This window comes from Pseudomonas sp. EZ-C24, assembly GCF_014525325.1.
In the GTDB taxonomy this organism is placed as follows: Bacteria; Pseudomonadota; Gammaproteobacteria; order Pseudomonadales; family Pseudomonadaceae; genus Aquipseudomonas; species Aquipseudomonas shirazensis.
The window spans coordinates 396,698-509,143 of the sequence record NZ_JACDIU010000014.1; the positions used below are offsets into that span (position 1 = coordinate 396,698).

At 62.0% G+C, this 112,446-nt stretch carries 106 protein-coding genes and 3 pseudogenes (2 of these 109 only partly in view); 32 read left to right on the forward strand and 77 right to left on the reverse strand.

Annotated elements, in window-relative coordinates; translation table 11 throughout:
* Positions 1–1,006: the 3' portion of a hypothetical protein gene (locus tag IDM28_RS10910; protein WP_410524662.1), read on the forward strand. The gene continues 2,801 nt to the left of window position 1, outside the view; 1,006 of the gene's 3,807 nt are visible here — the last part of the coding sequence; the start codon falls outside the window, past its left edge; the stop codon is at positions 1,004–1,006.
* A 530-nt stretch (positions 1,007–1,536) separates the two neighbouring features.
* Here the strand turns inward: IDM28_RS10910 and IDM28_RS23855 are convergent.
* The 3 genes from IDM28_RS23855 to IDM28_RS10925 form a co-directional block, all read right to left on the reverse strand.
* Entirely contained in the window at positions 1,537–1,776 is a 240-nt protein-coding gene (locus tag IDM28_RS23855; protein WP_262500060.1) for a hypothetical protein, read from the reverse strand.
* A 171-nt stretch (positions 1,777–1,947) separates the two neighbouring features.
* A complete protein-coding gene (locus tag IDM28_RS10920) occupies positions 1,948–2,412 on the reverse strand; it encodes a hypothetical protein (protein ID WP_223175910.1) in 465 nt (154 codons plus the stop codon).
* A gap of 317 nt (positions 2,413–2,729) precedes the next feature.
* On the reverse strand, positions 2,730–3,290 hold the full coding sequence (locus tag IDM28_RS10925; protein ID WP_150571610.1) for a hypothetical protein: 561 nt from the start codon (positions 3,288–3,290) through the stop codon (positions 2,730–2,732).
* A gap of 213 nt (positions 3,291–3,503) precedes the next feature.
* On the opposite strand from IDM28_RS10925, the gene chrA reads away from it, so the two are divergent.
* Complete coding sequence (gene chrA, locus IDM28_RS10930) at positions 3,504–4,721, forward strand: chromate efflux transporter (RefSeq protein ID WP_188035909.1); 1,218 nt, start codon at positions 3,504–3,506, stop codon at positions 4,719–4,721.
* A gap of 26 nt (positions 4,722–4,747) precedes the next feature.
* On the opposite strand, the gene IDM28_RS10935 is transcribed toward chrA, so the two are convergent.
* The 7 genes from IDM28_RS10935 to IDM28_RS10965 are packed head-to-tail and all read right to left on the reverse strand — an operon-like array spanning position 4,748 to position 11,024.
* Positions 4,748–6,112 (reverse strand): sensor histidine kinase, encoded by a 1,365-nt coding sequence (locus IDM28_RS10935; protein ID WP_188035910.1) that lies wholly within the window; start codon positions 6,110–6,112, stop codon positions 4,748–4,750.
* The gene (locus IDM28_RS10940; protein ID WP_101319364.1) at positions 6,109–6,771 is read right to left on the reverse strand and encodes a response regulator; all 663 of its coding nucleotides are present in this window, start codon (positions 6,769–6,771) and stop codon (positions 6,109–6,111) included. The genes IDM28_RS10935 and IDM28_RS10940 overlap by 4 nt, the downstream gene beginning before the upstream one ends.
* A gap of 2 nt (positions 6,772–6,773) precedes the next feature.
* Complete coding sequence (locus tag IDM28_RS10945; RefSeq protein ID WP_101319366.1) at positions 6,774–7,415, reverse strand: hypothetical protein; 642 nt, start codon at positions 7,413–7,415, stop codon at positions 6,774–6,776.
* Positions 7,412–8,218, reverse strand: coding sequence for an SDR family oxidoreductase (locus tag IDM28_RS10950; protein ID WP_101319368.1), 807 nt, complete (start codon positions 8,216–8,218; stop codon positions 7,412–7,414). The genes IDM28_RS10945 and IDM28_RS10950 overlap by 4 nt, the downstream gene beginning before the upstream one ends.
* Positions 8,205–8,885: a TenA family transcriptional regulator gene (locus IDM28_RS10955; RefSeq protein ID WP_188035911.1), complete on the reverse strand. Its 681-nt coding sequence runs from the start codon at positions 8,883–8,885 to the stop codon at positions 8,205–8,207. The genes IDM28_RS10950 and IDM28_RS10955 overlap by 14 nt, the downstream gene beginning before the upstream one ends.
* Before the next feature lie 8 nt (positions 8,886–8,893).
* Positions 8,894–10,357, reverse strand: coding sequence for an AMP-binding protein (locus IDM28_RS10960; protein ID WP_188035912.1), 1,464 nt, complete (start codon positions 10,355–10,357; stop codon positions 8,894–8,896).
* A complete protein-coding gene (locus IDM28_RS10965) occupies positions 10,347–11,024 on the reverse strand; it encodes a thermostable hemolysin (protein ID WP_188035913.1) in 678 nt (225 codons plus the stop codon). Before IDM28_RS10965 ends, IDM28_RS10960 begins: the two co-directional genes overlap by 11 nt.
* 237 nt (positions 11,025–11,261) lie before the next feature.
* Here IDM28_RS10965 and IDM28_RS10970 point away from each other — a divergent pair, with 237 nt between their 5' ends.
* Together IDM28_RS10970 and IDM28_RS10975 are read left to right on the forward strand one after the other, a co-directional pair.
* Positions 11,262–11,687: a potassium channel family protein gene (locus IDM28_RS10970; RefSeq protein ID WP_188035914.1), complete on the forward strand. Its 426-nt coding sequence runs from the start codon at positions 11,262–11,264 to the stop codon at positions 11,685–11,687.
* A 108-nt stretch (positions 11,688–11,795) separates the two neighbouring features.
* A complete protein-coding gene (locus IDM28_RS10975; RefSeq protein ID WP_188035915.1) occupies positions 11,796–12,365 on the forward strand; it encodes a GNAT family N-acetyltransferase in 570 nt (189 codons plus the stop codon).
* Between the two features lie 150 nt (positions 12,366–12,515).
* Here the strand turns inward: IDM28_RS10975 and IDM28_RS10980 are convergent, their stop codons facing one another.
* The 3 genes and pseudogenes from IDM28_RS10980 to IDM28_RS10990 form a co-directional block, all read right to left on the reverse strand.
* The gene (locus IDM28_RS10980; RefSeq protein WP_188035916.1) at positions 12,516–13,883 is read right to left on the reverse strand and encodes an MBL fold metallo-hydrolase RNA specificity domain-containing protein; all 1,368 of its coding nucleotides are present in this window, start codon (positions 13,881–13,883) and stop codon (positions 12,516–12,518) included.
* Positions 13,874–14,062 (reverse strand): annotated as a pseudogene (locus IDM28_RS10985) (universal stress protein); the annotation flags it as partial. The gene IDM28_RS10980 and the pseudogene IDM28_RS10985, both read right to left, overlap by 10 nt.
* A 283-nt stretch (positions 14,063–14,345) precedes the next feature.
* Complete coding sequence (locus tag IDM28_RS10990; protein ID WP_188035917.1) at positions 14,346–15,272, reverse strand: universal stress protein; 927 nt, start codon at positions 15,270–15,272, stop codon at positions 14,346–14,348.
* A 200-nt stretch (positions 15,273–15,472) separates the two neighbouring features.
* Here IDM28_RS10990 and IDM28_RS10995 point away from each other — a divergent pair, with 200 nt between their 5' ends.
* The 4 genes from IDM28_RS10995 to IDM28_RS11010 all read left to right on the forward strand — a co-directional run bounded on the left by IDM28_RS10995 (position 15,473) and on the right by IDM28_RS11010 (position 18,862).
* Entirely contained in the window at positions 15,473–16,546 is a 1,074-nt protein-coding gene (locus IDM28_RS10995) for an NAD(P)-dependent alcohol dehydrogenase (protein ID WP_150569271.1), read from the forward strand.
* 81 nt (positions 16,547–16,627) lie between these two features.
* A complete protein-coding gene (locus IDM28_RS11000; RefSeq protein ID WP_188035918.1) occupies positions 16,628–16,816 on the forward strand; it encodes a hypothetical protein in 189 nt (62 codons plus the stop codon).
* A gap of 1 nt (position 16,817) precedes the next feature.
* The gene (locus tag IDM28_RS11005; protein WP_188035919.1) at positions 16,818–17,624 is read left to right on the forward strand and encodes a helix-turn-helix domain-containing protein; all 807 of its coding nucleotides are present in this window, start codon (positions 16,818–16,820) and stop codon (positions 17,622–17,624) included.
* The gene (locus IDM28_RS11010; RefSeq protein WP_188035920.1) at positions 17,624–18,862 is read left to right on the forward strand and encodes an MgtC/SapB family protein; all 1,239 of its coding nucleotides are present in this window, start codon (positions 17,624–17,626) and stop codon (positions 18,860–18,862) included. The genes IDM28_RS11005 and IDM28_RS11010 overlap by 1 nt, the downstream gene beginning before the upstream one ends.
* A gap of 186 nt (positions 18,863–19,048) precedes the next feature.
* Here IDM28_RS11010 and IDM28_RS11015 read toward each other — a convergent pair whose 3' ends face one another.
* From IDM28_RS11015 to IDM28_RS11045, 7 genes are all read right to left on the reverse strand, one after another.
* Positions 19,049–20,359, reverse strand: coding sequence for an MFS transporter (locus IDM28_RS11015; protein WP_101319391.1), 1,311 nt, complete (start codon positions 20,357–20,359; stop codon positions 19,049–19,051).
* 92 nt (positions 20,360–20,451) lie between these two features.
* Positions 20,452–21,669 (reverse strand): fumarylacetoacetate hydrolase family protein, encoded by a 1,218-nt coding sequence (locus IDM28_RS11020; RefSeq protein WP_188035921.1) that lies wholly within the window; start codon positions 21,667–21,669, stop codon positions 20,452–20,454.
* Between the two features lie 26 nt (positions 21,670–21,695).
* Positions 21,696–22,754, reverse strand: coding sequence for an Ldh family oxidoreductase (locus IDM28_RS11025; protein WP_188035922.1), 1,059 nt, complete (start codon positions 22,752–22,754; stop codon positions 21,696–21,698).
* A 4-nt stretch (positions 22,755–22,758) separates the two neighbouring features.
* Positions 22,759–24,351: an aldehyde dehydrogenase (NADP(+)) gene (locus tag IDM28_RS11030; protein WP_188035923.1), complete on the reverse strand. Its 1,593-nt coding sequence runs from the start codon at positions 24,349–24,351 to the stop codon at positions 22,759–22,761.
* 35 nt (positions 24,352–24,386) lie between these two features.
* Positions 24,387–25,928 carry a UxaA family hydrolase gene (locus tag IDM28_RS11035; RefSeq protein ID WP_188035924.1) on the reverse strand — a complete coding sequence of 514 codons (1,542 nt, stop codon included), beginning with the start codon at positions 25,926–25,928 and terminating at the stop codon, positions 24,387–24,389.
* Between the two features lie 158 nt (positions 25,929–26,086).
* Positions 26,087–27,055: a LysR family transcriptional regulator gene (locus tag IDM28_RS11040; protein ID WP_101319402.1), complete on the reverse strand. Its 969-nt coding sequence runs from the start codon at positions 27,053–27,055 to the stop codon at positions 26,087–26,089.
* Positions 27,056–27,089: 34 nt separating this feature from the next.
* Complete coding sequence (locus IDM28_RS11045; RefSeq protein WP_188035925.1) at positions 27,090–28,040, reverse strand: LysR family transcriptional regulator; 951 nt, start codon at positions 28,038–28,040, stop codon at positions 27,090–27,092.
* A gap of 100 nt (positions 28,041–28,140) precedes the next feature.
* Here IDM28_RS11045 and IDM28_RS11050 point away from each other — a divergent pair, with 100 nt between their 5' ends.
* Together IDM28_RS11050 and IDM28_RS11055 are read left to right on the forward strand one after the other, a co-directional pair.
* Entirely contained in the window at positions 28,141–29,454 is a 1,314-nt protein-coding gene (locus IDM28_RS11050) for an L-fuconate dehydratase (RefSeq protein WP_150569265.1), read from the forward strand.
* A gap of 66 nt (positions 29,455–29,520) precedes the next feature.
* Positions 29,521–30,822 (forward strand): MFS transporter, encoded by a 1,302-nt coding sequence (locus IDM28_RS11055; RefSeq protein ID WP_188035926.1) that lies wholly within the window; start codon positions 29,521–29,523, stop codon positions 30,820–30,822.
* A 415-nt stretch (positions 30,823–31,237) separates the two neighbouring features.
* Here the strand turns inward: IDM28_RS11055 and IDM28_RS11060 are convergent, their stop codons facing one another.
* The 4 genes from IDM28_RS11060 to IDM28_RS11075 form a co-directional block, all read right to left on the reverse strand.
* The gene (locus IDM28_RS11060) at positions 31,238–31,516 is read right to left on the reverse strand and encodes a DUF6555 family protein (RefSeq protein ID WP_101319410.1); all 279 of its coding nucleotides are present in this window, start codon (positions 31,514–31,516) and stop codon (positions 31,238–31,240) included.
* Positions 31,517–31,631: 115 nt separating this feature from the next.
* Positions 31,632–32,171 carry a hypothetical protein gene (locus tag IDM28_RS11065; RefSeq protein ID WP_188035927.1) on the reverse strand — a complete coding sequence of 180 codons (540 nt, stop codon included), beginning with the start codon at positions 32,169–32,171 and terminating at the stop codon, positions 31,632–31,634.
* Positions 32,172–32,182: 11 nt separating this feature from the next.
* Complete coding sequence (locus IDM28_RS11070; RefSeq protein WP_101319414.1) at positions 32,183–33,403, reverse strand: zinc-dependent alcohol dehydrogenase; 1,221 nt, start codon at positions 33,401–33,403, stop codon at positions 32,183–32,185.
* Positions 33,404–33,517: 114 nt separating this feature from the next.
* Positions 33,518–34,069 (reverse strand): ATP-dependent Clp protease proteolytic subunit, encoded by a 552-nt coding sequence (locus tag IDM28_RS11075; RefSeq protein ID WP_101319416.1) that lies wholly within the window; start codon positions 34,067–34,069, stop codon positions 33,518–33,520.
* A 186-nt stretch (positions 34,070–34,255) separates the two neighbouring features.
* On the opposite strand from IDM28_RS11075, the gene IDM28_RS11080 reads away from it, so the two are divergent.
* Genes IDM28_RS11080 through IDM28_RS11100 form a run of 5 tightly spaced genes read left to right on the forward strand, consistent with a single transcriptional unit; the run spans position 34,256 to position 38,592 of the window.
* On the forward strand, positions 34,256–35,173 hold the full coding sequence (locus IDM28_RS11080) for a DUF72 domain-containing protein (protein WP_188035928.1): 918 nt from the start codon (positions 34,256–34,258) through the stop codon (positions 35,171–35,173).
* A complete protein-coding gene (locus tag IDM28_RS11085; protein WP_150569259.1) occupies positions 35,170–35,955 on the forward strand; it encodes an endonuclease/exonuclease/phosphatase family protein in 786 nt (261 codons plus the stop codon). Before IDM28_RS11080 ends, IDM28_RS11085 begins: the two co-directional genes overlap by 4 nt.
* Positions 35,952–37,154: a cardiolipin synthase ClsB gene (gene clsB, locus IDM28_RS11090; protein WP_188035929.1), complete on the forward strand. Its 1,203-nt coding sequence runs from the start codon at positions 35,952–35,954 to the stop codon at positions 37,152–37,154. The genes IDM28_RS11085 and clsB overlap by 4 nt, the downstream gene beginning before the upstream one ends.
* Positions 37,154–38,113 (forward strand): lysylphosphatidylglycerol synthase domain-containing protein, encoded by a 960-nt coding sequence (locus IDM28_RS11095; protein WP_101319425.1) that lies wholly within the window; start codon positions 37,154–37,156, stop codon positions 38,111–38,113. Before clsB ends, IDM28_RS11095 begins: the two co-directional genes overlap by 1 nt.
* Positions 38,114–38,163: 50 nt before the next feature.
* Complete coding sequence (locus tag IDM28_RS11100) at positions 38,164–38,592, forward strand: hypothetical protein (protein ID WP_150569257.1); 429 nt, start codon at positions 38,164–38,166, stop codon at positions 38,590–38,592.
* Positions 38,593–38,683: 91 nt separating this feature from the next.
* Here IDM28_RS11100 and IDM28_RS11105 read toward each other — a convergent pair whose 3' ends face one another.
* Complete coding sequence (locus tag IDM28_RS11105) at positions 38,684–38,914, reverse strand: metallothionein (protein WP_103437316.1); 231 nt, start codon at positions 38,912–38,914, stop codon at positions 38,684–38,686.
* Positions 38,911–39,393 (reverse strand): phosphotransferase system, HPr-related protein, encoded by a 483-nt coding sequence (locus tag IDM28_RS11110; RefSeq protein ID WP_101319431.1) that lies wholly within the window; start codon positions 39,391–39,393, stop codon positions 38,911–38,913. The genes IDM28_RS11105 and IDM28_RS11110 overlap by 4 nt, the downstream gene beginning before the upstream one ends.
* A gap of 187 nt (positions 39,394–39,580) precedes the next feature.
* On the opposite strand from IDM28_RS11110, the gene ligD reads away from it, so the two are divergent.
* Both ligD and IDM28_RS11120 read left to right on the forward strand, forming a co-directional pair.
* On the forward strand, positions 39,581–42,094 hold the full coding sequence (gene ligD, locus IDM28_RS11115) for a DNA ligase D (RefSeq protein WP_188035930.1): 2,514 nt from the start codon (positions 39,581–39,583) through the stop codon (positions 42,092–42,094).
* Positions 42,094–42,342, forward strand: coding sequence for a hypothetical protein (locus tag IDM28_RS11120; protein ID WP_101319435.1), 249 nt, complete (start codon positions 42,094–42,096; stop codon positions 42,340–42,342). The genes ligD and IDM28_RS11120 overlap by 1 nt, the downstream gene beginning before the upstream one ends.
* A 22-nt stretch (positions 42,343–42,364) precedes the next feature.
* Here IDM28_RS11120 and IDM28_RS11125 read toward each other — a convergent pair whose 3' ends face one another.
* Positions 42,365–43,237, reverse strand: a complete 873-nt coding sequence (locus IDM28_RS11125) for a Ku protein (protein ID WP_150571636.1) — start codon at positions 43,235–43,237, stop codon at positions 42,365–42,367.
* An 18-nt stretch (positions 43,238–43,255) separates the two neighbouring features.
* Entirely contained in the window at positions 43,256–43,384 is a 129-nt protein-coding gene (locus tag IDM28_RS24025; RefSeq protein ID WP_308812229.1) for a PSPA7_2676 family Cys-rich small protein, read from the reverse strand.
* Between the two features lie 159 nt (positions 43,385–43,543).
* On the opposite strand from IDM28_RS24025, the gene IDM28_RS11130 reads away from it, so the two are divergent.
* On the forward strand, positions 43,544–44,047 hold the full coding sequence (locus IDM28_RS11130; protein ID WP_101319439.1) for a CinA family protein: 504 nt from the start codon (positions 43,544–43,546) through the stop codon (positions 44,045–44,047).
* 11 nt (positions 44,048–44,058) lie between these two features.
* On the opposite strand, the gene IDM28_RS11135 is transcribed toward IDM28_RS11130, so the two are convergent.
* The 8 genes and pseudogenes from IDM28_RS11135 to IDM28_RS11170 form a co-directional block, all read right to left on the reverse strand.
* The gene (locus IDM28_RS11135; protein ID WP_188035931.1) at positions 44,059–45,210 is read right to left on the reverse strand and encodes a carboxylate-amine ligase; all 1,152 of its coding nucleotides are present in this window, start codon (positions 45,208–45,210) and stop codon (positions 44,059–44,061) included.
* 4 nt (positions 45,211–45,214) lie between these two features.
* Positions 45,215–46,168, reverse strand: a complete 954-nt coding sequence (locus tag IDM28_RS11140; protein WP_188036366.1) for a methyltransferase — start codon at positions 46,166–46,168, stop codon at positions 45,215–45,217.
* Positions 46,168–47,508, reverse strand: a complete 1,341-nt coding sequence (locus IDM28_RS11145) for an iron-containing redox enzyme family protein (protein WP_188035932.1) — start codon at positions 47,506–47,508, stop codon at positions 46,168–46,170. The genes IDM28_RS11140 and IDM28_RS11145 overlap by 1 nt, the downstream gene beginning before the upstream one ends.
* An 18-nt stretch (positions 47,509–47,526) precedes the next feature.
* Complete coding sequence (locus IDM28_RS11150) at positions 47,527–47,730, reverse strand: hypothetical protein (protein ID WP_101319445.1); 204 nt, start codon at positions 47,728–47,730, stop codon at positions 47,527–47,529.
* 55 nt (positions 47,731–47,785) lie between these two features.
* Positions 47,786–47,905 (reverse strand): annotated as a pseudogene (locus tag IDM28_RS11155) (KGG domain-containing protein); the annotation flags it as partial.
* 194 nt (positions 47,906–48,099) lie between these two features.
* Positions 48,100–49,377 carry an NTP/NDP exchange transporter gene (locus IDM28_RS11160; RefSeq protein WP_150569251.1) on the reverse strand — a complete coding sequence of 426 codons (1,278 nt, stop codon included), beginning with the start codon at positions 49,375–49,377 and terminating at the stop codon, positions 48,100–48,102.
* Between the two features lie 4 nt (positions 49,378–49,381).
* On the reverse strand, positions 49,382–50,290 hold the full coding sequence (locus tag IDM28_RS11165) for an aldo/keto reductase (protein WP_150571640.1): 909 nt from the start codon (positions 50,288–50,290) through the stop codon (positions 49,382–49,384).
* Between the two features lie 100 nt (positions 50,291–50,390).
* The gene (locus IDM28_RS11170) at positions 50,391–51,269 is read right to left on the reverse strand and encodes a Dyp-type peroxidase (protein WP_181087928.1); all 879 of its coding nucleotides are present in this window, start codon (positions 51,267–51,269) and stop codon (positions 50,391–50,393) included.
* Between the two features lie 193 nt (positions 51,270–51,462).
* Between IDM28_RS11170 and IDM28_RS11175 the strand changes: the two genes are divergently transcribed.
* Positions 51,463–52,368, forward strand: a complete 906-nt coding sequence (locus IDM28_RS11175) for a bile acid:sodium symporter family protein (RefSeq protein WP_101319455.1) — start codon at positions 51,463–51,465, stop codon at positions 52,366–52,368.
* Positions 52,369–52,373: 5 nt separating this feature from the next.
* On the opposite strand, the gene IDM28_RS11180 is transcribed toward IDM28_RS11175, so the two are convergent.
* On the reverse strand, positions 52,374–52,847 hold the full coding sequence (locus IDM28_RS11180) for a sterol desaturase family protein (protein ID WP_188035933.1): 474 nt from the start codon (positions 52,845–52,847) through the stop codon (positions 52,374–52,376).
* Between the two features lie 427 nt (positions 52,848–53,274).
* On the opposite strand from IDM28_RS11180, the gene IDM28_RS11185 reads away from it, so the two are divergent.
* A complete protein-coding gene (locus IDM28_RS11185) occupies positions 53,275–53,982 on the forward strand; it encodes an MgtC/SapB family protein (RefSeq protein ID WP_188035934.1) in 708 nt (235 codons plus the stop codon).
* A gap of 7 nt (positions 53,983–53,989) precedes the next feature.
* Here IDM28_RS11185 and IDM28_RS11190 read toward each other — a convergent pair whose 3' ends face one another.
* Genes IDM28_RS11190 through IDM28_RS11200 form a run of 3 tightly spaced genes read right to left on the reverse strand, consistent with a single transcriptional unit; the run spans position 53,990 to position 56,614 of the window.
* Positions 53,990–55,543: a sensor domain-containing diguanylate cyclase gene (locus IDM28_RS11190; protein WP_188035935.1), complete on the reverse strand. Its 1,554-nt coding sequence runs from the start codon at positions 55,541–55,543 to the stop codon at positions 53,990–53,992.
* 37 nt (positions 55,544–55,580) lie between these two features.
* Positions 55,581–56,375, reverse strand: coding sequence for an exodeoxyribonuclease III (gene xth, locus IDM28_RS11195; protein WP_188035936.1), 795 nt, complete (start codon positions 56,373–56,375; stop codon positions 55,581–55,583).
* On the reverse strand, positions 56,372–56,614 hold the full coding sequence (locus IDM28_RS11200; RefSeq protein WP_101319466.1) for a hypothetical protein: 243 nt from the start codon (positions 56,612–56,614) through the stop codon (positions 56,372–56,374). Before IDM28_RS11200 ends, xth begins: the two co-directional genes overlap by 4 nt.
* 166 nt (positions 56,615–56,780) lie before the next feature.
* Here IDM28_RS11200 and IDM28_RS11205 point away from each other — a divergent pair, with 166 nt between their 5' ends.
* Positions 56,781–57,281 carry a DUF4142 domain-containing protein gene (locus IDM28_RS11205; protein WP_101319468.1) on the forward strand — a complete coding sequence of 167 codons (501 nt, stop codon included), beginning with the start codon at positions 56,781–56,783 and terminating at the stop codon, positions 57,279–57,281.
* Positions 57,282–57,306: 25 nt separating this feature from the next.
* On the forward strand, positions 57,307–57,558 hold the full coding sequence (locus IDM28_RS11210) for a hypothetical protein (RefSeq protein ID WP_101319470.1): 252 nt from the start codon (positions 57,307–57,309) through the stop codon (positions 57,556–57,558).
* 79 nt (positions 57,559–57,637) lie between these two features.
* On the opposite strand, the gene IDM28_RS11215 is transcribed toward IDM28_RS11210, so the two are convergent.
* Entirely contained in the window at positions 57,638–57,814 is a 177-nt protein-coding gene (locus IDM28_RS11215; protein ID WP_178080766.1) for a DUF6021 family protein, read from the reverse strand.
* 64 nt (positions 57,815–57,878) lie between these two features.
* Positions 57,879–58,865 carry a DNA-binding protein gene (locus tag IDM28_RS11220; RefSeq protein WP_188035937.1) on the reverse strand — a complete coding sequence of 329 codons (987 nt, stop codon included), beginning with the start codon at positions 58,863–58,865 and terminating at the stop codon, positions 57,879–57,881.
* 293 nt (positions 58,866–59,158) lie between these two features.
* Here IDM28_RS11220 and IDM28_RS11225 point away from each other — a divergent pair, with 293 nt between their 5' ends.
* Positions 59,159–61,483, forward strand: coding sequence for a putative bifunctional diguanylate cyclase/phosphodiesterase (locus IDM28_RS11225; RefSeq protein ID WP_188035938.1), 2,325 nt, complete (start codon positions 59,159–59,161; stop codon positions 61,481–61,483).
* Between the two features lie 91 nt (positions 61,484–61,574).
* Positions 61,575–62,525, forward strand: coding sequence for a site-specific integrase (locus IDM28_RS11230; protein WP_157831744.1), 951 nt, complete (start codon positions 61,575–61,577; stop codon positions 62,523–62,525).
* Here IDM28_RS11230 and IDM28_RS23860 read toward each other — a convergent pair.
* Together IDM28_RS23860 and IDM28_RS23865 are read right to left on the reverse strand one after the other, a co-directional pair.
* Positions 62,515–63,567: an SMP-30/gluconolactonase/LRE family protein gene (locus IDM28_RS23860; protein ID WP_256585772.1), complete on the reverse strand. Its 1,053-nt coding sequence runs from the start codon at positions 63,565–63,567 to the stop codon at positions 62,515–62,517. The two genes, IDM28_RS11230 and IDM28_RS23860, sit on opposite strands and share 11 nt — an antisense overlap.
* A 57-nt stretch (positions 63,568–63,624) precedes the next feature.
* Positions 63,625–64,227 (reverse strand): annotated as a pseudogene (locus IDM28_RS23865) (SDR family NAD(P)-dependent oxidoreductase); the annotation flags it as partial.
* Between the two features lie 267 nt (positions 64,228–64,494).
* On the opposite strand from IDM28_RS23865, the gene IDM28_RS11240 reads away from it, so the two are divergent.
* A complete protein-coding gene (locus tag IDM28_RS11240) occupies positions 64,495–65,466 on the forward strand; it encodes a LysR substrate-binding domain-containing protein (RefSeq protein WP_101319480.1) in 972 nt (323 codons plus the stop codon).
* Here IDM28_RS11240 and asnB read toward each other — a convergent pair.
* The 7 genes from asnB to IDM28_RS11275 are packed head-to-tail and all read right to left on the reverse strand — an operon-like array spanning position 65,455 to position 73,335.
* Positions 65,455–67,290: an asparagine synthase (glutamine-hydrolyzing) gene (gene asnB, locus IDM28_RS11245; protein ID WP_188035940.1), complete on the reverse strand. Its 1,836-nt coding sequence runs from the start codon at positions 67,288–67,290 to the stop codon at positions 65,455–65,457. The two genes, IDM28_RS11240 and asnB, sit on opposite strands and share 12 nt — an antisense overlap.
* 12 nt (positions 67,291–67,302) lie before the next feature.
* Positions 67,303–68,685 carry an amidase family protein gene (locus IDM28_RS11250; RefSeq protein WP_188035941.1) on the reverse strand — a complete coding sequence of 461 codons (1,383 nt, stop codon included), beginning with the start codon at positions 68,683–68,685 and terminating at the stop codon, positions 67,303–67,305.
* Positions 68,672–69,667: an AMP-binding protein gene (locus IDM28_RS11255; protein ID WP_188035942.1), complete on the reverse strand. Its 996-nt coding sequence runs from the start codon at positions 69,665–69,667 to the stop codon at positions 68,672–68,674. Before IDM28_RS11255 ends, IDM28_RS11250 begins: the two co-directional genes overlap by 14 nt.
* Positions 69,664–69,948 carry an acyl carrier protein gene (locus IDM28_RS11260; protein WP_103437340.1) on the reverse strand — a complete coding sequence of 95 codons (285 nt, stop codon included), beginning with the start codon at positions 69,946–69,948 and terminating at the stop codon, positions 69,664–69,666. Before IDM28_RS11260 ends, IDM28_RS11255 begins: the two co-directional genes overlap by 4 nt.
* Entirely contained in the window at positions 69,945–70,352 is a 408-nt protein-coding gene (locus tag IDM28_RS11265) for a hypothetical protein (RefSeq protein WP_150569239.1), read from the reverse strand. The genes IDM28_RS11260 and IDM28_RS11265 overlap by 4 nt, the downstream gene beginning before the upstream one ends.
* 11 nt (positions 70,353–70,363) lie before the next feature.
* Positions 70,364–72,097, reverse strand: a complete 1,734-nt coding sequence (locus IDM28_RS11270) for a prenyltransferase/squalene oxidase repeat-containing protein (RefSeq protein ID WP_188035943.1) — start codon at positions 72,095–72,097, stop codon at positions 70,364–70,366.
* On the reverse strand, positions 72,094–73,335 hold the full coding sequence (locus IDM28_RS11275; RefSeq protein WP_259073609.1) for a phenylacetate--CoA ligase family protein: 1,242 nt from the start codon (positions 73,333–73,335) through the stop codon (positions 72,094–72,096). Before IDM28_RS11275 ends, IDM28_RS11270 begins: the two co-directional genes overlap by 4 nt.
* A 371-nt stretch (positions 73,336–73,706) precedes the next feature.
* Here IDM28_RS11275 and IDM28_RS11280 point away from each other — a divergent pair, with 371 nt between their 5' ends.
* Both IDM28_RS11280 and IDM28_RS11285 read left to right on the forward strand, forming a co-directional pair.
* Complete coding sequence (locus tag IDM28_RS11280) at positions 73,707–74,942, forward strand: 3-deoxy-7-phosphoheptulonate synthase class II (protein WP_188035945.1); 1,236 nt, start codon at positions 73,707–73,709, stop codon at positions 74,940–74,942.
* Positions 74,933–76,117, forward strand: coding sequence for an MFS transporter (locus IDM28_RS11285; protein ID WP_188035946.1), 1,185 nt, complete (start codon positions 74,933–74,935; stop codon positions 76,115–76,117). Before IDM28_RS11280 ends, IDM28_RS11285 begins: the two co-directional genes overlap by 10 nt.
* Here the strand turns inward: IDM28_RS11285 and IDM28_RS11290 are convergent.
* Both IDM28_RS11290 and IDM28_RS11295 read right to left on the reverse strand, forming a co-directional pair.
* On the reverse strand, positions 76,108–77,250 hold the full coding sequence (locus IDM28_RS11290; protein WP_188035947.1) for a glycerate kinase: 1,143 nt from the start codon (positions 77,248–77,250) through the stop codon (positions 76,108–76,110). The genes IDM28_RS11285 and IDM28_RS11290 overlap by 10 nt on opposite strands.
* A 114-nt stretch (positions 77,251–77,364) precedes the next feature.
* Positions 77,365–78,462: a sugar diacid recognition domain-containing protein gene (locus tag IDM28_RS11295; RefSeq protein WP_188035948.1), complete on the reverse strand. Its 1,098-nt coding sequence runs from the start codon at positions 78,460–78,462 to the stop codon at positions 77,365–77,367.
* 161 nt (positions 78,463–78,623) lie between these two features.
* Between IDM28_RS11295 and IDM28_RS11300 the strand changes: the two genes are divergently transcribed.
* Complete coding sequence (locus tag IDM28_RS11300; RefSeq protein ID WP_101319503.1) at positions 78,624–79,952, forward strand: MFS transporter; 1,329 nt, start codon at positions 78,624–78,626, stop codon at positions 79,950–79,952.
* A gap of 39 nt (positions 79,953–79,991) precedes the next feature.
* Here the strand turns inward: IDM28_RS11300 and IDM28_RS11305 are convergent, their stop codons facing one another.
* Positions 79,992–80,525 (reverse strand): cupin domain-containing protein, encoded by a 534-nt coding sequence (locus IDM28_RS11305; protein ID WP_181106235.1) that lies wholly within the window; start codon positions 80,523–80,525, stop codon positions 79,992–79,994.
* 158 nt (positions 80,526–80,683) lie between these two features.
* Here IDM28_RS11305 and IDM28_RS11310 point away from each other — a divergent pair, with 158 nt between their 5' ends.
* Positions 80,684–82,612 (forward strand): sigma-54-dependent Fis family transcriptional regulator, encoded by a 1,929-nt coding sequence (locus IDM28_RS11310; RefSeq protein WP_188035949.1) that lies wholly within the window; start codon positions 80,684–80,686, stop codon positions 82,610–82,612.
* Positions 82,613–82,666: 54 nt separating this feature from the next.
* Here IDM28_RS11310 and aldA read toward each other — a convergent pair whose 3' ends face one another.
* The 5 genes from aldA to IDM28_RS11335 form a co-directional block, all read right to left on the reverse strand.
* Entirely contained in the window at positions 82,667–84,100 is a 1,434-nt protein-coding gene (aldA, locus tag IDM28_RS11315; RefSeq protein WP_188035950.1) for an aldehyde dehydrogenase, read from the reverse strand.
* 7 nt (positions 84,101–84,107) lie between these two features.
* The gene (locus tag IDM28_RS11320; RefSeq protein WP_188035951.1) at positions 84,108–86,300 is read right to left on the reverse strand and encodes a PQQ-dependent dehydrogenase, methanol/ethanol family; all 2,193 of its coding nucleotides are present in this window, start codon (positions 86,298–86,300) and stop codon (positions 84,108–84,110) included.
* 195 nt (positions 86,301–86,495) lie between these two features.
* Positions 86,496–87,623, reverse strand: coding sequence for an MFS transporter (locus IDM28_RS11325; RefSeq protein WP_188035952.1), 1,128 nt, complete (start codon positions 87,621–87,623; stop codon positions 86,496–86,498).
* A 53-nt stretch (positions 87,624–87,676) separates the two neighbouring features.
* On the reverse strand, positions 87,677–88,603 hold the full coding sequence (locus IDM28_RS11330) for a diiron oxygenase (protein WP_188035953.1): 927 nt from the start codon (positions 88,601–88,603) through the stop codon (positions 87,677–87,679).
* A 19-nt stretch (positions 88,604–88,622) separates the two neighbouring features.
* Positions 88,623–89,681, reverse strand: a complete 1,059-nt coding sequence (locus IDM28_RS11335) for a SagB family peptide dehydrogenase (RefSeq protein WP_188035954.1) — start codon at positions 89,679–89,681, stop codon at positions 88,623–88,625.
* A gap of 485 nt (positions 89,682–90,166) precedes the next feature.
* Here IDM28_RS11335 and IDM28_RS11340 point away from each other — a divergent pair, with 485 nt between their 5' ends.
* On the forward strand, positions 90,167–91,174 hold the full coding sequence (locus IDM28_RS11340; protein ID WP_188035955.1) for an aldo/keto reductase: 1,008 nt from the start codon (positions 90,167–90,169) through the stop codon (positions 91,172–91,174).
* Here IDM28_RS11340 and IDM28_RS11345 read toward each other — a convergent pair.
* From IDM28_RS11345 to IDM28_RS11415, 15 genes are all read right to left on the reverse strand, one after another.
* On the reverse strand, positions 91,171–93,414 hold the full coding sequence (locus tag IDM28_RS11345; RefSeq protein WP_150569228.1) for a NahK/ErcS family hybrid sensor histidine kinase/response regulator: 2,244 nt from the start codon (positions 93,412–93,414) through the stop codon (positions 91,171–91,173). The genes IDM28_RS11340 and IDM28_RS11345 overlap by 4 nt on opposite strands.
* Entirely contained in the window at positions 93,344–94,498 is a 1,155-nt protein-coding gene (gene nosP, locus IDM28_RS11350; RefSeq protein ID WP_101319515.1) for a nitric oxide-sensing protein NosP, read from the reverse strand. The genes IDM28_RS11345 and nosP overlap by 71 nt, the downstream gene beginning before the upstream one ends.
* A gap of 115 nt (positions 94,499–94,613) precedes the next feature.
* The gene (locus tag IDM28_RS11355) at positions 94,614–95,384 is read right to left on the reverse strand and encodes a TraX family protein (protein WP_223175913.1); all 771 of its coding nucleotides are present in this window, start codon (positions 95,382–95,384) and stop codon (positions 94,614–94,616) included.
* A complete protein-coding gene (locus IDM28_RS11360; protein ID WP_188035956.1) occupies positions 95,333–96,424 on the reverse strand; it encodes a metal-dependent hydrolase in 1,092 nt (363 codons plus the stop codon). The genes IDM28_RS11355 and IDM28_RS11360 overlap by 52 nt, the downstream gene beginning before the upstream one ends.
* 127 nt (positions 96,425–96,551) lie before the next feature.
* Positions 96,552–97,802: an OprD family porin gene (locus tag IDM28_RS11365; protein ID WP_188035957.1), complete on the reverse strand. Its 1,251-nt coding sequence runs from the start codon at positions 97,800–97,802 to the stop codon at positions 96,552–96,554.
* A gap of 64 nt (positions 97,803–97,866) precedes the next feature.
* Positions 97,867–99,066: a benzoate/H(+) symporter BenE family transporter gene (locus tag IDM28_RS11370; protein ID WP_150569225.1), complete on the reverse strand. Its 1,200-nt coding sequence runs from the start codon at positions 99,064–99,066 to the stop codon at positions 97,867–97,869.
* 73 nt (positions 99,067–99,139) lie between these two features.
* The gene (catA, locus tag IDM28_RS11375) at positions 99,140–100,066 is read right to left on the reverse strand and encodes a catechol 1,2-dioxygenase (RefSeq protein WP_101319525.1); all 927 of its coding nucleotides are present in this window, start codon (positions 100,064–100,066) and stop codon (positions 99,140–99,142) included.
* Between the two features lie 44 nt (positions 100,067–100,110).
* Entirely contained in the window at positions 100,111–100,401 is a 291-nt protein-coding gene (catC, locus tag IDM28_RS11380; protein WP_101319527.1) for a muconolactone Delta-isomerase, read from the reverse strand.
* A gap of 26 nt (positions 100,402–100,427) precedes the next feature.
* Positions 100,428–101,549, reverse strand: coding sequence for a muconate cycloisomerase family protein (locus IDM28_RS11385; protein ID WP_150569223.1), 1,122 nt, complete (start codon positions 101,547–101,549; stop codon positions 100,428–100,430).
* Between the two features lie 30 nt (positions 101,550–101,579).
* The gene (locus IDM28_RS11390; RefSeq protein WP_188035958.1) at positions 101,580–102,908 is read right to left on the reverse strand and encodes an MFS transporter; all 1,329 of its coding nucleotides are present in this window, start codon (positions 102,906–102,908) and stop codon (positions 101,580–101,582) included.
* 54 nt (positions 102,909–102,962) lie between these two features.
* The gene (locus IDM28_RS11395; protein ID WP_101319534.1) at positions 102,963–103,724 is read right to left on the reverse strand and encodes a 1,6-dihydroxycyclohexa-2,4-diene-1-carboxylate dehydrogenase; all 762 of its coding nucleotides are present in this window, start codon (positions 103,722–103,724) and stop codon (positions 102,963–102,965) included.
* A 109-nt stretch (positions 103,725–103,833) separates the two neighbouring features.
* Positions 103,834–104,844, reverse strand: a complete 1,011-nt coding sequence (benC, locus tag IDM28_RS11400; RefSeq protein ID WP_188035959.1) for a benzoate 1,2-dioxygenase electron transfer component BenC — start codon at positions 104,842–104,844, stop codon at positions 103,834–103,836.
* Positions 104,845–104,917: 73 nt separating this feature from the next.
* A complete protein-coding gene (gene benB, locus IDM28_RS11405) occupies positions 104,918–105,406 on the reverse strand; it encodes a benzoate 1,2-dioxygenase small subunit (RefSeq protein WP_103437364.1) in 489 nt (162 codons plus the stop codon).
* Positions 105,403–106,761, reverse strand: coding sequence for a benzoate 1,2-dioxygenase large subunit (benA, locus tag IDM28_RS11410; protein ID WP_188035960.1), 1,359 nt, complete (start codon positions 106,759–106,761; stop codon positions 105,403–105,405). The genes benB and benA overlap by 4 nt, the downstream gene beginning before the upstream one ends.
* A gap of 140 nt (positions 106,762–106,901) precedes the next feature.
* Positions 106,902–107,858 (reverse strand): AraC family transcriptional regulator, encoded by a 957-nt coding sequence (locus tag IDM28_RS11415; protein ID WP_101319540.1) that lies wholly within the window; start codon positions 107,856–107,858, stop codon positions 106,902–106,904.
* A gap of 376 nt (positions 107,859–108,234) precedes the next feature.
* On the opposite strand from IDM28_RS11415, the gene IDM28_RS11420 reads away from it, so the two are divergent.
* Positions 108,235–109,119, forward strand: a complete 885-nt coding sequence (locus IDM28_RS11420; RefSeq protein WP_188035961.1) for an alpha/beta hydrolase — start codon at positions 108,235–108,237, stop codon at positions 109,117–109,119.
* A 6-nt stretch (positions 109,120–109,125) separates the two neighbouring features.
* Here the strand turns inward: IDM28_RS11420 and IDM28_RS11425 are convergent, their stop codons facing one another.
* Both IDM28_RS11425 and hisN read right to left on the reverse strand, forming a co-directional pair.
* Entirely contained in the window at positions 109,126–109,857 is a 732-nt protein-coding gene (locus IDM28_RS11425; RefSeq protein WP_101323027.1) for a hypothetical protein, read from the reverse strand.
* Positions 109,858–109,992: 135 nt separating this feature from the next.
* The gene (gene hisN / locus IDM28_RS11430; protein WP_101319544.1) at positions 109,993–110,784 is read right to left on the reverse strand and encodes a histidinol-phosphatase; all 792 of its coding nucleotides are present in this window, start codon (positions 110,782–110,784) and stop codon (positions 109,993–109,995) included.
* Between the two features lie 148 nt (positions 110,785–110,932).
* On the opposite strand from hisN, the gene IDM28_RS11435 reads away from it, so the two are divergent.
* Positions 110,933–111,514: an NTP transferase domain-containing protein gene (locus IDM28_RS11435; protein WP_188035962.1), complete on the forward strand. Its 582-nt coding sequence runs from the start codon at positions 110,933–110,935 to the stop codon at positions 111,512–111,514.
* 182 nt (positions 111,515–111,696) lie between these two features.
* Here the strand turns inward: IDM28_RS11435 and ptrR are convergent, their stop codons facing one another.
* On the reverse strand, positions 111,697–112,446 hold the 3' portion of the coding sequence (gene ptrR / locus IDM28_RS11440; RefSeq protein ID WP_101323028.1) for a putrescine utilization regulator PtrR. 117 nt of this gene lie beyond the right edge of the window; only the last 750 of its 867 coding nucleotides appear in the window; the start codon falls outside the window, past its right edge — the gene reads right to left on this strand; it ends in the stop codon at positions 111,697–111,699.

Sequence of the window (112,446 nt, forward strand, 5' to 3'; positions counted from 1 at the left end):
CATAGGTCGCAGCACTTGCTTGTTGACCGACCTTGGCAAACTCCCTCGTGAGCTCTGGGTCGGTGCGATGGAGTCTGGACGTTTGTGCAACGTTGGCGACACCGTATGGACGTTGTTCGACACCGTGATGCTCGCAACCGACAGCGCGTCCCGTGAGGCTGTTGAGCCTGAACTTGGGGATCTGGGTGGAGCTGCACTCCCGGCATTTTTCGCCTTCGTTAAACGCACATCTGCGACGCTTGCTAAGGAACTCTGGGGGGGCGAAGGCGAGGAGGAGCTACAGGTCTACTTCATTCAACATGAGCAGATCGCCAATGAGACGCTGAACTCGCTGTTTTCCTCGATTGTCCTGAACCCCTCGGTTTTGACGAATAGCTCCGTCCCTGCGAGACGGTGGGTTTCCTTTGCTAACGCCTCTTTCGTCCCGTTCAGCTCAGAAATCAGAGAGCTGATTGCCCAAAATGATCCATCTGTAGAGGCGCGCTACATCGCTCACCATTGGAACCAAGCTCGGGCGACCCTCAGTTTGTCTACGCTCCCGATCGGTCTTGTGACGTCTCTCAGTCGCGCGGGTGTCGCGTCGCTGGCGGATACCATGACGATGTGGCAGGGCGTCACCGTCGACATGTTCAGCACGTGGGAGGGCTCGATAGAGGAATTGAGCAATGCTTGTGTACGTGCAAACAGAGAGGAAGGCACGTTCCCAACCAGCTATCTACCTGTGATGCTGCATTGCCTGACTGACACCACCATGAGCGCCTCAAAACGGACAGACATGATCATTCAGGTGCTTCAGATGGGTTGCAGTTGGGCTGACGTGGCCGTGGCACTCCCTTTATTAGGGGAAGAGTACGGTGCACTCGTTGGGAAGAAGCGTGCTCACCTGTCAACGTCTACGGATGACCGAAGGCTAGTAGAAGCCCTAAGACGGCGAGGGTTTGTCGGGGTGGTGAGGTTCGAGGCCAAGCGTACAGTGGTCTTCAGCAAGCGGAACCAGATGGCCTAACCTCAATTGACCGGCGACGGCGGGCGTCGGAGTTATCCGGCGCTCAGCTCAAAAATGTGTAGTTGTCTGTAGAAGTGGGTGCGCCAGGTTACAAGCATCCCTGATGCTTTGCGGGTCAAAATTCGTGAAGAAGGCCTTATTTAACATAATATACATTATGCGAACCTTCGTATGCAGGCACGGGGCAGTGAGTGGACAGATTTGAAGCCAGCCCCGGGGTTCGATCACTGAGCTGAAGCTTGGACCTCGACCTCAGCAATGTAACGCAGTACAAACGGATCCTGCGAAACTCGCTCCTTGTAATAGCCAACCACGTTGGCCAGCGTCCACCGAAGGAGCCTCATCAGCACCGGATCGGAAAATTTCCAGCTGCGCGACTCGTACTGATACCGGCTGTGGGTGAACACATTCCGGTACCGCTCGAACGAATCCTCCTGACTTTCTAGGGCCAAGCTCTGGCGAGTCGCAGCAGGTATGGCGTGAGACAACGTCAACAGATCGTGACAGTCACACTTTTGCTTGGGTGGAATCTAGCCGATTGACTGCAGGTGCTCGTGAGCCGCTTTGATCGCATCCAAGTCAAGCGTGTAGGTTTCACCGGACGTACCTTCGTGCTGATCTGGCACGGAAATGAAGCTTTTCAGCAGGATTTCCATGCCGATCGCTGCATTAACCATGGCAAGATGTGGGAGGTTTTGGGTGTCTAGGAGCTCTGCAGCCTTCAAATAAGTGCGCGCGCTTTGAAGCATCCAGCTCGGAAAATGACTCATTGCTTACTCCATACGGGCCGCTGCAGCGGTGCCGCCGAGTTTCGCGGACGCGAAAAAGGGATGGGAGTTGATCATCACCCTCCTACCCCATTAATAACCTACAGGTATAACTATGCTAAATGTTCATTTAGTTTAGTTATACTGGCGCGTCTACCAGTCGCGCCCTAAGGATCAAACTAGCTCGGTTTCAGACTTCACAGTCGATGTGCTGTGGAACAACCATGTCAGCCCCGGAATCTGTCCAAAAAACGGCACGCTGCGAACCACAGTGCAATCGGTGTCCGAATATACACCTCCCAAGGCAACGGTCTTGCCGAACTCCCAAAGGTCACGAGACGTAAGCGACGTGGTATTGATCGGTGGCACTCCGTTCATTGCCTTCGAATAATCAGGTTCATCCTTTGACAGGACCACTTCCAGGAGCACACCGGTACCGTTCACAAGCGGAGTGACATCGAGCGAATGCGCAGCCTCTTTGAACGACACGGATCTAGCGCCGTCACTAGCAGATTGCTGAGACGGAACCTGGAAGCCTTTGATGATCTTCGCCTGATTCCGATCAGTGGTGAACACGCGAGGGCTGGAGGCTACACGTCCCCTACCCGCCTGCTCCATGGCGTTCAGCTCTGCATCCAAATTGAACGACCGTAAGCGCTCCATGAACCCCAAGTTCAAAGCGCCCAACTGATCCCGTTGGCCTTCCCCTCGCCTACCAAGGCCAGCGGGCACGCGATCTTTTATCACCAGTGCCGCAGAGTGTGAGCAACTGACGGATCCCCTCCAGTGCCGGCCCATCCATCATCCTGGCAAAGACCGGGTCGGCGATTTCGCGGCTGAATTAAACGTCGACGTAAAAGCGGCAGCCCTGCTCCGGCAGGTACAAGCCGGTAATGCGCATGCCGGGGCGCACATCCACGAATGCCTCTTCAATCCCGCGCAGCGCCAGACCTCCGTCACGTCACTAGCGATATCACCAGGTCTGCAATATTGAGAGGCGCGAATGCCACGGTCAGCAGCGCATAGGCCTTGCGCGATCTGGCGGCGAACACACACAGCGGAAACATGATCATGACCACGTCAAAGGCGCCCCAAAGCGCCATGGGCGAAACGCCGAACAACAGAATGTTGACGATGAACCCAAGCAGGTAATAGCCCGACAAGAATAACAGCGCGTAGCGGCCATCCTGCTCGAAGTACACGCGAAGCCCTTCGCGCTCGTCCTCGCTGCGGCTGGGCAAGATCAGCGCCGAGGAAACGAACAGCGCAAGTGCCAGCAGCACCAACAGCAAAAACTCCTGGAACGAGAAGGTCGCCCTGACTTGCGGCAGCGAATTGACCGCCCACCAGAAATCCATCTGGGTGGTGAAGAGCATGACCGCCCAGACCAGAGCCACCCAGTCTGGAGCAGCGTTGCGACGGATTCGGAAGACGGTCAGCGCCCCTAGAAGCAGGCGTGTGACAGAAAGGCCCAAAACCATGGATAGGACGGTAGCAACGATAGGGAAATTGCTCATGGTGCCTCCTGCTAACCAAGACTCTGGACAGCGTAGGCGGTGAACAGCAAACTTTGCACGATGAGTATGGGTTCTGAGGGCTTTTCGGAGGATTTTCAGTGCCTGTGAAACCGGGCAGCGCGCGGGCGGCCTTGGGTCTACGCGCCGCAACAATCCTCGAGGCTAGCTGTTCCCCGCCAAAAACTGCAGCATCACTCACCCAAGGAGCCTGCCTTGTCAGAACGCACTCACTGCGGCGTGAAGCCCAGCGACTCTGCCTGGTCGGTGTTTCTGGTGTTCTTGCGCCTGGGGCTGACGTCTTTCGGTGGCCCCATTGCGCACCTGGGTTACTTTCGTGAAGCATTTGTAGCGCGCCGCCAATGGCTCAGTGAACGCAGTTATGCCGAGCTGGTCGCCGTGTGCCAACTGCTTCCCGGCCCCGCCAGCAGCCAGGTCGGCATCGCTCTGGGCCTGTCACGGGCGGGGTTCGCGGGCGCTGTCGCCGCGTGGGCAGGGTTCACGTTGCCATCGGCCCTCCTGCTGACGCTGTGTGCTCAGGGCCTGGGGGCATGGGGAGGTGGCGCCCCAAGTGGCCTGTTGCACGGCCTGAAAATCGTCGCAGTCGCCGTGGTGGCCCAGGCGGTGTGGGGCATGGCACGTAGCCTTTGCACCGATGTTACGCGGGTAACCATCGCCCTGTTCGCTGCCTGTACCGCGCTACTGTGGCCCAACGCAATCGGACAGATAGCCGTGATCACAGGGTCGGCCATCACAGGCTTGATCCTGCTAAAGCCTCCGGGTTCCCCGGCAGGAGAAGAGCTGCCGTTTTCAGTCCGCCGAAAGGCCGGGCTGGCTGCGCTGGCACTGTTCTTTGCCTTGTTGGTGGGCTTGCCGCTACTGACCCGCATCTGGCCCTGGCAAGCATTGGCAATGGTCAACGCCTTTTATAGCGCAGGCTCGCTGGTATTCGGCGGCGGGCATGTGGTTCTACCGTTGCTTGAGTCGGCCACAGTGGCCAATGGCTGGGTCGCAAATGACACTTTTCTCGCAGGTTATGGCCTGGCGCAGGCCATACCGGGCCCACTCTTCACGTTTGCAGCCTTCCTGGGTGCATCCATGAGCGTGCAGCCGTCCGGCTGGGTGGGCGCGACCGTTGGCATTCTCGCCATTTTCACCCCCTCCTTCCTGTTGGTGATCGGTGTAGTTCCCTTCTGGGAAGCACTGCGGCGCAGCGCCCGCAGCCAGTCAGCGCTTGCCGGGGTAAACGCCGGCGTGGTCGGGCTTCTGCTGGCTGCCTTGTACCAACCGGTGTGGACGAGCGCCATAGCCAAGCCAGCAGACTTGGCGTGGGCGCTGATCGCCTTGATGGCCCTGATGTTCTGGAAGTGGCCTGCATGGTTGGTTGTCTTGGGCTGCGGCGTGTTCGGTTGGCTGCTGAGCAGCACCTTCTAGAGACCCTTGAGACAGTATCGGCCAGCTCACTGCAAGGGAAGCGACACGATGGCAGCCAGCCCACCAGTGGCCCTGTTCTCCAGGCGCACCTCCCCACCCAGCCGCTCGACAATAGTGGCCACGATGGATAACCCCAGCCCTGCGCCATTGGGACTATTGCGGCTATAGAAGCGCTCGAATACCCGCACAAGATTCGCCTCGTCTATACCTGGGCCTTCATCTTCGACAACCAGTTCGATGCAATTGGCCAGGCGCTTCAGTGATACCGTGATACGCCCGCCAGGCGGTGAATGCTCCACCGCATTGGAAACCAGGTTCTGCAAGGCGATGCCCAACGCTCCGGCATCGATCATCAGGCCATGGTCACCTTCGCTGAGATCCAGCGAGGGCTCCAGGCCGCGATCCAGTATCCAGGGGGTGAGATCCGCCAGCACATCGGTGACCACGTCGCCCAGGTCGACACGGGTGGTGGCGCGCTGACCAAGGCGCGGCTCGACCCGGGCGAGGGTCAGCAACTGGTTGACCACCCGGGTCAGCCGGTCCACTCCGCCAATCAGAAAGCCCAGGGCTTTCTGGCGCTCGGCATTGGTACTGGCGGCCTGTGCGTTCTGCGCATGCAGGCGCAGGATCGCCAGCGGCGTGCGCATCTCATGGGCGGCGTCGGCAATGAAGCGATGCTCACGCCGCAGCAGGTCATCGATCTGCGCCAGCAGGCGGTTGATGGCGGCTTGCATAGGCTCAAGCTCGGTCGGCAACGGCACCAGTTGCAGGGGTTCGAGGGAGTCGGCATGGCGCCCACGAATCACATCGGCCATGTTCTGCAAAGGGCGCAAGCCCCAGCCGATGGCCGCCCAGACCAACAGTGCCAGGCCCAGGCTGCCAAGCAGGAACGGGAACAGGGTATGGCGTACGATGCGGTCGATCAGGTCGTAACGCACATCGTCGCGCTCGCCCACCCAGATTACCCACTGTTTTTCGGGCACCGGTAATACAAAGCCGCGCCACTGTTCGCCCCCACTGGCAAAGTCGTAGAAGCCCGCCGCCGCAGGCGGTGCATCGAGCGTCGGCGCACTGGGGGTGTGCACCAGCAACCGTGCTCCCTCCCCCCACACCTGAAACGCCAGCTTGCTCTCATAGGGGTGGCCCACACGGTGGCGCCCGGCCTTGCCCAGCGCCTCGTTAAATGCCTGATACAGTTTTTCGCGGTTGCCATCCTGCACCGGCAGGTTCATTACCCCCTGCAACAGCCGGGCATTCTGAGCCATGTGAGCATCGTAGACTTCATTGATCTCGCGTCGACTGTCGTGATAGTTGTACAACGCCAACAAGCTGGTGCCGAGCAGCATCAGCGCCATCACCCGCCACAATGTGCGCTGGCGCAACGAGCTCACAGCTTGGCCTCGACCAGATAACCGATACCGCGCACCGTGCGGATCAGGCCGTTGAACAGTTTCTTGCGCAGCTGATAGATGTTCACCTCCAGCGTGTTGCTCTCAGGCTCCTCGTCCCAGCCATACAGCAGCTGGGTCAACCGCTCACGGGTGAACACCTTGCCCGGTTGTGCCAGCAACTCGTGCAGCAGGCGATACTCCTTGGGCGTCAGTATCACAGGCACGCCGTTGTAGTGCACCTGCTGGGTGGCAGGGTCCAGGCTTACACCAGCGTGCTCGATCAGCACCTTTGCCCGCCCGGCGCTGCGCCTGAGCAAGGCGCGCAGGCGGGCCTTGAGCTCATTGAGGTCGAAAGGTTTGACCAGGTAGTCGTCGGCACCGGCATCCAGGCCAGAGATACGGTCCTCGGTCGCATCGCGCGCGGTGAGAATCAGTACCGGCAAGCTGTTGCCCCCTGCCCTCACCCGTCGCAGCAGCTCGATGCCTCCCAACCGCGGCAGCCCGAGGTCGAGGATCACCAGGTCGAACACTTCATGTTGCAGGGCATGCAGCCCGCTCAGGCCATCGCGCAGCCAGTCGAGGGTGTAGCCCTCTTGGCGTAACCCGTCGCAGATCCCCTCGCCCAGGGCGGTATCATCCTCAACCAGCAGCAGCCGCATGTTCAGTCCTGTTTGTCCTTGATGGCCTTGAGTAAAGCATCGATATCGCCACGCCGGCCCTGATCGGCCAGTTCGCGGCCTGGCCGTGGCGGCGCCTGGCGTGCTTTTTCCAGGGCAGCGGTGGCTTCAGCGTAGCGTTTTTGCCGGAACAGATGATCGGCCCAGAAGTAATTGCTGTCGATACCGTTGGGGTTTACTTGCAGCGCCTTGCGCAACAAGGTATCTGCCTTGTCGCTGTCACCGAACCCGATGGGCCAGCCCGGCACCTGGTCGTACAAGGTGCCCAGGCTGGTATACGCCGAGCCCTGTAGGGCATTGGGGTCGAGTTTCATCGCCTCTTCGAGGCTGGCCTTGGCCGACTTGACCTTGCCCAGCGCCCCCAGGCCGCCGGTGGCACCCGCCCAACTGCTGTTGATGATGCCCTCCCAGATCAAGGGTTCGGCCGAGCCCTGGTGCTGGTGGACCAGCGTAGAAGCATCGGCTGCCAGTTTCTCGAATGCCTCGGCGCGTTTGTCTTTAGGCGTCTGGTACTGGATCTGCGCCCAGCGCTGCTGCAAGTTAGCCAATTGTTGGCTGCCGGCCTGGTCCAGCGCCCAGGTGAACGGTGCAAACGCCAGCAGGCCGGCGATGAACAGACGTTTCATTTGATCGACTCCTTGGAATGGCTAGCAAGGTAGCGGCGGATCACCGGCAATTGCTTACGCAGTGCGCGGTCGACCACCCCGGGTAACATACCGTTGATGCGTACAAAGAGCTTTTCTGGCCAACCCAGGTAAAGCTCGCTGCGTTCTGACTGCACGGCCTTGAGCACAGCACGGGCCACATCTGCCGGGTCGTCCATGCCGACCTTCAGCGCCTGGTTGAGCGCCGTGGCGGCGGTGCTGTTCATCGCAGTACGGGTTGCCCGGGGGGCGGCGTACATGACATTCACCTGGGTATCCGCCAGCTCGCGGCGCAGCGCCTCTGAGAAGCCGCGCAGGGCAAACTTGCTGGCGCAGTAGGTGGCATAACCGGGGTAGCCGATCGAGCCGTAGGTGGATCCGACGTTGACCACCAGTGCCCTGGGTTGTGCGCGCAGCAGCGGCAGGCACACACGCGTCAGTTGCAAGGCGGCTTTGAGGTTGATGTCCAGCAACTCGTCCAGCGCCTGTTCGTCGATCTGGTCGAACAGGGCGAAACGGTTCACGCCTGCGGCATTGATCAGGACATTGACCCCGCCCATCTCCCGGGCACGGGCGAGCACCTGCTCACGCCCGCCATGGCTGCGCAGGTCGGCTGATTGCCAGAGCAGCCTGTCGTGATAACGGTTCATCAAACTGGCGAGCTTGCCCATCTGCCGGCTCACCGCCAGTACCCTGGCACCGGCTGCACACAGCTGCTCGGCCAGCTCCAGGCCGATGCCTCCGCTGGCGCCGGTGAGTATCACTACACACTCAGGCAAGCGCATGACGCACCTCTTGCAGGCCCGCACGCGGCAGCGCGTGGAACATGTCGGTGTACAGGCGGTAAACCACTTTGGCCGCATGAATTACAGCACGCTGGTCGTCAGCATCATCAAGGCGGTCCATCAACTGCCGGTAGGTGACCATGTGGTCCTGGTCCAGCGCACCATGGGAGCTGAGGTAGCTGAAGGCCCTGTCAGGCAACGCCAGCGTGCTCTGGATCGTGCCGGCCGCCTGGGTGGCCAGGGCAATGCTGGTGCCTTCGAGCACATTGACCATGCCAAACAGCCCGACCGGGTTGCCACGGGCAATCAAGTCGTAAAGGTAGGCGACCATCAGCTCGATCGGCAGTGCCGGGCGACCGTCACGCACCGCCTCCCAGTCGCCACCGCAGGCATTGATGTCATTGAGGACCCACTGCTCATGGCCATACTCCTCGTCGATGTATTCGCACACGGCGCCGCGCAGCCATTCCAAACGTGAAGGCAGCCGCGCCCCGCACGCCATCATCAGTGGCACGGTGTGGCGTACATGGTGATATGCCTGGGTCAGGAAGGCCACGTAGCTGTCGAGGCTGACGTGCCCCGCCAGCGCATCGCGTATGACCGGTACGGCAAACAGGGCCTGACGCTCCTGGGCGGTTTGCATTTGCAGGGTATCGAAAAAGGACATGGCAGACCTCACAACGGGATGTCGGATAACAGGGAGTGGTAACGCCGCAGGATGGCCTCGCGGCGCGGGCGGCCATTGGCGGTCAGTGTGTCGTCGGTACTCGACAAGGGGCACGGCAGGCGACGCCAGGCATGGACCCTGGCGTAGTCCGGCAGCAAGGCATTGCACTGCTGCACGGCCTGGTCGATGAGTGTGTCAGGGGTAGCGGGGTCCAGCGGCCAGAGCAATGCCAGGTTCTTTGGCAGGGCCTCGCCATGCACGAACGCCTGGGCAATCACGCCGCTCTGGGTCAGTTCGGCCTCCACCCACTCCGGGTTGACGTTGCGCCCGAAGCTAGTGATGAACTGGTGTTTCTTGCGGCCATCGAGGTACAGGTAGCCCTCCTCGTCGAAATGGCCAAGGTCGCCGGTGGCCCACCAGCTATCGCAGACGGGTGGTTCCTCCAGATAGCCGAGCAGCACCGAGCCCGCCACCAGTACCTCCCCGTCCTCGGCGATACGCACCTGCACATGGGGCAGCGGTTTGCCGACACTGCCGCGGCGGGTTGCGCCCGGGCGGTTCAACGCCACCACCGAAGCGCACTCGGACAAGCCATAGCCCTCGAACACCGGTAGACCAATCACTTCGGCGCGGGCCAGCAAGCTGGGCGCCACCCGGGCACCGCCGACCGCAACGAACCGTAGCGCCCCCACCCGCATCAGCCCGCGCTCGATGGCGGTGATCAGCCCCATCAACAGCTGCGGCACCAGAATCAGGCTCTGCGCGCCGCTCAGGGCAATGCCCCCCAGCAAGCGCTTGAAATCGACCTGGCTTGCACCGCCCATGCCCAGTTGCGCCTGGGGGTATAGCAGCACACTCGCTCCGGCCATCAAGGCGGCGTAGACACCCAGGTTTTCCAGCAGCACACCCAGCGGCAGCACCGCCAGGTAACGCTGAGGTTCACTGGGTCGGCTGGCCACCTCCAACTCCCGGGCGACTCGCAACAGAGCCTCTACAGACAGGCACACGCCTTTGGGCTTGCCCGTGCTGCCGGAGGTGTAGGTGATCTTGGCGGTACCGGCAGGCAGCGCGGCAGCGGGCTGTGCCTCGCGAACCCAGAACACGTCCTGCTGAGCGAACCCCAGCTCGGCGAGCGTACCGTGCCATTGCGGGTCGCACAGCACATGGCAGGCACGACTCTGCTCGATGCAATGGCTGAATTGAGCAACACTGAAGAACGACGGCACGATTACACAAGGACGCTCGGCAAACAGCGCCGCCAGGTCCCAGAGCAGTAGATGCGGGCCATTATCCAGGGCCAGTACCAGCGGGCCGGACGAGCGCCCGCGCAAGCTATGGGTGCGCAACCCCACTTCGGCCAGCAATTGCCTGAAGGTGAAGCACTCGGTCGCCCCTTGCACGGCAATTGCGTCAGCGTGATCGCGCGCAAACGTCACCAGCAGTTGATGCAAACGCTCCAGTTCATGCGGCATGGCCAGTCTCCCGAAAGGCCGTAGGCAACCCCAGGCGCTGGAACACCCCGGCCTTGCTCAAGGCATCGAAGCCGTGACCGATGCTGCCGGCAAAGACTTGCGGATGTTGAGCGTAGTAGGTACCCCATTGGTCCAACTGCCCATTCAGCCGAGCCGGGTCAGCCGACGCCAGTACCGACGGTACCAACCCCAGGCGCTGGAAACTGTTTATCAGTGTCGTTGCACCGGTGAACGCCACCCACTTCAGGCCGCGTGTGGCCAGAAACCAGGTCACCGCTATGATCATGATTCGCGCGCTACCGGCACTGAGCGAGGCCAGGTTGCCGACTTCGACCATGCACTCACGCCCAAGGGGGGAGCCCGCCACGCGTGAAACTGCAGCTTCCAGCGGCTCATCCAGATAGTGTTCGAGAAACAGCGGCCCGCTGTCGGCAAGGCGCAAGCCTGCGGCAGCAATCAGCCGGCCATGGCTGTCGTGCAGCGCCAGGAGTTCTGGCAGGTAATGGTGCACATCAGCATGATGCACGTTGGCAAAACACTGATGAATGAAGTGCTCAAGCTCATCGCGGCCAGGGTCCTTGTGCAAATGAAGCGACAAGTGGGCGTGATGATCGACGTGGCTGCCGATAGGCAATGGGAGCAGGCTGCTCCACTGAGACTGAGTCATGAAACTCCCCCGGTTTGGGCTTGATGGGGTGAGTATCAGTGCTCAATCTGAAGGGAATCTGAAGTCACGGATTCGACCTTGGTCGCAGTCCGGGTACTGACCGATGGAGGTCGAAGCCAACGCGATAACGGCGGCCGCTGACTGACCTTTATCAATCACCCAGTGCTGTTCAAGCGTAGAACCGACACGATGGCCATTACCGGCCAGACTGATGCCAGGGCCACAGGGGAACCGTCAATGTTTACTGTCACGCTGATCAACGCGCTGGTCGTGATGTTGGTGGTGGTGATTCATTACGAATGCCTGCTACGCCTGAATGACTGGCTACCGCGGCTCAAGCTCTGGAGCCGGTTTCGCATCGTCATCGGGGTGTTCGGCGCGTTGGCGGCCCACGCACTGGAAGTCTGGTGCTTTGCCCTGGCCTATTACCTGATGGCCAATGCCAAAGGCTGGGGCACGCTGAGCGGCAACTTCGACGGCACGTTCATGGACTGCGTGTACTTCTCATTCACCACTTACACCACCATCGGCTTTGGCGATATCGTGCCAAGTGGCGACCTCAAATACCTGACAGGCCTGCAGGCGCTGACGGGCCTGGTGATGATCACCTGGACGGCCTCCTTTCTGTTTCTGGAAATGCAGAAGTACTGGAAGACCAATTAGCGAAGCGTGACCCTACCAGCCCGGTAATTGACAACTGTCAAGCGCGCACAAGATAACGCGTTGAAACTAAACCTCCTTTGTACACCCCACAAAGTAAGGAGGCTTGCCATGGAATCCGCCGAAACACCCCGCACTCACGCCGCAGCGTCATTTCCTGCCACCGCCGGCGAACACTGGATCGAAGCGCTCGACAACGGCACCCATGTGCTGATCAGGCCTTTGCAGCCCAAAGACCGCCAGCGCGAGAAGAGCTTTATCGAACGCCTGTCGCCACAGTCGCGCCACTTCCGCTTCCTGTGCCAGCTCAAGGAGCCTGGTGAAGCCATGCTGGATCAACTGATGGTCGTTGATCACGACCAGCACATGGCCTATTTGGCCCTCGCCCATGTCGACGGTGAACTGCAGGAGGTCGGTATTTCCCGTTACGCGACCCAATCGGGTAGTGAAGAATGCGAGTGCGCCGTCACCGTCCTCGATAGCTGGCAGCGTCACGGTTTAGGCACATTGCTGCTCCAGCACCTGATCGACCACGCACGTGCCCAGGGCCTGCGGCACATGTATTCCATGGACGCTGCGGCCAATGCAGCGATGCGCGACCTGGCTCAGGCAGCAGGGTTTACCAGCGCCAGAGATCCGGATGACCCAAGCCAGCTGATTCACCGGCTTTCGCTGGCCTGAGGCAATACCGCGGCGGTGGCCTCCGGCACCAGGTCGAGGTGCCTCTGGCACTGCCGCCGATCGGCTGCGGTCACCCCTCCCCCGGGCCCTTTTGCCCAGCCCCTGAGCCTTGCCCTCGCTTGCATGTTCATGAAAACCTCCAGTGCCGTGCTAGCGCACAGGGCCTATTGCAACCGTTTCCAGGTACTCGGGCACGCACACCGGCCAGCCGAGCTCAAGGCTTATCCGTCGGCGCAAGGTGTCCGCAGCATGCGGTTCGCCATGAATAACGTAGGTTTGCTGCGGTGGCCGGGTGAAACCGCGTAACCACTCCATGATTTCGTCCGCATCCGCATGCGCCGAGAGGTTGTCCATGGCAAACACCTGCGCCCGAATCGGCACGTCTTCGCCATGCAGGCGCACGCTGCGCGCCCCGGCCACAATATCGGCACCCCGGGTACCGCCCGCCTGAAAGCCAGAGAACAGGATGCTGTTGTGCGGATTGGGCGCCAGCGCCTTGAGGTGGTGCAACACCCGCCCCGCCGTCGCCATACCGCTGGCGGCGATGATGACTGCAGGTTCGTGCAACTGATCCAGGCGCCTGGATTCATCGACCGTGCGGATGATGTGCGTGCCTTTGCACATCTGCGCACATTCAAGCGCCGTCAAGCGGTGCTCACCTTTGAACTGCTGGTACAGGGCCGTGGCATCCATCGCCATCGGGCTGTTGAGATACACAGGTATGTCGGGTATCAGTCCGTCGCGCTTGAGCGTGTACAGGTAGTACATCAACAGTTGCGCACGGCCAATGGCAAATGACGGTACCAGCGTGATGCCATGGCGCAGCAGGGTCTGGTTGATCACATCCGCGAGGTAACGCTCCGGAGCCTGAGCAGGGTGCGATCGGTCACCATAGGTCGATTCCACCAGCAGCGCATCGGCCGCACCGATCAGCTCGGGCGCACGCATCACGGGGTCGTGGGGCCGTCCCAGATCGCCTGATGACACCAGCGTCTGGCCATCCACCGTCAGTTGTACGGTCGCCGCGCCGAGAATGTGCCCGGCACTGCGCAGCAACAGTTCGATACCGGGCGCGACCTGGGTGCGGTGGTGCAGCGCGACAGGCCTGAACAGGCGCAGTGCCCGTTTGGCATCCAGTTCGGTGTACAAAGGGCGAGCCGGCGAATGCCTGGAATAGCCATGACGGTTCGCATGCTCGGCTTGTTCCTCCTGCAATCGGGCGCTGTCGAGCAACAGAATTTCAGCCAAGGCACAGGTCGCCGGGGTGGCATATACGGGGCCGCTGAAGCCCTCGCGCGCCAGCACCGGCAGGTACCCGCTGTGGTCCAGGTGCGCATGCGTGAGCACCACCGCATCCACCGCCCGCAGTACTGCCGGCAGTGGCTCCCAGTTACGCAAGCGCAGTTGCTTATAGCCCTGGAAAAGCCCGCAGTCGATCAGCACCCGTGTCGAATCACGCGTCAGCAGGAACTTGCTGCCCGTCACCGTGCCCGTACCGCCGAAAAAGGTCAGTTGCATGGCGTTGGCTCCCAGGTGTCGATCATGCAGGGATGAACGGACAGTACGCTGCACGGTGGATCGCTCACCATACGTTCTGTGGTGTCGCCCAGGAGCTTGCTCAAACCCTTGGGCTGCACTACCCCCAGGACCACCACGTCGATATCTAGGGCCGCCACCTGCTCCCGGATCACGTGCACTGCCGAGTGCGGGTCTATGTCTGTGAGCAGCACCAGCAGTTGTCGATACCGACCCATGGGAAACCTCCGGCCGCACGCGGCGATGGCAAGTAGCATCATCTTCGAGCGCCCTACCCATCAGCGCTTGATGCGGATCAGAAAGTCATCACCTGCGCACCAACTTGATCAATGTCAGAACCGTACCGACGCCTCTCGGTACGCTACCTGGGCGGCGATGTCAGCGAAATTCTCCATGAGCTTGACCTCCACGCCTGAAAAAAAAGGCCCTTGCGGGCCTTGCACTTCAACCTTGCGAATGCTCGGGCGAGATCACCAGAACACTGCAGCTGAGCCGATGCAGAATCCGCTCGGCCGTACTGCCGATGAACCAGCCGATTCCATGATGGTGGTAGCTCCCCATCACCAGCACATCGATGTCATTGTTGTCCATGAACAGCGTCAGCACCTTGGTCGGGTCCCCCACCCGCAGGTGGCGGTGCTCGGCGGGGATCCCGTTGCGTTCGGCCAATGCCTGGAAGGCATCGGCCTGGGCCTCGTGAAGTGTTCGTGACAGGTTCGAATCGAACAGGAACGAATGTGCCCGGGCGTCGTCGGCGTCCAGGTACATGGAACCCATATCGTAGGCGTACAGCAGTTCGATCTGGGCGTTGCATTGCAAGGCCAGCTTGAGCGCTTCGCTGATGATCTGGTCGTTGAACCCTTCGAACTGATCCTCTGGGCGCGACAGATCAACTGCTGCAAGTATCCGGCGCGGCAAGGCATTGCTGGCGTTGTGAACCAGGTGCAACGGGATACGGGTGTCGCGTAACAACTGGACGTCGAGCGAGGTGAACATGGCGTGCATCCACCACGGTTCATGCTCGAGCCCCTTGATCAGCATGGCGAACGGCTGCTCACGCAGATGCGCCTGGATCTCGTCCAGCGGATGCTGCACCCACACCACCTCGGTGGTCACCGTCACGCCGCTGCGGCGCATCGACAATGCCTGGGTTTCCAGCCATTCACGGTGTTGCTGCACATAGCCCTCCCGCATGACCGCCAACGCCTGGTCGTTGACCAGGCCGGCAGTGACCAGGCCCTCAAGGTAGTCAAAGGCGACGATGTGCACTGGCATGCCCTTGGCTTTGGCCAGCGCCGCCGCACGGTCATAGACCGGCGTGCGGCGCATCAAGGGCGATGCGATCAGAAGAAGTCTTTGCAGATTGGTCATGGCACACCTCTACGGGCTCGATGAGTACCTCGATGATCTGCCAGCAGCACCTGTGCGGTTTGATGTTTATCAAAAGTCAGGCGCCACTCACCAACCCCTGCCACCGCTCGACGCAAAATTGACTCGGATCAAGACTTACCGGCTTTTTTAGCGCACGCTGTAGTTGCCAACAAAAATCAGCGATGCCCCGGAGGCATGCCATGGCACTCATGAAAGCGGCCATTTATGTCGAAAAGAACCGCATCGTGCTGGAAGACAAGCCCATCCCTGAGATCGGCCCGCTAGATGCGCTGATGCGCATCAGCACAACGACGATCTGTGGCACCGATGTGCATATCCTGCGTGGCGAGTATCCAGTGGCCAAAGGGCTGACCGTCGGCCACGAGCCAGTGGGTGTCATCGAAAAACTGGGCTCAGAGGTTCGCGGCTTCCACGAAGGGCAACGCGTCATCGCTGGCGCCATCACCCCAAGCGGCCACAGCAATGCCTGTCTGTGTGGTTGTGGCGCCCAAGACGGCGCCGGTACGGCGCATGGTTTCAAGGCAATGGGTGGCTGGAAGTTCGGCAATGTCATCGACGGTTGCCAGGCTGAATACGTTCGAGTGCCGGACGCAATGGCCAACCTTTCGCCCATTCCCGACAGTCTCTGCGACGAACACGTGCTGATGTGCCCCGATATCATGTCCACCGGTTTTTCTGGTGCAGAACGCGGGGGCGTGACAATCGGCGATACCGTCGCCGTGTTCGCCCTGGGCCCGATCGGCCTGTGCGCCGTCGCCGGCGCCAAAATGCTGGGCGCCACCACCATCATCGGCGTGGATACCGTGGCGGCGCGCATCAGCGTGGCACGCGAAATGGGTGCTTCACACGTGGTCGACTTCAAGCAAGGCAACGTGGTGGCGCAGATCATGGCGCTGACCGATGGCCGTGGCGTAGATGTAGCCATCGAAGCGCTGGGCACCCAGGCCACCTTCGAATGGGCACTGCGGGTGCTGCGCCCCGGCGGCACACTGTCCAGCCTGGGCGTGTACAGCGCCGACCTGCGCATCCCTGTGGATGCATACGCTGCCGGCCTTGGCGATTACCGCATCGTGACCACACTGTGCCCTGGCGGCAAAGAGCGGATGCGCCGGTTGATGGCGGTGGTTGCCAGTGGCCGCGTAGACGTTTCCCCCTTGGTCACCCACCGTTTCCGGCTCGATGATATCGAAGCCGCCTACGAATTGTTCGCCAACCAGCGCGACGGCGTAATGAAGGTGGCGATCACACCCTGAACCTCGCCACGCCGTCGGCAAGGACGCCATTGCCCCCTATCGATAGGCAGTCCCTTGCTCATGCATGCACTGGAGGTTCCAATGAACGTCTACGTCGAGAAAAGCGCCAACGGCAATCGCTGTTGGGTACACATGGACGAGTGGCGGGTGAGTTTCAGCACATCCATAGAAGCCGAGCAGTTCGTAGGCGTGCTGACCGCCCGCCTCAACGCGCCTCATTCAATGAACAAGATCGCCACCGTCGCTCTCAGACCTGCGAAGGAGGCATGAGATGTCGGGGCTGACCGACTTTCAGCTGCTCGGGCAGCCTGCGCCAAACTGCAAACCACCGGCCATTCATTTCAAACCACTGACATGCCGGTGCAGTGAGTGCCGGGTCAACGGCTTGTGTTTGCCCGCGGGTTTGCCCATGCACTGCAACAGTTATTTCGGCACACTGATCGGCCCTCGTATCCGGGTCAGCAAGGGGGCTGCGCTGTTCAGCGCTAATGTGCCCTTGAGTAGCCTGTATGCGGTGCACTCAGGCAGCTTCAAGACGAACCTGAACAACGCCGAAGGCCAGGGTGTGATCATCAACTTCTGGATGACAGGGGACGTACTGGGGCTCGATGCCGTAGCGACCGAGCTTCATGTCTGTGATGCCATCGCCCTGGAAGACAGCGAAGTGTGCCCGTTGCCCTATCATCGCCTGCAAGCCCTGGCGCGTAATTTCCCCATGCTGCAACAGAGCTTGAACCGCCTGATGAGCAGGGAGATTATCCGCGAGCATGAGCGCGTGCTGATGCTTTGCAACCTCTCTGCCGAGCAGCGGCTTGCCAGTTTCCTGCTGAGCCTTTCCCGCCGCTTCGTCAGCCGCGGCTATTCACCCCACGGTTTCATGTTGCGCATGTCTCGCGAAGACATCGGCTCCTACCTCGGGCTGCGCCTGGAAACCATATGCCGCTCAGTCGCTCACTTACGCGGTCTGGGTATCGTTACCCTGCACGGCCGGCAGGTGGAGATCCTCGACATGGCAGCGCTGATCGCGCTCGAACTGGGCTCCCCGGCCAGCTTTGCCATCGCCCCGGTAAAGGCCTGATGCTCGACCTAGTGAACTTGGCTCACGGGGCCGTGGCATTGGGCATCGGCATGCTGGTTGGCCTTGAACGGGAGCGCAAGAAGGTCAACAGTGAGGCTCCCGCCGCAGCGGGTTTGAGAACCTTCGCAATCACCGCCCTGATGGGGTATGTCTGCCATGTATTGGCTGGTCCGGTTCTGGTCGGCGTTGCATTGGTGGGCATAGCGCTGCTGTTGGCCATTTACCACCGCACAAAACCCGACGAAGATTCGGACATTACCAGCGCAATCGCCTTGCTGCTGGTGTTGGTGTTGGGAGGCCTGACAGTCGAACACCCCGAGCTGGCAACCGCCATCGGTATCGTACTCACCATACTGCTGGCCCTGAGGCGTGAGCTTCATCGTTTCGTGCTGCAGCAACTAAGCGAGGGCGAACTGCGCAATGGCTTGTTGCTCCTTACAGTAGCGCTGGTTGTGCTGCCGTTGACGCCGGACCGCTTCATTGGCCCCTACGGGGTACTGAACCCGCGGGTAATCTGCACGCTGGTCGTGTTACTGATGGCCGTCGGTGCGTTAGGGCATATCGCCATGCGCCTGCTGGGGCCACGCTATGGCCTGGCCCTGAGTGCGATCGCATCCGGGTTTGCTTCTGGCTCAGCGACCATTGCCGTGCTTGGCCATCAAGCACGAAGGCAGGACACGTTCATGCGCGCGTTCGCCGCTGCAGCGGTGCTGTCCAACCTCGCCACCCTTGTCCAGTTTGGTTTGGTGATTGGCGTTGTCGACGTGGGCCTGCTGCGCCCTTTCTGGCCATCTATAGGTCTCGGTATGCTGGTCACGCTCATTTACGGCGTGCTGTTGCTGGCGCCTTGGCGCCCTGTGCCAGTCTGCCCCACGACCAAGCCCGGCAGCGGTGCTTTCAGCCTGCTCACAGCACTGCTCATCACACTAGCGATTACCTGCATTGCATTGTTCTCGGCGTTTCTGCTCGAGCACCTTGGTCACAAGGGGCTCAGCATTGCTGCCTTTATCAGTGGCTTGGGCGATGCGCATGCAGCAACTGCTTCGATCGCTTCACTCGTTGCTGCAGGCCAGCTGAACAGTGCCGACCTGACGCTACCGGCAATGATGGCGCTCACAGGGAATACCATAACCAAATGCGTACTGGCTTGGAGCAGCGGCGGTTCTTTGTTCGCTCGCCACCTCATTCCGGCTCAGTTCATCATTCTTGGCACGGTATGGCTTGCATTTTTGATCTGATACATCAGTCGGAACGCTCCGAACGATTTGACACAGCCATGGCCGGCACATCCCGCCATTAGGCGCTCAGCATTCGAGGTACAGTTTTCAACCTCTGACACCAAGGTAACTGCTAACTCCTTGTCGGCAAGTTCTTCGCAGATGAGCGCCAAATAGTCCGTTGCTTTCACCAGGCCTGCACGCCTTTCACTGCGTCACCTCTCGCAACACCTCGTCCTTGACCACCGCCCCACCAATCGGCGCCTTCAGCAGCAGGAAGTACGCCACCGCCGAACACAACGCCACCACCGCGCTGATCATGAACGCCGTATTGAACGACCCCGAGTACTGAATGCTAAAGCCCGTAACGATCGGCGCGACCGACCCGGCAATATACCCACCGAAGTTCTGGATCGAACCAAACGAGGCCACCCGCGGGCTGTCGACGATGGTGTTGACGATCATCCACGCCGTGGCACTGGCCATGTTGATGCTGAACAACGCCAGGCACAGCAGAATCACACACCCGGTAAGCCCGGTGACGTACGACAGCGGCAAGGTAAACAGCGCTGCCAGCACCAGGCCGGTGATCACGCTGAACTTGCGGCTGCCGAGAATGCTCATGCCCCGCTTCACCAGCCGATCACAGAAGCGGCCGGCGACGATGGTCCCTACCGCACCAAAGCCATAGGCCAACGACACCACCCAGGCAGTCTTGTACAAGTCCAGGCCATGCTCGCGCTCAAAGTAACCGGGTAGCCAGGTCAGGTGCAGCCAGAGCATGTAGATCACGCCCATGAAACCCAGCACGGCGCCCCAGGTGCTGCGATGCTTGAACAGGTCGAGCCAGCCGGCAAAGTACGACACCTTGGGTGCTTGCGGGGCGGCGGCAGGTGCCACGTGCTCGGTGGGCAGCGGTTTGCCTTCGGCCGCCAGCTCGGCCAGGTACTGCGCCTTGCTTTTGTAGAAGGTCAGCCAGCACACCGCCAGCACTACGCCCAGCAACCCAGTGATGATGAACATGCCGCGCCAGCCGTAGTTGACCATCAACAGCGTCAACAATGGAGGAGCCAGGCAAGGCCCGAGGCAGGTCGACGACCAGACAATGCCGGTAGGTGTGCCGCGTTCGTTGGCATCGAACCATTCCGACAGCGCCTTGGCTGCCGACGGGAACATCGGCGCCTCGCCGATCCCCAGCAGCACGCGCAGGCCCATGAAGCCGGCGAAGCTGTTGACCAGGCCGAAGGTGGTCTGGGCGACCGACCAGGCCAGCAACGATGCGCCGAGGGCGATCTTGCTGCCCAGGCGGTCGATGATCATGCCCATCGGTAACTGGGCGAAGGCGTAGGCAATGGAGAACGCCGACAGCAGGATGCCCATCTGCGAGGGGCTGATCATCATGTCTTTCTGGATCGAGGTGTTGGCGATCGACAGCGCACTGCGGTCCAGGTAGTTGACGATACCTATCAACAGCAGGAACACCACCGTGATGCTCTGGTACTTCTTCAGTTTGTTCATTGCGTGGCCTTTATTATTATTGTTGCAGCGCGTTCAGCGCCTAGGCGATCCGTCATTGCTGTCGCGTTCATCCATGGTCGATTGCTGTTGGATCAGGGTTGCCGCGCGGTCACTGCCGCTTCGAGCAGGCCGCGGCGGCTGAGGCTGTCAATCAGCGAGCGCAGGCCGAAGTTCCACTGCGGCGCCTGGTCGCTGGTGGTCACCCGGTTGCTCAAGGCGCCCAGCTGCGCGCTGCTGATGGTGACTACGTCGCCAGGCTTGTGAGTGAAGCCATTGCCCGGTTGGTCGCGGTCTTGCTTGGGGGCGAACAGGGTACCGAGAAACAGCACCAGGCCGTCCGGGTACTGGTGATTTTCGTTGAGGGTCTGCTGCACCAGGTCGAGCGGGTCGCGGCTGATCTGCTGCATCGAGCTGCGGCCCGAGAGGATGAAGCCCTCCTCCCCTTCAACCCGCAGGTCGACTTCGGCGTTACGCACGTCATCGAGGCTGAAACCTTCGTCGAACAGACGCAGCAGCGGGCCCAGCGAGGTCGAGGCGTTGTTGTCCTTGGCTTTGGACAGCAGCAAGGCACTGCGCCCTTCGAAGTCACGCAGGTTGACGTCGTTACCAAGCATCGCGCCCTTGATGCTGCCGTCGCTGGACACTGCCAGTACCACTTCCGGTTCCGGGTTGTTCCAGCTTGATTTGGGATGGATGCCGATGTCGGCGCCGTGGCCCACTGCCGACAGCGGCTGGGCCTTGGTGAAGACTTCGGCATCCGGGCCGATGCCGACCTCCAGATACTGCGACCACAAGCCCTGCTCCACCAGCACGGCGCGCAACGCCTCGGCCTGGGCTGAACCTGGGACGATCTGTGAAAGATCGGCACCGATGCGGCTGGCCAGCGTGTCGCGGATCGCATCAGCCTTGGCCGGGTCGCCCTTGGCTTGCTCCTCGACCACGCGTTCCAGCAGGCTGGCGGCAAAGGTCACGCCGGCAGCCTTGACGGCCTGCAGATCGATCGGTGCCAGCAGCCAGGGTTTGCTGATGTCACGTTGGCGTGGATCGCTGTTGGCAAGCAGCGCCGGCAGCTCGGTCAGCGCATCGGCCAACGGCAGCGAACGCAGGTAAGCCACCGGGTCAGCCACTTCGAGCAGCGCCGAAACCGTGGCGACGTGGGCGCTGATGTCATGCACTGCGCCCTCCTTCACCAATACTACTGCCGGGCCTTGCTCGGGCAGCCATACCCGCCCTACCCAGCTGCCACTGTTACAGACGGCGGCATTGTGGCTCAACGGCAACGAAGGTTTGCTATTCGATTGATCTGTCATGTCTCTACCTTTTTTGTAGTTGTCTATCAGTGACCAAGCGCGGCCACTTGCAATTGGGCGGCGAGCTGGTTGAGGTCTGCGACCAGAGTCGGCGCCAGGCTTACGCCCTGGGCCAGAGCCTTGCTGCGCAGGGCCAGGCCGGCTTGCCCAGGCAGGCGCACCGGGCGCTCCGGATCTACTGGGCGGCTGGCGAGGATCAGTTGGCCGAGGAAGCTGGTTTCGTCAGTAAACGCCTGTAGGCCGCCAAAGAAGCGCGGATCAATAACTACCGCAGTGGCCGACGCGCCCCATTGATCAGGGCAGTCCTTGCGGCCATGGCCGGCCAGGCCCGAGGTCAGTGCTTCGACCAGAATCGCCAGAGCGAAGCCCTTGTGGCCGAAGGCCTGGCCACCCAGCGGCAAGATGCTGCCCTGGGGGCGGGTGAAGAAGTCCGCAGGGTCATCACTCGCCTTGCCTTCGTTGCTCATCAGCACCGGGTGCGCCAGTTTGCTGCCGTTATCCCGGCATTGGCTGACCATGGCCATGGTCACGGTGGACATGCTCACATCCAGCAGGATCGGTTCGCCGCCGGTGGGGATACCGGCCGCAATTGGGTTCGGTGTGTAGATCGGGTCAACTCCGCCATGGGCACAGACCAACCCTACCGACGGATCGGAGGAATACACCATCGCGACCAAGCCACGGTCGGTGTATGGCTTCAAGTAGGCCGCCAGGCAGCCAATATGCGCAGCGCGGCGGACCACGGCGATGCCGATGCCCTGCGCGCTGGCCCCGCTGGCCGCACAGTCCAACGCACGGCTGACGCAGTACGGGCCGAGTACATAGTTGCCGTCGAACAGGCTGGCAACACCGCTGTCGGAGATCTGCTCCAGCGCTGCCGCCTGAGCCTTGACCTGGCCACTCAACATGCCGCCAATGTAGCGACTGACCAGATTCAGGCCATGGGTGCGATGGCCGAGCAACTCGCCTTCGAGCAGCACTCGGGTTACCACTTGGGCGACCTCCGCATCGGCGCCGGCGTTTTCAAACAGGCGCTCGACAAACGTGCTGAGCGCGTTCACTTCATAGCGGATGGCTTCGCTCATACGCTCAGTTCCCGGTTTGGTTGAGCGCTGCCGTGCTCGGCTGACCATCCACCAGGCGCTGAATGCCCAGCGGGTTGGCGTTCTGCAAGGCCGGCGGCAGCATGGCGTCAGGGATGTTCTGGTAGCACACCGGGCGCAGGAAGCGGTCGATGGCCAGGGTGCCAACCGAGGTGCCACGGGCATCGGAGGTCGCGGGATACGGGCCGCCATGCACCATCGCATCGCAGACTTCGACGCCGGTCGGGTAGCCGTTGAGCAACACTCGGCCCACTTTCACTTCCAGTGCGCCAAGCAGCGAGCCGTGGTCAGCCAGGTCTTGCTCATCCGCCAGCAAGGTTGCTGTCAGCTGACCGCGCAGAGCGTTCACGGCTTGCAGCAGTTGCTCGGCATCATCGATCCGAACCACCACAGTGCACGGACCAAACACCTCTTCCTGCAGCAGCTCGTCCTGCTCCAGCAGCAGGCTGACATCTGCCTCGAACAGCTGCGGCTGGGCCTGATTGCCCTGTTGCCGGGCACCGCTCAGGTGCTCGATACCAGGGTGCGCGAGCAACCTCTGCAGGCCTTTGTCGTAGCTGCGCAGGGTGCCGGGGTTGAGCATGGTCTGCGCCGGCTGATCAGCCATGTGCCCGCGCAATTGCTCGATAAAATCAGTGAAGGCTGGCGAGCGAATGCCTAATACCAGGCCCGGATTGGTGCAGAATTGCCCGCAGCCCTGTACCACCGATGCGGTCAAGTCCTTGGCTAGCTGGGCACCGCGACTTGCCAGTGCCTTCGGCAGTGCCAGCACCGGGTTTATGCTCGACATCTCGGCAAACACCGGGATCGGCTGCGGCCGCGCTGCCGCCATATCGCACAACGCTCGGCCGCCTTTGAGCGAACCAGTGAAGCCCACCGCCTGGATACCCGGGTGTTTGACCAGCGCTTCCCCCACGCCGCTGCCGAAGATCATGTTGAACACGCCCGCCGGCATGCCAGTGCGCTCGGCAGCGCGGATCAACGCTTCGGCAACGCGTTCGGCAGTTGCCATATGGCCGCTGTGGGCCTTGAACACGACCGGGCAGCCGGCGGCCAATGCCGCAGCGGTATCGCCTCCCGCGGTGGAGAACGCCAGCGGGAAGTTGCTGGCACCGAACACGGCCACCGGGCCAACGCCGATGCGGTATTGACGCAGGTCGGGACGTGGCAGCGGCGTGCGCGCTGGCAGCGCTTGATCAATACGAGCGCCATAGAAATCGCCACGGCGCAGGACCTTGGCAAACAGACGCATCTGGCCGCTGGTGCGACCCCGTTCGCCTTGGATTCGAGCGCTGGGCAGCGCAGTTTCCTGGCAGGTCAGGTTGATGAAGTCATCACCGAGGGCGTCGAGTTCGTCGGCGATCGCCTCAAGGAACTCCGCGCGGCGCACCGCCGGCAGATTGCGATATGTCGGGAACGCAGCACTGGCCGCCGCCACGGCGTTGTCGACCTCGGTCAAGGTCGCTTGATGAAAGCCGCCCGCTAGCTGCTCGCCGGTATGGGCGTCGATGCTGTAGACCAGGGTGTCGCCAAGTGCGCTGCGCTGGCCGCCGATGAAGTTGAATCCGTTAACGTGCATAAAAAGTCGCCTCGAAAGATGAAGGGGGCTGGCAGTCAGGTCACGGCACCGATCTGCCAGGGCACGAACTCGTTCTGCCCGTAGCCGTGCTGTTCGCTCTTGCTGCGCTCACCCGAGGCGATGCGCAGCATCTGTTGAAAGATGTAGGCACCGCTTTCTTCGATGCTGGTGGAGCCGTCGGCGATCCCGCCGCAGTTGACGTCCATGTCCTCTTCCTGGTGCTCGAACACCCGGTTGTTGGTGGCCAGCTTGATCGACGGCGCAGGCGCGCAGCCGTAGGCCGAGCCCCGGCCGGTGGTGAAGGCAATCAGGTTGGCGCCGCCGGCGACCTGGCCGGTGGCGGAGACCGGGTCATAACCTGGGGTGTCCATGAACACCAGGCCTTGAGCGCGCACCGGCTCGGCGTATTGATAGACGTCGACCAGATTGCTCGAGCCGGCCTTGGCCACCGCGCCGAGGGATTTCTCCAGAATGGTGGTCAGCCCTCCTGCTTTGTTACCCGCCGAAGGGTTGTTGTTGAGCTCGGCGTTCATGCGCTGGCAGTAGTCTTCCCACCAATGAATGCGTGCGATCAGCTTCTCGCCGACCTCACGGCTCACCGCTCGGCGCGTCAGCAGGTGCTCTGCGCCATAGATCTCCGGTGTTTCCGACAGAATCGCGGTGCCGCCGGCCGCGACCAGGCGGTCAACGGCATTACCCAGTGCCGGGTTGGCGGTGATCCCGGAGTAACCATCGGAACCGCCGCATTGCAGGCCAACGACCAGGTGCCGCGCACTGACTGGCTCACGTTTGACCCGATTGGCGTCGGCCAGCAGCGTCTTGACCTGCTCGATGCCGGCGGCGATGGTCTTGGAGGTGCCGCCGATGCCCTGGATAGTGAAGGTGCGCAGTTGCTCGCTGGCTTTCAGGCCCTGAGTTTCCAGCAGACTCTCGATCTGGTTGGTTTCACAGCCCAGACCAATGATCAGCACAGCGGCGAAATTGGGATGTATCGCATAGCCTGCCAAGGTACGCCGCAACAGACCCAGCGCTTCGCCACTGGGGTCCACTGCGCAACCGGCACCGTGGGTCAGGGCGACCACACCGTCGATATTCGGGTAGTCGGCCAGCGCCTCGGGGTGTATATCGCGACGGAAATGATCAGCCACTGCCCGGGCGACGGTTGCCGAGCAATTCACCGAGGTAAGGATGCCAATGTAGTTGCGTGTGGCGACGCGGCCGTCGCCGCGCACAATCCCCTGAAACACTGCTTCAGTAGCAGCCAGGCTGCGTGCATCGACGCCAAAGGCATAGTCGCGGGAGAAGTCGCCCATCTGCACGTTGTGCACATGGACGTGATCGCCAGGTTCGATGGTTTGCGAGGCGAAACCGATAATCTGGCCGTAACGGCGCAGTGGCTGGCCCTGCTCCAAACGCTCGGTAGCGACTTTGTGCCCCGACGGGATGGGTTGGCGCACGGTAATCGCTTCGCCGTCCAGCTCAAGGCCTTCAGGCAGCGCCTGGCGTGCAATCAGGACGTTGTCCAGCGGGTTGAGGCGGATGACCGCAGGGTCGGCGCAGCGGGCAATCAGTTCCATGGGACCTCTCAGGGTACGGCTGACTTCTTGTTATGGCGTCGCCCGTTTGCTGCCGGGCGAATCTGCCACCACTGTATGAAGCCTCACCGATAATTCCCAATGAGATGAACCGATCAGCCGATAACCGGGGGTTATCAATGCGTCAAATCGACCCTCGTTTAGAAATCGCTACTGCTGCCTTCCTCCATGCGCCGCTGCTGGGCAAACTCCAGCAGGATATCGATGAATTCCCGCGCAGAGCCGGTTGGCGGCTGATCCTTACGGGTGATCACGCCGTACTCCAGCGGCGATAGATGCAGCGGGCTCTGCAGTTCCTTGAACAGGCCGCTGCTCAGCTGCGCGGCAACCATCGAGCGCGGCAGCATGGCGATCATCGGTGCCGACTGCAGCAATTGCAGGAACATCGGCATTGAAATGGTCTCAACGCTATCGGCGGGTGTGGCAATGCCGGCCACCTTGAAGGCCTGCTCAAGCCGCCCGCGCAGCGGCGTACCCAGCGGGTACAGCACCCACGGCCAGTCCGCGAGCGCCTCGAGCGGCGTGCTGGCCAGCTGATTGAGCGGGTGACTGCTGTTGACCACCAAGGCAAACGGTTCAGGTTCCAACGGCTGAAAGTCGAACACCTGGCTGAAGCGCTCCTCGGTGAAACGGCCGATCATGATGTCGAGCTTGTTCTGCTCGAGCATCGTCAGCAGGTGGTCACTGGAATGCTCCACCACCTCGATCGACAGCAACGGGCTACGTGCTTTGATCGCAGCAATGGCCTGCGGCAGCACCCGCGGCGTCGAGGCAAAAATCCCGCCCACCCGGATAAACCCATGGCCGCCCTTGCGCAGGCGGTTGAGCTGGTCGACAAACTGCTGCGACTCGGCCAATGCGCCCTGGGCGTACTTGACCACGTATTCGCCAAGCTCGGTCGGCGGCATGCTGCGCGGCAGGCGCTCGAACAGAGCAAAGCCAAACTGCTCCTCGAGATCGCGCAGCATCTTGCTCAACGCCGGCTGGCTCAGGTTCATCAGGTTGGCGGTGGCGTGCATGTTGCGGGTACGGGCCAGGCTGTCGATCAGCACCAGGTGCTTGAAGCGCAGCCAGTTGCAAAAGCTGGAGTGGATGATGTCGGACGGCATCAGAAAACGGCCTCAGGCAGGTAGACAAACATGGCTATTGTGGGGCTCGCAGGTACTGCAGCAACGTTTCCAGTGCCACCGAGCGCGGCCGTGAACGCAGCGTCAGCAGGCCCAGGTTGGCCAGGCTGATCGGCAGCTCCACCGGCAGGATCGCGACCATCCCGTACTGGGCGTAATGCGCGGCGACATCGTTGGGCACCACGGCGATCATGTCGGACGCCTCCAGCATGGCGGTGGTCGCCAGAATCGACGCAGTCTCGACGATGTCCAGCGATTGCACCATCCCCCCGGCCTGCAGCGCACTTTCGACCCGCCGCCGCATCGGGCTGCCGATCGGGTGCAGGATCCACGTCAACGCGACCAGATCAGCCAGCTGCAATGTGCTCGCTGCCGCCATCGGGTGGCCAGCGCGGGCGATCACGCGCATCTGCTCACCGCCCTCGAACAACTCGATTTTGAGGTCCTGGCTGTCGCTCTGATCCGGCAAGCGCCCCACCACCAGATCGAAGTCACCACGCAGTAACGCCGGCAGCAAGGTATCGCTGGTACCCACTTCAAGCGAAATGCGCACCTTGGGGTGGTCGCGCTTGTAGGCCAGCACAGCCTTGGTCAGCAAGCCCGGCACCGGCCCCATTACGCTGCCGACCCGCACCAGCCCGGCGGCGCCACGCGCAAGCTCGGCGATCTGCGCTTGGGCGTGCTCGAACTCGTGCAGCGCACTTTGCGCGTAGCGAATCATCACCTCGCCGTACAGGGTTGGCTGCATGCCACGCGGCAGGCGCTCGAACAGGCGCACTTCAAGGCGCTCCTCGAGCTGTTGCAGCAGCAGGCTCGCAGCAGGCTGGGTGGTGTGCATGGCCGCAGCAGCGCGGCGCAGGTTGCCGAACTCGCCCAAGGCGTTGAGCAGGGTTATCTGACGGCTGGAGATCTTCAGCGGGCCAAGACTGCGCGGCGCCTGCGAGGTGTCTGCTGGGGTCTGAGGCATATCAATTCTGATATCCATAGTTAGGAATTGGCGATTATGCCTGTATCGCTCGGCAACCTACAGTCAGGTCTCCAGAGGTAACCCAGAACAAGAGACCGCCATGAGCATACGCATTACCCACCTGAGCGTTCGCGACATTCGCTTCCCGACTTCGCTGTCACTGGACGGCTCCGATGCCATGAATAGCGCGCCTGACTACTCGGCCGCCTACGTCGTGCTGCACACCGATGCCGGCGAGCTCGAAGGCCACGGCTTGACCTTCACCATTGGCCGCGGCAACGAGATCTGCGCCGCTGCCGTGCAGTCGTTGGCGCCGCTGATCGTCGGCCAGACCCTGGAAGAGATCACCGCAGACATGGGTGGTTTCTGGCACCGCTTCACCGTGGGTGACAGCCAACTGCGCTGGCTGGGGCCGGAAAAAGGTGTCATCCACCTGGCCACTGCCGCCATCGTCAACGCCGTGTGGGACTTGTGGGCCAAACATGAAGGCAAGCCAGTGTGGAAGCTGCTGGCCGACATGAGCCCCGAGCAACTGGTCGCGTGCCTGGACTTTAGCTACGTCACCGACGTGCTCACCCCGGAAGAAGCCATCGCCCTGCTCCGCCGCCAGGTGCCGGGCAAGGCCCAACGCGAGGCGCAGATGCTTCGCGAAGGTTACCCCGGCTACACCACCGCGCCCGGCTGGCTCGGCTACAGCGAAGAGAAGATGCGCCGCCTGGCACGTGAAGCGGTCGAGGACGGCTGGACCCATATCAAGCAGAAGATCGGCGCCGACCTGGAAGAAGACATTCGCCGCGCCAGCATCCTGCGTGACGAGATCGGCTGGGAGCGGACCTTGATGATGGACGCCAACCAGGTCTGGGGCGTCGAGGAGTCTGTCAGCAACATGCGCCGGCTGGCAGCCTTTGCCCCGCTGTGGATCGAAGAACCAACCAGCCCCGATGACATTCTTGGCCATGCCACGATCCGCCAGCGCATCGCGCCGATTGGTGTCGCCACCGGCGAGCATTGCCACAACCGGGTGATGTTCAAGCAGATGTTCCAGGCCGGCGCGCTGGACTTCTGTCAGCTCGATGCAGCACGCCTGGGCGGCCTCAACGAGGTGCTGATCGTGCTGCTGATGGCTGCCAAGTACGACGTGCCGGTGTGCCCGCACGGCGGCGGTGTCGGCCTGTGCGAGTATGTGCAGAACATCGCGCTGTTCGACTACATCGCCGTTTCCGCCTCGCTGCACAACCGGGTGCTGGAGTACGTCGACCATCTGCATGAACACTTCATCGACCCCGTGGTGATCCGCCGCGGCCGCTACATGCCGCCGCAGCGCCCGGGCTACAGCATTGAAATGCACGCCGAGACCCTGGAACGTTACCAATATCCCGACGGCGCAGTCTGGCTGGACATCCAGCGTGGTTGATTGACCTACCGCAGCGCGACGCACCACCGCGGCGCGCTGTTACTTATAGCTTTCGGGGAAAAAACAATGACAATCCTCACACAACCGACAGCGGCTGCCGCGCCTGCTGTTGCGGCTGATCAGCGCCTGAACAGCCTGCTTTTGCGCAAACTGATGCCACTGCTGGTCATCGTCTATGTAATGAGTTTTCTCGACCGTACCAACATCGCCTTGGCCAAGGCCAGCATGGGCGTTGACCTCGGCTTGTCGGCTGCTGCGTATGGGCTGGGCGCGGGTCTGTTCTTCCTGACCTACGCCTTGGCCGAGGTGCCGAGCAACCTGATCATGCAACGGGTTGGCGCGCGCTTCTGGATTACACGCATCATGATCACCTGGGGCCTGTTGTCTGCCGGCATGGCTTTCGTCGAGGGTGAGACTTCGTTCTACGTCATGCGCCTGCTGCTGGGCGTCGCCGAGGCGGGGCTGTTTCCCGGCGTCATGCTCTACCTGACCTACTGGTTCGACCGCGAGCAACGCGCCCGCGCCACGGGCTATTTCCTGCTCGGCGTGTGCCTGGCAAACATCCTCAGCGGGCCGCTGGGCGGTGCCTTGCTGGAAATGGACGGCGTGCTCGGCTGGCATGGTTGGCAGTGGTTGTTCGTGCTTGAAGGCTTGCCCGCCGTGGCGCTGGCGTATGTCGTCTGGAAAAAGCTGCCCGATGGGCCGAGTTCGGCGCCGTGGTTATCGGCCGCTGATGCGCAGGACATCGAGCGCCGGCTGGCGGCTGAACGTGCCGCTGCACCGCAGCAGAGCAAGCTGTCGCAGATGTTTCGCGACAAGCAGATCTGGCTGGCGATCGCCGTGTACTTTGTGCATCAGATCACTATCTACACCGTGATCTTCTTCCTGCCCGGGATCATCGGCACTTACGGCGCACTGTCGCCCTTGCAGATTGGCCTGCTCACGTCAGTGCCTTGGATCGCTGCTGCAATTGGCGCGGCAACCCTGCCACGCCTTGCCACTTCACCAAACCGTTGCCGCACGCTGCTGTTCTTCGGCCTGCTGACCATGGCCGCCGGGCTGCTGCTGGCTTCGGTAGCCAACTCGTTCATTGGCCTGATCGGGTTCTCGCTGACGGCATTGATGCTGTTCGTGGTGCAGTCGATCATCTTCGTCTTCCCCTCCAGTCGCTTGAGCGGCAATGCGCTGGCTGCCGGCCTGGCATTTGTCACGACCTGCGGTTTGCTCGGGGGCTTTGTCGGCCCATCGGTGATGGGCTTGATCGAGCAAGCAACCGGCAGCACCCGCAATGGCTTGTGGATCATTGCTTCGATGCTGGTTCTGGCTGCGCTGCTCAGCATGCGCCTGCGCCAGGGTCAGGAGCAGTAACCGCCATTGGTCGGGGAACCGCCCTTTGCAAACGACTGCTACCCGCCCACAGCGCTCATAACTACTGAGGGTGGTGCAACGGCATCACCCCTCACTCCTGTGCTTGGCCTGCCTGCTGGCAGGCCTTTTTTATTCAGCCGAGGGAATGATCATGCGCGAGCAAATGATAATGGGTGGCGGCAGCGTTGAAGACGATTGGCCAGAATTGGTCCCGGACCGCCCCGATGGGCAAGCAGACGACCCAGATGCTGACCCTAACTTGACTGACCCGGACGAGCGCCCTGGCGTCCCCGCCAGTGATCCTGAATCAGGCGCCTGACCTGGCCGTAGACTTCCAGCAGACAAAACAAAGCCGCTCCCAATCAGGAGCGGCTTTGCTCAGACAGCCCGACAGTAACTGCTGGCTACCGCTTGTTCAGGCAGTAGGCAGCATCGACTGGTTGGCACCGGCACTGGAGGCAGGTTTGCCACCCGATGGCCTCCAGCTCACTTCACTGATCCCGTATCGTTCGGCCATGGGCCTGCTGACCTTGCGAATCTTTTCACGACCAAACTTGGGAATAATGCCAATACCGGCGTCACAACTAGCCCAGTGCCAAGCCTCGGCGTTATCCATCCGATCCAGCCGGATGATGAAGCTGCGCGTTTTACCGTGCAGCTTGTAATCGACGATATAAAGCTCTGGGGTAGGCATCGCAGGGGGCCTCCTCTTCTCCATGGATGACAACTAGTGGAACCGGCGGGATCACGAAGATTCAAAATTTTGTCGAACAAAGCACATAAACGGTTTGCGGCGACCCCGCATGCGTTCAGGCACCGGCAGGGTCGAGCTGCAGCAGCAGGCCGAATCCACCCAGCAAGACCCAGAAAATCAGGAACAACCACGGCGTCCGGATCGAAAACATCAGCGATTTGCGGTAACCACGATGGGTTGACTCAGACTCGCTGAACAACGGCCAATCATCGTATGCAAAGCCCATGCTTGGCTCGTTGTGCAACAGGTGACTTTGCTTGAAATGCCAGTGGTCGATGATGCCGTACGAGGCGCGAATTCCAGGCCAGGCGTTGAGTGAGCTGATGATGCCCAGCAATGCCAAAAACGCAGGCACAACCAGAGTAAAAAGCCTGCCCCAGCTGGGATTGCCGTTGGCCATGCAGGACGCATAGGCAATTACCAGAAAAGACTGGGCCGACAGATAAGCATCTGTGCGGTTGGCAAGAATCGTGGTCTCGAACTGGATTTCTCGGCGGTAAAACTCCAACCGCTCGCGGGGGGTTTCGAATGTTACCCCCTGCGGCGGCGGAACAAGATCCTCGCTGGTGACCGATGTGATGATGCGATCCGTCATTACTACTCCTCTCAGCTGCTCGCAGCGGGTCCAAGCCGCCCATTGGTTACCGGGTCTGTGGCAACACCTGGGGTCAATACGACCTTGCGGCAGCGTTCTTGCTGTTCGTCGAACATCTCATAGCCGCGCACTGCATCTTCCAGGCTGAGGCGATGGGTGATGATTGCTTCGGGATTGAGCCGTCCTGCTTCGATATGTTCGAGCAGTTCAGGCAGGAAACGTTGTACGTGGGTTTGGCCCATCTTGAAGGTCAGGCCTTTGTCGAATGCATCACCGAACAAGAAGCCATGGATGAAGCCGGCATATACGCCGGGCACACTGACTACGCCACCACGGCGCACTGCTGCCATGCACTGGCGCAGCGCCTTGCCGTTGCTGCCTTCAAGCTTCAGCGCAGTCAGTACCGATTCAGCAGTACTGCCCTTGGCCTCAAAACCCACTGCATCAATGGCCGCGTCAACGCCGCGCATGCCTGCGGTCTGGCGAATAATGGTGTCAGCAGGATCGTCGTCATGATCAAAATCGATCGGAATCACGCCGTAGGCGCGCTTGGCGTAGTCAAGTCGATAGGCATGTTTGTCGACCATGAAAATCTGCTCGACCCCAAGCATGCGTGCGCACGCAGCACTCAGCAGTCCTACCGGACCTGCCCCATAAATAGCCAGGGAAGAACCCTGGCCAACTCCCGCATTGGTCACTGCCTGCCAGGCGGTGGGCAGAATGTCTGACAGGAACAGAACTTTGTCATCGCTCAGCGTGCCTGGGACCTTGAAGGGGCCGACATTGGCTTTCGGCACCCGTACATACTCGGCCTGGCCGCCGGGAATGCCGCCATACAGGTGGCTATAGCCAAACAAGGCTGCACCGGAGGGGATCAACTTCTTGTTGAGGATCGCCCCGCGTCCGGTATTGGTCGTCTCACAAGCGGCAAACAGGTCATTTTGGCAAAAGAAGCAGCTGCCGCAGGCAATCACGAACGGGATGACAACACGATCTCCACGCTGAACCGCGGTGACTTCGCTGCCAACGTCTTCAACAATCCCCATGAACTCATGGCCGAGAATATCGCCCTCTTCGAGCGCAGGTATCCTGCCGTGATACAGGTGCAGATCGGAGCCACAGATGGCAGTGGCGGTTACTCGCAGCAGAATGTCGTCCTTCTCTTGAATGCCAGGGTCAGCAACAGTATCAACCCGGACATCTCCAGCGCCGTGAAAGGTCAATGCGCGCATATTTGTCGCCTCCAAGTGCAGCTGCTTAGTAGTTACGAGCCGGCCCAAATGGGATCGGCTCCATCAACATTCGCTGCGACTGACCAGCGGCGCCAAATACCGCCCTGCAAGATTTCAGGCGTGAACGCTCCATTGAACCGAGTCGATACTGATCGGCAGCTCATCGATAGTGTGGATCAGGCCGCCCGCTATTGCCTCCTCAGCACTCAAGATGCGTGGTTTGGCCAGCAAATAGTGCTCTATATCCAAGGGTTGCTCAGCGCCAGCCGTGCGCTCCGCAACTATTTGCGCGTAGAACTGCAAGTCGTAATCGAGGCTCATGGCGTACTCGGACATACGTGCGTGGTCGACTGAGCCGTGCAGCGTCCAGTGGAATGGGTGAAACAGAAACTTGCTCATGCGGCAGGCCGTGCGCTGTTCACCCGCCAGAAACAGAATATTGCCCATCGATTCGACCGTGCCGAGGTTGTGCGTATGCACCAGTACCGGCAACGAGCGCAGAAAGTTGTACAGCGTGAAACCGTAACTGCAGTCACCGCCCATGGTGGCGATGTTCAACTGAAGGGTTTGCGCGCCTTGGTTGAGGGCTCGCGAACAGGTATTGATCAGGTTACCGCAGGTCGAAGATGTGATCGGGCCGGTGAAGTGAATGATGTGACGGGCCATGCGTGCCTCCGGAGGTGGCGGGCATTGGATGCCGGTGCATATATCAAGGTGGAATCGTCAAGCGCGGCAAAGTTCAAAATTGCTGGTGGCGCTGCGTACCAAGGCGCCCACTGGTCAACCCACGCTGAACCCTGACGCTCACGCAGAGGTCGCAGTAAAAGACCGATTCTGCACAAGGACTCCACCGTGAGCGACATTCGCATCGGCATATCCGGATGGCGTTATAGCCCCTGGCGCAAGGACTTCTACCCGGAAGGCCTGCGCCAGAAGGATGAACTCGCGTTTGCGTCACGAGCAGTCAACAGCATTGAAATCAACGGCTCTTTCTACGCGCTGCAAACCCCAGCACGATATGCACAATGGCGCGATGAAACACCAGACGACTTCATCTTCTCGGTCAAGGCCCCGCGCTATATCACCCATACCCGCCGGCTCAAGGATATCGAAGAGCCGCTGGCGAATTTCTTCGCCTCCGGTCCACTGATGCTGGGTGCCAAGCTTGGTCCGATGCTGTGGCAGTTCCCGGCCACGATGAAGTTCGATGAAGAACGCTTCAAAGCTTTCTTCGAGCAGCTCCCGCGCGATCGCCGGGCCGCCTGCCGCTGTGCCGAGCAGTGCGCCGAACGCCTGCGCGGCAATGGCGCGACCGCCATCAGCGGTAATGTCCCTTTGCGTTACGCCATCGAGATCCGTCACGAGAGTTTCCTCTGCGCCGCCTTCATCAAACTGCTGCGCAAACACAACATTGCCTTGGTTGTCGCCGACAGCGCCGGCAAATGGCCCTATGTCGAAGACGTGACCGCAGATTTTGTCTATATGCGCCTGCATGGCGATGTCGAGCTGTACAGCAGCGGCTATACCGCAAGCGCCCTGCGCCGTTGGCGCCAGCGCATCGAAGCCTGGAGCCAAGGTGGCCAGGCGCAAGACGCTCGTCTGGTGGTGCCCGGCGCACCGCGCAAGCGCGCCCAGCGCGACGTCTACTGCTACTTCGACAACGACCAGAAAGTCCATGCCCCTTATGACGCACGGCGTCTGTTATCCAAGCTCAAGCTCGATGGCGAACTGGTCACCGAGCCGGGCGTCGAACCGCAGGTGGATCTATGAACCAACCGCTACACGAAGCGCGCTGCAGCGTCGGCAGCGTTACTGCCGTGCATGGCCTTAACGTGCTGACGATCAACGTGCACAAAGGTTTTACCTTCTTCAATCGGCGCTTCATCTTGCCCGAGCTGCGCGAAGCGGTACGCAGTACCGGCGCCGATCTGGTGTTTCTGCAAGAAGTACATGGTACTCATCTGCAACATGCCGAGCGCCATCCGACCTGGCCAACCACGCCACAATACGAGTTTCTTGCCGACAGCATGTGGTCGCAGTTCGCCTACGGGCGCAATGCGGTGTATCCCCATGGCGACCACGGCAACGCGTTGCTGTCCAAATTCCCCATCGTCGAGCACCGAAATCTGGACGTCTCGATTGACGGTAATGAAGAGCGCGGCCTGCTCCACTGCCGCCTGCAGGTGCCTGGCCATGATCAGGTGCATGCGGTGTGTGTTCATCTGGGCCTGCGTGAGGCTCACCGCCAACGCCAGGTGCAGCTGTTGCTGGAATTGCTCGACAGCTTGCCGGCCAAAGCGCCGGTGATCGTCGCCGGCGACTTCAACGACTGGCGCCTCAAGGCCGACAGCGTGCTCAGCGAGCACCTGGTCGAGGCCTTTGGCGACCGCTTCGGCATGCCTGCGCGCAGCTTCCCGGCACGCCTGCCGCTGCTGCGGCTGGACCGCATCTACCTACGCAATGCCCTGCCGCGCTCGGCGCAGGTGCTATCCAAATACCCATGGTCGCATCTGTCCGACCATGCCCCCCTGGCCGCGGAGATCAGCCTATGACGTTATCCTGGACTGAAGGCAACACTGTGCAGTTGCTGATCAATGGCGAGGAGTTTTACCCCCGTGTCTTCGAGGCAATGGGCCAAGCGCAGGAGGAGATCCTGCTCGAGACGTTCATCATCTTCGATGACAAGGTTGGCCAGCAGCTGCAGCGGGTGCTGATCGAAGCTGCCCAGCGCGGCGTGCGTGTCGAGCTGGTGGCTGACGGCTACGGCACCGGCGAGCTGCCTGATGCGTTCATCGCAGCGATGACCGAAGCGGGTGTGCGCTTCCACGCCTTCGATCCGCAGCCGAAAGTGGCTGGCATGCGCACCAACCTGTTCCATCGCCTACACCGCAAGATCGTGGTGATCGACGCTGAGCGGGCGTTCATTGGCGGGATCAATTACAGCGCCGATCACCTGGGCGACTTCGGGCCGATGGCCAAGCAGGATTACGCGGTGGAAGTCACCGGTCCCGTGGTCGCCCAGGTGCACGCCTCGAGTATCAGGCTGATGAAGCCGGTGCTGGCCGAACCCAAGCGGGTCAAGCCGGTGACCGAGCCGGCGGGGTCGGTGCGCGCGGTGCTGGTCGAGCGTGACAACCGCAAGCACCGCAACGATATCGAAGAGCAGTATCTGCAGGCCATACGCGGTGCGCGCAAGCGCATCCTCATCGCCAATGCGTATTTCTTCCCCGGCTACCGGCTGTTGCGCGAGCTACGCAATGCGTCTCGCCGTGGCATCGAGGTAACGCTCATTCTGCAAGGGCAACCAGACATGCGTTGGGTGCGCGCGCTGTCGCGGTTGCTCTACAACTACCTGCTGCGCGACAACGTGCGGATTCACGAATACTGCCAGCGCCCATTGCACGGCAAGGTTGCCCTGGTCGATGACGAATGGTCGACAGTCGGCTCGAGCAACCTCGACCCGCTGAGCCTTGCGTTCAATCTGGAAGCCAACCTGCTGATCAAGGATCGTGCGTTTAACCAGCAACTGTACGAGCACCTCAGCCAACTGGCCGGCAATCACTGCAAGGCCGTCACCCTTGAGCGGATGATTCGTGGCTACTGGTGGCGAGCGCCATTGATTTTTGCCGGCTTCCACCTGACCCGAGACTTTCCGCGGATTGCCGGGGTGCTGCCAGCCCATCGGCAACGCCTGAAATCGCTGCAACCTGAAGTCAGTACCCAAGGTGAACTGCGTGAGGGCAATACCTGATGGAACGGAAAACCTGGCTCACTTGGGGCAAGCGCCTGTTCACCCTGCTGTTCATGCTGATGATCCCGGTATTGCTGTACTACCTGGCGCGCAACCTCGACTGGAATGAAGTCCGTCAGTCGCTGCTGGCCTACAAGCCTGGCACGTTGATCGTCGGTTTGGGCCTGGCCCTGTGCAGTTATCTGGTGTTCGCCAGCTACGATCTGCTCGGGCGCGCCTACACCGGCCACAAGCTGCCTGCTCGGCAGGTGCTGCCGGTGGCCTTCGTCTGCTATGCGTTCAACCTCAACTTCACCACCTGGGTCGGCGGCGTCGCCCTGCGCTATCGCCTGTACGGGCGTCTGGGCCTGGATAACGCCACCATCACGCGCATCCTCACCTTGGGTTTGCTGACCAACTGGATGGGCTACATGCTGCTGGCCGGCAGCGTGTTTGCCATGCGCCTGGTCAAGCTGCCTGAGAGCTGGTCGGTGGGTGCCACCGGGCTGCAGCTCATCGGTGTGCTGATGATCGCCGTATCGGTCGGCTACGTGCTGGCCTGCGGTTACGCCAAACGCCGCACCTGGCATATCCGCAAGCACGAGATCACCCTGCCCTCGCTGCGCCTGGCGCTGTGTCAAGTTGCCTTGGGCGCCAGCAACTGGGCGCTGATGGCGGTGCTGATCTACTGGCTGCTGCCGGGTGATCTGTTCTACCCGTCCATTCTCGGTGTATTGCTGATCAGCTGTGTGGCGGGCGTGGTGGCGCACATCCCGGCCGGGCTCGGAGTGCTGGAAACGGTGTTCCTGGCCCTGCTGCAAGGCCAGCTCAGCCAGGGCAGCCTGGTCGCCGGACTACTCGGCTATCGCACCCTGTACTACCTGATACCGCTGGTGCTGGCGGTGATCGCTTATCTGATTCTGGAGAAACGCGCCAAGGCCCTGCGCCAGCAGGACAAAGCGCAATTGCACAAAACCTGAGCGTCAACAAAAGCGGCCGACCGTAAAGGCCAAGGCCCGGGAGACAAACCATGTGTATCCGTGCCTTGCTTTTACTCGGTGCATGCCTGGCCAGCAGTCACGTGCTGGCTGAGGCCTGCGACGTCGTGACCCGCTCTTCCAGCGAGGCAGTCAAGCCTGTCGAAGGCCACACCTGCTACAGCTACAGCAACATGCCCGCCGAGGCCATCGACTGGTCGTGCAGCAACGAGAGCAAGGAGATGCTCAGCACCGACAAGCGCAAAGTCGCCAAATGCGCCGAAGGCAGTGTCGGTAGCTGTATTGCCCAGTTGACCCAGGAAACCCTGGCCAATCCCAAGTCGATGGGCCGCGATGAACCCGCCACGCGGCCAGCGATCGGCAAGGAGGCCCGGGTGATCACTTACTACTACGACACGCCAAGCCTGGGCCAGGCGCGCACGGATTGCGAACGCAGCAACGGCATCTGGCAGACCCACTAGAGGCTGCCGGACACAGGTCGGCCCCGGCCTGGCTCGAAGCTGCTCAACCTGCAGCAGCCTCGAGCCACACCGGGGCCGATTTCAGGACGGCTCAGGGCGAGATGGGATCGCTGGCCGGGAAAGTCTCATCAAGGGCGTTGTCGACATTGCTCTCATTCGGTTGCGCAGTCTCGCCGCATTTGCAGTCGCCCATGCGACAAGGCTCGCCATTGCGGTGACCGCTGGCGCAGGCTTCGCAGCAGTAGCCCTTGCCGTCTTGCAGGAGGGTATTGGCGTTGATCGTGCAAGCGCAGTCAAGGCATGCACAGCGTAGTTCGGTCATGATTCGCGGCTCCGGTTGGATGCTTCATCGTCTACAGGTGAGACCTCATCGGTCCATGGCTCGCCATCCAGCGGCGCTGAGCGCGCCAGCTCTGCTTCGTCGAGGCCAAAGCCGCCGCCGATTTCCTCGGCGTCTACTTCACGCAAGACTTGGTCGGCCGGGTCTCCACCATCACCTGGCTCGTGCGGGTCGCGAGCGCCGGTCTGATCGAACAAGGTGTCTGGGCTCAGGTCGTCCAAGGTCACGTTGTCTTCGTGCAGGCTCTCGGTCAGAGCCTCGCCACCGGTCATGCCGCTTTCGGCCACACGCTCTGGCGGGAAGTCATGTTCGACTTCAGCCAGTGAGCGCTCGTCGCCGGCCCTGCCCTGGCGCTCATCGTCGCGGTCGCTGAAGTCCAGCTCGTGCACACTGCCCATCCGATCCTGAATATCGTCGATCTCGGCAGGCGTGCGGGTTTTCGGGTCGTTAGGCTGAGCCATGTGCGCTCTCCATCAGGTGGGTTCATAAAGTCGACCATCCCGGTTCGCAGATGACTCAAATTTGTTTATCAGGTGCAGACCAAATCCTCGCAGCCGTTGATATCCCCCCGCCCGTCACAGATGGAACTCCCTGCGCCGCCCTCGCCTCCCAACTTCAGAGAGCCTGGGATTTGAACAGGAGCCCGAGATGAGCGAACCCCTGCAGGAATATCAACGCAAACGTGATTTCAACGCCACCCCCGAACCCGCCGGAAAGTCACGGCGCAGCAAAAAGCCACAGGCATTGCAGTACTGCATCCAGAAACACGATGCCAGCCACCTGCACTACGATTTCCGCCTGGAACTGGACGGCACCCTGAAGAGTTGGGCAATTCCCAAAGGCCCTTCACTGGACCCAAAAGTGCGCCGGCTCGCTGTGCATGTCGAAGACCATCCGCTGGATTACGCCGAGTTCGAAGGCAATATCCCCGACGGCCACTATGGCGCCGGCGACGTGATTGTCTGGGACCGTGGTGTGTGGGAGCCCGAAGGTGACGCGCACGCTGCCTACGCCAAGGGCAAGCTGCGCTTCCGCCTGCAGGGCGAAAAACTCTCAGGCGTGTGGAATCTGTTTCGTACTCGTCTGGTAGGCAAGAAAGAACAATGGATGCTGGTCAAATCGCATGACGGCGATGCCCGTAGTGAAGACGAATACAGCATCGTCGAGGCTCTGCCTGACAGCGTGATCAGTGACCGCACACTGGTGCCGCGCAAAGCAGCAAAGTCTCCCGCCAAAACGGCCAGGAAAGCACCGCCTGCTGCCAAGCGCAGCGCCAGCAAAACCAAAGCCGAGCTACCTGAAAAACTGCAGCCTCAGCTGGCCACTCTTGTCGATGCCGCGCCTGCCGGCGACTGGCGCTACGAGGTCAAGTTCGACGGCTACCGCATCCTCGCCCGGATCGACGGCGATGATGTCCGCCTGTTTACTCGCAATGGCCACGACTGGAGCGCGAAGATGCCCCACCAGGTCGAGGCGCTGCGCGCGCTCAAGCTGAAGCAAGCCTGGCTCGATGGTGAAATGGTGGTGGCCAACGAACAGGGCGCTGCAGACTTTCAGGCATTGCAGAATGCCTTCGATACGCAGAACGACGAGCAGATTACCTATTACCTGTTCGACCTGCTGTTCCTAGGTGGCGAAGACCTGCGTCAGGTGCCGCTGCAAGATCGCCGTGAGGCGTTGCGCCAGCTGCTTGAGCACAATGAGCGGGACTGTCTCAAGTACTCAGCCGACTTCGACGAGCCGGTCGAATCGCTGCTGCAGAGTGCCTGCAAGCTGGAACTTGAAGGGCTGATCGGCAAGCGAGCCGACAGCGTCTACTCAGGCCGACGCAGCAATGACTGGATCAAGCTCAAGTGCCAGCTGCGCCAGGAGTTCGTGATCGTCGGCTATACCGATCCCAAAGGCAGCCGCAGCGGGTTTGGCGCCTTGCTGCTGGCCCTCCACGACAAGCCCAGCGGTGAGCTGCGCTATGCCGGCAAGGTGGGCACCGGCTTTACTGCAACGACGTTGGCCAGCATCCATGCACGCCTGAAACCTCTCGAAGTCGCCAAGCCGGCGCTCGCCAAACCTCCAACGGGCGCAGATGCGCGTGGCGTGCATTGGCTCAAACCGAAACTGCTGGCCGAAATCGCCTACGCACAGATCACCCGCGACGGCAGTGTGCGCCATGCGGTTTTCCACGGTCTGCGTGACGACAAACCGGCCAAGGCCATCGACCTGGAGCATGCAATGCCAAAAGCCGCCGTTGCTAAGAAATCCCCTAACAAATCCAGCGATGAAGAAAACCTCGGTGAACTGCGCCTGACTCACCCCGACCGGGTGATCGACGCCGGCAGCGGCGCCACCAAGCGGCAAGTCGCCGAGTACTACGCCGCCGTCGCCGACTGGCTCATGCCGCAACTCAAGGACCGCCCAGTGGCACTGGTACGCGCACCGGATGGGCTGGAAGGCGAACTGTTCTTCCAGAAAAACGCCGGCCAGCTGCACCTACCCGGCGTGCTCGGCTACGACAAGGCCGAGGCTGGCCAGGCGGCCATGGTCATCAACAGGCCTGAGACCTTGCTTGGCGCGGTACAGATGAACACGCTCGAGCTGCACACCTGGAACGCCACCGACAAGGATTTCGACAAGCCAGACCGCTTCGTGCTCGACCTCGATCCTGATCCTGCGCTGCCTTGGAAAGCCATGTTGGAAGCCACCCAGCTGACCTTGACCCTGCTTGATGAGCTGGGTCTCAAAGTATTTCTCAAGACCAGCGGCGGCAAGGGCATCCACGTGGTGGTGCCGCTGACCCGCCGCGCCGGATGGGACGAGGTCAAAGACTTCAGCCATGCCCTGGTCAACTACCTGGCCAAGCTGTTCCCCGAGCGCCTGAGCGCCGTGTCCGGGCCAAAGAACCGCGTCGGGCGGATCTTTATCGACTACCTGCGCAATGGCAAAGGCGCCACCACTGCCTGCGCCTACAGCCTGCGCGCACGCGAAGGCCTGCCGGTGTCGGTACCGATCTGGCGTGAGGAGCTGACCGAGCTCAAAGGTGCCAACCAATGGACGATCAATAACCTGCACGAGCGTTTGGCTGAGGTTGAAGATCCATGGGCCGATATGGCCAAGACGCGCCAGTCAATTACCGCTGGCATGCGCAAAAAGATGGGGCTCAAGTGATGGTGGACTGGATCGACCTTCTGCAGTGGCCGGCCATGCTGCTTACCGTAATTGCCGCCTGGTGCATCGGTTCACGCCGACCCCATCGGCGGCGGATGGGTTTCTGCTGCTTTATCAGCAGTAATCTGTTGTGGGTGATCTGGGGCTGGTCGATCGAGGCCTGGGCGTTGATTGCACTGCAGTTCTGCCTGGGCGCGATGAACCTGCGCGGCTGGAAGAAAAACCTGCAGGCCGAAATGAGTCACTGACCGTACCCCTCGCCCATGCCCCTCAGGAGGCTTTGCGTGTGCGCTTGGCGGGTTTCTTTTCCGTAGTTTTGGCAGGCTCGGGCGCTTTCTTCTTGGCTGCACCGGGCTTGCCTCCGAGGCTGCGTTTGAGCAATTCGGTAAGGTCGATGATATCTGCGCTTTTCTCGCCCTTGCCGCCCTCGGCCTTCTCCACCACGGCGATCTTGCCCTTGCTCGCCTTCTCTTCGACCAGATCCATGATCGTCTGCCGGAACGCATCATGATATTGGTCCGGCGTCCACGGCCCGCTCATGTCTTCGACCAGGCGCTTGGCCATGTCCAGTTCACGCTTGTCGACCTTGATATCGGTTACGCTCTTGTCCAGCTCCAGCGTATCGAGGCCGCGCACTTCCTCTGGCCAGCGCAGGGTAATCATCACCAGTGCATCATCCAGCGGGCGCAACAGCGCCAGGTGCTGGCGGGTATGCAAGACCACCGTGGCCAACGCCACCTTGCCGGTGCTTTCCAGGGTTTCACGCAGCAGCGCATAAACCTTGCCACCGCGCTTGTCCGGGCTCAGGTAGTACGGCGTATCAAAGTGCTGCAGGGGAATATCGCCGGCCTCGACAAACGAGAAGATATCGATCGTTTGGGTGGCCTCAGGGCGCGCCTTGCGGATCTCGTCTTCACTGATCACTACATATTGGCCTTTCTGGTACTCCACGCCTTTGACGATGTTGTCCTTGTCGATTTCCTTGCCGGTGACCTTGTTGATGCGCTTGTAGCCCACCGGCTCCATGCTGCGTTTGTCAAGCCAATCGAAATCGACCCGCTCGGTACGCACGGCGGTATTGAGTGAAACGGGGATGTGCACGAGGCCAAAACTGATCGCGCCTTTCCAGATTGCCCGGGCCATGGTCAGCTCCTGAAATTGCTAGGGTTGCCCAGGCTGGAATGAGCGCAGCGCACCGCAGCGCTCGCAACATTGACACTCCAGCCCGGCTTGTCGGTGATTGATCAGGGTCCGCCATTGGCAGCCCCGCAGCAGGCAGTAAAACTTCATCAGCCACCTCCACGGCCTGAACCACTTCAGGCCCTTAATATGAATGACTGCATGGCGAGATGAAGGTTTGATCGAGATGCCGCACGGCCTGGCCCAAGCGCTCTGAACCAATCATCAGGACCAAGCGTCAATCGCAAAAGACACTCAAGGTGCCCCGTCATGCCGCAAGCTCAAGTCCAGGCTGTACTCGATTATCTGAAGCAGCAACACCTGCTGCTGACCACTGCCGAGTCGTGCACCGCAGGGCGCATGGTTGCACTACTGGCCGAAAGCCCAGGCACCGGCGAGGTGCTCGAGAGCGGCTATGTGGTGTATTCGCCTGAAGCGAAAAAACGCCTGCTGGGGGTGAGCGATATCACCATCGAGCGCTATGGATTGACCAGTGAGGCGGTAGCTTGGGAAATGGCGATGGGCGCCCTGCGCGACAGCACCGCTACCGTTGCAATCGCCACCACCGGAGTTGCCGGGCCAGAGAGTGCCGACGGTATAGCGCCGGGAACATTGTGTTTTGCCTGGGCCTTCGCCGGCGAGCCGCTGGCGGTTTTCACCCGAACCCAGCGCTTTTTCGGAATTCGCACCGAGGTACTGCAACAGGGTGCGCTGTATGGATTGACACGCTTGAGCCATTACCACCAACGCTGGTTGCGCGGCGAACGGGCTTGATCCAGATCGGCTCAGGGCTGAGTAAGGTTAAGGTTGCTGACCGGCCAGGCGCCTTGACCTTCTGCAACGACCATTTCAACCACCTCGCGCAGCCCCTGGCGTTTATCTCGCCCGGCCAATCTCGCATGTTCGAGGCATTCCAGCTGCCGATCAGCACTGGTGCCTTCAGTCAAAATCCGCTGCGCCTGCATGAATGCCCGTTCAGCATCGACCGAGTCAGGCGGGTGCTGCCCGCGTAGCTGCGCCAGCCAAACCAAGGCGGATACCGGCTGTTGCTGTTCAAGCCCGATGAACTGCCCATGGCGACCATAACGCATGGCCCGCCAGTAGTTCTCTTGGGCAATCCAGTGAGTTTCGCGACTGGCCGGCGCCGGAGCGTAATGAGGCATGACGCAACACTCCACCAGATGGCGAAACAAACCCGCAATGCACAGCGCATCTTCCAGCCGCGGGCAACCATCACTGATACGCAGTTCCACGGTGGCAAAGCGCTGGGATGGCCGCAGCGCCCACCAGAATGCGCCATCGATAGCCAGCGAGCCGGTCCGCTGCAGCAAGCCGCGATAGCGTTGATACGCAGTCCAGTCTGCCAGCGGCTCTGGCAGCCCCATATGTGGCCACTCGCCGCAAATCGCCCGGCGGTAGCTTATGTAGCCGGTGTTCTCCCCGCTCCACAGCGGTGAAGAACTGCTCAGCAGCAGGAACATCGGCAACCAGTACACCACTTGGTTGATCAGCTGGATGCGATCGCAGCCAGGTGGCACGCCGACATGCACATGCAGCCCCGAGAGCAGGCTACGCCGCGCCACGTGCTGGTAATCATCGAATAATTGCCAGTATCGCGGGGTGGTCCTCGGACGCTGGCGTTGCCACTGCGCGCTGGGATGAGTGCCGGCACAATAGAGGGCAGCGCCCTCCTCGGCCAACGCCTCGTTCAGGCGTTGGCGGCTATCATCGAAAAACTGCTGGGCCTGGCGCACGTGATCGAATATCGGCGAGGCGACTTCGATCTGGCAGCGGAACATTTCTTCGGCAAAATACTGCCCCATGACTTCGCGGCAGAGATTACCCACCACTGGCGAAGGTGCAGCCAGCACCTTGCCGGTGACTGCTTCTACCAGCAGGTATTCTTCTTCGATGCCGAAGGTACAAGGCTTGAACATACGTTCATCCGATTCGGGTAACGCTTAACGCAACTGCTGCAATCCGCTCGACCTGCTCATAACCTGGCTCATTCAACTGTTCGCCGAACACGTCCGGATCAAGCTCGCGGTAGACCCAACTCCAGCGTGGCCCGGCCAAAAGCGCGCGTGCCACTTCAAGCAATGGGTCACGGCCCTCGATCATGGCCACTCCGGTATACAGCAGCAGCGTGCCCCCGGGGCTGAGGCGCTCACAGCCTTGTTCGATGATCTGTAATGACAGCTGCGCACCGAGTGAGCCGCCGCCGTGGCGATACTGGCGCTGCTGGGTGTCGAGCATGTAAGGGGGATTGGCGACGATCAGGTCGAACGTGCCAGTGACACCGTCGAGAATATTGCTGCGCTGGACTGAAACATTGGTCAAACCTGCCAAGGCGGCATTAACCGTGGTGTAACGCAGCGCCAGCGGGTTGATGTCCACCGCACTGACCTGAGCATGCTGGGCCGCCCTGGCGATCAGTAGCGCGCCAACTCCGCTGCCGCAGCCGATGTCTACAGCATGCTGCACGGGCGTTGCACAGCGCTGCAGATGCTCGTGGATGACCTGGGCAAATCGGTAACTGTCCGGGCCGAAGAATACTGCATCGCTGGCCTCGGTCGGATAGGCGGAATGCACCAGGAGCAGATCTTCCAGAGTCGACCAGCGCACCTTGCTGCGCAGCGACTCGCCGTGCTCGTCCAATACCTGAGCCTCGGCCAGCTGCTGCAGTTGGTCCGCCGACAAAAGCCCCGCAGCAAATGGCCTGCTCCAGCCAAAAATGTCGCGCAGTGTGCAAGCGCGCTGGGCCTCAGGTCGCGCATTGTTACGCGCATGAGTCGCTGGGCTGACGCAAGTAAACCGATAGCCGTCAGCACGCAGGTGCTTGCCTAATTGCAACAAGGCCTCGTCAGCCTGAGTCTGTTCTTCGCTGGCTGCAATCAATGAGCGTTCTCCTGGGTAAGACCGGTAGCGCGAATGTACGCGCGGGTAGCTTCCAACCCCGCCGGCAAGGCATGCCGGTTACCTGCCATACGGGCGATGAGCGTTTCCAACGGTGCGGTCGAAGGCTTCTGCATACTGCTTGGTGCGTCGAGCTGCAGCCCAGTCTCCCAGCTTCCGGGGGCAACGCGGCGGATCCTCGGGCCTTGCCAGTCCGCGCTGATCCAGTCGTACCACAGCTGCTTTTCATAGGCACTGAACACGCCGAACATAGGTGCAGTGGGGCCCTCCATGACGCGCCAGAAGCGGCTCTCGGCCGGGTCCTGTCCGCGCACAACCCATTTTTGCGCTTGCAGCGCATCGAGGAAGCCGGCCATGCCGTCTGGTTCAGCCAGCCATTGATTGATGGTGCGGCCCTGCAGGCGGCAATGGTCGGAATGCATGAACTGGCCGAACAGGCGCTTGCGTTCCAGCGAGCTGATCAGTTCCTGTTCAAGATCGAAGCTGGCGATAAGCGCGGTGGCAGATTCACCGAGCTCGTTCAGCCGATAACCCTGACGAACCCGTTGGTAGTAGGCTCCGGCGTCGCTTTCCGGCAGCAATTGCAGCAGTGCCTGAATCGATTTGTGCGCGTGGCCGGTTGCAGCATTGTCGATGGTGACGTGCAGCTGGAAGTAGTGGCCGTCGATGCCCAGTTCTGCCAGTTCATAGGTGGTGATCAACAGATGCAGCGGTGGTTGCTCATAGCCCAAGTTGTAGCCAATAGCCTCGGCCTCGAAGGCATCGCCGTGCGCGCCCAGGGCCAGTTGAACGGTACCTTGCAGATAACGCTCATCGACAAGTGGCAGCAACTCCAGGCAGCCAAGGCGGCTGAGCAGGCGCTGATAGATCAGGACGTGGTTGCAACGCGGATCACCATCACCCAACTCTTCTAAAAAGGTACGGATAAGGCCGTGATAGCGTGGATCCTGCCAGTGCTGCAAAAAGCCATGCAGCCAGGCACCATCGACCGCTTTGGTCGGAGCCACTTGCTGGATGTACCACAGTGCCTGGGCGCGGTTGGCAAAATAACGGCGTGGCCCGCCTTCGCGGCGCTGAGTCAGGTAAGTCGCGAACTCCGCAGCCACCTGAGCACTGTGGCGCACCGCCCAGTCGCTGAGCTGAGCAGGCGAAGCTGGGAGATCATCCGCCAGTTGCTCGGCGCGCTTGAGCTGTCGGGCAAGCCATTGCGCACTGTCGACGCTGTGGCCGTGCAGGAGTGCCCGGTAGCGCTGTTCGAAGCTGTCTTCCGTGGTCAAGGCCGGAACCATGGGGGCGGCCTTGCGGGTCATCACCGTCATGACTCATTCCTCGTGCACTTATTGGTTTTTGTTGTCCTGCGGCATGGGCTCTGGCCCAGGCGCGGGTTGTGGAGCGGGTGTCTGGTGCTGCTGCATCTGCAGTGAGGGCTTGCTTTCATCGGCATCTTTGGCTGGGTGGCTGTCGTCGCGGTCGAAACAGCCGGTCAGTACCGCCAGGCTGCCGAGCAGGCAAACGGTAGGTGCTATAGACCGTGGGCGCATGATCTGTCTCCTTCAGCAACGCAGCGCCGGCGGGACCGGCGCTGCGTCATTTCACTTACGAACGTCCGCCCTTGCGGCCGGAATCACTGGACTCACCACCACCTGACTTCTGTCCGCCCTTACGGCCGGCTTCAGAAGCCTTTTCGCGATCATTAGCGAAGTTGCCCGGATTTTTCGTTCCACCCTGGCTGCCGGTCTTGTTGGTGTCTTTCTTGTCCATGGTGCGTAACCTCTCGTAGCTACTAGGATGCACGGTGATGAGCCGCACATAGCTGGGAGTGCCGCGATAACAGCGGATTCGCTTTATTTCCGAAAGGTTCGGACCAATGGCATTAAAAGCCCGATGAGGCGTTATTTAGTGCGCAACGCTTAGGCAGGTTGCTCGAGCTGGCGTTGCCGACGCCCTAGCCAGCCGCCGACCCCGGCCCAGCTCAAGGCAAGAGCTGCGCCGATCAGCATCGCCAGCTGCGGATGCTCGCCGAGGAGGTCCAGGCCGCGTTTGAGCCAACCACTCAAGGCGTCGCCACCGCGATAGACCACCGTGTCGATAAAGCTCTTGGCCTTGTACTTGGCTTCGGCCGGTAGCACCGTAAAAAGCATCTCGCGACCGGGCCGCACCAGTGCGTACTCGCCAGCACGGCGTACCACCATCACCCCTACAAACACGGCAAAGGTCGGCGCCAGGGCCAGCCAGACAAAGCCCAGGGCCATCAGCAGCGGTACGCCAACCAGCAGCACGCCGACACCCAACCGCCGGGCGAGCCTGCCAGTGATAAACAGCTGGGTGAGAATCGCCAGCGCCTGCACCACGCTGTCGATCAGACCGAACACCTGCGTCTGCTGAGTCCGATCAGTGAAGGTTTCACTAACAATGCGGGCCTGTTCGAAGTACAAAAAGGTGCTGACACTGGCAAGCAGCACCACGAACAGGGCAATGCCCAGCAGATAAGGCGAACGCAAGACTGCCGTCGCCCCGGCAAACGGATTGCCACCCAGCGGCTTGTTCGGCGGCAGTTCAGCAGTCAGCTCCAGAGGATGCTGCGAACGCCAGTGTTGCAGGTAAGCGCTCGCGGCGATGCTGCCAAGCAGCAGCAGGCTGGCCAATAACAGCAATCCGCTGTGGCCCAAGGGTGCGACCAGCAAGGTTCCCAGCACTGGCCCAGCCAAACCCCCTGCGCTGGCTCCGGCAGCAAGCAAACCGAACAGGCGCTTGCCCTGCTCTGTGGAAAACAGGTCCGCCAGCACGCTCCAGGCCAAAGAAATCGCCAGCAGATTGAACACAGACAACCAGATGTAGAACGCACGGGCCGTCCACAGCGCCTGTTGGTCAACGGCAAACAGCCCCGCAAACAACACCAGGTTGCTGACAAAGAAGCCGTAGGTCCACGGCAGAATGCGCTTGCGTTTGACTCGCGATGCCAGCCAGCCGAACAGCGGCAGGCAGACCAGCGTGGCGATGAAGGTGCCGGTGAACAGCCACTGCAGATTGTCGATGCCGCCGGCGATGCCCATGGTTTCGCGCACCGGGCGCAGCATGAAATAGCCGGTAAACAGCAGAAAGAACATCACCAGGCCGGCGGCCACTGCCGGCCCTTCGCCAGGTTGCAGGTTCAGGCTGTTGCCCAGCCGCTCACGCCAACGGCTCATGAGCCTAGCCAAACAGTTTGATCAACGCGCGCTGGTGCGCCTCGCTCAGCAACTGACCATGGCCGGCTTTGAGCTGGTCGATCTGGCGATCGGGGCGGCCGGTGGCGGGGATCACCGCCGTCACGGCCGGGTGGCTGATGGCGAACTTCAGAAACAGCTGCGCCCAACTGCTTGCGCCTACCTGTGCCGCCCAGTCTGGCAAGGCCATGTCCTTGACCCGGGCAAACAGGCGGCCATCGTCAAAGGCACGATTGATCAGCACCGCAACGCCCTTGTCCTGGCACAACGGCAACAATGCGCGAGCGGCCTCGGGCGCATTTACCGAGTAATTGATCTGGACGAAATCCAGCGGCTCCTTGCGCACGATCTGCGCGACCTGCTCATGGCTGCTGGACAGGTAATGGGTGATGCCGACATAGCGGGTCTTGCCCTGCGCCTTCAGTTCACGGGCATAAGGCAGCTGCCGCTGCCAGTCGCGCAGGTTGTGGATCTGCAGCAGGTCGACCCGATCGGTGCGCAGGCTGCGCAAGGTGCCCGCCCACTGCGCCTCGGCAGCGGCCTTGCTGTCAGCGGCAATTTTGGTGGCAAGGAAGCACTGGCGATGCCAGCCGCCCTCCTCCAGTAACTGGCCAAGAATGGCATCGGCACCGCCGTAATTAGGCGAGGTATCGATGATGCGCCCGCCGCCAGCAAAGAACGCCTGCAGAACCTGCTGGAGCCGCTGATACTCGGCACTCCCTGTTTCCACTTCGAAGCTGCCAGAGGTGCCGGCGCCAATCACCGGCAGCGCCTCGCCAGTGCCGGGCACCTTGCGGGTCAGCAAGCTGTCGGCGGGAGCAGCCAGCAACCAGGGGCTGCTGGCCAGCAAGCCCAATGCTGCACCAGTGCGTAGGACATCACGACGCGCATACATGGAAAAGCCCCTGTCATAAGCCGGAAACTTTCAAGGCTAGCCGTGATGACGCGAGCTGTCGGTGCATTCTGTATCTGGATGTTTGGCCGCTTGGCCAGGGTCAGCCGAGCAGCAGACGCACGTCCAGCCCCTGTTCAGTCATCGGCGGGCACCAGTAATAACCACCAGTCAACGGCCGGCTGAAGCGATAGAGGGCATCCACCACGCCGTCTTCCAGGCCGCTCATGCGCCGCAGCTGGACATCGAAAGCGTCGAACGAACGGCCAAGCGCTACAAACGCCAGGCCTGCGCCGCGGTCGTCAGCCCACGACACCGAACGACGCACCATGAACGCTTCCGGCGCGTAGCTTTCCTGGGCGGTACGTTTGACGTGAGCCGATTCCGGCGCATCGTCGAGCTCTTCGTTGTCTTCTAGACGGCGGCCAATGATGTCGTCCTGTTCGGTCTGAGGCAGCGACTTGAAGTAGCTCAGGTCATGCTTCCACAACTGGAACGCTGCGTAGCTCGAACCCGCCAGGCCGGGCTCAGCGTCGGCGACGATGGCAGCTTCGACCGCAGCGTCGTCACTTGGATTTTCAGTGCCGTCTTCGTAACCGGTAAGGTCTCGACCGCCCTGGTGCAGGAAGCCGTCGATGCTGTCGACCAGTTGCAGCGCCGGCGCCAGCTGCGCGATCAGTGCCTGGCTGCGCAGATACAGGTCACCACGTTCTTCGCCACGCAGCCACAGCCACAGCGCGTGCTGGGTGCTTGGGTTGTGTACCACCGCATCGAGCTCAGGGAACGCCTGCAAACCCGGAATTGCCCGGCCCAGCGCAGTCGCCATTGGCAGGCCGACGCCAGCAATCAGGCTGCGCCCGTCGACTTCGGCGAGCAGCGCATCCAGTACGCCAGGCAGGGCTTGTGCGCTGTGCAGGGTAAAAAACAGGTGACGGGCATGAACCGGCACCGGGGTGGCAAGCAGACCTTGCTGGAACGGCATGACGGGCGAATCCTCGGCAAAAGCGCGAATCCTACTGCGCTGATGGCTCGACCGCAACGCGGCCAGATCGCACAGCGCAGGCTGATTGCCATGGATCCGTTAACAAAACTTTACCAAGGCATGGCGTATTGCGATTACCTCTCATCAAAAGCCCACCTACACTGCTCGCAATCCATTGTTCGAGACTGCCGCCATGACCGCCTCACCCTTGCTCACCGCCATGCTGCCGATCGCCTTGGGGATCATCATGCTCGGCCTTGGCCTGTCGCTGACCCTCGCTGACTTTGCTCGGGTAGCCAAGTACCCCAAACCGGTGGTCATCGGCCTGGCGTGCCAGATCCTGCTGCTGCCATTGGTGTGCTTCATGATTGCCAATGGCTTTGGCCTGGAGTCGGCACTGGCGGTGGGCTTGATGCTGCTGGCAGCCTCGCCGGGCGGTACTACCGCCAACCTGTTCAGCCACCTGGCACACGGTGATGTCGCGCTGAATATCACCCTCACCGCGGTCAACTCACTCATCGCAATCCTGACCATGCCGCTGCTGGTCAACTTGTCGCTGAGCTGGTTCATGGCCTCCGATCAGGTCATTCCGCTGCAATTTGCCAAGGTCATGCAGGTGTTTGCCATCGTCCTGCTGCCGGTAGCGCTGGGGATGATGATCCGGCGCTGGGCGCCAACCTTTGCCGGGCGCATGGAGAAGCCGATGAAATTGGTGGCGGCGTTGTTCCTGGCCTTCACCATCGTTCTCGCGCTGACCAAGGATTGGCAGACGGTGCTCGAGTACGCGCCGGTAGTGGGTGCGGCGGCGTTGCTGTTCAACCTGCTGAGCCTGGGTGTCGGCTACTACCTGCCGCGCTTGCTGAACATCCCCAAGCGCCAGGCGATAGCGATCGGCATGGAAATCGGCATCCACAACGGCACCCTGGCGATTGCCTTGGCGCTGAGCCCGTCACTGCTGAACAACCCCACCATGGCGGTGCCGGCGGCAATCTACAGCCTGATCATGTTCTTTACCGCCGCGGGCTTTGGCTGGTGGGTCAGCCGTGGTCACCAGGCTGAAGGGATTAGCGAAGGACGGCGCGAAACGGTCGGTGATTGAGACGGTTATTTGAGCGCAGTTTTGCTGCGCTCACGCAATTGACGCCTGAGCACGCGCAGGGGCGGCGCATAAAAGAAGCCAAACGACACGCAGCCCTCGCGCCCCTTGACTGCGTGATGCAACCGATGCGCGCGGTGCAGCCGTTTCAGGTAGCGGTTGACCGGCCGCAGCCGGCGCGGCCAGTGCCGGTGAAACAGCCCGTCATGGGCCACTACATACAGCAGGCCGTAACCTGCCACACCCGCGCCAACCCACTGCAGCGGCGCATGCCCGGCCTTGCCCAGCGCTACCAGTGCTGCGGCAGTCAACGCAAGGGCCGCAAGGTAGACATCATTGGTTTCCAGCACGCCCAACTGCGGCTGATGGTGCGAGCGGTGCAACCACCAGCCCCAGCCATGCATGATGTATTTATGCGCGAGCGTGCCGACGCCCTCCATGGTCACCAGGGTGCCGAGCAGGACGGCCAGATTGAACAGCATGGGAGAATCCGCAGTGAGTGGGCAAAGCAGCAAGGTTACCATTGCCCGCTGTAGGCTTCAGCCCGCCAGACGCAGAGAAACGTCGTTATGAAGCCATTGTCATGTTTCTGCCATTGACCCTCGCCGAGGTGTGGCGTAAGGTCCGCAGCGCAATTTCGCACCCTTACAGGAGTCCTGCATTGGACAGTAGCCCCAGTCGATTGCGACAGGTCCACACGGCGAGCTAGTCCGGCAGTGCTTTTGCCACTGTCTCGCCGTTAACGCCAGACAGTGGTTCATCGGTCCCGCTCGGGACGATGTTCTCCCTTTTGCTTTTTCCGCCCTCGCCCACGGCGAAGGTCCGGTGGCCCTGCGCATTCTGTTTTTCGTTCGCGTCGTCAAGGTACGACGCTGATACGGGCATGCTGCCCGTAGAAAGAGGTTTGCTATGGATTGGAAAATATTCTTGCTGCGCGTCAGCGTGGCACTGGTACTCGGTGCACTGATCGGTGCAGAACGCCAACTGCGCCAACGTCTAACCGGCCTGCGCACCAACGCGCTGGTCAGTACTGGCGCCTGTCTGTTTGTCCTTATGACCCAGGCAGTACCCGGTATGGCCGCCACCGATGCCTCGCGGATTGCGGCCTATGTGGTGTCCGGGATCGGCTTTCTCGGCGGCGGTGTGATCATGCGCGACGGCTTCAACGTGCGCGGGCTCAATACCGCAGCAACGCTATGGTGCACGGCAGCAATCGGCGTGCTGTGCAGCGTTGGTCTGTTGCTCGAGGCGACGCTGGGCAGCCTGGTGGTGCTGTGCTCCAACATCCTTCTGCGCGATATCGCCCAGCGCCTGGACCATCAGGAAGTACTGCCGGCCAGTGAGGTAGAGCAACGCTTCGAGGTGCGCATCGTCTGCCGCGGAGAAGATGAGATACAGGTGCGCAGCCTGATGCTGCACAGCCTGAGCGACCCAGGGCTGCGCCTGCAGTCGCTGCACAGTGAAGACCTGCCCGACTCGGTACGCCTGGAAGTACGCGCGCAGTTACTGGGCAACGCTCAGGCCGCTGCCCAGCTGGAGCGTCTGGTCAGCCGGGTGAGTCTGGAAAAAGGCGTGAGCGCGGTGCGCTGGCAAGTTCGCGAGTCGGCAGCTGACTGAACGCTGATCAGCCCTGCGCCTGGGCCATGCAATAGCGGTCCCGGCCCTGGCGCTTGGCTTCGTAAAGCGCGGCATCGGCTTCAGCTACAAGCGCTTGTGAACTGATCGATTGCTGCGCCGGATGAGCCACCGCGATACCGGCGCTGGCCGACACTACGCCAAACGGGCTGCCGGCGTGCTCGATAGCCAACCGGCGCAACTGCTGCAACGTCTCCTGTACGATCAGGCCGGCCCCGTGGCCATCGGTGTCAGGCAGCAGCAGGGTGAACTCTTCACCGCCATAACGCACAGCGAGATCAGCCGGACGCTTCAACGCCTGCCCCAGTACCTCCGCGACCCGCCGCAAACATTGGTCACCTGCCAGGTGGCCATATCGGTCGTTATAAGCCTTGAAGAAGTCCAGATCCATCATCACCAGCGCCACCGGATAGCCTTGCCGCCGCGCCCTGGCGATCTCGACATCCAATACGGCATCGAGCCGGCGCCGGTTGCCCAGCCCGGTCAGACTGTCGGTCAGCGCCAGGTCCTTGAGCGTCTGGTGCGCCTGGTGCAAGGCGCGCTCGATGACAATACGCTCACGTAGCTGACGCAGCACCACCCAACCGAACAGCGAAAGCCCGAGCAGCAACACCAACAAGACGCCGATCGACTTGATCACATCCTGGCGCCATGCCGCCAGGATCGCATCGCGCGACAGGCCGGCCTGCACCACCAACGGGTAACTGGTCAGCGCACGGTAGGCATATAGCCTAGGTGTGCCGTCAACCACCGCTACAGTCTCGACCACGCCCTCGTTGGCATACGGCAGGTAGTCGCGAAACACTTCGCTGTCCGCCAGGCTGCTGCCCAGCACCTGCTCGACAAACGGCCTGCGCACCAGGATCGTACCGTCGCGCTTGGCCAGCACCAGCGCGCCGCTCTGGTCGATTTGGAAGTCGCCGTAGTAACGTACGAACCAGTCGACCCTGATCGTGCCCAACAGCACGCCGGCAAAGCTGCCATCGGGAAAGTTCAGTCGGCGCGAAATGGGGATGATCAACTCTTCGGTAGAGCGGCTCTTGACCACCGAGCCGATCCTGATCTGCCGGCCCGTATGCTCACGGTGATAGATGAAGTAGTCGCGGTCGGCATTGTTGGCCTTCGGCGCTGTGACGGTGTGATCGGTTGCCAGCCAGGTGCCATCCGCGCCGTACACGAACAGGCCATGCAACTGCGGCATTATCTGTACTTGTTGGCGCAAGAGCGCGTGCAGCCGCGGCCGATCGAGGTTGGCGAAGCCATCGCCCTCGAGGCGTTCAGCCAATGCCGCGGTAATCGCATCGACCTGCCGGATCGAGTCCTCGGCGTGCTGGGCACTGGCTCTGGCGAGGTTGACCACCGAGTTTTCAGCAACGGTAAAGGCTGCGCGATAGTCCCGCCAGAACCGCCAGGCCTCGGTCGCGACGAATACCAGCATGACCACGGCCATGAACGCCAGCACCAGGCGAAACATCGCCGCGGCGCGGCCTTCACCGTTGGCCGCGAAAAGGCCGTGCTCATCAGGCTTATGGGTAAAAGGCATGCAAATCCCTTTCGCTCGCTTGGCCTTTGACTATAGATCAGCGATGTTTGCGCGTACTCAGTTCGATCCAGGTCGGCGCATGGTCACTGGCCTTGGGCTCATTACGGACCCAGGCATCGACGCCCGCGTTTTTCAGGTACGGCGCCAGCTCGCCATTGAGCAACAGATGGTCGATGCGCAGCCCGGCATTGCGTTCCCAGTGCTTGCGAAAGTAATCCCAGAAGGTAAACACCTGCTCATCGGGGTATAGATGCCGCAGCGCATCTGTCCAGCCTTGGTTCAGCAGGCGTTGGTAGCAGGCCCGCGATTCGGGCTGGAGCAAGGCATCCTTGCGCCATGAGCGCGGGTCGTAAATGTCCTGGTCGGTGGGCACCACGTTGAAGTCGCCGGCGAGCACAGTCGGGTGGCCGCTGTCGAACAGCCCCTGGGCATGTTCGATCAGACGCTCGAACCACTCCAGTTTGTAATCGAACTTCGGCCCCGGCTGCGGATTGCCATTGGGCAGATACAGGCACGCCACCAGCACGCCGTGAACAGCGGCCTCGAGGTATCGGCTCTGCGGATCATGCTCCATGCCTGGCAAGCCGCGGCGCACCTCCAGCGGCTCGGCGCCGCGGGCCAGAATCGCCACGCCGTTCCACGACGGCTGGCCCTGAAACAGGCAGCTGTAACCTGCAGCTTCAATGGCCTGCAACGGAAACGTCTGATCTGGCGCCTTCAGCTCTTGCAAGCAGGCAATGTCCGGCTGCTCCCGCTCAAGCCAGGCGAGCAATGCCGGCAAACGGCTGCGGATGCCGTTGATATTGAAGGTGGCGATCTTCAGCGCTTTCATGTGTCAGGGTCGTTGACGTGGGCCTGCACAGCTTCCTGCAGGGCGTTGACATGGGCTTCGTCTGCCAGTTGTTTCAGCGCCAACCAGTCGTCCCAGTCCAGCCCGCCGTCATCGCGCAAGGCTTCAGCCGTGCGGATCAACTCGTGGTGATAGGCGTCGGGCGACTCGCGCCGGTAGCTGACGTCATCATATTGCGCGTACCAGGCCGCCAGTTCGGGAATGCTGCGTTCAATGCTCATGCGTTTACTCCTGCCTGAACCTTTGAATGTCTGAACCCTGCTCGCCGCGCATCGTTCCCATTAGTGCGCCAGCGGCACAACGACAACAAAAAAATTAAACCTTTGCTGCATGCCAATGCTCAACCTTAGGCGACATTGACGTCGCGCCAACGCAAAGGTGTGAGAAATGAACAATCTGTTCCTGAAACGAATCGGACTGTCCGTCGCCCTGGGCATGGCCTCTTTGCATGCAATGGCGGCAAGCTCCGACGACTTCGTTGACGCAGCTGCCGAGTCTGGCATCGCTGAAGTCGTGACCAGCAATCTGGCCTTGGAAAAAACCCAGAGCGCCGACATCAAGACCTTTGCCCAGCAGATGGTCGCAGACCATACCAAGGCTAATCAGAAGCTCGGCGACATCGCCAAAAAGCATGACATCAGCGTGCCTGACGAGGCCGCGATGACCGACAAGGTCAAGAAAGTCATCCTTGAATGGCGTGACGAGTCGTTCGACAAGTCGTATGTGAACAACCAGGTCGCTGCGCACGAAAAAGCCGTCGAACTGTTCAAGAAAGAGGCTGCTTCAGGCGACAAGCCAGACCTGAAAGCCTTCGCTGGCGAGACCCTGCCGGCACTGGAGAAGCACCTGGAGCATGCCAAGCAGCTGCAGGCTAAATACGACAAGTAACCCGAATTGGCGAGGCTAAGTATTTATGAGTAACGACCCACTTCGTGACGAAGTTCTGACCCGTCTTTTGCACGCGCACCCGCAAGGCCTGGGCAAGGAAGTGCTGGATAACTATCGCGGCGAAAAAGTCGTGGCCGGCATGCTCAAGACGCTGCAGGACGACGGCTTGATCCATGATGGTAGCGTTGAGGTTGATGCCGAGCATCAGATCAGCGTGCAGTATCCGATCAAACTGTCCAGCGCCGGCGTCGAAGCCGCCAAACGGGTCGAAGCCTAATCGACTCGTCTGCTCCTGCACTTGGTGCAGGAGCAGCTCGCGCCGCCAAGGCGCGAGCTTCCCTTCTCGAATTCCTGCCTTAGTGCTTCTTCTCGATATCGCGCGGCGGAACTGCTGGGCCCTGTGGGTCTACCTGCGGATCGTCCAGGTCCGGCGAGTCCGGATCAAAACCCAGGTCGTTATTTTCAGTGGCCTCATCTGAAGAGTGCGGGCCCTTATTCGGTTGCTCGTGCTCGTGGCTTTTCTCGTTGGACATGCGCAGATCTCCCATGAATGTCTATGGAAGAACCCTGCACAGCGGTAAAGTTTGATTTATTACTTTAATCCGCGCCCACATCACCGCGCTGCAAACTGGCCAGAGCATCGCTGCGGCTGACCAGCTCTGCCTTTAGGAAATCGAGCTGGCGGGCCTGCTCGGCGCAAAGTTCGCGCTTCTGCTCCAGTTGCTGCGTCTGCCCTTCCAGCTGGCGACGCACTTCGTCACTGGCCCCCTGCGCCTGTGCCAGAATCGTGCGCAAACCCTGCACCTGGGCGTCGCGCTGCTCCAACTGATCATTGATGACCTTGAGTTCAGCGGCGGCCTGGCGAGCCTCGGCCTGCAGCCGCTCGTTGTCGCGATGCAGGCGAGTGGCCTCTTCCTGCCTGACGATCAAGCTCTGCTGCAACTGGCGCAGCTCTACCTGCAACTGCTGTACCTGCCCCTCGTGCCGGCGCTGCTCCTGCTCACGCTGCTCGCGGCTGGCGGTGCGGTAGTGCTCAAGTGCGTCGCGGGCGTGACGATGCTTGTCCTCGAGCGAAGTGATCTGTTCATCCTTGTCGGCCAGGCGTAACTGCTGCTCGCCGAGCGCCTGATTGAGGCTGGCGCTGCGCAACTGTTCGGTTTGCAACGTGCTCTGGGTGGACGCGAGCTTTTCCGACTCGGCCTGCAGGGCATTGGCCTGAATCTGGATTTGCTGCTGCGCCGCAGCGAGTGCCTGCTGGACGATGCTCAGCTGAGCCTGGAGCTGATCACGCTGCTCGGTGAACTCGCTTTCAGCTGCTTCGATGCGCGCATCGCCCTCCTCTCGCAACTGATCCGCCAGTTGTTCGACCAGCCGCGCCAAAGGCTCACTCAGGTTACCAGCCGCCAATTGGGTCACCGCAGGATGCTGGCTCTCAAGTTCCTTCAAATAACGGTGAATGGTGGTCTTGGAGCCGGTATTACCCATTTCGATACGTACCGCATCAATGCTCGGGCGCTCGCCTCGGGCAATCAAGGCCTGCCGCGCCTGCTGCACTACCGCCTTGTTTATTCCGCCCCGGGCCATGTCTGCTCCTACGATTTCGTAATGTGGTACGTACTATGTAATTACGTACCGATTATCCGCCTAGCGACGGGCTTTAACAACCCGTTGCTAACATTCAATAATCACGGCTTATCGCATGTGAGGACCTTTAACCTGCGCTGCTCCGTGAGTGGACGCAGCCGAGCTGTACAAATAGTCGAAATCGCAGTTTTGCAGGGCGTACAGCCGTGAATAGCAAAACGCCACCAGTCATAAGGCTGTCATTCAACTGTCGTATTTTCAGGGGACTACTCAAGGCCGGGAAACGAACAGCAGTGATCCGCCTAACCCCCTCCTCCGCAAAGCTCCTGCCGCTGCTTCTACTGATGCTGTGCGCAGTCACTCTCGCCTTTCTCTGGGGGCTGCATGCAACCCAGAAGAATGCTGCGCGCCAACAGGCGCTTGCGGCCAAGGCCGCCGAACATCTGAACCTGGCCAGCGTCGTAGCACAGAGCCTGCGCCAGTTGGTTGATCGTGCCCAGGCGGTGGGTCGCAGCACGCTGCAAGACGTGACGAAGCCGGCTCAGGATCGCCTCAGCCTGGTGAGGATCCTGGCCGCAGACCCGCTGCTCAAACGCATGAGCCTTTACGACAGCAACGGCGCACGGGTCTTTTCCAGTGATGCTGACGAACCGCAACGCCTGCCCAGTGAGTGGCTGGACCAACTGAAAACCCATGTGGCGCGCTACGGCTTCAAACCCTTTCTGGCGCATGCGCTGCCCAATGCCAGCGACACGTCGGAGCGACGCGTGCCGTTTCTAGTGCCCCTGTCCAACCTGCCTGGCCGCCAGATCGACAGCGTACTGTTGGTGCAACTGGACATCGGCTACCTCGCCCTGCTGTTCCAGCACATCGATCTTGGCGCCAGTGGCTTCATGCGCTTGCTTCAGGATGACGGCCAGGAGCGCCTGCGTATCGATGGCAGCGGCGTGGTGGTGACCAGTGAGGCGCTGCTACCGGTGCCGCCAGCCAGTGGCGCAGACGCCGGCAGCCTCACTCAATTCGCTACGGATGGCACCTATCAGAGCTTGTATCGGCGAGCCGCAGATCGTGGTTTCAGCGTTCTCGTCAGTCAACGCCACGAAGAAATCCTCAAACCGAGCACAGCCAACTTCACCCGCCAGTTCTGGCTGAACCTGTGCATGACCATCATGATCCTCGCCAGCCTGGCCTGGAGCCTGCGTTTACTGAGCAAGCGCCAGGAGGCGTTCAGCGCCCTGGAGCAGGCGCAGCAGGTCAACCAGGAACTGATCGAGCGCCTCGAAGAGGCCCATCGGCGCAGCAGCCACGCAGCAGCAACCGATCACCTCAGCGGCCTGCATAACCGTCGCCAGTTCGTCGAAGTCGCCAGCAAGACGCTGACCCGCCAGCGCGGCAAGCGCCGCTTGATGGCGATCCTGTTCATTGACATGGACCGCTTCAAGTCGATCAACGACTCGCTTGGCCACCGCATCGGCGACCTGCTGTTGCAGGCCGTCGCCGGGCGCATTCAGCGCATGCTGGAAGACGGCGATGAGGCTTCGCGCTTCGGCGGTGACGAGTTCGTTGTGCTGCTCGCTGGCGAGCGCAGTGAAGACCAGCTCGACAACTGGGTGCGCGCTCTGGTCGAAAAGCTCTCGGCCACCTACGCGCTGGATGGCCAGGAGGTCAATACCAGCCCCAGCGTCGGCGTCAGCATCTGCCCGCGCGACGGCCAGGACATCGACGCGCTGATCCGCAACGCCGACGCCGCCATGTACTCGGCCAAGCAGGCCGGGCGGGCGCAATATCGCTTTTTCGACCCGTCGCTGAATGTCAGCGACCTTCATGCGTTCAACCTTGAGCAGGCGTTTGGCAGTGCCCTGGCCGAGCGTCAGTTCGTTTTGCATTTCCAGCCGCAGATCCGGCTCGACAACCTGCAGGTGGTGGGTTACGAGGCGCTGGTGCGCTGGGATCACCCAGAATTCGGCCTGCTCTACCCTGACCGCTTCATTGGCCTCGCCGAGCGCAGCGGCTTCATCGTCGCGCTGGGTTGGGAGGTGCTGCGCATGGCCTGTGAGGAACTGGCCAGCTGGACCGCACGCGATCCGCACACACGGATCGCCGTCAACGTCTCGGCGCTGCAGCTGCGCCAGGCCGATTTCAGCGAACGATTGCTGAATGAACTGGACCAGCTCGGCATCGCTGCGCAGCGCCTGGAACTGGAGATTACCGAGACCACCGTGCTCGATCCGGAAGGCACTGCGGTCGATCACTTGCAGCGCCTGCGCGCTGCGGGTATCGGCATCAGCCTGGACGACTTTGGCAGTGGTTACGCCGGCTTCGCCCATCTGCACGCGCTGCCCCTGAGCAAGTTGAAGATTGACCGGGCACTGATCACGCCGCTGTGCAACAGCTACGATGACAGTCCGATCGTATCCTCGACCATCATCCTGGCCAAACGCCTGGGCCTGGAGGTGGTTGCCGAGGGCGTCGAAACCCGCGAACAGGTGGTCTGCCTGAAGCTCGCCGGCTGCGACATCGCCCAGGGCTACCACTTCAGTCGGCCGTTATCGCCTACGCAACTTCACGAGTATGCGCCCTTCAAGGCCATCGAAGAGCAGCTCTGCCTGGAGCACTGAGGCTGTACTGCCGCTTGGCCAGCCCCCACGTTGGTCAGCAGCCTGCGGCTGGTTTATTGTGTGGGCTTCAGTTCACCACAATCCTGCCCCCATGACCGACATCGAGCGCTACGTCCGCGCCGCCACGCGTGACAATACCCGGCGCAGTTACCAGGCCGCCGTCGAGCATTTCGAGGTGCGCTGGGGCGGTTTTCTGCCGGCCACCGCCGACAGTATCGCCCGCTACCTGGTCGAGCACGCTGAACAGCACGCGGTCAGTACGCTGCGCCAACGCCTGGCGGCCCTGAGCCAATGGCATATCAGCCAGGGCTTTCCCGATCCGACCAAGGCACCCTTGGTGCGGCAGGTCCTGCGCGGCATACGCACCTTGCACCCGGCGCCGGCCAAACAGGCCGCGCCGCTGTTGCTGCAACATCTGCAGACCGCCGTCGCACGCTTTGAACAAGAAGCGCAGCTGGCGCGTGAACGAAACGACATGCCCGGCTTGTTACGTGCGCGCCGGGATGCGGCCTTGCTACTGCTCGGTTTTTGGCGTGGCTTGCGCGGCGATGAGCTGGCACGCCTGCGCGTCGAGCATATTCAGGCCCAGGCCGGTGTCGGCCTTACCCTGTACCTGCCGCGCAGCAAAGGCGACCGCGAGGCACTTGGCGTACAGCACCGCACCCCGGCGCTGAAAGCGTTGTGCCCGGTGACGGCTTACCTGCAATGGCTGGAAGTGGCGGGCATTGCCCATGGCCCGGTGTTTCGCAAGCTCGATCGCTGGGGCAACCTGGGCCAGGCGCCACTCAACAGCAACAGCCTGATTGCCGTGCTGCGTGGCATGCTCGAACGCGCCGGGGTGCCCGCCTCACTGTATAGCGGCCACTCACTGCGACGCGGTTTCGCCACCTGGGCCACAGCCAATGGCTGGGAGTTGAAGTCGTTGATGAGCTATATCGGCTGGAAGGACGCCAAATCCGCGCTGCGCTACATCGATGCAGCGCAGCGCTTTGGCGATCTGGCGGTGTTGCCCGCGGCGCAGGAGCGCTTGCTCATTCCTTGAACGGGTGGCGGGCAATCCCCGCCACTTCCGGGCGGATCATGTACAGGTCACCTGCATCCGGATAGTCGAGCAGCTGCGCCGGGGTCATGCCAAAGCGGGCGGTGGTGATGTACAGCGTGTCCAGCTCCGGGCCGCCAAAGCAGCAACTGGTCGGCCGCGGCACCGGCATTACCACCTGGTCGCTGAGGTGACCGTGGCGGTCGTAGCGCAGCAGGCAACTGCCGTTGAACTGGCACACCCAGATGCCGCCTTCCTTATCTAGCGCAATGCCATCCGGACGACCCAGCTCGGCCGGGGTTTCGGCAAACAGGCTGATCTCGCCCAACACGCCACCGGCGAGATAATCAGCACGGTAGATCGAGCGCGCCACCGAATCGACGAAGAATAGCGTCTGGCCGTCTTGCGACCACGCCAAACCGTTGGGCAAGGACATCTCGCGATGGATCACTTCGGCATGCATTTCGTGATCGAAGCGGTACAGTGCGCCGGTCTTGCCGCTGGGGCCTTCATCCATCAGGCCGGTGACAAAGTGGCCCTGCGGATCACAGGCGCCGTCGTTGAAGCGGTAACTGGAGCGGTGATGCACGGGCGCCGAATACTGACGCACCTTGCCTTCGCCAAGATCCAGCAGCGCAGCACTGGCATCCTCGGTGAAGATCAGATTGCCTTGGTCGGTCAGGGCCAGAGCGCCAATTTTCGCAGCGGATTCGTAAACCCGTTCGACATCGCCCTGCGGCGTCAGGCGGTTGATGCGTCCGCCGGAAATATCGACGAAATAGAGGACGCCGCTGTGCGCATCCCAGACCGGGCTTTCACCAAGATCGGCACGGGTACGGGCGACTTTGACTGGCGCGTAATGGCATTCCTTGATGCTACTCCAGCGCTCGGCGACTTCGCTGAGGCTGGCGGCTTCTACCCGGGCCAGATCGCGAGGATAGCTGACGCCGCTGTTCTCGCAGAAGCGTGTAGCGGTAAACTGGCCGTTGCTGGCGCGCAGGATGTAGCCGGTGTCACGGCACAGTTCACTGGCCAGGTAGAGCAGGCCTGGGGTCACCCATTCAGGCTTGAGGTCCTCACTGGGCTGGCTCACCCCCCACATGCGGGTCTTGGCCACAGGCGAAATCGCATTGACCAGGATGCCGTGGGCCAGGCCTTCCATGCTCAGCGCATTCATGATCCCGACCTGGGCCATCTTGCCTGCGGCATAAGCTACCAGCCCTGGCTGGGCATAGCGCTGGTACATGGCGCGGTCAGAGGTGGTCAGTACGACTCGCGGCGCCGCCGAGCGCTTGAGGTGCTTCCAGGCATGCTTGGCCAACCACACCGGCGCATGCACGCTGATGCCCAGAGCGCGTTCGAGAAATGCCTCCTGCTGGTCTTCGATGTCCTGATAGCCGACCCAGCCGGCATTGTGAATGAGGATGTCGAGCTGGCCGAACTGCTCGATGGCAAGCTCGATCAATTGCTGGCAACCCGCCTCATCGTCCAGCCGACCAATGTGGGCAACCACCTCGCCACCCTGGGCCTTGAGAGCCTGCAACGCTTCAGTTACCAGTGCCTGATCTTCGCCTTCGCCGGCGCGATCGGTGCCCAGGTCACTGATCACTACCCGTGCGCCCTGAGCCAGCAGTGCCTTGGCGTAATCCAGGCCAAGCCCCTGGCCTGCACCGGTAATAATCGCGACTTTATTTGTGAATGGCATCGACGAATCCCCCCGATTCTCATTCACAGACAATAACAATAAAAAAATCAATGACTTAATACTAAAAGCATGCAAACTTGATATCTAATAGATATCACCGAAACCCCGCAAGCGGATGACCGAGCCCCACCCGGTTACTCATACAGATAGCAACAGCCCGGGCGAGCAGGCTTCTGCGCCGCCCAAGCACACATTATGATGGCGCGCCTGCAGAAGTCCTGTGAGCACACGCCCCTGCACCAGTTCGCCTCGATGAAGGAAAGTAGAATGATCGAGACCCGTTTGCTCAGGCAGTTCATCGCCGTGGCCGAGGAGTTGCACTTTCACAAGGCAGCTATTCGTCTGCACATGGCGCAGCCGCCTTTGAGCCAAGCGATCAACCGCCTCGAGGACAAACTCGGCTTCAGCCTGTTTCTGCGCAACAAGCGCGGGGTCAAGCTGACCGCCGCTGGCATGGCATTTCTGGAAACCGCTTATCGCACCCTCAAGGAACTCGAGCAAGGCATCGAGTACGCCCGCAATGTCTCCGAGGGCGTGTGCGGCAAGCTGACCATCACGGCCATTTCGATTGCCTACTACGAGTCGCTGCTGAACTCGCTGCGGCGCTTTCGCGAAAGCTACCCGAACGTGCGCCTGACCATCCGTGAAATGCCGTCGGCGGCCCAGGCCGCCGCCTTGTTGGCCGGCGAAGCCGACATCGCCTTCATGCGCAAGCTGCCACTGCCGCCGGATATCATCGAATCACGCCTGATTCTCAATGAGCAGATCGTGATGGCCTTGCCGGCCCATCACGAAAAGGCCCGCCACGCCAACGTCGACCTGCGCGAATTCGCCGAAGAAGACTTCGTGTTCACTCCGCAGGCATTGGGTAATGGCTACTACAGCCAGCTGATGGCGCTGTGCGAGTCGGCAGGCTTCTATCCCAAGGTGGTGCAGGAAGCGTCGCAGATTCACACCTTGATCGGTTTGGTCGCCTGTGGCTTCGGTGTAGCCCTGGTGCCGGAATCGATCGCCAACTCGACGCTGCGCGATCGGGTCCTGTTCCGCCCGATCAAGCCCGTTGGTGATCAGCCCAACGCCAGCATGGGCCTGTACATGAACTGGAACAACCAGAACGCTTCGCCGGCGCTGGGCAGTTTCATCTCGATGCTGGACCTTGGCGCACCGAAGTGTTTCAGCGACACCCTCCTCGACCTCGCGGCCCAGGAGAGCATCCTCAAGCGCGATCTACACCGATAGCTGGTTATGGCGCAGCCAGGCATCCAGTGCCAGTGCTGTTTCCAGGTTGTTACGGCGCAGCTGCGAGTTGAAATAGCCCTCGGCGTGATCCAGTTGCGTGATTAGCTGAGCTCGATCGATGACCGCGAATGCCGGGCTGTCAGCCGTTGCCAGCAGCTGCCGGGTGCGCTCGCGCAGGAAGCGCTCGTAGGCCAGGTTTGCCGAAGTCGGATAAGGGCTTTTCTTGCGCGCCAGCACGGCCGGTGGCAGTAGATCAGCCGTCGCCTGTTTGAGCAGCCACTTTTCCTCGCCTCCTCTACCTTTTATCGACCACGGCACGTTGTGCACGTACTCGACCAGCTCATGATCGGTATACGGCACACGCACCTCAAGGCTGGCGGCCATGCTCAGGCGGTCCTTGCGGTCGAGCAGGATCGGCAGCCAGTGGTGCAGGTGCAGGTGGCTGATCTCGCGCATGCGCCGCTCGACAGCGTCGTCGCCCGGCAGATGCTGCACTTGATCCAGTGCCTGGTGATAGGCGCTGTCCTGATAGCCGGCAAAATCGCAGTGGCGGTTGAAGTCCGGGTTGATCAGTTCTGCCTGCAGCAGTTGCATCCGTGACAGCCACGGCATCCGCGCCGCAGCGATGGCCTGCGGATCGCGACACCAGGCGTAACCGCCAAATACCTCGTCCGCGGCCTCGCCTGAGATCGCCACCGTCGAGTGGCCACGGATGGCTTTGAACAGCAGATACAGAGAAGTATCGACATCGCCAAAGGTCGCCGCTGAATCATTGGCCAGGTACACCGCCTGCCTGGCCTGATCGGCAACCAGCTCGCGGTTGTCGATCAGGATGGTCTGGTGCTGGCTGCCGATATGCGCGGCGGCGGCCAAGGCATACGGCTCGTCGCGCTCCGGGCGGAAGGCATCGGCCTGGAACTGCTCGGCCTGGCCGACAAAATCCACCGAGAACGAATTGACCGTACCGCCCTGTTCGGCCTGCAACTTGCGCTGGGCCATCGCTGTGAGAATGGTCGAGTCAAGCCCGCCGGACAGCAACGAGCATACCGGTACGTCGGCATAGAGCTGCTCGCCCAGCGCTTTACCCAACAGTTCGCGGGTGCGCTCAATGGTGCTTTGCAGGTCGTCCTGATGCTCACGTCGTTGTAACTGCCAATAGCGGTTGAGCTTGATCTGGCCGTTCGGCCGCCACGATAGCCGATGCCCCGGTGGCAGCTCGCGAATGCCGCGCAGCGCCGTGCGCGAGGTGCCCCGCGACAAGCTCAGGGCATCGACCAGCCCCACCACGTCGAGCTGTTTGCTGAAATCCGGATGGGCCAGAATCGCCTTGATCTCCGAGCCGAACAGCAGGCCCTGGCCATGTTCGGCGTAGTACAGCGGCTTGACCCCGAGGCGATCGCGTACCAGCAGGAAGTGCCCGTCCCGCTCGTCGAACACGGCAAAGGCGAACATTCCCGACAGCTGTTCGCTGCAATGCTCGCCCCACTCCAGGTACGCATGCAGCACCACTTCGGTGTCGCTGCGGGTCTGGAACTGATGCCCGGCCAGACGCAGCCGCTCGCGCAATTCGTTGTGGTTGTAGACCTCGCCGGTATACACCAGCGCCACTTGCTGGCCATTGCCGAAGCGGTAAGTCATCGGTTGTACGCCGCCAGCAAGGTCGATGATTGCCAACCGCCGGTGGCCGAGCAAGGCATGCCGGTGGCGCCAGCTGCCGCTGGCGTCCGGGCCGCGCAGGGCCAGGGTGTCGGTCATTGCCGCCAGCAGCGGCGCGTGTTGCTCCAGGTCGCGACTGAAGTCGACCCAGCCTGTAATTCCACACATGGTTGCCGCTCCTTATTGACCAGCCTCAGCGGCCGGCACCCGCCCGACCAGCGCTTGCAGGCGCTTGGCAATGTCCAGCAACTGCCGCTCGCTGTCGCGTCGGCCCATGATCTGCACCGACAGCGCTGCTTTGCCATCCGGGCTCAGGCAGATCGGCACGGTGATAGCCGGCAGGCCGCTAAAGCTGGCCAGCGGGGTGAAGCTGATCTTCTGTGAGTAGTCGGTGTCAGCAGGTGATGGGATGGTCGAGTCGCCGGGCTGCGGATCACGCCGTTCGAACGGCCGATTGGGGTCCATCGGGAATACCACGAAGTCCACCTGGGCGTTATCGAACCAGCTGTCGATGCCTGCGCGAACGCTGTCCATACGTTGCTGGATGGCGTTGTACTCTTCCTCGCTGACACCGGCACCGACGGCCAGCGCGCTCTGCGTCGACCAGTGCAGCTCGCAGTCGAACACCTGCTGCCACGCCGCAGAGGCCAGCCACGCATCACGGGCACAGAGTTGCCAGGCGTCGCCGCGGCACGCCCACAGTTCAGGCATGTCGACATCACTGTCGGCCATTTCAAGCTGCACCACGGCGCTGCGCGCCTGAGCCAGCATGGCGAGCATCTGCGCGCTGGTCAGGCCCGGCTCATGCACATGGCTAAGGAAACCGACCCGGTACTGCTGCTTGAGCGGCAGTTGCTCGCCGAGCAGACCATCGATGCCAAGCATCGGTAGCAGCAGGTCGAGGTCATCGGCGCTGCGCGCGACCCAGCCAAGGGCGTCCATGCGCGGAGACAGGGGGAATACGCCGGCCAGATTCCCGGCCTTGTGCGTCATGCGCAAGCCGACCATGCCGCAGTGCGACGCAGGCCAGCGGACCGAGCCGAGCACATCGGTGCCCAGCGAGATATCACACAGCCCCGCCGCCACCGACACCGCGGAACCTGTGCTCGAGCCCGAAGGGTCGATACTCGGGTAAAGCGGGTTGCGGCAACCGCCACCAAAGGCGATGTTCAGCTCGGTGGTGGTCACCTTGCAAGTCAAGGCCACCCGCGGGTCCAGCCAGGTCAGTGCTTCGGCGCTGCGCGCTGGATAGTGACGGTAGCTACGCAGGCCCAGTCGGGTCGGCAAACCCGCAACGTCAACGGTGTCCTTGACGCCCAGGCGGAACCACGGCGACTCGGCCGGGCGGGTGCTGACCAGGCAACGGTAGTGGCCGTCGGCATGCACCGCCCATTGCTCATACTGCGCTGCCCAATCGGCGGCCAGTGCTGGATTGGCCTGCAGTTGCGCATAGCGCTCACGCAGGGTCAGGGCCAGGTAATTCGGCACCTGTTGGCCAACTGCTGCGGGACCGCAGTTGGCCAGGTAGGCGTCGATAGCATTGTCGGTTTTAACGTATGACATCGGTGTATTCCTTGACAGTTGATGCCGCCGCCCAGGCTTGTGGCTTGCCTGTGGCAGACAGCGGTAAGTGATCGACGTGATGGATATGCAGCGGCCGCGGCGTGCCGGGCGTGAGCTGAGAAAACGCAGCCAGCACAGCCCCGCTGCTGACTGAAGAATCGCCCAGCACTATGGTGTAGGCCTCGCCACGCAAACCGTCGCGTAGCGGCACACAGGCCAGGCTTGCGCAGCCCAGCAGCGTGCCCAGTTCGGCGCCTAGCCGGGCCAGGTCGAGGCGAACGCCATTGACCTTGATCAGGCTGCTGACCCGGCCCAGCCACTGCACCCGGCGCGGGTCGAGGACCTGCACCAGGTCGTCACAACGGTGGCTTGGCGCTGCGCAGGCCTGGCCCTGCTCACGGGCAATGCGTGGGCTGGCGATTTCCAGGGGCGCGGGCTGGCCAGCGGGTGTTAGTAGCTGAACGTCGTCAAGCAAGGTCCACGGCTGCTCCGGCGTGCTACTGGCATCCAGTTCGCGGACGGCAATCGCGCCGGTTTCGGTCGAGCCGAGCACCTCGATAAAACGCACCTGCGCACCGGCGAATTGCTGGATCACAGCCAGTGCACCGGGTGGCAGCATCGATGCACTGTGCACGATCAACAGCGGGCGCTGGCCAGCCAGGCGCTTGAGCAGTGCTGGCAGCAGCTTCCAGGTACTGGCGATGGCCAGGATCGCGCACTGGCCGTGGCCAGCCAGCGTTGGCAGTTGCTGTTGTTCGAACGAGCACAGCTGTAGCGCCGCCCCATGTACGCGCGCACCGGTTTCGCCGAGGATCTGCCCGTAGCTGTGGCTGACCGGCGCAAAGCTGATGATCTCGCTGACCTGCGGCGCCCAGCGCTGATAGATCAGCCGCGCCTCTTGCTCCATTTGCGCGCGGCTGCGCAGCCATTGGCGCGGCGCGCCGCTGGAACCAGAAGTGTGGAACACCTGCTCAGCACTCACTCGGCGGCCTGCAGGGTGAGCTGGTCTTCGACCTTCTGCGCAACGAAGCGCTGCATCTTGTCCAGAGTCTCGAACCAGAAGCGCACATCGTCGCTGAGGTAGTCCACCTCGATGCTGAAGCGGTCCTCGACGGCAGTAATCACCTCAACTGCCATCAGGCTGTCGAAGCGCTCACCGAGAAAGTCGCGAAAGCTGGCCTGGCTGTCGATGCCGAGGACCTCGGGGCCGAGCAGTTGGGCAAGAGTCTGGCGGATCTGGAGTTCGATGGAGGGGGTATTCACGAGCCGGTGCTTCCTTGTTGAGTGCTTGCGTTGATCAATGCCGCGCCCGCGCTGTAGAACACCTGTTCAGGCGCGATCGGGTCGAATTGCAGATAGATGAAAGCTGTGCTGTAGCGGCTGCGCAGCCCCGCGTACAGGCCGTCGGCCAGGGTCTGCTGCGCGAGCATGTCGCGCTCGCTGGAGAGTGTGATGCGCACATGAAACTGCGCCGGCTGGCCGTCACGGTCCTGGCTGGGCAAAGGCATACCGGCGCTGAACACGCAGTCCAGCGGCAGCGGCGCGAAGAACACCATGCAGTGCGCGGGGTCGGCGCCCAGGCTCTTGAGAACGCGGGTAAAACCCAGCGCAATGCGCTTGCGCTCGATCAGCGGCAGCGGCGCGCAGGCGACGGTAATGGTCGGCATGCTTGGTGTCCTTATGAGAGTTGCAGGTTGGGCAAATGGCGGCGGCTGCCGTCGACGAATGCCTGCAGCAGACGGCCCAGGCAGGTTGACAGCGCATCACTGCCCTCCAGATACAGCGGCGACCAGGCAAAGCCTTGCGCGGTGCTCACCTTGTCGAGGAAGAAGCGCAGGTGAGCGATGTCCACCGGCAGCTCGAATGCCAACGCCATGGCCACCGCCTGATAGGTGCTGAGCAGGTCGGGGATACGTTGACCGTGATTGGCGAAGCCACCCTGACGAACCTTGTGCGCCGCCAGCAGCACTGCCGCAGCCTGCTGCACGGGGTGGCCGAGGTAGGCAAGGCAACTGAGCGCCTGCAAACCGGCGCGCAGCGATGACGCGCCCCGCGGATAGGCGCTGTAGGTCAGCCGCCCGCTGTCTTCATGCTGACAGGTGCCGACAAACCGCTGCAGGCTATCCAGCGCCACACCGCTGTTGTCTCCCAGCCACTGCAGGATGGCCACCGCAGCTGCGGTCGAGACCATGTCCGAGCCGCGGCCTTCCCAGAAGCCAAAGCCGCCGTCCGGATTTTGCAACGAGGCCAGCCATTTGCCGATTGCCTGACGGGCCTGCGGCTGCTCGGCAAACGCCCCGGCAGCGAGACCCCAGGCCGTGCAGCGCACCTCGGCACCGCGCCCGGGCATGTACATGATCCCGGCCTCGTTGGGCATCTGGCAGCCTTCGATCCAGCGCAACGCCGCAGCACGCTGGCCGCTGTCGAGGCTGCCGCCGAGGATCCCGGCGGCGCTGGTCAGAACATCCGCCGCCGTGCTCGCTTCGCGGTAGGTGTAGCCGCCACCGGGTGTGGCCAGGCTGGCGATATAGTCAGCGACATCATCAGCCAGCCAGGCGACTGGCTGCCCGAGTGCCTTGAGTGAGCCCACCGCGCAGAACACCGCCCAGACGTCCTCGCCGTCATATCCCCGCCAGCGGACAAAACCGCCTGCGCTGCTGCGGCGGGCAACGATCCAGTCGCTGCAACGCTGTGCGTCCAAAGGTAGTGCGTGCAACTCTGCCAAGCTTGCAGTGGCGCGGTAGGTTGCCCACAGGCAAGCCGACTCGGCCGACTCGCTGAAGCGAAAGCCGCCGTCAGCCAGCTGCTGCGCCTGCAACCAGGCGATCAAACGCGTGCGGTCCCACGCAGGCGCCGGCAGCCCGGCTCGTTGCAGTGCGCGGGCGGCCATCACGCCATAGAAGCAGGCGCGGGTATCGGCGACATCGCGCTCGGCAAACTCAGCCGACCAGCTCAGGCCACCATTGGCGCATTGCAGACCCTCAAGCCAGCGGTACAGCGGTTCACGCTGCTGGACCTCGCCGTGGCAGACTTCGAGCAAGGTGCGCAATGTGTAATGCGTGGCCCAGGCATCTGCCGTCTGGCCCGGGCACATGGCGTAGGCGTCGCCATCGAACAAGGTGTGCAGCCATGCGGCAGTGGCGTCTGTGTCGCTGACTGGCGCCGCCAGATCCTTGAGGGTTTCGGTGCAATAGAACGTGGCCCAGGCATCGGACGGCATACCCTTGCTCCAGGCATAGCCGCCATCACGGTTGCGCCGTGACTGGATATACGCCTGCAGCTGCGGCACATCGGCACTGCCCAGGCGCTCGACCCAGGCCAGGCTGCGGATCGCAGCGTAGGTGCACCAGAGGTCAGCCTGATGATTGGCCAGGCCCTGCCCTTGCGGAAATTTCGGCAACACCGCGCTCATTGCGCACCGCCAACAAAGCGCAGATTGGTCTTTTTCCAGCTCTTTTGCGAAGCGCCGCTCTTGCTCAACACCGACAGGTTGTTGATGAACAGGATGCGGCTCCAGCGCAGGCGCATGTGAGCTTGCGAATGGGCCTGCAAGCGCGCCTCGATCGCCGCCTCCTGACCAGTGTCCCAGAGCACATCGCGCTCCAGGATCAGCGCGGCGCTGTCCTTGTCGCGGTCGACTTCGATCATGTAGCCCGTGGCGTCGCAGTTGCCGTAAACGACTTCCTCGACGGCGCGAATATCCAACGCCACGCCGCCGACTACCACGGCATCGTTGTCGCGGCCATTGATCAGCAGGCTCGGGCTGAGCTGGCCGGCCTCGCAGGCGCCGCTGATGGTCACGCTGTCACCGGTATCCAGGCGCAGCAAGGGCCGCGCATACAGGTTCAGCGGCGTTACCACCAGACGCCCGCTGAGACCTTGCGCCAGCGGCACCAGTTGGCCGTCCTCCAGCAGCAGTTCGAAGTAGTTGGTGGTGCAGGCCAGACGCATCTGTTGATCTTCGCCAACTGTCGCCAGGGTGCCGGTCTCGGTACTGCCGTAACTGGCATCGAATACCTCGCACTGCCACCAGCGCGCCAGGCGCTGGCGGAATGGCTGGGTGTTGACCTCGCCCAGCAGCATGATCGTCTGCACCGACAGGGCGAAGCCGTCGAGCATCTCCCGCTGTTTAAGGTAGCGAGTCAGCTGGACCAGCACGCCAGGGGCAATGAACAGCACGCTCGGCTGGTAGGTGGCGAAGGTCTTGCACACCCGCTCCCAGTCGGTGATTCCGGTGGTAAACGGATACAGGCGCACGTGGGAGACGTCCAGGTAGTCGCAGACGTTGGCAATCAGATCGCCGACCGGGACGATATCCGACGGCATAAGGTTGGCGACCCTGGAGCCTGGTCTGAGTACCGCGCGCCATTGGCTGGCGACGCTGATGGCATTCCAGATGATGTCTTGCTTCAGGCGTGGAGTTGGCGTCGGTTCGCCGGTGGTGCCGGTGGTAGCGTAATAGCGCGCTGCATCACCCAGGCCGACCGTGCAAAAATCCAGCGGAGTGGCCTTGAGGCTGGCCTTGGGCGTGACCGGCAACTGAGCGAAGGCTGCGCTGTTGAACGGGCCGATGTCCGCGTAATAGCGGCTGTTGCGAGCTCGTTCCCAGGCGGCCTGCAATTTGCCGGTGTAAAAATTCTGACAAGGCATATTTCTGCCGAATTGGCGAAGTTCGCCCTCGGCTGCCGCTACGACTGAATGGTCGTTTTCCTTGTGAACCAACATCGCCCCGCCCCTCTCGAATAAGTTGCGCCGAGAATTGGCGAGTGCAGACCTTGAGTAAAATACTTTTGGCGAACCGGCGGTGATAGGTCGCAAGTATTAATAGCCTTGGAAATACAACGATTTAGCCCATATCAGCGGCTGCCGCCTGCTCCCCGTCCCCGTACGCTCTGGGGCAACTGCGCATATCAGATTGAGACCTTTATTGTATTTCCCTCGAGCTGTCGTCGCTGCGCACTATCGCCGCTCCTTGCAGCAGGTGCAGGGCGAACGACGACACTCAGGGAGCGACACCGATCATGCTGACCCAAGCCGCCAACGTGCTCGACGGCCCACTGGCCTGGAGCCTCAATTCCTGGCGCGACCGCAGCGCTGCGCAGCAACCGCTGTATCACGACCAACCTGCCCTCGAGCAGGCGCTGGCGAGCTTGCGCCAGACCCCCGCGCTGGTCAGTCGGCAGTCGATCAGCCTGCTTACGGGCTTGCTGGCCCAGGCCCAGCAGGGCCGTGCGTTTGTCTTGCAAGGCGGTGATTGCGCCGAAGACTTCACCCAGACCGATCAGGCCGCGCTGAATCACTTTCTGCAGCTGATGCAGCAGATGAGCCAGCTGCTGACGCGGGGTGTACAGCGGCCAGTGATCAAGATCGGCCGCCTGGCCGGGCAATACGCCAAGCCACGTTCCAGTGATATCGAAACCCGCGATGGCCTGAGTCTGCCGGTGTATCGCGGCGATATCGTCAACCAGGCCGAGTTCAGCGCAGCAGCGCGGCGGGCAGATCCGCAGCGCTTGCTTGCAGCCTATGCTCACTCGGCCGCGACCTTGCGCGACATCCGCACCCTGCAGGGTTTCATGGACAGCGATGGCCCGTGCGATCAAGCGCTGTTCATCTCCCACGAAGCCTTGCTGCTGGAATACGAGCAGGCGTTGACCCGGCAACAGGACGATGGCTGCTGGTTCAACCAGTCCACCCACCTGCCGTGGATTGGCCTGCGCACCGCCCAGCCCGATGGCGCCCATGTCGAATACCTGCGTGGGGTGAGCAACCCGGTGGCGGTCAAGGTCGGCGCCGAAACCTCGGCCAGCGCACTGCTGCAGCTGATCGAACAGCTTAACCCGCACAACCAGCCGGGCCGGCTGACGCTGATCCACCGCATGGGTGCGGCGCTGCTGGAACAGCACCTCGGGCCGCTGATCGACGCAGTAGAGCACGCTGGCGCGCGGGTGTTGTGGCTGTGCGACCCCATGCACGGCAATACCCGCACCCTGCCCTGCGGCACCAAGACCCGCGCCTTCGATGACATCCTGGCGGAGATAGAGTCGGCCTTCGCCGTGCATGCCTGGCATGGCTCGGTCCTCGGCGGGCTGCACCTGGAACTGACCGCTGAACCCGTGACCGAGTGCCTCGGCGGCCCAGGCCACCTGCAGCCGGAGGATCTGCACCGCCGCTATCTGAGCAAGGTGGATCCACGCCTGAATGGCGAACAGGCGTTGGCCTTGGCCCAGCACTTGAGCCGGATGCCGCCATGCCGTTAGCCATATACGTGTTTTCGCTGTGCACCTTTGCCTTCGGCTTGTCTGAGTTCGTGGTCGCCGGTCTGGTTTCGGCAATGGCGGGCGATCTGAGCAGTTCAGTCGCTGCGGTGGGCGCGGCGATTGCGGCGTACGCGTTGGGCGCCGCCATCGGCGCACCGTTGCTGACTGCGGCGCTGGCGAGCTGGCGTGACCGCTCGCTGATGCTGCTGACGGTAGCAGTGCTGGGGGTGGGAAGCCTGCTGCTGGCAAGCGTCGAGCAGGTGTTGACCTTGCACCTGGTGCGCTTTGGGATTGGCCTGGCCCACGGCGTGTTCATGGCGCTAGCGGCCAGTGTCGCAGTCAAGCTGGTAGCACCCGCACAGGCTGGGCGGGCATTGTCGGTGGTATGGATGGGCTTGACGGTGTCGTTGGCACTCGGGGTACCGCTGGGCACGCTGCTGGGCAGCTTCTGGTCGTGGCGGGTGATATTTGTCGCGCTGGCGCTGCTCGCTTGTTTGAGCTTGATCGGCTTGCTGCGCTGGATGCCGGTTCAGGCTGGTGCGGCGGATGCTCAGCCTGGCGCGGGGCTGAGCGGCCTGCGCGCCGTGCTACTGCGGCCGTTGTTGTCGGTTGCCGCGGTGTCCATGCTGGTCAGCGTCGCGGTGTTCAGCTTTTTCAGTTACGTGTCGCCGTACCTGCTGGAGGTGAGCCAGGCCGGGCCACGTTTGTTGAGTGCGGGCATGCTGCTGTTTGGCGCCTGCACGATTGCTGGCAATCTGGTTGGCGGATATGCCGGCGACCGCTTTGCGATAAACCGCTGCCTGTTGCTGGCCCTGCTCATGCTGGTGGTCACACTGATGCTGCTGTATGTGTTCAGGCAGTCGCCATGGGCCGTGCTCGGCCTGGTCGGGGTGCTGGGGGCAGTGTTCTTCGCCATCGTCACGCTGTCCACGTTGCGCCTGCTCAACCTGGCCAAAAGCGTGGCGCCGCACGCCAGCGGCGTGGCCTCGGGGTTGAACATTGCTGCGTTCAACCTCGGCACAGCGCTCGGCGGCGGGCTTGGTGGCCTTTTGATCGGTCAGCTCGGCCTGGCGTGGTTGCCGCTGGCAGGCGTTGGCGCCGGGCTGTTGGCAATTGCTGTGCTACTCAGCCAGACGCCTGCCGATGTGCCCTATGAAGCTGAAACTCAGCGCTGAGCCTTGGCGCACTGCCACAGCCGGGCAACATCGCTGGCGCGCGCCTGCAGCAGTGCCGGCGCTTCGCTGCACGCCTGAGCCAAGGTCATCGGCCCACTGGCCAGCGCAAACGCGGCATCGATGCCATGGGCGTACAGTTGCTGGTAACCCTCGCCCAGGGTGCCGGCCAGCACCACCACCGGCACACCATGACGTTTGGCAACCCTGGCCACGCCCATGGGCGTTTTGCCGCGCAAGGTCTGCGCGTCAAAGCGGCCTTCGCCGGTGATGACCAGATCGGCGCCCTGCACCAGTGCATCCAGCCCGGCCAGCTCGGCGACCACCTCCACTCCCGCGCGGAAACGCGCGTCCATGAATGCCTTGGCCGCAAAGCCCATGCCGCCGGCAGCGCCGCTACCGGGCGACTCCCTGAGGTCATTACCCAGCAGTTGCGCGCAATGGTCGGCAAAATGGCCAAGGGCGAGATCCAGCGCTGTCACCTGCTCAGGGCTGGCGCCTTTTTGCGGACCAAAAATCGCCGAGGCGCCATTCGGACCACACAGTGGGTTGTCGACGTCTGCAGCGACTTCGACCTGCACCTCAGCCAGGCGCGGATCAAGCTCACTGGCGTCGATCCGGGCCAGTTGCGTCAAGGCCAGGCCGCCTTCGGCCAGCGCCTGGCCATCGGCGTCGAGCAAACGCAAGCCAAGTGCGCGGAGCATGCCGCTGCCGCCGTCGTTGGTGGCACTGCCGCCAATCGCCAGGACGATGCGTTGGGCCCCCGCGGTCAATGCCGCGCCGATCAATTCGCCGGTGCCCCAGGTGCTGCTACGACAGGCGTCGCGTTGCTCGCCGGCGACCAACTGCAGGCCGCTGGCTTCGGCCATTTCGATGATTGCCGTGTGGCTCTCGGCGAGCCAGCCCCAACTGGCCTCGACCGTCTGCCCCAGCGGCCCGCGCACCGCTTGCCGGCGCAGCTCACCGTGGCTGGCCGCGACAATCGCCTGCAGCGTGCCTTCGCCGCCATCGGCCATCGGACACTCAACCAGTTCGGCCTCCGTCCACACCTCGGCCACCCCGCGCGCAATGGCCTGGGCGACGGCAGCAGCGTCGAGACTGTCCTTGAACGAATCGGGGGCGATGACAATTTTCATGGGGATTCTCCTGATCCTGTTGCAGCGATGCTGACAGTTGCGTCATCCGCAGGCCTCGGTCAGATGCACAAAAGCCCGGCGCCGTTGTTTGGGCAAACGCCTTTGCCACTCAGCTCAGTCGGCGGGCAACAGCTGCAAGCCCAGATACAGGGTCAACATGCCGTCCAGCCGCTGTGGGTCGACTTCGCCCAGCTCGGCGATACGTTCCAGGCGATAGCGCAGGCTGTTGCGGTGGATGCCCAAGGCATCGGCACAGGCCTGGCTCTGGCCATCATGGGCGCACCAGGCGCGCAAGGTATTGAGCAACTGGCCGCTGGCGTCCTTGCTACGAATGCGCAGCAAGGGCTCGAGCAATTCATCCAGCGCGTCGTCGTTGCGGTGACGCCACAGCAGTGCTGGCAAGCGGTAGCGGGTCAGGTTCAGCAAGCGCTCGGCAGGCAGCACTTCGCGCCCATAGGCAAGCAAATCACGCACCCGCCGGTAGCCGCGTCGCAATTGCTCAAGGCTTTGCGCTGCCGGGCCCACGGCCAGGCGCTGGACGTGCCAGCCATGGCGCTGCAACCGTTCGAGCAGACGCTGTTCATCCAGCGCGACCGCTGCCGGCCGACACCACAACAGCGACTGACGGGCCGGGCTGACGCACCAGCCATCCGGGTAACGGCTCATCAGCCAGGTGGCCAAGGCTTCTGCGGGCGGTCCGGACTCCAGCTCGAACAGGCACGGCACCCGTGCCAATTGAGGCTTGAGGCCAAGTTGCTGGGCCTCGTCGAGCAAACGCGTCGAATCACCACTACTGCCCAGCAACAATGCCAGCAAGTCATCACAGCGCTGGCGTCGCCATTGTTGCTCGACTTGCAGGTGACGCTGGGCCAGGAGCATTTCGGCGGTCATCCGCACCAGCTCGCCGTAGGTGCGCAATTGCTGCGGATCACCGGTCAGGCCGAGCACGCCGATCAAGCGGCCATCGAGCATCAGCGGCAGGTTGACGCCGGGCTGCACGCCCTTGAGGCACTTGGCCGCGTCATTATCGAGCTCGACGATCCGGCCATTGGCCAATACCAACTGGGCACCTTCATGGCGGGTGTTGATGCGCTCTGCTTCACCGCTGCCGAGGATCAGGCCCTGGCTGTCCATGACGTTGACGTTGCACGGCAGGATGGCCATCGCCCGGTCGACGATATCCTGCGCCAGGTCATGGTCCAGTTCGAACATTCAACGGTCCTTGCAGTGATAGGATTTGGGCCGCAGCACAGCGGCCAGCGCTGACACCAGTGCATAAGCACAAAGACAGCCGCGCTGCGCTCGCCGAGACTCGTCAGGCGAGCGCCGAAACAGGCGACGCGGTAACAATCATAACAACAGAGATCCCGATCATGGCACACAGCTCTGCCCCTGACCAAGGCCACGATAGCACCCGCAATGCGCTGTACCGGCGCATCACACTGCGGCTGATTCCATTCATTTTCATCTGCTACCTGTTCAACTACCTCGACCGCGTCAACGTTGGTTTTGCCAAGCTGCAGATGCTCGATGCACTGAAGTTCAGCGAAACCGTCTATGGCCTCGGCGCCGGGATTTTCTTCATCGGCTACGTGCTCTGCGGCCTGCCCAGCAACCTGGCGCTGAACCGCTTCGGGCCACGGCGCTGGATCGCCTTGATGATGATCGCCTGGGGCAGCCTGTCGACCTGCTTGATGTTCGTCACCACACCGACCGAGTTCTACGCTCTGCGCCTGCTCACCGGCGCCGCCGAAGCCGGCTTCTTCCCGGGCGTGGTGCTGTACCTCTCGCGCTGGTTCCCCGCGGATCGACGCGGGCGGATCATGGCCCTGTTCATGTCGGCGATTCCGGTCTCGGGGCTGCTTGGCGGGCCATTTTCGGGCTGGATTCTGCAGCACTTTGCCGCTGGCCAGCACGGTTTGGCCGGCTGGCAGTGGATGTTCCTGATCCAGGGCCTGCCGACGGTGGTGCTGGGCGTACTGGCGATCAAGCTGCTCAGCGACGGTTACCAGAAAGCGCCGTGGCTCAGCCCGGCCGAGCGGCAGATCATCGAAACGGACCTTACCGCTGATGCAGCACGCAAGCCGGTCACCAGCGGTGACAGCGTGCTGTCGGTGCTGACCAATCCGCTGATCTGGACCTTTGGCTTCATCTACTTCTGCATCCAGAGCGGCGTGTACGCGATCAACTTCTGGCTGCCGTCGATCATCAAGAGCATGGGCTTTGACAACCCACTGCTGATTGGCTGGTTGAGCGCGATCCCGTACCTGTTGGCCGGCGTGTTCATGATTCTGGTAGGCCGTTCGGCTGACCTGCGCAACGAGCGCCGCTGGCACCTTGTGGTGCCGATGCTGATGGGCGCGATCGGCCTGCTGATCGCGGTCAACTTTGCCGGCCATCCGCCGATTGCCATTCTGGGTCTGTCGATCGCGACTATGGGCGCCCTCACCGGTTTGCCGATGTTTTGGCCGATGCCGACTGCCTTGCTCAGTGCTGCCACTGCGGTGGCTGGCCTGGCGATCATCAACTCGGTCGGGCAGATGGCGGGCTTCCTCAGCCCGTATCTGGTGGGCTTCATCAAGGATCAGACTGGTTCCACCGATGCTGCACTGTACTCGCTGGCCGGGCTGATCGTGATCGGCAGCCTGGTGGCCCTGCGCGTCACCCGTGCAGGCGCCTTGAGCAGCGCCCGCGCCGATTGAAACGGCTGACAGTTGCCGGGCCTGGCGCCCGGCAACACCTCACCGCCACAACTTTACTACCCCGCCCTCCTTGCCCAGCACCGGGTCCAGCTTCGGCAACGCCACCTTGGCAATCCGCGCTACCGCCTGCGCGTGGCCACGGGCGTTGGGCCGCTCGACCTCGTAGTCTTCCTGCCCCCGCGGGTAACCACCAACCACGACAAAGTCCTCACTGCAGGTCATGCAGCGATGGCCGGTGCCCGCCGGCAGCACCAGCACGTCTCCCGCTTTGACGCTGATGGTCTGCCCGGCGGTCCCACCCAGGGTCAGCCGCGCTTCACCCTGCGCTACGCCAAGCACCTCGTGGGCGTTGGGATGGAAGTGGTGATAGGGAAACACCCCATCTCGCCATAGCGCAGGCCACCCGTGCACCTCGAACAGCGCCTCAAAGGCCGCCGCTCGGTCCGTGCCGTGCGGCCACTGCATCGCATAAAGCAACACTGGCAACACGCTGTTTGGCGTCGAGCCGTCGTCGGCAAAACGTAGCTGGCGCGGCTCAACCGGCCGCGGCGCGATAGATTGCTGCTGGTCCATGATCTGCCCCTCACAGGCTTGTATTCTGTTGAGAAGCTTGAATGCCGTCAGGCGTTCCATTTCAAGCAGGCGCTCACTGCCTCAGGCTTTTGCGCTATGGTTGCAGTCTGACCGGCACTTCGAACCGGCCCACGACAATAACAGCACGGGGAGCGCCCATGACCGCGCCTGCCACCGACACCCGCGCCAGGGAACTGGCTGCGTTTATCGACTGCCACTTCGCCGAGCGCGGCCTCGCGCCGGAAGCGGTGATCGCCGAATCGTGGTTTCGCAGCATCAATCAGCACCACCTCGACCCAGGCCTGCGCCATGTCGACAATATCCTCAGCGCCGCCGAGATTCGCCAGCATCAGGCTCAGCACGAGGCCTACCTGAGCATCGCCGGGCAAGGCGTCAACGGCCTGGCCCGAAGGGTGGTCGATGCTGGCTTCGCCGTGCTGCTCAGCGATGCCGACGGCATTACTCTGGATGCGCGCCTGCCAGCCGATCACGACCGTTATTCACGCGCTGGGCTGATTGTCGGCGCGCGCTGGGACGAATCGATCGCTGGCACCAATGGCATCGGCACCGCGCTGGCGTCGGGTCAGGCGCTGACCATCCACCGCCAGGAGCATTTTCTTGCCGCCAACGCCCGCCTGAGCTGCTCGGTGTCACCGATCTTCGATGCGCAGAATCAGTTGCTTGGCTGCCTCAACGCAACCTGCCTGTTCAACGATGGGCCAAAACAGGCGCAGCACCTGACCCTGCACCTGGTTACGCTGTACGCGCGGCTGATCGAGAACACCCATTTCCGCCAACGTTACCGCGACCGTCTGACCCTGGCCCTCAAGCCTCGCGACGACATCACCGATCTGGCCAATGAGCAGCTATTGGCGCTGGATGAAGGCGGCCGGGTGATCGGCGCCAACCGGGCTGCATTCATGGCCCAGCCTGGCGCCCTGCTGGGCTTGCGCATCGAGCAGTTGCTGCCCGCCACTGTCGATGAGCTGCTGATGCTCACCCGTGGCGGCGCTTGCGGCACCCAACTGCGCGAGCCTGGCAGCGAGCTGATCATCGAAGTCGGTTTGCGTGTGCCGGCTGGCTACGGGCTGCGCGCCAAGCCTGTGGCGCCGGCCCCAACTACAGCCCGCCATCCGACACTTGAGCAACTTGCCGGCGGCGACAGCCAGTTGCAGCAAAGCGTGCAGCGTCTGCGCAAGGTGCTGGACAAGGACATCTGTATCCTCATCACCGGTGAAACCGGCACCGGCAAAGAGGCCTTTGCCCGCGCCGTGCACCAGGCCAGTCGCCGTCAGGCCGGGCCGTTCGTTGCACTCAATTGCGCGGCGATCCCCGAGTCGTTGATTGAAAGCGAGCTGTTTGGCTACCGCAGCGGCAGCTTCACCGGCGCCAACCGCAAAGGCATGAAGGGCAAGCTGGAGCTGGCCAATGGTGGCACGCTGTTCCTCGATGAGATCGGCGACATGCCTGCACACCTGCAAACTCGCTTGCTGCGGGTGCTGGCCGAGCGTGAGCTGCAACCCCTGGGGGCCGAAGCGCCAGTGGCGTTGGATATTCAGGTGGTGTCGGCGACCCACCAGGATCTGGCCAGCATGATTGCTGACAAACGCTTCCGTGAAGACCTCTTTTACCGTTTGTGCGGCATGCGCATGAGCCTGCCGGCGCTACGCCAGCGCAGCGATCGCGCTGAGTTGACCGAGCACCTGCTGCGACGGCTGCCCGAAGCGCAAGGGCTGCAGCTGGACGCCGAGGCTCACCGCTGCCTGCTGGGCCACCCTTGGCCTGGCAACGTGCGCCAATTGCTGAACGCGCTGCGCTACGCAGCCGCGCTGGCGGAGAATGGGGTGATAAGCCTGAATTGTCTGCCGGAGGAGCTGCTGGCGAGTGCGCCGCGGACGCCGGTCCTTGCACAGCCACTGCGCCTGGAGGCTCAGGTCGAGGATGCCGAAGCCCGGCATTTGCTCGATGTACTGCGGCGCGAGCGGTGGAATATCAGCGCGGCAGCAGACGCGGCGGGAATCTCCCGATCGACTCTGTACCGCAAGATGAAACGACACGCAATCGTGCCGCCGAATCAGGCTGACTGAGCGCAGCACTGGCCGCTGCACGAGCGTGCCGGCCAGTGCTGCCCCCCATGTTACTCAGCCCTGGATATACACCACTTGCGTGCGCGTGTACTCATACAGCCCATGCTTGCCATCCGCCCCGCCCACCCCAGACTTGCGTGCTCCGGCGTGGAAACCCTGCATGGCCTCGAAGTTCTCGCGGTTGATGTAGGTCTCGCCAAAATCGATTTCGCGGCTGGCTTTGAGTGCGGCGTTCAGGTCGCGGGTATATAGCGACGAGGTCAGGCCATAGTCGCTGTCGTTGGCCAAGACAATCGCTTCATCCAGATCGTCAATGATCTGGATCGGCAGGACCGGGCCGAAGATCTCCTTGCGCATGATCTCCATGTCCGCCGAACAGCCGGCCAGCACCGTCGGTTGATAGTGGAAGCCCGCACCAAGATCAGCCACCTGCCCGCCGGTAATCACCTGAGCGCCTTGCCCGACTGCCGTGCGCACCATCTGCGCGACCTTGTCCAGCCCGGCCTGATTGATCAATGGGCCCATGTCCAGGTCAGCCTGCAGCGACGGGTCGCCATAGCGCGTGGCGGCCATCGTCTGCGCGACCTTGTCGATGAAGGCATCCGCCACCGCGCGCTGCACATACACTCGCTCGGCGCAGTTGCACACCTGCCCGGTGTTGATCACCCGCGAGGCAACGATCGCGCGCACGGCCAGGTCCAGGTCGGCGTCGGCCAGCACGATAGCGGGCGCCTTGCCGCCCAGTTCGAGGTTGAGCTTGGTGATGTTTGGCGCTGCCGCAGCCATGATCCGCGCCCCGGTGGCGACACTGCCAGTGAAGCTGACCAGGTCAATGCCGGCATGGCTGGTGAGGCTGTGGCCGACACTCGCACCTTTGCCGCCGACCACGTTGAACACCCCTGGCGGTAGATCGGTTTCGGCCACCAGCCGGGCAAACTCGTAGCAGTTGATCGGTGTCTCTTCGCTGGGTTTGATCACGATGGTGTTGCCGGTCAGCAGCGCCGGCGCCATTTTGCGCGCAATCAGGAAGAACGGGAAATTCCACGGCAGCACCCCCGCCACCACGCCCAGGGGTTTGCGCAGCAGGAAGATGTGCTCGTTGGCGCGATCACTGCTCAGCACCTCGCCCTCCAGGCGGCGCGCCCATTCGGCCATGTAGTCGAGGTAATCGGCAGTGAAGTTGACCTCCACCAGGGCCAACGCCGGCACCTTACCCTGCTCCTGGGTGATGATGCGCGCCAGGCGCTCGGCATTGGCCCGCACCTTGCTGGCAATCTGGCGCAAGTAACCGGCGCGCTCGATGGCAGGTTTTGCCGCCCAGCCTTTCTGCGCACGGCGCGCTGCGTCAATCGCGCGTTCGACCTGCTCAATGGGTGACTCCGGCACCGCCCCCAACAGCTCGCCGTTGGCCGGGTTGAACACCTCGATCAGTTGTTCGCTGGCTACAAAAGCGTTGTCGATATAGTTCTGGTACAGATTATCGGGCATCGTCATGTCACTCCTTGGAGGTATTGTCGGCAAGCGGCGTGGCGGCTGCGGGCTTGGCGCTGAAACGCTGCCAGACACTGCCTTCGCTTTGCAGGTCGTGGGCGCGCTTGATCAGGTATTGGTGCACCTGTTCGACCTGCTCAGGCTTGAGCGCTTCGGCGAACGAAGGCATACCGTCCGGGATGCGCCCGCCATAGAGAATGCCGAGGAACATCTGGTGTTTTTCCGCGGTGAGCTTGCGCAGGTCCGGCAGCACGCCGCCGCTGACGGCATGGATGCCATGGCACTGCGAGCAGTTGCCGTCATAAAGCGCAGCACCGGCGGCTACGGTTTTTTCGTCAGCAGTGAGCGCTGGCGGTTTCGGCGTGTCGGCCGGCGGTGGTGGCTCACGCAGGGTGGCGTTGCCGCCGATTTTGTAGGTCAGCACCTGGGCGAACGGCTGCACGCCGGCGCGCAGCGACAAGGCCCCGGCAAAGGTCGAGAACGCCCCGCCCCAGCCGGCCATGAAGGTCACGTATTGCTCGCCATCTACCGAATACGTGATCGGCGCAGCCATCACGCCGCTGGCAGCCGGTGATTCCCAGAGCTTTTTGCCATCGTCGGCGGCGTAGGCGATCACCCGGCCATCGGCACTGCCCTCGAACACCAGGTTGCCCGCCGTGCTCAGGGTGCCGCCGTTGAAGATGGTGATATACGGCACTTCCCAGGCAGGTGCCTGCTTGACCGGGTCCCAGGCGATCAACTTGCCTGACCAGGTTTTGGCCATTTCCAGCAGGCCTTCCGGGCCTTCGGGCATCATCCCGGTGCGCAGGCCGAGCTGGTACACGCTCTTGAACGGGTGACGCTTGGGCGCTTCCGGGATGTGCTCGTAGTAGGCCGACATGATGTGCGCCGGGATGTACACCAGCCCGGTGTTGGGGTTGTAGGACATCGGGTGCCAGTCATGTGCGCCCCAAAATGCCGGGGTCACCAGCTTGCGCTTGCCGTCCTTCCAGTAGGCAGCTGCCTCATCATCGACGATTGGCCGGCCAGTCTTCATGTCGATGCCCTTGGCCCAGTTGACCGGCACAATGTTCTTCGCCGAGAGCAACTCGCCGGTGGCGCGGTCGAGTACATAGAAGAAGCCATTTTTCGGCGCCTGCATCAATACCTTGCGCTGTTTGCCGTTGATCGGCAGTTCGGCGAGGATCATGTGCTGGGTGGCCGTGAAGTCCCAGGCATCGCCCGGCGTGGTCTGGTAGTGCCAGGCGTACTCGCCGGTATCGGCATTGACCGCCACGATAGACGACAGGAACAGGTTGTCGCCCTTGGCCTGGCTGCGCCATTTCGGATCCCACAGCGAGCCGTTGCCGACGCCGATATAGAGCAGGTTCAGTTCTGGGTCATAGGCGAACGAATCCCACGCCGTGCCACCGCCGCCCTGCTCGACAAAGGCATCGCCGTGCCAGGTCTTGCTGGCGATTTCCATCGCCTTGTCTTCAGGTGGCAGCTTGGGGTCGCCAGGCACGGTGAAGAAGCGCCAGGCCTGCTTGCCGGTTTCGGCATCATAGGCAGTGACGTAGCCACGCACGCCAAACTCGGCGCCGCCGTTGCCGATCACCACCTTGCCATTGACCACACGCGGCGCGCCGGTAATGGTGTAGCTGCGTTTGTCGTCGCTGCGGGTGTCGACCGACCATACGCGCTTGCCGGTCTTGGCATCGATGGCCTCCAGGCGGCCATCGAGCACGCCGACATAGACCTTGCCCTGCCACACGGCTACGCCACGGTTGACCGCATCGCAGCAGGCTTCACCGGCCCGATGGCGATCGGACTGCGGATCGTACTTCCACAGCAGCTTGCCGTTGCGTGCGTCCAGGGCATACACAACCGAAAATGGCCCGGTGGTGTACATCACGCCGTCGACCACGATAGGCGTGGCCTCGACGCCGCGGTCCAGATCGAGCTTGTAGCTCCAGGCCAGGCCCAGTTGATTGACGTTGCGGTCATTGATGGTGTTCAGCGGGCTGTAGCGCTGTTCATCGTAGGTACGGCCATGGCTCATCCAGTTGCCGGGCTCTTTGTCGGCGTCGATGATGCGCTTGCCATCGACCTCGGCGGCAAACGCCGGGGCCAGGCAAGCCAACGCCAGGACGGCGCAACCTGCGCTTCTCATCAAGGCACCCGGCATGGGCCGGCGGTGCGGACCTGATTGGGTCATCGGGGAATCTCCGTTCTTGTTATTGGCGACACCCAGGGAACGTGTCGTAAAGAACAGGAGCAACGGCTGTGCCAGCGCCAGAGATACCACTGAAAGCCCCGTCGTAGAGAGCTTTATCCACTGTCGATCGTAAGCCGGCGAGCCTACGAGTCGCCGCAGTTTCGGCACACGTGGCGCAGGAATGGAACAGGTGTGTCAGCCCGAGAGAGGCTTCGATGGTAGGCTGCGAAGACGTCTCAGCAACAGACTCCCGATCAGCGCTGCAAGGACGAATGCCAGCCCTAATGCCCGCAGCAAGTCCCCTTCTGCCAGCGCGACCCCTGCGCTGCACAAGCCGCCAACGGTAAATACCAGCGTGTTATTCAGAGCGGCTGCCGTCCCTGCAATCTCAGGGTGCAGGCTCAACGCCCAGGTAGTCGCGGCCGGGCGCACAATCGTTGTACCGGCACTGCAGACCACCATCGACAGCATGATTGCGGTGACGGTCGGATTCAGCACGTACAGCCAGAGAAACAGCGACAACCCGGCGACGCCGATCAAAAGCAGCCCCAGTCTGATCTGTGCACTCACCTCGATGCGTTTGTTCAAGGCACTGGCGACCACGCCGCCAATGATATAAGCCGCACCGTAAGCAATGAATATCAGTGAAAAGGCGTAGTCGGTCATCCCCAGCAGATCCATGAACAGCAAGGGTGACGTGACAATGAAAGAGAAGTGGCAGGCAAATGCCATTGCGGACAGCAGCGAATAGCTTATGAAGCGTCGATCCTTGAACAAGGTGCGATAGCCGCTCCGTGGGGCGACAGGACGCGTAGCGTCTGTGAGCGAAAGACTACACAGCAACACAGCCAACGCCGCGAGCACGACAAACGCCTGAAAGCTGCCCTGCCAACCAAGCCACTGTTGCAAAAAACTGCCTGCCAGCGGTGATAGGGAGATAAACAAACCGCTGGCGGTAGTCAGCAAAATCCGCATCGAATTGCGCCGATGTTCGCTATACAGGTCCTGAACCAGTGCATGGCTGAGTACAAAGCAACCGCATCCAGCGGCCTGCACCAAGCGGAACACCATGAAAGACGAAAAGTCCCAGGCATAAATACAGCCCACGGCACCTGACGCCGCCGTTATCAGTCCGACTAACAACAGGCGTTTACGACCAAGGCGATCGGATAGCGGTCCGATCCAACACTGCGACAGCGCGGCCCCAAAGGCGAACAGGCTGATAGACCAGGCGATATCTGGGGTGGGCACAGAGAAGTGAGAGGATAACGCCGGGAACGAGGGGAGAATCACGTCCAGCGGGAAGACACCCAGTAGACTCATCAACAAAAAACACGAGGCGAGCAGCCATCGGGGAGGCAGTGCAGATATAGACTTCAAGGGACCAGCCCTAATTCTCTGAAAATCAGGGCATTACAATGCTCATTCAATAACTTCGTTTCTTGAATGGTATGAAGCGTCGAAGAAGCTGTCACTCTCAAGCGCTCAAATGCTGAGCACTCAAGTTGATGAACTGCATGCGCATACGCCTGCAAGTCCACGCCTAGAATAGAGTGCAAAAGCATCTGGTCGGGCCTGAAGAAAATCCGGAGTAGATCGGCCAATGCTTTAGTAACGAATTTTTTTTCGCAGCCGTCAAGCTGTGGTATCAGCTTGACGAAGCAGTCCGTAAAGAACAATGAGTGACGCGCCTCATCAAGCAAGTGGTCCTGCAGAATAGAATGTACAGGTGCAATCAGTCGCCCTTGGGTTCCAATCAATAACTCTTTGGTGATGATGGTCTCAGAAATGAATGCAACCACGAAAACCGCCAACGCCCTGTACTTCTCGGGGCATCTGTTGAGATACCGCTGGATTCTAATGCAGCGGGAGGATTTTTTTCGGCTGATTCCAAAGTGTAGGGAAACCTGATCGGACATCTGCCTGGACACAAAAGCGTGAAAGCCTTCGTCGGTGTAGAGCATCAATACAGCTTGACGTTCAGCCACATCGAAGTACCGCGAGATGCGCCCGTGCACCATCAGTGACACGGCTCGGTTCACAAGTGTCATTTCGAGGTCAGTTGTGTAGTCCAAAAAATGCACAAGGTGCGCGACATGCGCCTTCAAGCGTTTCGCGGTGGGTAAGCATTTAATCTCAGGCAGAGCCAGGGCAGCACTGAGAGTTGTTGGAAACCAATGCTCGGGTGATGAAACGGATAGATCATCAGCTGTCAAATCGTAATCATGATGCCGAGCACGCACGCTGCTTTTATGCTGCCAGGTACGGAACGCTTTGAGACCGCGAAAGGTTTTGATGTTCATGGATAGCGATCTCCGCTGATTACTTAGCTGTATTGAGGAGCTCGTTCAATACCTGAGGCATCGCTAAGCCGTCACTGTGCCCAGCGCCTACGAAAAACATGACTTGCTCAGCCTTGTTAGGAAGACCGAGTAACGGCTCCAATGCGGACTCGGTAATCGCACCCGTCAACCAGGTTTCTAAACCGTAGTTCGTTGCAGCTATCTGAAATGTCTGCGCCACATGCCCTACCTCTACAAGCGCCATGCGATAGGCTCTTGAATGCGGATACTTCCACCAGAGCTTATCAAGCCGTGATGTCAAAAAAACGCCCATTGGAATGGTGTCAATGAAATGTTGCCCAGATAGCAAGCTCCCAAGCGAGGGTAAGTCGGTGGCGTGAAGATGTAGTGAATGTTGATGCGGATCGTAGTAGTAAATACCCCGAGCCAGCCCCGACACGTTGCCCGCATAAAGGTAGCCTTCGGTCGCGTTTAACCCACCTCCAGAAGGACTGGCACGCCGATAGCGAAAACTGTCTGGCAGACCGTTATTTTCGATACTATGTTTAGCACCAATGAAGCCGAGCGAGTAATAGAGCAGCTGACTAACTTCCGCGAGACTGACAGGCTCATCATAGAAATTTCTGGATGTCTTACGCATTTCCAAGACTGCCTCAATGCCTCGCGCTCTAGGCGGTTTGGGCAGGGCTGTACCCGCATGGTCGTACCTCGTGTTATTTTCATCAGGCGGGGCCGTCTCCCAGACCTCATCACAGTGCTGCAAGTAACGCTCCGCCCAGCTACGCAAGTTCAGCGGGCAGTCAACCAGCGGAATATCCCGCGTGCCGATATGAAATATTCTGGATAACGGGTCCCATCCCCATTCATCCTCCAGCTCTGTCGAATTGGGAGCGAGCACCTCCAGCCTAACAAAGTCCTGATCGATAGCATTGTTAGGATCAAGACGTGTTTGAGAGTAGGTGAGCTCTATCAGTCGCGTCGCATGAGCTTCACTCAGTTCATACTGCTTATGCGCAGCGTAATTCCAACAAATCAACCCTTTCGGGGACACCAGATAAAAGCAGTCATTATTGAACATACTAGTGACCTAGTTAGGGTGAGGTACAGCTTGACGCCGCACCCCACCTGACTGGATTGACCGCTTATTGGCGTTTCACCAAGTGGGCGAGATTGATTAGCTTGACCGACTCAAGTTTGATCTCTTTCATTTTTCATCTCCAGTGATGCCGCGTTATTGCGACCCTCGAAGTATTGTCCTGCACTGGCGATTTCGCAAGATAATAAGCCGGGTAAAAAATCCGACGCTATTGAAAGAATATTCCGAACTCGCGCACAAATAATAGTCATGATGTTTATATACAAAATGGTATCGGCAAGTTAATTGCATTCGCACGCCGAAGTTCTATTCCACAAGTAGCTGCGTCGAGCACACAAATCTATACTCAGTGGCTTTCAGCAATTACAAGAGCAGGATCAGGCAACAACCCCGCTGTTTTGCCCTTTCAAACCCCACCGCTTGCCTGTAAAAAAGGTCATTCCCCTCCCCACTCAAGGACCTTCCCCATGCTCTATCGCCCTCTTGGCCAAAGCGGCCTGCAGGTTTCAGCCCTGACCCTGGGCAGCATGATGTTCGGCGAGCAGACCAGCGCCGAGGATTCGCTGCGGATCATCGACAAGGCCTGGGATCAGGGCGTCAACTTTGTCGATACCGCCGACGTCTACAACGGCGGGCGCTCGGAGCAGATCGTTGGCGAGGCGGTGGCGCGCAACCGGCAGGACTGGGTGGTTGCCTCCAAAGCGGGATTCGGTGCAGTGGACGGCTTGCCCAACCGCAGCGGGCTGTCGCGCAAGCATCTGTTCAATGCCATCGAAGCCAGCCTGACGCGCATGGGCACCGATTACCTGGACGTCTACTACCTGCACCGCGAAGACCATAGCGCGCCGCTGGAAGAAACCGTGCGGGCCATCGGTGATCTGCTGCAACAGGGCAAGATCCGTTACTGGGGCGTGTCCAATTTCCGCGGCTGGCGCATCGCCGAGATCTGCAACGTGGCCGAGCGCCTGGGTGTGGCCAAGCCGGTTTTGAGCCAACCGCTGTACAACATCGTCAACCGCCAGGCCGAACCTGAGCAGTTGACTGCTGCGGGTTATCACGGGCTCGGCGTGGTGCCGTTCAGCCCATTGGCGCGGGGCGTGCTCAGCGGCAAGTACGCACCGGGTTCGGAGCCAGACGCCGGTAGCCGTGCCGGGCGCCAGGACAAGCGCATCATGGAGGTGGAATGGCGTCAGGAGTCACTGACCATCGCGCGCAAGATCCAGGCCTACTGCGAGGGCAAAGGCGTCGGTATCGTCGAGTTCGCGATTGCCTGGGTGCTGAACAATCGGCTGGTCAGCTCGGCGATCGTCGGGCCGCGCACCGAAGCGCAGTGGGACACCTATGCCGGGGCACTGCAGGTGAAGATCACCGCCGAAGATGAAGCCTTCATCGATGCGCTGGTGACCCCAGGCCACGCCTCGACTCCAGGCTTCAACGATGTAGCCCACTTTGTCAGCGGCCGCCTGCCGCGCTAGCGGCCGCTTGACGACCCAAGCAGGTGGCTGATCGCGGTCTTGAGCTTCATCGGCCGCACCGGTTTGTGCATCAGGGTGTGGCCAAGCAGGCGCACCTGCTGCTTGAGCTCATTGCTGTAATTGGCGGTGATCATCAGCACCGGTATGGCCCGGTCGCGGCAGGCGTTGATCGCCGCTACCGCCTCGATGCCGGTGCGGTCATGGTCCAGGTGATAATCGGCGATCAACAGGTCGACCCGCGCCCGTGGCAGGGCGACCTGACGCTGCAGGTCCGCTTCACTGGCCGCCGTGGTGACCTTGCAGCCCCACTGTTCGAGCAAGCTGCGCATGCCGGCGCAAATCGCCCCGTCGTTATCCAGCACCCAGATCCGCGCATCCTGCAGCGATTGCAGCTGCGGCATGTCCTGCTGCAACACTGAGCCTTTGCTCACAGGACGCTGGCAGCACGGGACTTCGACCGAGAATACCGAACCTTTACCGGGCACCGAGCGCAGCTGGATGGGGTGCCCGAGGATGCCGGCGATCTTGTCGACAATCGCCAGGCCCAGCCCCAGGCCGCGATCCTGATCCGGCCGCTGCGCCTCGCCGCGCTTGAACTCTTGGAACACTTCGCGGCACTTGTCCGCTGCGATGCCGATGCCGGTATCCCACACCTCGATCAACACCTTGTCGCCGCGCCGCCTGCAACCGAGCACGATCCGCCCGCTGGGGGTGTAGCGCACGGCGTTGCTGAGCAGGTTGCGCAGGATCCGCGCCAATAGCTGCATGTCACTGCGCACGCGCAAGCGGCTCGGCACGTAGTCAAGGCGCAGGCCTTCGCTGGCGGCGACGGTAGCGTGCTCGGCCGCGAGGTTGTCGAGCAGGTCGCTCAGGGCAAAACTGGCGACATCGGCGCGGATCACCCCGGCGTCGAGCTTGGAGATATCCACCAGCGTGCCGAGCAGGCTCTCGACGCCATCCAGGGCGTTGCTGACGTTATGGATCAACGGGCCTGCGCCAGGCTGTTCGAGCAAGGCACTGGTAAACAGCCGGGCGGCATTCAGCGGCTGCAACAGGTCATGGCTGACAGCGGCGAGAAATTTGGTTTTCGATAGCGTGGCCTGCTCGGCATCGGCCTTGGCATCGCGCAGGCTGGCTTCCATACGCCGGCGCTGGTCAATCTCGCCCAGCAATTGGCGATTGAGGCTGGTCAGTTCGGCGGTGCGCTCATGCACGCGCAGTTCCAGGTGCTGATAGGCCTGATGCAGCGCTTCGGCATGGGCGTAGCGCTCGGTGATATCGGTGAAGGTGTTGACGAAACCGCCAGTGGGCAATGGATGCGTACGAATTTCCAGCATGCGCCCGTCGAACAGGCGCTGCTCCAACTCCGGCAGCGGCTGGCCGTGGTCGTCGCGGCTGGCGGGCGTCAGCAAGGCCAGCTCGCTGTCGGCAATCACGTCGGCAAACTGCCGATGGCTGGCAATCGGTGCCAGGCCGCTGACCTCGAGAAAGCGTCGGTTCCACAGTTCAAGCACGCCCTCGGCGTTGACCATGGCCAGGCCCTGCGACAGGTTGTCGACCGCCCGCTGCAGCAGGTACGACTTATGCGCCAGGGCCTGCTCGCGGCGGTGGTTCTCACGCAGCTTGACCCGGGTGACGTCGGTGAAAAGCATCACCCGGCCGCCATCGCGGGTCGGCCGTTCGCTGACCTGCAACCAGCGCTCGTTGCGCAGCCGATACAACGGTTGCTCGTCGCTGCTGGCACGGGGTTCTTCGCGCAGCAGGTTGTGCATCAGGCGTTTCACCTCGACCAGCTGCATACCGCTGGCCACACGCAACCGGCTGTTGGCCCAGAGCGCCTTGAAGCGCCGGTTGAACAGCACCACGCGCAGGTCGGCATCGAACAGCACGAACGCATCGGAAATACTCTCGATGGCATCTACCAGCCGCTGGTGGGCGGTTTCGGCGCGGTGGTGCGCGTCGCTGAGCAACAGATGGCTGGCCTTGAGTTCGACCAATACCTGGTTCAAGGCATCAGTACGCTCGCGCACCTGCTCGGCCAACACCACCGAATGCTGGAACGCGGCAAAGGCATCGTCCGGCCGCGCCGCACCCGACTCCAGCCGCTCGATCAACGCTGCATTGATGCGCTTGAGCTTGTGGTTGTCGCGTTGCAGTTGGCTAATCTGCTCAGCTGGCGATGCGCTCGCGGGGCCGTCCGATGGCAACGCCGGTGAAGGTCTGGTTGATATGCATGCCATTGAACTGCTCCCCATAGGTGTTGAAGCCCAGCACCTGCTGGCTGCGCAACAACGCGCTGACCTCGGCCACAGCAGCGCCCTCACTCTCCAGCTCGAGACGGCGCAGTACGCAGTCGCAGCCGATGGTCAGCAGCAACGGCCCGAGGCGCTGGCGCAGGCCCTCGAACAACGATTGCAGGTTGGCCAGCAGCGGACCGGGGCGCATTGCGGTGAGGACGATGCCGTTCTCCACCGCGCAGTAGAAGCTCAGGCTGCCATCCTCATGTACCTGCTGAATGGCCCGCACGTAGTGGTTCTGGTTGATCCGCAGCGCCAGTGGGTGCGCCGCAAACAGCCGATGATCGAGCGCACCCACGGGTACACCGATCAACTGGGCGTACTCAGCGGCTGCCGGCTCGGCGTTCAGCTCATAGACCCGGCGCAGCTGACGGTCGGCGCGGGTCACCACCAGTTTCTCGCTGCGCGGCTGAATGTGATCGGCGCTGAACACCTCGAACTCCAGCCAGGTATTGACCAGCAACAAAACCGCCGCACCGCTGTGGAAGGCACCGTTGTAATACACATGTGTGCGGCTGAGGTGATTGTCATCACCTGCCGAACCGCCGAACTGCGGAATATCGCCCAGCGCCGCTGCCAGGGCAGCCAGCACCACCTCTTCCCGGCTGGACAGGCCATCGAACAGGGTCAAGGCAAAGCTGTGCGCCTTGATCGGTGCCAGGCTGTTGCGTCGGCAGTCTTCGACCAGCTGGGCAACCAGCGCCTGCGCGTCGAGCAGGCTGAAACCGGGTACCGCTTCCACCAGGCCAGCGGCGATAGAGAAGTAGCGCCGGTCGAAACCGACCGCAGTGATACAACCGCGCGCATAGCCCTCCGGGGTCAGTTCGCCGGCGCTGGTGCAGCCGGCCAGCCCCACCGCCGGAAATTGCCCCTGTAGCGCAGCCGCCAATGCCGGCAGATCGTATTCGGCAGAGCAGAAAAACAGCACAAAGCCTAGCTCGGCATGCCGCAGTTGATCAGCCAGCTCACCGGCTGCCTGAGTAGCACAGGTAGCCCGCGACAGTGCGCTGAAGACGCCTTCGCTCATAAGTCGAATTCCGAGAGAGATACAGCCATGGCCGCAGGATAGGCAAGCCTGCGGCTCAGCCGAATGCTACTTGGGTAGGGGGTCGGGGTGGCATTGGTTGTACGCGGCCCTCGCGCTAAATACCAAGGGCTGCGGCCAGACGTTGCAGGCCGGCGATAAGCGCCAGATGCAGCGGATAGAACGCATAACCCCAGCGCCCGACCCGCGGTACCTGCCAGCGTTCCTGACGCGCCAGCCACAGGCCTATTGGCAACGACATTGCTGCGGTGCTCAGGATGACCAGAGCGATGGGTTGCAACGGATGCGCACGTAACCAACTGTTGGTCACGTTGCCCGCGACCGCCAACGCACACGGCAGCAGCCAGCCGGCGCCGCCGTAGCGCCTGGCGATCAGTATCGCGGCGGGGAGCAGGACGCCAGGCAAGCCGTACATCAGGTGATCACTGAACAGCGCTGCAGTCAGCGCAGCGCTCAAGCCGAGCAGGCAGGCCAGCGCCTGTCGATGGTGTATTGCCCAAGCCAGAAACAACCCGAGCGTCAGGGTCGGGATCACGTTTAGCGTCTGCGAACCGGTGTCCAGCCAGCGGTACGGGCCTTCGGACAGCACGCCAAATACCAGCAGCCAACCGAGATAGCGCGCCGCGCTGCGGCTGGGCCACATAGTCGGGTCGCTGCGCCCGACGTTGATTGCCAACGCCAGGCAGAACAACGGAAATGCCAGCCGGCCGATGACGAACAAACCGTCGGCAGCTGGCCATAGGTAACGCAGGTGGTCGGCGACCATGGTCACGATCGCCGTCCACTTGACCAAATCCAGCCCGGCCGAGCGCACGGTTATTGCCCGGACTCGCTGCTCACCATTGGCTGCAGGTACTTGGCGGTCCATGCCGCCAACGGCAGCGGCGGTTGTTGGTGAATGACGCGGCGCCAGATCAGACCAAGGTCTTCCAGGTTGAACATCGAGTTGGCCGATGTGCCCGACCAGGCTGTTGGCGTGCCGACGCTCCACTGGCCAGTGCTGTCGCGGCTGGCCATCTGGAAGCGGAACGTGTAGTTGCCGGGAATGCCCATGCGCAGGTCGGTCACCACCAAGGCATCACCGACCTCGTCGTAACGCAGCCAGTCTCCCGTGAACCAGCGCAGACGCGCGTGCAGTGGGTCATCACCAAGGCGCTTGGCTGCCTCGAGGTTGCGCGAATGCCGCAGCATTTCCGGCGGCTCGCGATCGAACACGCTGCTGACGCCCTCGAAGTAATGGCCGTCCGCGGTTTTCGCCATCACCCGCCAGACCAGACTGTTAAAGGCGATAGGCACGGCACGCACTTCGGTCACTGCTACGCCTTGCTGATCCAGAGCAGCCGCAAAGCGCTGCTCGGCATGCATACGCGCGCCCAGGCCAAAACCGAGGTAGGCCGTACTGAACAGCAATGCGCAGGTCATCAGCGCAATCGCCCTGCCCTGCATGCCGCGAATCGCCGCGAACAGCACAGTAAACAACAGCGGCAAGGTGTACACCGGATCAATGATGAACACCGCCGCCCAACTTTCCGGGATCAGTTGCAACGGCCAGAACAACTGGGTGCCGTACACGGTGAAGGCATCGAGTACCGGATGCGTGATGAGCACCAGCCAGAACGCGGCGAACAGCCTTGGCCAGCGATAGCCGCGCTCCGGCCAGTATTTATGGCCAAGCCAGGTCACCAACCAGGCCAACAACAGGGCCAGGCCGGTGAGCACGAACAATGAATGCGAGAAACCACGGTGGAAGGTCATCTGCGACACCGGATCGGCGTAGCGGATGATCACATCGAGGTCTGGCAAGGTGCCCAGGGCGGCGCCGTAGAGCAATGCCCGGCGGCCTTGAATACGGCCTAGCACCGTGCCTTGCAGCGCTGCGCCGAGCACCGCTTGAGTGAGTGAGTCCAAAGGTCAGGTTTCCACAAAAAGTCTGTTGGCAACCTACCTGCATCGCCGGTCACTGTGCAAACGCTATCGCCGCAGCGCAGCGTTTGCAGCGGGCTGGCAACTCAGCCATCTGTGAGCGGCGCGGGGCTCACAGCAACTGCCAGGTGTAGGCCAGAATCAGCCGGTTTTCGTCGATATCGCTGCGATAATTCGAGCGCGCCACCGCGTTTCTGACACGAATACCCAAACCCTTGAACACCCCGCTCTGCACCGCATAACCAATATCCAGATCGCGCTCGCGGTCCTTGCCCTCGAAGCCGCGGCCGGTATCGACATTGTTGCCGGTTATGTAGCGCACCGTCGCGGTCAGGCCAGGGATGCCCATGGCGGCAAAGTTGTAGTCATAGCGCGCTTGATAGGAGCGCTCATCGGTGTAGGCAAACTCATAGGTGGGCACCTCGTTGCCCAGCGGGGTGATATTGGCGAATACCCGTGGAAACGGGCTTTCGCCATAGATGCCCTGATAGCCGACGTGAAAGCTATGTCCGCCATGCCGGGCTGTCAGCAACGAGAAGAACGCCTGGTTGTCGATCTGGCCAAGCAAGGCATCGCCGTCCTCGCGGGCAGTGAAATAACCCAGGTTGGCGCTGAGCACCCAGTCGCCGAACGGCTTGCTGTGCTTGAGGCCGACAAAGCCCTGCTGGTAGATGTCTTCGAGCTGGCCATACCACAGGCTGGCGCTGGTCTGCTTGTCGTTGAAGGCATAGTCACCGCCCAGGTAATTGAACGCGTCACTCGCGACCTGGCGCATCGGCACATGGCCAAGCATGGCGTTGAGCTTGTCATCCCCGCCTTCGTTGCGCAGGTGCGTCGAAGACAAATGCCCAGCCTGCACGGTCAGCCCGTTGATCCCGGCGGAGTTGAGGCTGACGCCCTGATAGGTGGGTGGCAGCAGGCGAATGTCGCTGAAGGTCAGCACCGGCAGATTCGGCTGCAGCTCGCCAACGCGCAGCTCGGTTTGCGATACGCGTGCTTTGAAGGTGCCAGCCAGGCGACTGTAATCGCTTGCCGCACGCCCGTCGCCATGCACTGGCAACAGTCCGCTGTTGACCCGGTCCGGGCTGCTATCGAGGCGAATCCCGAGCAAGCCCAGTGCATCGACGCCGAAACCGATCGGGCCAGGGGTGTAGCCGGACTTGAAATCGAGGATGAAGCCCTGGGCCCACTCCTCGGCCTTGGACTGCTGGTTGGCGCCGACGATGTCAGAGAAATCCCGGCTGAAATAGTAGTTGCGAGCACTGAGGCTGGCTTTGGCGTCTTCGAAAAAGCTGCTTTCAGCAGCCAGCAGGGGTTGGCTGAGCAAGGTTATGCCCAGGGCGACACAGGGGTTAGGGTTCATCGCGAAGCTCTCTTGATCTTGTTTTTATGAATGGATCGCTACTACGGTTTTGCACTACGGATTTTCAGGGGTTACGGCGCAGGGCATCCCCCGCCTGCGGCCGCCGCAAACGCAGCAAGGCATGCGCACAGAGGCCGAACAGCAAGCCCCAGAACGCTGCCGACAAGCCTAAAAAGGCAACACCGGAGGCCGTCACCAGAAAGGTGAACAACCCGGCATCACGCTCGCTCGGTTCGGCCAGGCTGCGGGCCAATGCCTCGCTGATCGCGCCATACAAGGCGAGTCCCGCCAGGGCGGCAATCAATGCAGCAGGAAAAGCGGCAAACAACGACATCAGGGTCGCGCCGGCGATGCCCAGCAGCAGATACAAGCCACTGCCGGCCAATGCCGCGATGTAGCGTCGACGCGGGTCTTCGTGAGCTTCGCGGCCGGTGCACAGGCTGGCCGTCACGGCGGCGAGGTTGAGTCCATGGCAGCCGAACGGCGCCAACAGCATGCCGCCCAGGGCACTGGCACTGATCAACGGGCTTGCCGGCGTCTGGTAACCCGCATTGCGCAGCACGGCCATACCCGGCATGAACTGCCCGGTCAGGGCCACCAGCACCAGCGGCAAGGCCAGGCTGAACACTGCCGACAGGCTGAATTGCGGGGTGATCAACTGCGCGGTAGCAAACTCCAGGACCAACGCCTCACTGCGCAGCTGGCCGCTGAGCACTGTGATCAACGCGCCAACGGCCAACACCGCCGCCACCGCATAGCGGGGCTGCAAGCGCCGCATCAGCACATAAGTGATGAACATCGCCACGACCAGCGTCGGTTGCACCGGCAAGGCGCGAAACACTTCAACGCCAAAGCTGAACAGAATGCCGGCCTGCATGCCTGCCGCAATCGAGCCCGGCAGGCGTGCGATCAAGCCGTCGAACGCACCACTCAGGCCAATCAACAGCAAGATTAGATTGGCCACCAGATAGGCGCCGACCGCTTGCTCGAGACCAATCTGCGGCAGCGCAGTCACCAGCAGTGCCGAGCCTGGAATCGACCAAGCGATAACTACCGGCACCCGATAACGCAGGGTCAATACCGCGCCAAGCACGGCGCTGCCCATCGACACGGCCCACACCCACGACGACAACTGGCCGTGGGACAGGCCCGCAGCCTCGGCAGCATGGAAGATGATCACCAGCGGGCCGGCGTAGGAAATCATCGTCGCCAGCAGGCCGGCGACAATGGCAGACAACGAACAATCCTTGATCAGGTCTTTCATGGGACCTCTGGCCAGACCGGGGCCGGACGGGATGTCCGGCATGGGTTGTTCAAGCAACATCAAGTGAGGGCGATTACGCCTGCTGCAATGCCCGCGGCCGACCGCTGCGTTGCTCGGCCTCGCTGTCCGGCGCGCGCTGCAGCTGGAAGTCGAAGCGCAGCTCGGCATAGCGCCCGCTCACGCCCCGCGTGCCGTCTTCGCGCATCTGCACTTCGCCGACCAGGCCGTCACGGGTGGCGTAGGCGAAGTCGTCCCACAGGTACTTGTCGCCAGCCAGGTTGATCTGCGTGGTCAGGTGCCGATAGCCCGGCGCCGAGATGAAGAAGTGGATGTGCGCCGGGCGTTGGCCATGCCGGCCGAGCAGGTCCAGGCACTCCTGGGTTGGGCCTTGCGGGTCACAGCCGTAACCCGATGGCACGATCGAGCGCGCGCGGTAATAGCCCTCGGCATCGGTGACGATGCGCCGACGCAGGTTGTATTCGGACTGGCTTTGGTCGAAGAACGAGTAAGTGCCACGGGTGTTGGCATGCCACAGGTCAACCGTGGCGCCGGGCACAGGCTGGCCAGCCGGATCGAGGACCTGGCCTTCGAGGAACATCACCGTGGCTACGCCCTCCTCGCTGCCATCGTCCATGCGCACCTGGCCCGCGGCAATCGGCGCGCCGGCGACATACAACGGCCCTTCGATGGTGCGCGGAGTGCCACCGGCAAGGCCGACGGCGGTGTCCTTGGCGTCCTGCAACAGGTCGAGGAAGTGCTCGATACCCAGGCCCGCGACCAGCAACCCGGCCTCACCACGACCGCCCAGGCGATTGAGGTAGTCAACGGCGTGCCAGAACTCGTTCTCGCTGATCTCAAGGTCCTCGATCAGGCGCGCGCTGTCCTGCAGGACGCGCAGGATGATCTGCTTGAGCCGAGGGCTGCCTTCATCGTTACCAAACCCTGCGGCTTGTTCGAAGAACTTGGTCAGTTCGTCAGTGTGGGAAATTTTCACGGTCATGTTTGCTTACCTCTAATAATTGTTCTTGGGTGAGTCAGGCTCGATCAACGGTCGTCGCTGTGGACTGACGAGGGATGCCGGCACAGGCCGGTCACTTCGATGGCCATATACGGGAACAGCGGCAACTGCATCAGGGTGTCGTGCAGCGCCTCGACACTGGGCACGTCGAACACGCTGTAGTTGGCGTAGTGCCCGGCAATGCGCCACAGGTGACGCCAGGTGCCGTCGCGTTGCAGGCGTTGGGCCAGCTGCTTTTCGTCAGCCTTGAGCTGGGCGGCCCGGGCCGGGTCCATGTCAACGGGCAGGTTCACGGTCATCTTCACGTGGAACAGCATGGGTTTCTCCTTGGGTAAGGTCGCAATCAGCGCCGGGCGAAACGCGCCAGGCGGGTTTCATCCAGGGTCAGGCCCAATCCGGGCGTGCGTGGTACATGCAGTTGGAAGTCGCTGTAGCGCAGCGGCTGCTCGACGATGTCTTCGGTCAGCAGCAGCGGCCCGAACAACTCGGTGCCCCAGGTCAGCTGGCGCAGGGTCAAAAAGGCGTGGGCCGAGGCCAGGGTGCCGACCGCGCCTTCGAGCATGGTGCCGCCGTACAGGGCGATGCCGGCGGCTTCGGCGATCTGCGCGGTACGCAGCACGGCGCGAGGGCCGCCGTTTTTGGCGATCTTCAAAGCGAACACGCTGGCAGCGCCGTCGGCGGCGAGGCTGAAGGCGTCTTCCACGCTTTCGATCGACTCGTCGGCCATGATCGGCGCCGGGCTGCGCTGGTTAAGACGGACTTGCCCGCTGCGGTTGATCCGCGCTATTGGCTGCTCGATCAGGTCGATGCCGTTGTCGCCAAGCACCTGGCAGGCACGCAAGGCTTGCGACTCATCCCAGTACTGATTGACGTCGACGCGCACGCTGGCGCGCTCGCCCAGCTCACGCTTGATTGCCACCACATGGCGCAGGTCCTGCTCCAGCGGGTTGGCGCCGATCTTCAGTTTGAACAGCCGATGGCGGCGGATCTCCAGCATGTGCTCGGCTTCAGCGATGTCGCGGGCGGTGTCGCCACTGGCGAGGGTCCAGGCCACTTCGAGGCTGTCGCGCACCCGGCCACCGAGCAGCTCGCTGACCGCCAGGCCCAGGCGTTTGCCCTGCGCGTCGAGCAAGGCACTTTCGATGCCCGACTTGGCGAAGGTGTTGCCCTTGGCCAGCTTGTCCAGCTTGAGCATGGCGGCATTGATGTTGTCGGCTGGCAGGCCGACCAGCGCCGGGGCCAGGTGCGCGTCGATGTTGGCCTTGATCCCTTCCGGGCTCTCGTAGCCGTAGGCCAGGCCACCGATGGTGGTCGCTTCGCCAATGCCTTCGACGCCGTCGCTGCAGCGCAGGCGCAGCACCACCAAGGTCTGCTGCTGCATGGTGTGCATCGCCAGCTTGTGCGGGCGAATGGTCGGCAGGTCGACGATGATCGCCTCCAGCCGGTCGATAGTCGGGCTTGTCATGCAAGGCCTCCAGTTACGTCAGTCAAAGGGTTACGCCTGTGCCAGCGCGGCCAGGCCGTGGCGCCGGCTGCTGGCCAGGTGCACGGCCATGGCCAGCGCGGCAACCGCGCCGGGGATGGCAAAGGCGATGAAGTTGAGTTGCAGCGGCAGGTTGATGCCCATCAGCGCGCCGCCCAGCAGCGGGCCGACGATGGCGCCGTTGCGGCCGATACCGGAGGCCCAACCAAGGCCGGTCGAGCGCATCGACAGGCCATAGAGCTGGGCCGCGCCGGCATACAGCAGGATTTGTGTGCCGATGGTGGTGGCGCCGGCAATGAAGATCAGCAAGTACAGCACGGGCATCGGGCTGTTCACCCCAAGCAGGTTGATCGACAGCGCCGCGGCGACAAAGAAAGCGATCTTGACCTTGACCAGGTTGTAGCGATCACCCAGCCAGCCGCCGAGAATTGCCCCGGCCATGCCGCCGAAGTTCAGTGCCAGCAGGAACGACAGGCTTGAACCCAGGCTATAGCCGGCGTTGGCCATCAGTTTCGGCAGCCACGAGCTGAGCGCGTAGACCATCAGCAGGCAGCAGAAAAATGCCAGCCACAGGGCCAGGGTGCGCACTGCCAGGCCGTCACGAAACAGCTCCAGCACTGAAGCGCCCTTGCCTTTGCGCTCGCTCGCCTGCAACACATCGTCGGCCTGCACGTCGCAGTCCGGATCAAGCCGTTTGAGCAGGGCACGGGCTTCGTCGCTACGGCCCTGGCGCACCAGAAAACCAATCGACTCGGGCAGGTAGTAGAGGATCACCGGCAACAGCAGCAACGGCAGCGCTGCGGCAAAGAACATCGACTCCCAACCAAAGCGCGGCAGCAAGAAGATGCCGACACCTGCCGAAAGCATGCCGCCCAGCGAGTAACCGCTGAACATGATCGCCACCAGCGTGCTGCGCAGGCGTTTGGGTGCGTACTCGTTCATCAACGCCACGGCATTGGGCATCAAGCCGCCGCAGCCGAGCCCGGCGATGAAGCGGTAGATGCCGAACTCGCTGGGGCTGCTGGCAAAGCCATTGAGGATGGTCGCGCCGGAGAACAACGCGAAACAGATGGCGATGCCCTTCTTGCGCCCGATCCGGTCCGCCAGGCTACCGAACAGCAGCGCACCGAACATCATGCCGAACAGCGCGTAGCTGCCCAGCGCGCCGGCTTGCAGCGGGGTCAGGCCCCACTCCTTCATGATCACCGGCAGCACTACGCCATAGATGAACAGGTCGTAGCCGTCGAATACCAGCAGCAGGCCGCACCAGGCCATGACCATCCAGTGGAACGGTGAAAAGCGCGCGTTATCAATGATCGGGTGAACATCCAGGGTTCGCATGGCATCGGTCTCTGTTGTTTTTGTTGTGAGAGGTAAACGCAGGCTGGGCGACTGTCAGCCGAGGTCGCCGCCGCCGACCGGCAGGGTCACGCCGGTGATGTAAGAGGCCTCGTCGGAGGCGAGAAAGAGGATCGCGTTGACCTGTTCGTCAATGCTCGCGTAGCGCTTCATCAGGCTGCTGTCCAAGGTCTGGGCAACGATCTGCTGGTACCAGGCCTTGTCCTGCTCGCTCTGCGCATCGCTGTTGCGCGGCACCCGCCGGGGTGGCGCTTCGGTGCCGCCGGGCGCAGTGGCGTTGACCCGAATACCGCGCTCGGCGGTCTCGAAGGCCAGGCAGGCGGTGAGTGCGTTGACGCCGCCCTTGGCTGCGCCATAGGGCACGCGGTTGATGCTGCGGGTGGCAATCGATGACACGTTGACGATGGCGCCGGCGCCACGCTCGAGCATGTACGGCAGCGCTGCATGGCAGCACCACAGGGTCGGGAACAGCGAACGGCGTACTTCGGCCTCGATCTGTTCCGGCTCATAGTGCTCGAACGGCTTGGCCCAGATGGTCCCGCCGACGTTGTTGACGAGGATGTCGATCCGGCCAAAGCGCTCGACCGCGCTGGCCATGACCCGGGCGCACTCGGCGTGCTGCTCGAGGTCGGCAATCAGCGTCAGCGTGCCCTCGCCGGCCAGTTCATGAACCAGCTCGGAACGGTCTACGGCTACCACTTGAGCGCCTTCGGCCTTGAGCCGCCAGCACACGCCGCGGCCAATGCCTTGGGCCGCGCCGGTGACCAGCGCGACCTTGCCTTGGAATCTGTTGCTCATCTCTGCTCTCCCCAGCGGCGCCTTCGTCTGCACGCGGCGACGCTGCTGCCATTGGCAATAAAAAAGAGGCCAGCCGCACCCGCACGATGCGGCCAGCCCCCAAGGAAACTCAGGCCGCGGCGGCGAACTTCTCGTAATAGAAGTTGGCCGGGGTGATGCCTTGTTCGCGGATGTACTGGCTGACCGCCTCGACCATCGGCGGCGGGCCGCACAGGTACACGTCGACATCGCCGTTGTTCAGGTGCGCCGGTTCGATGTGCTGGGTGACGTAGCCCTTTTGCGGGTACTTACTGTCGGGGTTGGCAACGCAGGCGCTGTAGGTGAAGTTGCTGATGCGCGCAGCCAGCGCCTGCAGGCGGTCGAGCTCGACCAGGTCGAAATCGTTGGTCACGCCGTAGATCAGGTGCAGTGGATGCGCGCTGCCGACTTCGGCGATCTTTTCCAGCATCGCCGTGAACGGCGCCAGGCCGGTGCCGCCGGCCAGCAGCAACAACGGCCGCTGGATCGGGCGCAGGTAGAAGCTACCCAGCGGGCCGGCCAGGTTCATGCTGTCGCCGGCCTTGGCCAGACTGGTAAGGAAGCTGCTCATCAGGCCGCCGGGAACGTTGCGGATGAGGAAGCTGACCTCGCCATCCTTGGGCAACGAACTGAACGAATACGCGCGGCTCTGACCGCTGCCCGGCACCTGCAGGTTGACGTACTGGCCTGGCAAGAAGGCCAGGCTGCTCAGCGCTTCACCCTTGATCGACAGGGCAATGGTGCTGGCCGACAGCTGGCGCACATCGCTGATCTCGGCCTGGAAATTGCCCTGCTCGGCTTTGCACAGCTGCGACGATGCCGGGATACGCAGCACGCAGTCGGATTCGGCGCGCATCTGGCAGGTCAGCACGTAACCCTGGCTGATTTCTTCTGCGCTGAGGGCGTCTTCGATGAAGTCCTCACCCAGCGCATAGCTGCCCGCCTCGGCCTTGCACTTGCAGGTGCCGCAGGCGCCGTCACGGCAGTCCAGGGGGATGTTGATGCCTTGCCGATAGGCCGCATCGGCAACGGTTTCGTGGCCTTCGGCATTGATGAAGCGGGTGATTCCGTCTTCGAAATTGAGTGCGATCTGGAAGCTCATGTTGCACCTCGCGGACGAGCCTGCCCGCAGCGCGCCCTGCGGCACGCTGGTCAGTACTCGTCTTGACCAGAAGTCAGATGTGGTAGATGTCGATGACCTGGCGAACGTAGTCGTTCTTCAGCACCACTTTCTTGGCCTTGATCAGCGGCTGCTCGCCGCGCAGATCCAGGGTGTAGAAGCTGCTGCCGAAGTAACTGTCGGTGGTCTTGTAGCGAAAGCTCAGGGTGTGCCAGTTGAAGCGCACCTGACACTGCTCGCCACTGTGCTCGACAATCTCGATATTGCTCAGGTTGTGCGAGGTGCGGGTATCCGGAACTGTGGCACTTGAGCGCTCGGTCTGGATGCGGAACACGCGGTCCTCCAGCCCTCCTCGGTTGCCGTACCAGATCAGGGAAATCTCGCTTTGCGGGTCTTCGGTGAGCTGGTCGTTGTCATCCCAGGATGGCATCCAGAAGGTCGCATCGCTGGCATACAGCTCCAGCCACTGCTCCCACTGGCCATCGTCGAGGTAGCGCGCTTCGCGGTAGAGGAAGTCGCGCACGGTGTCGTACAAAGCGCTCATCGCACGGCCTCCACTGGGATCAGTTGCGGCTCCTGCTCGAGTGCCTTGAGCATGGTCTCCTGCCAATACTTGTGCTGTAGCACGAACAGGCCTTCATCTTCGGTGCGCACGCCTGACAGCAATGGTTTGAGCTCGATCTCGCGGGCGGCCTCGTCGGCCCCTTCGACCCAATGCTCGGCGCCGCGGGACATGTCGTTCCAGCCAGTGCCACCGCCGTAGCCGGTCTGGCACGAGCGGAACTCTTCGAGGTCATCCGGGGTGGCCATGCCACTGACGTTGAAGAAGTCTTCGTACTGGCGGATGCGCTTGGCGCGGGCCTCGCTGCTCTCGCCCTTGGGTGCGATGCAGTAGATGGTGATCTCGGTCTTGTTCACCGAAATTGGCCGGGCGATGCGGATCTGCGAGCTGAACTGGTCCATCAGGTACACGTTCGGGTACAGGCACAGGTTGCGCGAGTTCTCGATCATCCAGTCGGCACGGGCCTGGCCGAAATCTGCCGCCAGTTGCTCGCGGCGCTCGTAGGCCGGGCGGTCTTCCGGGTTGGCCCAGCGCGTCCACAGCAGCAGGTGGCCATGGTCGAACGAGTAGAAGCCACCACCCTGTTTGGCCCAGGCACCGGCGCTCATGGTCTTGATCTCGGCAGCGCTTTCGCGTTGCTTGCGCTGGTTCTGGGTAGCGGCGTAGTTCCAGTGCACCGAGCTCACGTGGTAGCCGTCGGCGCCGTTTTCGGCAGTGAGCTTCCAGTTGCCTTCGTAGATGTAGGAGCTGGAGCCACGCAGCACTTCCAGGCCCTCGGGCGACTGGTCGACGATCATGTCGATGATCTTGGCCGATTCGCCCAAGTGCTCGAGCAGCGGTTTCACATCGGCGTTGAGGCTGCCGAAGAGGAAGCCGCGGTACGACTCGAAGCGCGCCACCTTGGTCAGGTCGTGCGAGCCGTCGCAGTTGAAGCTGGCTGGGTAACCGGCATTGCTCGGGTCTTTGACCTTGAGCAGCTTGCCGCTGTTATTGAAGGTCCAGCCGTGGAACGGGCAGGTGTAGCTGACACGGTTACCGCGTTTGTGCCGGCAGAGCATCGCCCCGCGGTGGCTGCAGGCATTGAGGAAGGCGTTCAGCTGGCCGTCCTTGTTGCGCGCGATGAACACCGGCTGGCGGCCCATGGTCAGCGACAGGAAGTCGTTCTTTTCAGGGATCTGGCTTTCGTGGGCCAGGTAGATCCAGTTACCTTCGAAGATGTGTTTCATCTCCAGGTCAAACAGGCGCGGGTCGGTGAACATCTCCCGCTTACAGCGGTAGACGCCCGATTCCCGGTCGTCCTCGAGCATGGCATTGAGGTAGTCGAATCCCAGGAACATGGCCAGGGTCTCCATTGTTATTGTTCAGGCCAGGTCAGGTTAGGACGAGCGCGGCGGGGGCAATATCCGGATTGTGCAGAGTGCTATCCGTTTTCTGCAGGCTTGCTGGAGGGGGCTGAGGATGTGGCGCCAGCGGAGGTTCAGGTGCGGCGCTTGAAGGTTTCCGAAGGCAATTCGGCGAATTGCTGGCGGTAGCTCTCGGCAAAGCGGCCCAGGTGCATGAAGCCGTAATCCATGGCCAGCTCGGTTACGCTGCGCACCGAGCAGCTCGGGTCGGCCAGACACTCGTGCAGGCGCTGCAGCTTGCGCTGGCGTACATACTGCTTGGGCGTGGTGCCCAGATGCCGATCGAACAGCGCATACAACGAGCGCAGGCTCATGCAGGCCTGCTCGGCCAACGCCTCCGCCGGCAGCTCAAGCTTGAGGTTGCGTTCGATGTAATCGAGGATGCGCTCCAGGCTGGCGCCCGGCGCGCCGAGGTTCTCCCGCTGGACATTGGTGCTCATCAAGGTCAGCAGCTTGCTGGCGACGATCTGGCTGTAGTGGCCCTGCACCCGCGGCAACGAGTCACTGACCTCCGCCTCATGGCAGACCATACCCAGCAGGTTGACGAAGCCGTCCAGCTCATCCAGCCGGTAATGATTGCGCAAAAACCGCACGCCACCGCTGGGCCGCTGCCAACGCTGCTCGTCGCAGATCGATTCGAGCAACCGGGTCGGCACTTTGAGGATGAATTTTTCGCAGTCTTCCGAGTAGGTCAGGTCGACCGGATCATCCGGGTTGATCAACAGCAATTCGCCCGGCACCAGGTGGTGCTCGCGCTGTGGCCCGCGCCACAGGCAATTGCCGTGCAGCAACACCTGCAGGTGGTAGATCGTTTCAAGCGCTGGCGAAGTAACCCGCACGCTGCCGCCATAACTGATGCGGCACAGGTCCAGCTCGGCCAGTTTGCGGTGGCTGAGGCTGGCTTGCGGATGGGTGGTGCGCGACAGGCCGATGCAGTGCTGGCCTACATGCCGGTTGACGTAATCGGAGACGGCATACGGATCAGCGTGGTGAAACACACTGCTACGCTCGCTCAACAGGCGGTTTTCCATAGGCAAGGCACTCGGCTCATTCTTGTTATCGTCGCCGCTTCCTACTGCCTCAACGGCGAGTGGTCGCGGTCGTACACGCTCAGTCTATCGGGCCGGTCGCCGGGTACAGCAGGCAAGCGACAACCGGTGGCTTGGCTACACACTACGCAATGCAAGGGCTGCCAGGCAATGCGACCTCAGTAACGGCCGGGCGAACAGCGCGCTCTTGCGGCCAACATTTGTCCGATTATCGAACGCAGGGGATAGGCGCAGGCTCTAGATCAGTCTTCGCCTAGGGTTGATAGCCCTTTTTACTGACACAGCTTGCAATCATCCGACTACACCGCTCGGTTACTTTCCTTACACCGCAATCGGCGCTTCTGCTAAAAACGCCTGCATGCCCTCTTCTCTTTTGCTTCACCTCAAACGTCGCTGGCTCAGCTGGCTGTGCATGGCCGTGCTCCTGATCGGCCTGCCGGCCGGCTGCAGCGTACTGCAACACAAGGAGCGCGAGCTGGTGTTTCGCATCGAGCCCGGCCAGGCCAGCTGGTTCCGTGGCTTGCCCGCAGGTGTGCAGGAACTCGACCTGCGCCCGCGCAGCTTCACCGCCAACCAGAGCCTGCATGCCTGGTGGTGGCCAGCCCAGCGCGCCGACGCACCGGCCATCCTCTACCTGCACGGCGTGCGCTGGAACCTCACCGGCCAGCTGTTTCGCATCGAGCAACTGCATGCCATGGGTTATTCGGTGCTGGCCGTGGACTACCGCGGTTTCGGCCAGAGCCGCGGCGACCTGCCGTCCGAGGCGACCGTCTATGAAGATGCGCAGGTGGCCTGGGAGCGCTTTGCCCAGCTGCAACCGGACCGCAACAAGCGGCTGATCTTCGGTCACTCGCTCGGCGGCGCGGTGGCTGTGGAGCTTGCGGCCGAGCTGAGCCGCCAGGCGCAAAAAGACGGCAGCCCGAGCGCCGCGCGCGGCTTGATCCTGGAATCGACCTTCACTTCGCTCGGCGATGTTGCGGCAGTGGTAGCCGATACCGCCCTGCCAGTGCGCTGGCTGCTGTCGCAAAAATTCGATTCGATCGACAAGATCGACCAGGTCGGCATGCCAGTACTGCTGGTGCACGGCCAGAACGACCGCTACGTGCCGCCACGCTTCAGCCAGCAATTGTACGAGGCCGCGCAGCAGCCCAAGACCCTGCTGCTGGTGCCTGGTGCCAGCCATAACAACAGCATGCGCCTGGCCGGTCCGCGTTATCGCCAGGCGATCAAGGCACTGCTCTAGCGCGGCCTATTGCACCGGCAGGAAGTTCATCAGCAACAAGCTCTGCGCGTAGTTCAAGCCAATCCGCCGGTAGCGTTCATCGAGCATCTGCGCCAACAGGTCGAGCCGGGCGACGATCTTGCCGAACTCGACCGCGAAGCTGAGGTTGCTGCCCTCTTCGGAAATCTCGTTGGAGAACAGCAACAGCACGCCATTGGCGTCCTGACGCTGGCTGAGCATCCAGGTGGCTTTTTCGATGTTGCGCGCGGCGTTGTTGACGAACAGCGGGTCGATCGCATCGGTCATGTAGAACTCGCTGCGTCCGCCGTGGGCGGTGATCAGCATACTGCCGATGGCATAGATGAAGGCGCCGACCCGATCGCCGCGGAATTCCGGGCTCAAGGCGTAGCTGAGGGCTGCCAGATCGCGCCGCTGACCAAGCTGCGGCAGCGGCTGGCGTTGCTCGATGGCCAGGCGGATCTGCCGCTCGGCGGTAGCGGCGTCAAGGTAGCCGGACTGCTTCCACTGGTTGGGATTGCGTGCGTACAGCTTGTTCATCAGCAGGTACAGGCTTTGCAGGTTGTCGCGCATCGCCAGGGTGGCCATGCGGTCGACGCTGGTCTGGAACAGCTCGCTGGGTTTGCCATCACTGAACTGGCTGACAATATCGCGGCCCTGTTGCTCGGTGCACGCGCACAGCAGGGTCAGGGCGCCGGCCAGCAGCAGGCGGGGGCAGGTTCGCAGTACGGGGACAAGCATCGGCACCGGGGTCTTGATCAACGACGGGGCCGGGGATCGGCTCTGCCTGACCAGACATAGAGCGCGAAATGGCGAAAAAGTGCAGTTGCGCAGGCCAGCCAGGCCTGCGCAACGGTATTGCAGGGGCTCAGCCGGTCACATGGCGTGACGCAGCAACTCGATCATTTGCGCATGCAACGCAGGGTCACCGCAGGCCACCACACAGCCGCCGTTCTGCGCCGAGCTGCCATCCCAGGCGGTGATCACCCCGCCCGCCCCTTCGATGATCGGCATCAACGCCTGCACGTCATACGGCTGCAGGCTGGCCTCGACGATCACATCGACAAAGCCACTGGCGAGCATGCAATAGGCGTAGCAGTCGCCGCCGTAGCGCATCAGCCGCGCCTGGCCGGCAACGGCTTCAAAGGCGGCCTTGCGCGCCTCGCTATCGAACATGTCCGGCGTGGTGCACATCAGGGTGGCTGAGGCCAAATCGCTGCAGGCACGGGTCTTCAGCGGCGTGCTGCCGAGCCAGGCTCCCTCTGGGGTACCGATGAAGCGCTCGCCGGTAAACGGCTGGTTCATCACCCCGACCACCGGCTTGGTGCCGTCGTTGAGCGCGATCAACGTGCCCCACAGCGGCAGCCCGGTGATGAAGGCGCGGGTGCCATCGATCGGATCAAGCACCCAGGTCAGCGGGCTGCTGCCAACCGCCACGCCCTGCTCTTCACCAAGGATGCCGTGGCTTGGATAGCGTTCCTGAATCAGCGAGCGCATGGCGTCTTCGGCGGCCTTGTCGGCCACGGTCACCGGGTCGTACAGGCGCCCGCCCTTGTCCTCGACCGCCAGGTTGGCGCGAAAATACGGCTGGATCGCAGCCGCAGCGGCCTGCGCCAACTGCTCGGCAAATGCACGGTATTCGCCGATCTGTTCAGCGTTCAAGGTCATGGTGGCGGGCCTCTGGCAACGATAGGGGTTGGCATCATACCCGAGCCTGCCGGGTGATGGCGTACCGCCTTGCGTGCGCCAGTGATGCTGGGGTTAAGGTAGTCTAGCGGCCAGACCGATTCCTCATTTGCCACGGGACACCCTCAGGATGCCATGTACCGTAACCGCTCTGGTACTCGCCGCCGGCCATAGCCGCCGGTTTGGCAGTGACAAACGCCAGCACCGGCTGAGCAGCGGCCAGACCCTGCTGCAGACCAGCCTGCAACTGCCGTGCGCGCAGTTGGGCGAAGTCTGGCTGGCGCTGCGTGACGACGACCCTGCCCCGGTCGGCCTGGCTGATAACGTGCGCATCCTGCAATCGAGCAGCAGCCGGCTTGGACTTGGCCACAGCATCGCTACCAGCGTCGCGCAGATCAGTACCGCGTCCAATGCTCAGGGCTTGCTGGTGATGCTGGGTGACATGCCGTTCATCCAGCCCGCCACCCTCGCCGCGCTGCTGGCCAAGGCGGACCGTCGCCTGATCATCCGCCCGACGTATCAAAGCAAGCCCGGCCACCCGGTGCTGTTCGGTCGCGCCTGGTGGCCGCAGTTGTGCACCCTGACCGGCGATGAAGGCGCCCGCAGCGTGCTGCTGGGCAATCCGCAGGCGGTGCGCAATATTGAATTGGGTGATCCTGGGGTGTTGCTGGATATCGACCGGCCGGGTGATGTGCCGGATCTGGATGAATAGTAGGCTGCCGAGCGACTGCGGGTGGTTCGAGTACGTCGGGGCTGCTTTGCAGCCCTTTCGCGACACTAGGCCGCTCCTACAGGCACTGCGTCGTCCTTACGTGGCACGGTCGGTGTAGGAGCGGCCTTGTGTCGCGAAAGGGCCGCGCAGCGGCCCCGGCTATCTCAAGGCTGAAAGCGACCCTAGGCAGCCCGCCGCTCCTCCAGCAGCTTGATAAACATACTCAAGCTGCGCGACACAGTACCGCGCCGCCACACCAGCCAGGTCTGCAAGTAGCGGAAGTCTTCCGACAACGGCCAAACGCTGACCGTGCTCAAGCCCGGCATGCTGTCGAGCATGCTGCGCGGCATCAACGCCAGGCCGGCACCAGCACTGACGCACGCAAGCATGCCGTGATAGGACTCCATCTCATGGATTTTGCCGGGCACGGCCTGATCCTGGACAAACCAGTTCTCGAAATGATGGCGGTACGAGCAGTTGGCGCGAAAGGCGTAGATGCTCTCGCCGTTGACGTCGCGGGCGCGGCTGATTGCGGCATGGTTGAGTGGCGCAATCACTACCATCTCTTCATCGAACACGGCCATGCCTTCCAGCGTTGGGTGCAGTACCGGGCCATCGACGAAGGCTGCGACCAGGCGGCCGGACAGCACACCTTCGAGCATGGTCCCCGAGGGCCCGGTCGACAGGTCCAGATCGACCTTGGGAAAGCGCTGGTTATAACTGGCCAGCAAGGCCGGGATGCGCACGGCGGCGGTGCTTTCCAGCGAACCCAGGGCGAACGTGCCCTGCGGATCTTCGCCGGCCACGGTCAGCCGCGCTTCGTGGACCAGGTCGAGAATGCGCCGGGTGTACTCGAGAAAATTCCAGCCCGCCGGTGACAGGCGCAGGCGGCTTTTCTCGCGGATGAACAGCTCGACACCGAGGTCTTCCTC

What these genes read in the sequence shown, in the direction of transcription:
- IDM28_RS23855 (WP_262500060.1), bottom strand. Translation starts at nt 1,776, where the DNA reads ATGAGTCATTTTCCGAGCTGGATGCTTCAAAGCGCGCGCACTTATTTG.
- IDM28_RS10925 (WP_150571610.1), bottom strand. Translation starts at nt 3,290, where the DNA reads ATGAGCAATTTCCCTATCGTTGCTACCGTCCTATCCATGGTTTTGGGC.
- IDM28_RS10940 (WP_101319364.1), bottom strand. Translation starts at nt 6,771, where the DNA reads ATGCGGCTGCTGCTGGTTGAGGATGATACCGCCCTGGGCGAGGGGATC.
- IDM28_RS10945 (WP_101319366.1), bottom strand. Translation starts at nt 7,415, where the DNA reads ATGAAACGTCTGTTCATCGCCGGCCTGCTGGCGTTTGCACCGTTCACC.
- IDM28_RS10950 (WP_101319368.1), bottom strand. Translation starts at nt 8,218, where the DNA reads ATGCGCTTGCCTGAGTGTGTAGTGATACTCACCGGCGCCAGCGGAGGC.
- IDM28_RS10955 (WP_188035911.1), bottom strand. Translation starts at nt 8,885, where the DNA reads ATGTCCTTTTTCGATACCCTGCAAATGCAAACCGCCCAGGAGCGTCAG.
- IDM28_RS10960 (WP_188035912.1), bottom strand. Translation starts at nt 10,357, where the DNA reads ATGCCGCATGAACTGGAGCGTTTGCATCAACTGCTGGTGACGTTTGCG.
- IDM28_RS10965 (WP_188035913.1), bottom strand. Translation starts at nt 11,024, where the DNA reads ATGACTCAGTCTCAGTGGAGCAGCCTGCTCCCATTGCCTATCGGCAGC.
- IDM28_RS10970 (WP_188035914.1), top strand. Translation starts at nt 11,262, where the DNA reads ATGTTTACTGTCACGCTGATCAACGCGCTGGTCGTGATGTTGGTGGTG.
- IDM28_RS10975 (WP_188035915.1), top strand. Translation starts at nt 11,796, where the DNA reads ATGGAATCCGCCGAAACACCCCGCACTCACGCCGCAGCGTCATTTCCT.
- IDM28_RS10980 (WP_188035916.1), bottom strand. Translation starts at nt 13,883, where the DNA reads ATGCAACTGACCTTTTTCGGCGGTACGGGCACGGTGACGGGCAGCAAG.
- IDM28_RS10990 (WP_188035917.1), bottom strand. Translation starts at nt 15,272, where the DNA reads ATGACCAATCTGCAAAGACTTCTTCTGATCGCATCGCCCTTGATGCGC.
- IDM28_RS10995 (WP_150569271.1), top strand. Translation starts at nt 15,473, where the DNA reads ATGGCACTCATGAAAGCGGCCATTTATGTCGAAAAGAACCGCATCGTG.
- IDM28_RS11000 (WP_188035918.1), top strand. Translation starts at nt 16,628, where the DNA reads ATGAACGTCTACGTCGAGAAAAGCGCCAACGGCAATCGCTGTTGGGTA.
- IDM28_RS11005 (WP_188035919.1), top strand. Translation starts at nt 16,818, where the DNA reads ATGTCGGGGCTGACCGACTTTCAGCTGCTCGGGCAGCCTGCGCCAAAC.
- IDM28_RS11010 (WP_188035920.1), top strand. Translation starts at nt 17,624, where the DNA reads ATGCTCGACCTAGTGAACTTGGCTCACGGGGCCGTGGCATTGGGCATC.
- IDM28_RS11015 (WP_101319391.1), bottom strand. Translation starts at nt 20,359, where the DNA reads ATGAACAAACTGAAGAAGTACCAGAGCATCACGGTGGTGTTCCTGCTG.
- IDM28_RS11020 (WP_188035921.1), bottom strand. Translation starts at nt 21,669, where the DNA reads ATGACAGATCAATCGAATAGCAAACCTTCGTTGCCGTTGAGCCACAAT.
- IDM28_RS11025 (WP_188035922.1), bottom strand. Translation starts at nt 22,754, where the DNA reads ATGAGCGAAGCCATCCGCTATGAAGTGAACGCGCTCAGCACGTTTGTC.
- IDM28_RS11030 (WP_188035923.1), bottom strand. Translation starts at nt 24,351, where the DNA reads ATGCACGTTAACGGATTCAACTTCATCGGCGGCCAGCGCAGCGCACTT.
- IDM28_RS11035 (WP_188035924.1), bottom strand. Translation starts at nt 25,928, where the DNA reads ATGGAACTGATTGCCCGCTGCGCCGACCCTGCGGTCATCCGCCTCAAC.
- IDM28_RS11040 (WP_101319402.1), bottom strand. Translation starts at nt 27,055, where the DNA reads ATGCCGTCCGACATCATCCACTCCAGCTTTTGCAACTGGCTGCGCTTC.
- IDM28_RS11045 (WP_188035925.1), bottom strand. Translation starts at nt 28,040, where the DNA reads ATGCCTCAGACCCCAGCAGACACCTCGCAGGCGCCGCGCAGTCTTGGC.
- IDM28_RS11050 (WP_150569265.1), top strand. Translation starts at nt 28,141, where the DNA reads ATGAGCATACGCATTACCCACCTGAGCGTTCGCGACATTCGCTTCCCG.
- IDM28_RS11055 (WP_188035926.1), top strand. Translation starts at nt 29,521, where the DNA reads ATGACAATCCTCACACAACCGACAGCGGCTGCCGCGCCTGCTGTTGCG.
- IDM28_RS11060 (WP_101319410.1), bottom strand. Translation starts at nt 31,516, where the DNA reads ATGCCTACCCCAGAGCTTTATATCGTCGATTACAAGCTGCACGGTAAA.
- IDM28_RS11065 (WP_188035927.1), bottom strand. Translation starts at nt 32,171, where the DNA reads ATGACGGATCGCATCATCACATCGGTCACCAGCGAGGATCTTGTTCCG.
- IDM28_RS11070 (WP_101319414.1), bottom strand. Translation starts at nt 33,403, where the DNA reads ATGCGCGCATTGACCTTTCACGGCGCTGGAGATGTCCGGGTTGATACT.
- IDM28_RS11075 (WP_101319416.1), bottom strand. Translation starts at nt 34,069, where the DNA reads ATGGCCCGTCACATCATTCACTTCACCGGCCCGATCACATCTTCGACC.
- IDM28_RS11085 (WP_150569259.1), top strand. Translation starts at nt 35,170, where the DNA reads ATGAACCAACCGCTACACGAAGCGCGCTGCAGCGTCGGCAGCGTTACT.
- clsB (WP_188035929.1), top strand. Translation starts at nt 35,952, where the DNA reads ATGACGTTATCCTGGACTGAAGGCAACACTGTGCAGTTGCTGATCAAT.
- IDM28_RS11095 (WP_101319425.1), top strand. Translation starts at nt 37,154, where the DNA reads ATGGAACGGAAAACCTGGCTCACTTGGGGCAAGCGCCTGTTCACCCTG.
- IDM28_RS11100 (WP_150569257.1), top strand. Translation starts at nt 38,164, where the DNA reads ATGTGTATCCGTGCCTTGCTTTTACTCGGTGCATGCCTGGCCAGCAGT.
- IDM28_RS11105 (WP_103437316.1), bottom strand. Translation starts at nt 38,914, where the DNA reads ATGACCGAACTACGCTGTGCATGCCTTGACTGCGCTTGCACGATCAAC.
- IDM28_RS11110 (WP_101319431.1), bottom strand. Translation starts at nt 39,393, where the DNA reads ATGGCTCAGCCTAACGACCCGAAAACCCGCACGCCTGCCGAGATCGAC.
- ligD (WP_188035930.1), top strand. Translation starts at nt 39,581, where the DNA reads ATGAGCGAACCCCTGCAGGAATATCAACGCAAACGTGATTTCAACGCC.
- IDM28_RS11120 (WP_101319435.1), top strand. Translation starts at nt 42,094, where the DNA reads ATGGTGGACTGGATCGACCTTCTGCAGTGGCCGGCCATGCTGCTTACC.
- IDM28_RS11125 (WP_150571636.1), bottom strand. Translation starts at nt 43,237, where the DNA reads ATGGCCCGGGCAATCTGGAAAGGCGCGATCAGTTTTGGCCTCGTGCAC.
- IDM28_RS24025 (WP_308812229.1), bottom strand. Translation starts at nt 43,384, where the DNA reads ATGAAGTTTTACTGCCTGCTGCGGGGCTGCCAATGGCGGACCCTGATC.
- IDM28_RS11130 (WP_101319439.1), top strand. Translation starts at nt 43,544, where the DNA reads ATGCCGCAAGCTCAAGTCCAGGCTGTACTCGATTATCTGAAGCAGCAA.
- IDM28_RS11135 (WP_188035931.1), bottom strand. Translation starts at nt 45,210, where the DNA reads ATGTTCAAGCCTTGTACCTTCGGCATCGAAGAAGAATACCTGCTGGTA.
- IDM28_RS11145 (WP_188035932.1), bottom strand. Translation starts at nt 47,508, where the DNA reads ATGACGGTGATGACCCGCAAGGCCGCCCCCATGGTTCCGGCCTTGACC.
- IDM28_RS11150 (WP_101319445.1), bottom strand. Translation starts at nt 47,730, where the DNA reads ATGCGCCCACGGTCTATAGCACCTACCGTTTGCCTGCTCGGCAGCCTG.
- IDM28_RS11160 (WP_150569251.1), bottom strand. Translation starts at nt 49,377, where the DNA reads ATGAGCCGTTGGCGTGAGCGGCTGGGCAACAGCCTGAACCTGCAACCT.
- IDM28_RS11165 (WP_150571640.1), bottom strand. Translation starts at nt 50,290, where the DNA reads ATGTATGCGCGTCGTGATGTCCTACGCACTGGTGCAGCATTGGGCTTG.
- IDM28_RS11170 (WP_181087928.1), bottom strand. Translation starts at nt 51,269, where the DNA reads ATGCCGTTCCAGCAAGGTCTGCTTGCCACCCCGGTGCCGGTTCATGCC.
- IDM28_RS11175 (WP_101319455.1), top strand. Translation starts at nt 51,463, where the DNA reads ATGACCGCCTCACCCTTGCTCACCGCCATGCTGCCGATCGCCTTGGGG.
- IDM28_RS11180 (WP_188035933.1), bottom strand. Translation starts at nt 52,847, where the DNA reads ATGCTGTTCAATCTGGCCGTCCTGCTCGGCACCCTGGTGACCATGGAG.
- IDM28_RS11185 (WP_188035934.1), top strand. Translation starts at nt 53,275, where the DNA reads ATGGATTGGAAAATATTCTTGCTGCGCGTCAGCGTGGCACTGGTACTC.
- IDM28_RS11190 (WP_188035935.1), bottom strand. Translation starts at nt 55,543, where the DNA reads ATGCCTTTTACCCATAAGCCTGATGAGCACGGCCTTTTCGCGGCCAAC.
- xth (WP_188035936.1), bottom strand. Translation starts at nt 56,375, where the DNA reads ATGAAAGCGCTGAAGATCGCCACCTTCAATATCAACGGCATCCGCAGC.
- IDM28_RS11200 (WP_101319466.1), bottom strand. Translation starts at nt 56,614, where the DNA reads ATGAGCATTGAACGCAGCATTCCCGAACTGGCGGCCTGGTACGCGCAA.
- IDM28_RS11205 (WP_101319468.1), top strand. Translation starts at nt 56,781, where the DNA reads ATGAACAATCTGTTCCTGAAACGAATCGGACTGTCCGTCGCCCTGGGC.
- IDM28_RS11210 (WP_101319470.1), top strand. Translation starts at nt 57,307, where the DNA reads ATGAGTAACGACCCACTTCGTGACGAAGTTCTGACCCGTCTTTTGCAC.
- IDM28_RS11215 (WP_178080766.1), bottom strand. Translation starts at nt 57,814, where the DNA reads ATGTCCAACGAGAAAAGCCACGAGCACGAGCAACCGAATAAGGGCCCG.
- IDM28_RS11220 (WP_188035937.1), bottom strand. Translation starts at nt 58,865, where the DNA reads ATGGCCCGGGGCGGAATAAACAAGGCGGTAGTGCAGCAGGCGCGGCAG.
- IDM28_RS11230 (WP_157831744.1), top strand. Translation starts at nt 61,575, where the DNA reads ATGACCGACATCGAGCGCTACGTCCGCGCCGCCACGCGTGACAATACC.
- IDM28_RS11240 (WP_101319480.1), top strand. Translation starts at nt 64,495, where the DNA reads ATGATCGAGACCCGTTTGCTCAGGCAGTTCATCGCCGTGGCCGAGGAG.
- asnB (WP_188035940.1), bottom strand. Translation starts at nt 67,290, where the DNA reads ATGTGTGGAATTACAGGCTGGGTCGACTTCAGTCGCGACCTGGAGCAA.
- IDM28_RS11250 (WP_188035941.1), bottom strand. Translation starts at nt 68,685, where the DNA reads ATGTCATACGTTAAAACCGACAATGCTATCGACGCCTACCTGGCCAAC.
- IDM28_RS11265 (WP_150569239.1), bottom strand. Translation starts at nt 70,352, where the DNA reads ATGCCGACCATTACCGTCGCCTGCGCGCCGCTGCCGCTGATCGAGCGC.
- IDM28_RS11270 (WP_188035943.1), bottom strand. Translation starts at nt 72,097, where the DNA reads ATGAGCGCGGTGTTGCCGAAATTTCCGCAAGGGCAGGGCCTGGCCAAT.
- IDM28_RS11275 (WP_259073609.1), bottom strand. Translation starts at nt 73,335, where the DNA reads ATGCCTTGTCAGAATTTTTACACCGGCAAATTGCAGGCCGCCTGGGAA.
- IDM28_RS11280 (WP_188035945.1), top strand. Translation starts at nt 73,707, where the DNA reads ATGCTGACCCAAGCCGCCAACGTGCTCGACGGCCCACTGGCCTGGAGC.
- IDM28_RS11285 (WP_188035946.1), top strand. Translation starts at nt 74,933, where the DNA reads ATGCCGTTAGCCATATACGTGTTTTCGCTGTGCACCTTTGCCTTCGGC.
- IDM28_RS11290 (WP_188035947.1), bottom strand. Translation starts at nt 77,250, where the DNA reads ATGAAAATTGTCATCGCCCCCGATTCGTTCAAGGACAGTCTCGACGCT.
- IDM28_RS11295 (WP_188035948.1), bottom strand. Translation starts at nt 78,462, where the DNA reads ATGTTCGAACTGGACCATGACCTGGCGCAGGATATCGTCGACCGGGCG.
- IDM28_RS11300 (WP_101319503.1), top strand. Translation starts at nt 78,624, where the DNA reads ATGGCACACAGCTCTGCCCCTGACCAAGGCCACGATAGCACCCGCAAT.
- IDM28_RS11305 (WP_181106235.1), bottom strand. Translation starts at nt 80,525, where the DNA reads ATGGACCAGCAGCAATCTATCGCGCCGCGGCCGGTTGAGCCGCGCCAG.
- IDM28_RS11310 (WP_188035949.1), top strand. Translation starts at nt 80,684, where the DNA reads ATGACCGCGCCTGCCACCGACACCCGCGCCAGGGAACTGGCTGCGTTT.
- aldA (WP_188035950.1), bottom strand. Translation starts at nt 84,100, where the DNA reads ATGCCCGATAATCTGTACCAGAACTATATCGACAACGCTTTTGTAGCC.
- IDM28_RS11320 (WP_188035951.1), bottom strand. Translation starts at nt 86,300, where the DNA reads ATGACCCAATCAGGTCCGCACCGCCGGCCCATGCCGGGTGCCTTGATG.
- IDM28_RS11325 (WP_188035952.1), bottom strand. Translation starts at nt 87,623, where the DNA reads ATGAGTCTACTGGGTGTCTTCCCGCTGGACGTGATTCTCCCCTCGTTC.
- IDM28_RS11330 (WP_188035953.1), bottom strand. Translation starts at nt 88,603, where the DNA reads ATGAACATCAAAACCTTTCGCGGTCTCAAAGCGTTCCGTACCTGGCAG.
- IDM28_RS11335 (WP_188035954.1), bottom strand. Translation starts at nt 89,681, where the DNA reads ATGTTCAATAATGACTGCTTTTATCTGGTGTCCCCGAAAGGGTTGATT.
- IDM28_RS11340 (WP_188035955.1), top strand. Translation starts at nt 90,167, where the DNA reads ATGCTCTATCGCCCTCTTGGCCAAAGCGGCCTGCAGGTTTCAGCCCTG.
- IDM28_RS11345 (WP_150569228.1), bottom strand. Translation starts at nt 93,414, where the DNA reads ATGGCATGCATATCAACCAGACCTTCACCGGCGTTGCCATCGGACGGC.
- nosP (WP_101319515.1), bottom strand. Translation starts at nt 94,498, where the DNA reads ATGAGCGAAGGCGTCTTCAGCGCACTGTCGCGGGCTACCTGTGCTACT.
- IDM28_RS11355 (WP_223175913.1), bottom strand. Translation starts at nt 95,384, where the DNA reads ATGGACCGCCAAGTACCTGCAGCCAATGGTGAGCAGCGAGTCCGGGCA.
- IDM28_RS11365 (WP_188035957.1), bottom strand. Translation starts at nt 97,802, where the DNA reads ATGAACCCTAACCCCTGTGTCGCCCTGGGCATAACCTTGCTCAGCCAA.
- IDM28_RS11370 (WP_150569225.1), bottom strand. Translation starts at nt 99,066, where the DNA reads ATGAAAGACCTGATCAAGGATTGTTCGTTGTCTGCCATTGTCGCCGGC.
- catA (WP_101319525.1), bottom strand. Translation starts at nt 100,066, where the DNA reads ATGACCGTGAAAATTTCCCACACTGACGAACTGACCAAGTTCTTCGAA.
- catC (WP_101319527.1), bottom strand. Translation starts at nt 100,401, where the DNA reads ATGCTGTTCCACGTGAAGATGACCGTGAACCTGCCCGTTGACATGGAC.
- IDM28_RS11385 (WP_150569223.1), bottom strand. Translation starts at nt 101,549, where the DNA reads ATGACAAGCCCGACTATCGACCGGCTGGAGGCGATCATCGTCGACCTG.
- IDM28_RS11390 (WP_188035958.1), bottom strand. Translation starts at nt 102,908, where the DNA reads ATGCGAACCCTGGATGTTCACCCGATCATTGATAACGCGCGCTTTTCA.
- IDM28_RS11395 (WP_101319534.1), bottom strand. Translation starts at nt 103,724, where the DNA reads ATGAGCAACAGATTCCAAGGCAAGGTCGCGCTGGTCACCGGCGCGGCC.
- benC (WP_188035959.1), bottom strand. Translation starts at nt 104,844, where the DNA reads ATGAGCTTCCAGATCGCACTCAATTTCGAAGACGGAATCACCCGCTTC.
- benB (WP_103437364.1), bottom strand. Translation starts at nt 105,406, where the DNA reads ATGAGCGCTTTGTACGACACCGTGCGCGACTTCCTCTACCGCGAAGCG.
- benA (WP_188035960.1), bottom strand. Translation starts at nt 106,761, where the DNA reads ATGTTCCTGGGATTCGACTACCTCAATGCCATGCTCGAGGACGACCGG.
- IDM28_RS11415 (WP_101319540.1), bottom strand. Translation starts at nt 107,858, where the DNA reads ATGGAAAACCGCCTGTTGAGCGAGCGTAGCAGTGTGTTTCACCACGCT.
- IDM28_RS11420 (WP_188035961.1), top strand. Translation starts at nt 108,235, where the DNA reads ATGCCCTCTTCTCTTTTGCTTCACCTCAAACGTCGCTGGCTCAGCTGG.
- IDM28_RS11425 (WP_101323027.1), bottom strand. Translation starts at nt 109,857, where the DNA reads ATGCTTGTCCCCGTACTGCGAACCTGCCCCCGCCTGCTGCTGGCCGGC.
- hisN (WP_101319544.1), bottom strand. Translation starts at nt 110,784, where the DNA reads ATGACCTTGAACGCTGAACAGATCGGCGAATACCGTGCATTTGCCGAG.
- IDM28_RS11435 (WP_188035962.1), top strand. Translation starts at nt 110,933, where the DNA reads ATGCCATGTACCGTAACCGCTCTGGTACTCGCCGCCGGCCATAGCCGC.